Genomic DNA, 115,343 nt, shown 5'->3' on the forward strand with positions numbered 1-115,343 from the left:
ACGAACTCAAGGCGGAGATCGTGAGCGCCGACGCGGTCCTGCTCGCCGTACCGATGTACAACTACGGCATCGCGCAGCACGTGAAGACGTGGATCGACCTGCTGGTGATCGACAAGGACCTCGCCTTCGGCTCGCGCCCGCTGGCCGGGCGGCCGGCGATCTTCGCGCTCGCCCGCGGCGGGGGCTACGGGCCGGGCTCGCCGAAGCACGGCTGGGACCACGCCACGCCGTACCTGGAGCGCATCTTCGGCGACGTCTTCGGGATGAACCTCCGGACCGCCGCCGCGGAGCTCACCCTCGCCCCGGTCACCCCGGGCATGGAAGAGCTGATCGGCGCCTCCAAGGTGTCGGAGTCCGAGGCGCACGTGGAGGCCGAGAACCACGGAACCGTCGTCGCCCGCGAACTCATCGGCGGCCAGGCAGCCTGACCGACCGAACCTCCAGCACTACACAATGGCCCATCGGCGAGCAGGCTGAGCGTGGGCGGGCCGTTGTCAGGCCGATTGTGGAGTGCTGGAGGTCCGCGACCACGTCGACAAGTTCACCGACAACGTGACGAGCACCGGCTCTGGCAGTATGCCAATCCGCTGCAGCAGCTCGCGGTAGTCCAGGTGGCGCGCGCTCGGCGTCATCAGTACCAGCTGCTCGACGGCCGACCGGTCGAGGCGCATCGTCTCCTCGACCAGCTCGGTGCCGACGCGCTCGAACTCCCCCGCCAGCGACTCCTCCAGCCGGCGTTCCTTCTGCTCGTCGACCCTGACCATCCCCAGTACGCCGACGAGCTCGCCGAGGTGCTGCTGGTTCGGCGTGACGACGAGCAGCCGGCCGTCGGGCGCGAGTACGCGGGCCATCTCGGCGGCGTTGCGTGGGGCGAACACGTTCAGCAGCAGGTTCGCCGACCCGTCCATCAACGGCAGTTCACGCCACGCGTCGCACACCACGGAGGCGATCCGTGGGTCCGCCCGGGCCGCGCGACGGGCGGCGTACTTCGACACGTCCAACGCGATCCCGCGGCGGTTCGGGGACAGGCCTAGGACACCGGACAGGTAGTAGGCGGTGCCGGCGCCGACCTCGACGACCAGGTCGTCGTCGCCCAGCCCGGCCTGCAGGATCAGCGCGTCGCGGATCGGTCCGTAGTGACCGGCGCCGAGGAAGACAGTGCGCGCGCCGACCATCGCGGCCGAGTCGCCCTCGATGCCGTTCGAGGCCGGGGGCAACAAGTTCAGGTAGCCCTGCTTGGCCAGGTCGTACGCGTGCCCGCGCGGGCAGCGCGCCGTACGGTCGTCCAGCGCCAGCCGGTCAGCACACACCGGACAGCGCAGGACGGCCACTAGGTCTGCTTCCACGGGACCTTAGGTTATGTCGCGGCTGGTGATCCTCGCCCAGGCGGCGGCGTAGAAGACGACCAGGTAGCCGCCTTGGAGGAGCAGGTTGCGGCCTATCTCGTGCCAGTACGGCGGGTCGCGGAGCAGGTCGGCGAACGACTGCCAGCGGTAGATCAGCAGCCACGGGTGGATCGCGTGCAGCTGCGGGATCGCGGTCAGGATGCCGAGCACGATGAACGTTCCGAACGTCGCCGCCATCGCGGCCAGTGGGGTGGAGGTGAGCGACGAGACGAACAGGCCGATGCCGGCGAGCCCGAGCAGCGACAGCGAGATCACGACGGCGATCCCGAGCGCGCGGAGCAGGCCTTCGCCGAGCGAGACGGTCGAGCCGGAGAGCAGCAGGACGTCGCCGACCGGGAACAGGATGAAGCCGACGATCAGGCCGGAGATCCAGATCGTCATCGTCGCGGCCAGGCAGAAGATCGCGAGGGCGACCATCTTGGCGGCGAGCAGCCGGGATCGGCCGGCCGGTGCGGTGAGCAGGTTGCGCAGGGTGCCGAGGCTGGCCTCGCCGGCCAGCGACTCTCCCGAGATCACGGTCACCGCGGTCGGCAGGAAGAACGGCAGCGACAGGCCGAGGCTGGCGACGATCAGGAACAGCCCGTTCCCGGCGATCTGCCCGATGAACCCCTCGGCGCCGCTGTCCGAGCCGGCGATCTTGACCGCAACCCCGATCAGCACCGGCACGGCGGCCAGCACCCCAAGCCCCACCTGAGTCCGGGCCCGCCCGAACACCAACCGCAACTCAGAGATGAAGAGCGCGAGCGTATGCCGCCCCGCACTCGGCCGTTGTGCATCAACCAACACCTCGGTTGATGTTTCACTCTGCGACATCGAAGCCCTCCCCGGTGAGTGCTACGAAGGCGTCTTCCAGGCTGGGGCGTTCGAGGCCGAAGCCGTGGATGCGTACGTCGGCCGCGACCAGAGCCGCGGCGAACTTCTCGATCGGGAGCTCGCCGGGATCTCCCTCGACGGTCTCACCTGTTGTTTTCAGATCTGTCACGCCCAGACCTTGCAGCGTCTCGGCCGCCGTCCCGGCATCCGGCGTACGCACGACCAGCCGTGGCCGGAGTTCGGCGCGCAGGTCCTCGACTGTCGACTGCCGGAGCAGCTTCCCGCGGCTCATCACGGCCGCGTGCGTGCAGACCTGCTCGACCTCGGCGAGCAGATGGGTCGACGTGAACACCGTCGTACCGTCGCTCGCCAGCTCCTGGATCAGGTGCCGGACTTCGCGGGTGCCCTGTGGGTCGAGACCGTTCGTCGGCTCGTCCAGCACGAGCAGTTCGCGCCGCTGCATCAACGCGACCGCGATCGCGAGCCGCTGACGCATACCGAGCGAGTACGCGCGAACCTTCTTACCGGCCGCGTTCGACAACCCGACCCGCTCGAGCGCTTCACCGGCGCGCGCCTTCCGCGTCTTCGGGTCAGCGGTGCGGTCAGCCGCGTCGAATCGCAGCAGGTTCGCCTGGCCGGTCCAGAACGGGTAGAACGCCGGCCCTTCGACCAGTGCGCCGACCCGGGGCAGAACCCGCAGGTGCGCCTTCGGCATCGGCTCGCCGAGCAGCTCGACCTCGCCGGACGTCGGCGCGATCAGGCCGAGCAGCATCCGGATCGTCGTCGTCTTCCCCGACCCGTTCGGGCCGAGGAAGCCGAACACACTGCCGGCCGGCACCTCCAGGTCGACCGCGTCCACCGCGACCTGTCCGCCGTGGAACCGTTTGGTCAGCCCGTGGGTGACGACCGGCGCGCTCGTCATCTGGCTGTTCAGCGGGGGGCCTTCGCTGCGGCGGCCTGCAGGGTGTCCGGGGTGACCAGGCCGACGAAGACCCGTCCGTCGTCGGTGATCAGCGCGCTCACCATCTTGCTGGTCAGCACCTTGCCCGTGCCCCACGTGCCCGACACGGTCGGCGCCTTCGCGAGCAGCTGCGCGAGCGGCCCGTTCCCGGTCAGCTGGCCGGTCTGCGCACCGCGGATCATCGCGACGCTCTCCCAGCCCTCGCCGATCACGGTCGGCTCGTCCGCCTTCGCCGTACCAGGCTTCGTCTGCTTCGGCTCAACCTGCTTGGGCTCGATCTGCTTCGGGGCGACCCGCTTCGGCCGGTCCTGCGACGGCACCTTCTCGTCCGTGACCTTCACACCCTTCGGCGGGGTGAAGGTGAACGTGCTCGCGGCCGGTACGTCGAACGACACCGAGCTGAACCCCACCTCGACGGCCGGGTCGTTGCCGGTTCGCGGCATCACCGTCACGTCCAGCGGGACCCAGGTCTTGGAGTCGATCGCCAGCGTCACGGACCCGACGGTCGTCTTGTCGGTCTTCGGCACCAGGCGCAGCTTGTACGCATCGCGGCCGGCGACCTTCTCGGTACCGCTGACCTCGACCTTGGTGGTCGGGTCGATCGCGTCGAGGAACTGCTTGGCGACGGCCTGCGGGTCGTACGACGGCACCGCCTTCTCCGGCTTTGCGTTCTTGTGCTCGGGCACCGTCAGCTTCACGGCCTCGCGCCTGGACGAGTCGTACGCCCACGCGGACTTGCCGTCGGTGGTCCAGACCCGCTCGGCCTGGTTGTCGAGCACCGAGACCCGTGCCTTGTCCGGGCTCGCGAACGCGACCCGCGCGGTGTGCTGACCGCTCAGCATCTCGGTCAGCTGCTCACTACCGGCCGGCGCGCCAGGGATGGCCGGCAGGCCCAGGTCCGCGTCCGAGCGGACCGTGCCGCTCAGGCCGTCGACCTTCGCCGTCTGCACCTTCGCGAGCAGATCCTGCGCGGAGATGCCGGGCAGCTTCGGCGAGGCATCCGCGACCACTGGTCCGAGTGCCCCCACCCCTGCTACCACCGCGACTGCCGTGACCGGAACCAACCACCGTCGACTGCGCTGTGCTACGCCCATGGATACAGCCTCGCACTGGGCCGGACCGGATCCAAGCCCACTCAGGGTAGGTTCACCCGAAAGAGTGAGCCCGGCGTACGACCGTGGTCGTACGCCGACGACTCAGCGAGACTGCAGTGCGTCCAGGGCGACCGTCATCGCGGCGGCGACCCGGAAGTCGAGGCGCTCGTCCTGGACGGTGATCCGGTAGCGATCCCGGACCGACATCTTCCGCTCCACCGACAGCACCGGCTTGCCGGAGCCGTCCTCGGTGAAGTCGAAATGGAAGATGAACGGCAGCGGGATCTCCCCGATGAACGGGACGAACTCCCAGACCCGGCGGACGACGGCGATGGTCGGGTTCCGCTCGGTCCCGTACGCGTGGACCTCGCCGTTCGCCAACTGCCAGCTCGATCGGAGCAGGCTCTTGGCGAACTCCTTCTTGAAACTGCCGATCGGCTGCCCGTCGGCGTCGAACACGTCGTACCCGGAACCCAGGTCGACCACCGAGCGCGCCTTGAACGAGAACACCGGCTGGGTCTTCGTGTCGTCGGTGTAGAACGTCACCTGCTCCTTGAACGCCATCCGCTTCTGCTGCGCGAACGCGAGCAGCGCCCCGTCGGTACCGTCCGGGTTGGTGGCGATCAGCTCGTACTTGTTCGCCATCAACGTCACACGCTGCTTCATGGAGAACGCGGGCACGTACATAGGTGCGGTCATGCGGAGGAGTGTGTCAGACCACAGGCCGACGCACCGACCTGCAGACCGCGAGCGAGCGCCTTGGCACGTTCCGAGTTCGCAGCCAGCTGTACGGCGAGATGGCCGACGCCCTGGAGCGCGAGGTCACGCGCGATCTCGACGCCGAACTCGACCGCCTCGGCGGGCGTGCGCGCCGGCCGCCACAGCACCCCGAAGTCCGCCGGCGGGCGGTCTGCTCGTAGATCGACGATCAGTGCATCGGCCTGTCCCAGCTGCGTGACGTCGCCGCCGACGATCACGTGGACCCGCTGACCAGTTGCCGGTACGGCGTTCTGCGCAGCCTGCAAGGCGTCGTCGACGATCGAGGTGTCGCGGCGGCCCCATTCCTCGTGGTGGATCGCCCACGAGAGCGGGCGCCGCTTCGCCCATCCGGAACGCACGAGTTCGGGCGCCGCGGCGAACTCGTCGACGTACCCGACGCAGAGGTAGCCGACCAGTTCGATATGCGCGGGCAGGTCGAGGACCGCGGCGACCTCGTGTGGTGCGAAGAACGAGACCCAGCCGACGCCGAGGCCTTCGGCGCGGGCGGCGAGCCAGAGGTTCTGGATCGCGATCGCCGCGGAGAACATGGTCGTCCGCGGATCCGCGTGCCGGCCGAGGACATGCCGGCCGCCGCGGCCGGGGTCGCAGGTCACCGCGAGGTTCAGCGGGGTGTCGAGGATCGCCTCGATCTTGAGTCCGTCGAACGCGGCGCGGCGGTCCTCCGGGAGGGACGCGGCGAACGCGTCCCGTTGCGCGGTCGCGAGATCGTGCACCTTGCGGCGGGTCGCGAGGTCGCGGATCACCAGGAAGTCCCACGGCTGGCTCAGCCCGACACTCGGCGCCCGATGCGCCGCCTCCAGCACCCGCCCGAGCGTCACGTCGTCGACCGGCAGCTCCAGGAACCCCCGCCGTACGTCCCGCCGCTCAGCAATCACCCGCTGCACAACCTCCCGATCCCGCACGCCATACCCAGCCGCCCGCTGCACACCGATTGCGATGGTGGCATTCGGGGTTTGGCGTTTCGGGATGAGGAGTTGGGCGCCGGTGGCGAGGACGGCTGCTTCGGCGACGCTCGGGGTTCCTTTGAGCTGCTCGACCTGCTCGCTCGGGGTCGGCACCGGCTGGTTGGCGAGTTCTTCGTTCGAGAAGGTGCGGAGGTCCGCACCCAGCTGCGCGACCAGCTCTTGCAGCGCGGGCTCGTGCTCCTTGCCGGTGATCGTGACGACCAGCCGGACCTCGCCCGCGAGTTCGTGCAGGGCTGTTGTGACGAGGTCGTGCAGCTCGGCGTACGGCGTACCGGTGCGGAGTCCGACGCCGACGACCAGGTTCACCGGGCACGCTCGCGGGCGGCTGCGACCAGGCGGGCGGGGACGTCCGGGGTGGCGGTCCAGTGCAGGTGCAGGTACGACGCGTGGACGTGCGGGAGCGTGATTCCTTCGACGCCGCCGGGGAGATGCCAGGCCGGTTGTACGTCGGTGTCGAGGTCGACCGTGGTGCGGTGGAACTCGTGGCCGCGCACCCGGCGGCCTTCGTCGAAGAACGCGGTGCTGGTCGCGGCGATCGCCGTACGGTAGCCGAGGGTGAGGCGGCTGGTCATGCGGGCGGTCGCGGGGAGTACGCCGGTCATCGGGTGGCCGTCGAGTTCGCGGCAGAGGTAGAGCAGGCCGGCGCATTCGGCGATCACCGGGAGCCCGTCGGCGACCGCGGCGGCAACTTGTTTGCGCAGCTCGACATTCGCGGAAAGCGCCTCGGCGTGCAACTCCGGGAAGCCGCCCCCGAGGTACAGCGCCGCGGTTGCCTCAGGCAACTGATCGACGAGTGGGTCGAAAGTGACGACATCCGCACCGGCGGCGGTGAGCAGCTCAGTCGTCTCCGTGTAATGGAAGGAAAACACCGGCCCCGCCGCAACGGCAACCACCGGCCGCGCTCCCACATCTGCACTCGACTGTGGTGCTTCAGGAGTCCAGGGGGTGGTTTGGTGGGGCGTGGCGGAGTGGGCTGCTGCTGTTACCGCTTGGAGGTCTACGCCTTGGCGGACCAGTTCTGCCGCGGCGTCTACGGCTTGTTCGGCTTGGGTTTGTTGTTCGTTGGCGGGAATCAGGCCTAGGTGGCGGCTGGGGACTGTCAGGCGGGCGTCGCGACGCAGGACGCCGAGGACCGGTACGCCGGTCGGCGCGACCCCGGCTCGTACTTCGGCTTCGTGGCGATCCGAACCCACCTTGTTCAGGATCACCCCGACGATGCGGATCTCGGTGTCGAAGGCAACGAAACCTTGGACGACGGCGCCGACGCTCCGGCCGGCCGCCGACGCGTCGACGACCAGCACCACAGGTGCCTTCAGCAACTTCGCGACGTGGGCCGTCGAGGAGAAACCTTCCGTTCCGAGCGCACCGTCGTACAGCCCCATCACGCCCTCGACCACCGCCAGGTCCGCACCCTCGCAACCGTGCGCGAACAGCGGTCCGACCAGTTCCTCCCCCGACAGCATCGGATCGAGGTTCCGCCCCGGCCGCCCGGTCGCGACCGCGTGGAACCCGGGATCGATGTAGTCCGGCCCCACCTTGAACCCGGCCACCACCTGCCCGGCCCGCCGCAGCGCCGCCATCAACCCGACGGCGACGGTGGTCTTACCCGCACCGGAGGACGGCGCCGCAACCACCACCCGCGGAATCACCACTCGATGCCCTTCTGGCCCTTCTGTCCCGCGTCCATCGGGTGCTTGAGCTTCGTCATCTGGGTGGCGAGGTCGGCGGCCTCGAGGAGCTTCGGGTGGGCGTCGCGGCCGGTGATCACGACGTACTGGTGGCCGGGACGGTTGACGAGCGTGTCGACGACCTCGTCCACGTCGACCCAGCCCCACTTCATCGGATACGTGAACTCGTCGAGCACATACAGGTCATGGGTCTCGGCGCCCAGGCGGCGCTGGATCTCGCGCCAGCCCTCGACCGCGTCGGCAGCGTGGTCCTCCTCGGTGCCGGCCTTGCGGGACCAGCTCCAGCCCTCGCCCATCTTGTGCCACTCGACCGGCCCGCCCTCACCCGTCGCTTCGTGCAGCCGGCCGAGCGCCTTGAACGCGCTCTCCTCGCCGACCTTCCACTTCGCACTCTTCACGAACTGGAAGACCCCTAGGTTCCAGCCCTGGTTCCAGGCCCGCAGCGCCATCCCGAACGCCGCCGTCGACTTCCCCTTCATCTCACCGGTGTGAACCATCAGCAGCGGACGGTTGCGACGCTGGCGAGTGGTCAGGCCGTCTTCCGGTACGGCGACCGGCTGTCCCTTCGGCATCTCAGGCCGCCTTCCGCTCGGTCACCGTCCGGATGAGGTTGCCCGCGGCAACGTCTCCGAGGTCGAGGTACTCCGCTCCGAGGTCCGCGGCAAGCTCCGCGGAGAGTCCGAGCCGGATGCCGCGACGCGGCTCGCAGTCCACCACGACGGTCGCGATCCCGCGCTGCGCGAGCCATCCGGCGGCCTGGCGGGCGCGGGCGAACGCGTTGTCGCCATGAGTGGCGCGGCCGTCGGTCACGAGGACGAGGAGCGGGCGCCGGCGCGGGTCGCGGATCGCGGCGATCCGCAGTACCTCGGCCGCTTGCAGCAGCCCTTCGGCGAGCGGCGTACGGCCGCCGGTCGGGAGCGATTCGAGGCGTCGTACGGCGGTCTCGACGCTGCCCGTCGGCGGGAGCGCGACCGTCGCGGCGGCGCCGGCGAACGTGACGAGACCGACCGTGTCGCGGCGCTGGTACGCGTCGAGGAGAAGCGAGACGATCGCGGTCTTCACCTCACCCATCCGCCGCTTCGTCCCCATCGAACCGGAGGCGTCGACGCAGAACAGCACGAGGTTCCCCTCCCGCCCTTCCCGCACCGCAAGCCGCACGTCGTCCGGGCGCACCACCAGTCCTGGGCCGGTCCGCCCGCGAACTTTCTGGTACGGCGCCGCGTTGCGCATCGTCCCCAGCAGATGCGGCCGCCCCGCCTCGCGCCCGACCCGACCTCGATCCCCGACAACACGCCCCACCTCGGTGATCGCCCGCGACCGCCGCCCCGCGACACCGGCCCCAGCCACCTGAACGCTCAACAGCCGAGCCTTGTACGGCGCAGAACTCCCAGCAACGTCACCGCTCGGGGCCGAACCGGGCGCCGGCTGACCGACGGACTGCTCTTCGCTTTCGGAAGAACCACCCTCGGAAGAAGCAGAGCTGTCCACTCCCCCACCAGGTCCGCCGCTGGGGTCGTCCGGTCCGTCGTCGTCGGGGTCTTCCGGTGGGGTGCTGTTGTTGATGGCTTCTTCGAGTTGCTGGTCGTCGAGGCCGGGGGCGTCGAAGGGGTTTCGGCGGCGGCGGTGCGGGAGGGCCAGTTTGGCGGCGGCTCGGACGTCGTCGACCTCGACGACGGTGCGGCCGCACCACGCGGCGTGGGCGACCGCCGTACGGGCCGTGACCAGGTCGGCGCGCATCCCGTCGACGTCGAACGACGCGCAGATCTCCGCGATCTGGCGGAGTGCCGAGTCGGTCAGGATCACCTCGGTCAGCAGGTCGCGCGCCTTCACGATGCGTTCGGCGAGTTCCCGTTGCGCGCCGTCGTACCGGGCGACGAAGTTCTCCGGGCCGGCCTCGTACGTGAGCCGCGCGCGCATCACCTCCACGCGGACGGCGGGATCGCGGCTGGCGACCACGTCGACGGTCAGCCCGAACCGGTCGAGGAGCTGCGGCCGGAGCTCGCCCTCCTCGGGGTTCATCGTGCCGACGAGCACGAACCGCGCCGGGTGGGTGACCGAGACACCGTCCCGCTCGACGGTCGCGCGCCCCATCGCGGCGGCGTCGAGAAGCACGTCGACCAGGTGGTCGTGGAGCAGGTTGACCTCGTCGACGTACAGCAACCCGCGATGCGCCGCGGCGAGCAGACCAGGTTCGTACGCCGTGATGCCCTCGGCGAGCGCCTTCTCCAGATGCAACGACCCGAGCACCCGATCCTCAGTCGCCCCCACCGGCAACTCCACCAACCGAGCAGCCCGCACACCCCGCTCGCCCGCGTGCGGGCCGTCCGGGCAGGTCGGGTCCGGGTGGTCGGGGTCGCAGGAAAAGCGGCAGCCCGCGGCTACCTCCACGGGCGGGAGGATCTCGGTGAGGGCGCGGACGGCGGTCGACTTCGCCGTACCCTTCTCGCCGCGGATCAGCACGCCGCCGATGGCCGGCGAGATCGCCGCCAGGATCAGCGCGAGCTGGAGATCGTCCATCCCGACGATCGCGGTGAACGGGAACGAGTTCGACGGTCCGCTGAATGACGGAGCCCGCATCGGCGGTGGTCCCTTTCGTCGAGCGGGTGTCCACGCCCGCTGCGGCCGGTACGCCGACACACGATGATCGCGCGCCTGCGGACGGCCGCAGATGTCCTGGCTTCCGGGCCAGGGTGTTCTCCCTGGCTCCCGGTCACAGTGGCGGGACCGCCCCGGACTCCCAGCACACGAGCAGCGAGCTGGTCACCGGTGTTCCTCCACAACCGTCGGCCCGATCATGGCACATCGGCCGGCCGGCTTCGGTAGGGGCCGGTGCCGAGGCGGGCGCGAACCTCGCCGAAGTGCAGGTGGACAGCCTCTTCGGCCCGGTCGGCGTCACCGGAGTCGATCGCGTCGACGACGCGTTGATGCCGAGCCGCGGTTTCGCCGGGTGACCCGGCGACGGTCTCCAGGTCGGTCTCGACGGCCCGGTAGACGTCCCAGAACAGGCCGACCAGCTCGCGGGCCAGCGGGACGCCGGCCGCGTCGCAGATGTGTTCGTGGAACTCGCGGTCCGCGGCCGCCGCGTCCGGCCCGTCGACCCGCATCCGCTCGACACAGCCGGACAGCTTCTGCTGGAGTTCGCCGCCGCTGGTTCCGGCGGCACGGCGGGTCAGCTCGGTCTCGAGGATCTCGCGGATCTCGAGCAGTTCCCGCAGCCGCTCGGTGCTGCTGCCGGATCGGGTGCGGAACAGCAGCCAGGGGTGCAACGCCGCCGAGCTGGCCGAGCCGACGAAGGTTCCGTAGCCGTGCCGGATCTCGACGATCCCCAATGCCTGCAAGGCTTTCAGCGACTCCCGGACCGAGTTGCGGCTGACGCTGAAGTCGGCCATCAGCACGCTCTCCGGAGGCAGCGCGGCGCCGGGCTCCAGGTTGCGCTCGATGATCAGGTCGGCGATCGCATTAGCCAGCTCGTCACTGCGCTTCGGCCGGGTCACTGCCACGACGCACTCCTGCCCTCGGTTCGATCACGCGGTCCGTCCGGCATCTGCCACATGCTACGTCGCACTTTCCACGAGCCTGCGCCGGACACCGGCGAAGTGTCCGGCCATCGCGGTCGCGATCGCGGCCGGGTCCGCCGCGGCGATCGCCCGGTAGATCGCGCGGTGCTGCTCCAGGATCGCCAGCGGTGACTCCTGCGGTGGGGTCAGCTCTGGTTCGACCTGGTGGTAGGCGTCCCAGAAGGCGCCGAGCAGCCGGCTGACCAGCGTGTTGCCGAGCGGCTGGAACAGCACCTCGTGGAAGAGCCGGTCGACGGCCGGCGAGATCCGGCCGGTCCCGGCTTCGGCCGCCATCGTGTCGAGTACCCGGGCCAGCTCGTGCAGATCGGGTCGCTGTTTCCCGGCGATCATCCGCTGGGCCAGTCCGGACTCCAGGGCTTCACGGACCTCGGTCAGCTCGGCCAGGCCGCCGCGTCCGTCCCGCAGGGTGATCCTGGTGTGGAACGTCAGTTCGTCCACCAGCGCGCCGAGCGACATCGTGCCGACGTACATGCCGAGCCCACGGCGGACCTCGACGATGCCGACGGCCTGCAGGGCCTTGATCGCCTCGCGGACCGGGTTCCGGCCGACATTGAGCTGAGCGGCGAGCTCTGCCTCGGTCGGCAGCGCGTCGCCCGCGGACAGGCCGAGCCGCAGGATCAGGTTCTTGATCCGGTCCTGCACCTGCTGGGTCCCGCGGGGTGGTTGATCGGCCATCGGCGTCTCCTCCGGTCTTGACCGACCGGAGACAGACTCCTAAGGTCGGCACTCATAGGACGTAGGATGTCCCACAACCTACCTCCTGTGAAGCTCGACCACACCCCCTGCCGCTGGAGGCATCGTGAACCAAACAGGGTTCGACCGCCGCTCGTTCCTGAAGTACTCCGGTGCGCTCGGCGCAGCCGCGACGATCACTGGTGGATTGTCGGCCTGCAGCGGTGGCCCGGCCTCGACCGGAGCCGTCGGCGCCGGAGCGGACACCGGCCTGGTCACCGCGGTGATCGGGTACGGGAACAACCAGAGCTGGGACCCGACGATGACGGCGTCCGCCTTCACGATGGCGGCGATGCAGCACGTCTACGAGGGCCTGCTCGACACCGACCCGATCACCCGGCAGCCGTACGCCGCACTCGGCACGGAGGTGCCGTCCGACCTCAACGCCACCTCCTGGAAGTTCACCCTGCGGGACGGGGCGAAGTGGCACGACGGGCAGCCGGTCACCGCCGACGACGTCGTCTTCACCTTCCAGCGGATCCTCGACCCGAAGCTGAAGGTGCTCACCTACAACTTCTTCGCCGCCTGGCTGAAGGAGGTCAAGAAGGTCGACGACAAGTCCGTCGAGCTGGTCCTGAACTTCCCGTTCCCCGACGGCGCGCCCCGGCTGACCATCGCCAAGATCATGCCCAAGCACGTCTTCTCCCAGGCCGGCGCCTGGGATCTGGCCAAGAACGGCAAGGCGGTCGGGTCCGGACCGTACAAGCAGGTCTCGCACCAGCCGAAGTCGAACACCACCTTCGAGGCCTTCGCGGACTACAACGGCCCGCGCCCGGCTGCGTTCAAGAAGATGAACTGGCTGAGCATCGTCGACTCCTCCGCCCGGGTCGCGAAGATCTCCGGCGGCAGTGCCGAGGCCCAGATCTCCGACAACATCCCGTACGCCAACATCGAGCAACTGAAGAGCTCGGGCCTCACGGTCGAGGGCGGCAAGGGGATGAACCACCTGTTCCTGATGTTCAACACCGCGACCAAGCCGTTCGACGACGTCCGGGTCCGGCAGGCGCTGTTCACCGCGATCGACACCCAGAAGATGATCGAGGTCGCGCTCAAGGGCCGCGGCAAGGCGAGTACGTCGTTCCTGAACGAGGAGAACCCGGCCTACGCGAAGGCGAAGACCGTCTACAGCTACGACCCGGCGAAGGCCAAGGCGCTGCTGGCCGAGGCCGGCGTGACGAACCTGTCGATCAACCTGCTCGCGGTGAACGTGAGCTGGATCGTCGACTGCCTGCCGACCATCGCCGCCTCCTGGAACGCCATCGGCGTGAAGACCACGCTGGAGCCGCAGGACACCGCCGCGGTGTTCACCAAGATGGACCAGCACGCCGACTACCAGGTGGTCGCGGCCGCGTCGAACCCGAACCAGTTCGGCGCCGACGCGGACCTGATCCTGCGCTACAACTACACGCAGGGCGGGTCCTGGATGAAGTACACGCGCTGGGAGAACAGTGCCGGCGCCAAGGTGATCTTCGCCAAGATGGACGAGGCCGTCCGGGCCACCGATGCGGACACCAGGCTCAAGCTGACCCACGAGTACCTCGACCTGGTCGCCGAGCAGGCGGTGCTGTATCCGGTCGTCCACACCGAACTGATGACGGCCTGGGACGGGAAGAAGCTCAGCGGGATCAAGGCGCTGCCCTATCCGGGGATCAACGTGCTGCAGGCGAAGCGGGCCTGAGGTAGCCGACTGTGGCCGTCATCGTCCGAATGCTGGTTCGCCGGCTATTGCTGCTGGTCCCGTTGCTGCTCGGCATCATCGCGTTCGTCTTCCTGGTGATGCGGTTCTCCAACAACGATCCCGCGGTGGCGTACTTCCAGGGTGCCAACCCGACCGAGGAGCAGTTGCACATGTTCCGGCAGGAGAACGGCCTGCTGGACCCGCTGCCGGTGCGCTACCTGCACTTCGTCGGTGACCTCCTGCACGGCGACCTGGGCACCAGTGTGCTGACAAAGGCGCCGGTGCTGCAGTCGGTCACCACCGCGATGCCGCTGACGTTCCAGCTCACTCTGCTGGGACTGCTGATCGCCATGGTGCTGGCCTTGCTGCTCGGTGTCACCGCCGCGATCTTCCGGGACCGCTGGCCGGACCAGGCGATCCGGCTGGTCTCGTTGATCGGCGTGGCCGCGCCGTCGTTCTGGCTCGCGCTGCTGATGATCCAGTACGCCGCGGTCGGCCGCGGCTGGTTTCCGCCGAGCGGCTATGTGAATCCGGCCGACGGGATCGCCCCGTGGCTGCGGACCATGACGCTGCCGGCGTTGGCGCTGTCGTTGCCGGTGGCGGCTCAACTGACCCGGATCATTCGTACGTCGGTCGTCGAGGAACTGGACAAGGACTACGTCCGGACCGCCATCGGCAGCGGCCTGCCACCCGTGGTGGTCGTGGGACGGAATGTCCTGCGGAACGCGCTCATCAACCCGCTCACCGTGCTCGGCCTGCGGATCGGGTACCTGCTCGGCGGAGCTGTTGTGATCGAACAGATCTTCACTCTGCCGGGGATGGGCACGCTGATGATCAACGCCGTCCGCGACGGTGATCCGGCCGTGGTGCAAGGCGTCGTACTGACGATCGCGATCGGCTTCGTGGTGGTCAACCTCGTTGTCGACGTGCTGTACCTGCTGGTCAACCCGCGACTGAGGAGCGCCGCGTGATGCGTGCACGACTGGCCCGGCAGCTCTCCCGTCCGGGGATCAACTTCAAGCGGCTGCCACCGACTGCCTGGATCGCGGTCGCGGTCCTGGCGGTGGTGATCCTGGCCGCGATCCTGGCTCCGCTGCTGACGCCGTACGACATCCTCACGCAGGAGGACGCCGGCGGCGGGCCGTCGGGCGCGCACTGGTTCGGGCTGGACAGCGCGAACCGGGACATCTTCACCCGGCTCGTGTACGGCGCCCGGTGGTCGCTGATGATCGGCCTCGGCGCGACCGCGCTCGCACTGACCGCGGGCGCGATCATCGGAGCTGTCGCGGCCACGTCCCGGAAGGCGGTCGACGAGACCGTGATGCGGCTCCTCGACGTCGTGATGGCGTTCCCAGGAATCGCGCTCGCCGCCGTACTGGTCGCGGTGTTCGGCGGATCCATCCCGGTGCTCGTGATCGCGATCGCCTTCCTCTACACGCCGCCCGTGGCCAGGGTGGTCCGCGCCAACGTGCTCGCGCAGTACGGCGAGGACTATGTGGTCGCAGAGAAGATCATCGGCGCCCGGACCCCGCACATCCTGCTCCGGCACGTCGCGATCAACTGCGCCGCTCCGGTGCTGGTGTTCTGCACGGTGATGGTCGCCGACGCCATCGTCTTCGAGGCGTCGCTGTCCTTTATCGGGGCCGGGGTCCGTCCACCGGAGCCGTCCTGGGGCTCGGTGATTGCCGACGGCAAGAACATGGTGTTGCTGGGCGGCTGGTGGGCGACGGTGTTCCCGGGACTGCTGATCCTGATCACCGTGCTGTCGCTGAACATCCTGTCCGAGGCCGTCTCCGACGCCTGGGCGGCGCCGGGTGGACGCCGTACGACCCCCAAGAAGCAGGACAAGGACGCACTGGAGACCGCCCAGCCCGGTTCCGGGGAACTGGTCGAGCTTCCCGGTCTGGACCTGGCGGCGACGCGGCTGCGGGAACGAGCGCGGCCGTTGCCGGACGGCGAACCCGTGCTGTCCGTGCAGCAGTTGGCGATCGGCTTCGAGGGCCGGCACGACGGAGTCGACGTCGTCGACGGGATCAGCTTCGAGGTACGGCCGGGCGAGGTGCTCGGACTGGTCGGCGAGTCCGGCTGCGGCAAGTCGCTGACCGCGCTCACCGTGATGGGGCTGGAGCCGCGCGGCGCCCGGATCGGCGGCCGGATCCGGTTCGACGGCAAGGACCTGCTGAGTCTGCGGCGCTCCGAGCGGCGCCGGCTGCTCGGGCACGACATGGCCATGATCTACCAGGATGCGCTGTCCTCACTGAACCCGGCGATGACCATCAAGGCGCAGTTGAAGCAGGTGGTTCGCCGCGGCGGACGGCGTACTCCGGCAGAACTGCTGGAACTGGTCGGACTGGATCCCGAGCGGACCCTGACCAGCTACCCGCACGAACTGTCCGGTGGTCAGCGCCAGCGGGTCCTGATCGCGATGGCGCTGTCCCGGGAGCCGAAGCTGATCGTCGCCGACGAGCCGACCACGGCACTCGACGTCACCGTGCAGGCGCAGGTGATCCAGCTGCTGCTGCGGCTGCGCGCCGAACTCGGCTTCGCGCTGATCCTGGTATCGCACGACCTGGCACTGGTCGCCGACGTGACCGATCGGGTGGTGGTGATGTACGGCGGCCAGATCGTCGAGACCGGTGTCACGGCCGACCTGGTCGGCGAGCCCGCGCACCACTACGCCCGTGGCCTGCTCGGTTCGGTCCTGTCGCTGGAGTCCGGCGCGGCCCGGCTGACCCAGATCCGTGGCGTCGTACCCTCGCCGGCCGACTTCCCCGCCGGTTGCCGGTTCGCCGACCGATGCCCGATGGTCACCGACCTGTGCCGCGGCACCGCACCCGAGCTGACCGGCCGATCTTCGCAGCATCTGGTCGCTTGTCATCATCCGGCCGTTGTCCTCGAGCCGCTGGAGAAGGAGGCGCTGCGATGACAGAGACGGTGGTCGAGCTGTCGGACGTGCACGTCGTACACCGGGCCAGATCCGGTGGTGTCTTCAGCCGGGATCGGGTCTATGCGCTGACCGGGGCCGACCTGACCGTCGCCGCCGGTGAGACCGTCGGCGTGGTCGGCGAGTCCGGCTGTGGGAAGTCCACGCTGGCCAAGGTCCTGGTCGGCGTGCAGCGACCGACGGAGGGCACGGCCGCGTTCCGGGGCCGGGACATCTGGTCGATGAAACCGGCCGAACGCCGCGAGGCCATCGGCGCCGGGACCGGGATGATCTTCCAGGACCCGTCGACGGCACTGAATCGCCGGCTGCCCGTGCATCGGGTCCTGCGTGATCCGCTCGACGTGCACCATCGCGGCACCGTTGCCCAGCGCAACGAACGGGTCCGGGACCTGATGGCGTTGGTGGGTCTGCCCCGGAGCGTCGCCGATGCCCTGCCTGGCCAGTTGTCCGGCGGCCAGCGGCAACGCGTCGCGATCGCCCGGGCGCTGGCCCTCGAGCCGTCGCTGCTGGTCGCGGACGAGCCGACCAGTGCTCTGGACGTCTCCGTCCGGGCGCAGATCCTGAACCTGCTGCTGGACCTCAAGGAACGCCTCGGCCTGGCCATGGTGTTCGTCTCGCACGACATCCAGACAGTCCGCCGGATGAGTGACCGGGTGGTCACCATGTACCTCGGCCGGATCGTCGAGCAGGCACCGGCCGCCGGCATCGCCCGGCAGGCGCGGCATCCGTACACCCGCGCGCTGTTCTCGGCGACCCCCGGCCTGATCTCGCCGATCGACCCGATCCCGCTGGTCGGGCCGGTGCCGTCGGCCACCCGGCCGCCGAGCGGCTGCCCGTTCCGGACCCGCTGCTGGAAGGCCGACGACACCTGCTCCGGTGCGATGCCCGAGTTCGAGTCCGATACCGCCGACCCGGCGCACCTGTTCCGCTGCTATCACCCCGTGGTCGCGCGCGAGTCCACCGATGACCTGATCACCCAAGCATTGGAGCGTTCATGACCTTGCCCGCCCGCCTGACCGGTGTCATCCCACCCGTCTGTACGCCGTTCACGCCGGATCACCAGGTGGACACCGCATCTCTGGTCCGGCTGGTCGACCACCTGATCGACGGCGGCGTGAGCGGACTGTTCGTCCTCGGCTCCACCTCCGAGGTGGCGTACCTGCCGGACGGACACCGGCGGGTGGTGCTCGACACGGTGGTGGGCCATGCGGCAGGCCGGGTCCCGGTGCTGGCAGGTGTCATCGACATGGCGACCTTGCGGGTGATCGACCACGTCCGGACGGCGGTCGCGGCCGGTGTGGACGGCATTGTCGTCACCGCACCCTTCTACACCCGCACCCATCCGGCGGAGATCGACCAACACTTCCGGATGGTCGCGGCGGCCGCGGGACTCCCGGTGTTCGCCTACGACCTGCCGGTAGCGGTGCACTCCAAGCTCGGCGCCGACCTGCTGCTGCAGCTCGCGGCCGACGGCGTACTGGCAGGTCTGAAGGATTCCAGCGGCGACGAGGGCGGTCTGCGCAACGTCATCCTGCGAGCGCGCGACCGGGGTGACATCACCGACTTCAGTGTGCTCACGGGCTCCGAACTGACCGTCGACAACGCGCTGTGGATGGGAGCCGACGGAGTGGTCCCAGGGCTCGGCAACGTGGACCCTCACGGCTACGTCAAGCTCTTCGACCATGCGGCCGCGGGCGAGTGGGAGGACGCACGCGCCGAGCAGGAACGGCTGGTGCGTCTCTTCGAACTGATCGGGGTCGGCGACCCGGCCCGGATGGGCATGAGCTCCTCCGCCCTCGGAGCCTTCAAGGCAGCGCTGCAGCTGCGGGGCGTGATCGAGTACGGCGTGATGGCACCACCCCAGATCCCCTTGGACGCCGACGAGATCGCCCGGGTCGGGAAGTACCTGGTAGCAGCCGGCCTGCTCTGACCAGGCCGCCGACTACCGGACGAGGCGCTTCGCGAGGGCTGTGGCGGCCGCGTCGTCGCGGACTTCGCGGATGCCGACGATCGGGGTGACCGTGACGAAGCCTTCGGCGAGGAGGGCCTCGTCGGTGCCCGGAACCGCGGCGGCCTGCGGAGTGCGCTCCACGACGATCATCGGTTCGCCCGACGGTGCTGTCGTGGCGACGAGACGGGTGCGCCTGTTCACGGCCAGCGACGCGTGCCGTACGCCGGCCAGCTGGTCCAGCGGGCGATCCGGCACGTTGATCGTCAGCACCGTCCCGGCCGGCTCGCCCGTGATCCACCCGAGCGCGTCGCCCGCAATCGTCGCCGCGGTCGGCCAGTGCGCAGGGTTCTCCGAGTCGAGGCTGACGGCAACCGCCGACGTACCCGTCTCGGCCGCCGTCAGGGCCGCCGCAACGGTGCCCGAGTGGAAGATCGACACGCCGATGTTCAGGCCGCGGTTGATCCCCGACAGCACCAGGTCCGGCGGCGGGCCGAACGCGCCCGCCTGGGCCAGCGTCACCGCGCCCGCGGGCGTCCCCTCGATCCCGGTGTACGTCACGCCGTTCTCGACCTCGGACGCGGTCCGGACCGGCCGGTTGACCAAGCCGGCCCGCGCGGAGCCGACACCGCTCTCGTCGAGCAGCGGCGCGACCACGAGTACGTCGTACCCGAGGGCGGCGATCGCCGGCGCGAGCGCCCGAATGCCTGGTGCTCGGTAACCGTCGTCGTTGGTGATCAGCACTCGAGGCATGCCTCTACCCAATCAGCCGCGGTCCTCGATGTCACCCTCCGTCTCAAGGACTGCGTTCCGCAGCGTCTCCAGGGCCTCGGCCGACGGCTCCGCCCACAGCCCGCGTTGCGCCGCCTCCAGGAGCCGTTCCGCGATCCCGTGCCGTGCCCACGGGTTCGACTTGCGGAAGAACTCGGCCATCTCCGGGTCGGCGACGTACTCCGTGGTCAGCGACTCGTACATCCAGTCGTCGACCACGCCCGCGGTCGCGTCGTACCCGAACAGGTAGTCCACGGTCGCGGCCATCTCGAACGCGCCCTTGTACCCGTGCCGCCGCATCGCCGCCATCCACCGCGGGTTCACCACGCGGGCCCGGAAGACCCGCTTCGCCTCCTCCTCCAGCGTCCGCGTCTTGACCTGCGCGGGTACGGCGGAGTCGCCGACGTACGCCTTCGGGTTGGCGCCGGTGAGGTGCCGCACCATCGCGATCATGCCGCCGTGGTACTGGAAGTAGTCGTCGGAGTCCATGATGTCGTGCTCGCGGGTGTCCGCGTTCTTCGCCGCGACCTGGATCCGGGCGTACGCGCGTTCCATCGAGCCGCGGGCCTCCGCGCCGTCGAGGTCCTTGCCGTACGCGTACCCGCCCCACACGGCGTACACCTCCGCCAGCTCGGCGTCGGTCCGCCAGTTCCGCGCGTCGACGAGCGGCAGCAGGCCGGCGCCGTACGAACCGGGCTTGGAGCCGAAGACCCTCGCCGTCGACTGCCGTACGTCGTTGCCCGCAGCAACGTCTACCTCCACGTGCGCGCGCAAGTAGTTGCTCGCCGGATCCTCGTCCAGCGCGGCCACGGTCCGGACGGCCTCGTCCAGCAGCGCGACGACGTGCGGGAACGCGTCCCGGAAGAAGCCGGAGATCCGGATCGTCACGTCGATCCGCGGCCGGCCGAGCTCCTCGAGTCCGACCACTTCGAAGCTGGTGACGCGGCGCGAGGCCTCGTCCCAAACGGGGCGGCAACCGAGCAGCCAGAGCACCTCGGCGAGGTCGTCGCCCTGCGTGCGCATAGCCGACGTACCCCAGATGGTGAGGCCGACGGACCGCGGCCACTCCCCGGTCTCCGCCTGGTGCCGCGCCAGCAGCGAGTCGGCGAGCGCGACGCCGACGTCCCAGGCGTTCCGGCTCGGGATCGCCTTCGGGTCGACCGCGTAGAAGTTGCGGCCGGTCGGCAGCACGTTCACAAGCCCACGAGTAGGCGACCCCGACGGTCCCGCCTCCACAAACCGCCCGTCCAGCGCCCGCACCACGTTCGTCAACTCGTCCGAGGTCCGCCCCAACCGAGGCACAACCTCCTCAGCCGCAAACGTCAGCGACTGCACCACTTCTTCACAGTCCCGGGCCAACACCTCAGCAACCACAACCGGAACCTTCGCCGCGTCCCAGCTCATCGTCTCCATCCCGACAACAAGCTTCCGCGCGACCGCCTCCAGCAGGTCGACGCCGTCGGCCCCGCTCACCGCGGGCAGGTCCGCGAGTGTCGCCAGGTCCGCAAGCTCCGGCACGGCGCGCCCGGGATCCGCGAGGAGCGCAGCTTCGTCCACCCCGAACGCCGTCCCCAGCGCGGCCCGCAGCCCTGGGATCGAGTACGACCCGCCCCACAGCTGCTTCGCGCGCAGTACGGCGAGCACCAGGTTGATCCGCGCCTCACCTTCCGGCGCCCCGCCCAGCACATGCAGTCCGTCGCGGATCTGCACGTCCTTGATCTCGCACAGGTACCCGTCGAGATGCAGCACGAACTCGTCGAAGTCGTCGTCCTCCGGCTTCTCCGACGTGTGCAGATCGTGGTGCAGCTGCGCCGCCTGGATCAGCGTCCAGATCTGCGCGCGCAGCGTCGGCACCTTCTCCGGGTCGAGCGCCGACACGGTCGCGTACTCGTCGAGCAGGTACTCCAGCTTCGCCATGTCGCCGTACGTCTCGGCCCGCGCCATCGGCGGCACCAGGTGGTCGACGACCGTCGCGTGCGCCCGCCGCTTCGCCTGCGTCCCCTCGCCGGGGTCGTTGACGATGAACGGGTACACCATCGGCAGATTCCCGAGGACGGCGTCGGGCGCGCAGTCCGCCGCCATACCGATGCTCTTGCCCGGCAGCCATTCGAGCGTGCCGTGCTTCCCGAGGTGTACGACGGCCTGCGCTCCGAAACCGCCCTCGGCGGGCGGGGCCTCGAGCCAGCGGTACGCCGCCAGGTAGTGGTGCGACGGCGCCATGTCCGGGTCGTGGTAGATCGCGACCGGGTTCTCGCCGAAGCCACGCGGCGGCTGGATCATCAGCACGACGTTCCCGAACCGCAGCGCGGCGAGCGCGATCGCCGGCTCGTCACCGGACGTGTCGACGTACAACTCCCCCGGCGCCTCGTCCCACGCCCCGGTCATTGCCTCCTGCAACGATTCCGGCACCCGACCGAACCAGGTGGCGTACGTGGACAGGGGGACCTTCGCGACCGCGTTGGCCAACTGCTCGTCCGTCAGCCAGTCGACGTCGTGCCCGCCCGCCGCGATCAAGCGGTGAATCAGGCCGTCAGCTCCGTCCGCGCCCTGCAACTCGCTCAGATCGAGGTCGCCCAGGTCGTACCCGGCGTCCTTCAGCTGCCCGAGCAGCACGACCGCCGACGCAGGTGTGTCCAGGCCGACCGCGTTCCCGATCCGCGCGTGCTTGGTCGGGTACGAGGACAGCACCAGCGCGATCCGCTTCTCGGCCGGCGGAACATGCCGCAACCGGGCGTGCGCGACCGCGATCCCGGCCAGCCGCGCGCACCGCTCCGCGTCCGGCGCGTACCGTGCCAGACCGTCGGCGTCGTACGACTTGAACGAGAACGGGATCGTGATCAGCCGCCCGTCGAACTCCGGGATCGCCACCTGCGTCGCCGCGTCCAGCGGGCTGACGGCCGCGTCGCTCTCCACCCACTGCTCGCGGGTCGAGGTCAGCGCGAGGCCCTGGATCAACGGGATGTCGAGCGACGCCAGCGCGCCCGCGTCCCACGCGTCATCCGCACCGCCCGCGCTCGCGTTCGCCGCCACCGCGCCGCCGGCGGCGAGAAGCGTGGTGACCAGTACGTCGCACTTCCGCAGTAGATCGAAGAGCCCGACGTTCTCGGCCGGGTCGAGCCCGCGAAGAGTCCCGCAGTACACCGGAAGTGGTTGCGCGCCGGCCTCGGTGACCGCCGCCGCGAGCGCGTCGACGAAGGCGGTGTTCCCGGAGATCTCGTGCGCCCGGTAGTACACGATCCCCACCACAGGCCGGTCGTCGTCGACGAAGGACCCGCGGACGCCGTACGCCGGGAGCGCGTGCGGCGGCTCGAACTCGTCGCCGGTCAGCAGCAGCGTGTCGCGCAGGAAGCCGGCCAGGTTGCGCAGGTTGTCCGCGCCGCCTTCACGCAGGTAGGCGAGCGCCTCGGTGACCGCACCGGCGGGCACGGTCGACAGCGACATCAGCTCGGCGTCCGGGGCGGCCTCGCCGCTCACGACCACCGCGGGCTTCCCCGAGGCGAGGACCGCGTCGAGCCCGTCCTCCCACGCGCGGCGCCCGCCGAGCAGCCGGACGACGACGATCTCCGCGTCGTCGAGCAGCGGTCCGAGCCCGGCGAGATCGAGCCGGGCCGGGTTCGCCACGTTCCACCCGGCGTCGGCCGCGGCGGCCGCCAGCAGGTCGGTGTCGGCAGTGGACAGCAACAGCAGCTTCGCAGGCATGCGCACGCGTTCCTTTCCGAGGTATCCACGCCCCGATTCCAGGTACGACGGCGGCAGTTCCTGACTCCCCTTCACGGGTCACAGTGGCGGGACCGCCCCGGACTCACACCGGGTTCCTGCTGATGCCGTCGATGACGGCATGACTGTAGCCGACGGAGCTGCCGGCGTCGCCGGAGCAGGTGTGGAAGTCGTCCCACGTTGTCGCGTTGACCCGTGCACTGGCTTTGGTATAGGGCGGAAAGACAGGGTTTGTACTGCGGACGCCCTCCGGCGTCGCACGGCAACGTCTTCTTCAGCACAGGCCGATCCGGTTCCACCTGAGCTGAAGGAGACCATCATGCGCTTGAAGGCCTGGAGACTTCTGGTCGTCGTACTGGCCATCGGCCTCGTCGGTCCTGCCCTCGTCGCGGTGCCGAGCCAGGCCGGCGGCGTCCGGGCGGGTCCGGCGGTGATCACCCAGTGGAACACCATCGCCGGCCGGACGATCTACACGGAGAACGCCACCCCGGTCCCGGTGGGGAGCCTGTACTTCGGCTTCGTGTCGCTGGCCGTGTACGACGCGGTGGTGGCGATCGAAGGCCGGTACCAGCCGTACCTGAAGCAACCCAAGGTCCGCGGGAAGGCATCGTCGGAGGCAGCGGCCGCGACGGCGGCGTACGAGGTGCTGCGGTACTACTTCCCGGCCTCGGCCGCGCAGCTCGCGACCGACTACGCCGCCTCGCTCGGCGGCATTCCCGACGGCCGGTCCAAGGTCCGCGGAACCGAGGTCGGCCGGCACGCGGCCGCGACGCTGATCCAGGCCCGGCTCAACGACGGCAGAGGCGCGAACATCCAACTCACCGTGACACCCGCTCCCGGAGTCTGGCGCCCGACACCCGATGCCAACGCCGCGATGCTCGCCCCGTGGCTCGGATTCGTCGTACCGCTGGCGCTCCGGTCGCCGACGCAGTTCCGGCTGCCCGGTCCCGACCCGATCACGTCGAAGGCCTACGCCCGGGACTTCGCCGAGGTGAAGACGATGGGTGCGCTGGTCGGCTCCGCCCGGACCCCGGCACAGACCGAGACCGCGGTCTTCTGGAACGCCAACGCCCTGCTGCAGTACGAGGCGGCGCTTCGCAGCCAGGTCACTGCGCGAGGGATGGACATCGTCGACAGCGCCCGGGCGTTCGCCCTGCTCAGTACGAGCGTGGCCGATGCGTTGATCGCCTGCTGGCGAGCCAAGTACGACTACGCCTACTGGCGCCCGATCACCGCCGTCCGGTTGGCCGGCACCGACGGGAACCCAGCCACCGAAGCCGACGCGACCTGGTCGTCGCTGCTCCAGACGCCGCCCTACCCGGACTACGTCAGCGGGCACGCATCCGCCACCGGAGCGGCCACCGGAACCTTCAGTTACCTGTTCGGCGCCCGGTCTCTCGATCTCGACGTACCGGCCCTGGTGTCCACGGCGTCCCGGCACTTCGACAGCGCCGCGGCGCTCGATGCGGAGACCATGAACGCCAGGATCTGGCTCGGTTTCCACTTCCGGAAGGCGATGACCGACGCCAACCGGCTCGGCCACCGCACCGCCGCGTGGACGATCGGCCACGAATTCAGGCCGCGCCACTGAGTGGGTCCGGCTTCCTCGCCGTGCGCTGCGTCAGCGGTGCCCTTCAGCGGTGCATCGCGTAGTGCGCGGCGAGGAGGTCGGTGGCCCAGTCGTTGCGGAGGTCTCGCCAGACCGAGTGGATGTGGTTGGCGTCGTCCTGGGTGTTGTCGTACTCGGCGAGGAAGGTGGGGCCGGCGATCGAGTAGTAGTGGCGGTGGCCGACGCCCGGCTGGGTCTCGCCGGCCCAGGCGAACGTCAGGCGCTCGATCCCCTGCTCGGTGATGTCCTGCCACGTCTGCAACCCGATCGGCCCGGCGGCGCGGCCGACGTACTGACCGATGAGGAGGCTGAGGAGCTGGCGCTGGTCCTCGGTCATGTCGCCGTACGCCAGACCGCGGTGCAGCAGCGACGCGTCGGCGACCGGGTCGTGGCGGGTGAGGATGTCGTCGGGCGCCTCGTCCGAGACCCGAGCGATGTCGAGCTGGGCCGGCTCGAGGGCGTGCAGGAGCTGGAAGCCGAGATCCTGCTCGGCGACCAGGAACCGCCGCCCGGCGTGCGGCCCGGACAGGACCTCCGCCGGATTCGACCCGAAGAACTGCGGGGTGAACGAGATCGCCCCGTCCACCAGCGTCACGTGCAAGGCCAGATGGTGACCGTTGAGCCGCCAGGCCCACGGCTCCGTCCCGGCGGGATCGCCGAGCACGCGAAGGTAGTAGCGGTCGCCGACCGTCGAACCCTCCCATCCCCCGGTCTCCGCGACCTCCATCGGATCGCCGAGGCCGCGGACGATGATCTCGGCCGCCATCACGGCGCGGAAATCGGCCAGACCGCGCTTGCTGTAGACGAGCTCGAGCAGCCGGACGACGAGGGCCTCCTGCTCCGCCGACAACTCGGTCAGCGCCAGGCCCGGAACAGCACCAGGCAGGTAGGTCCAGCTCTGGTGATCGGGTGTGTCGAACGGCGCCGAGATCTTCTTCAACTGCTCCGGCGTCAACGCGGCCAGCAGGTCCTGGGTTGCCGCGCGGATCTGGTCCACCACCATGCGATCACTCCCGTCGAGTAGCCCTCTCCCCAGGACCCTACCCGCCCCTCCCGACCCTCGCTCGGCCTCTCACGTCGCGGTCACGAGCCTCCGAGCGGCTACAGCCAGGCCGAGCGTTCGGGTTCTGTTGGTTCGTAGTGGGTCCACTGTTCGAAGGGGCGGTCCAGCTTGTAGCGGAAGTCGGGTTGCCGGAGGAGGACGCGGGTTTCTGCGTTGGCCGGGTTGCGCAGTGACTCGAAGAAGCGGACCGACCAGTGGAACCAGCGCATGCAGAACAGCCGCATTGTGAGCCCGTGCGATACCAGCAGGACATTGCGCGGCGCATCCGGCTTCTCGAAGTCGCGGTGCATGGTCTCGAGGAACGTCGACACCCGGTCGTACACGTCCGAACCCGACTCACCGTGCGTGAACCGGTAGAAGAAGTGCCCGAACGAGTCGCGCAGCTCCTCCTGCCGCTCGATGTCCGCGGTGTCCTGGAGGTTGGCCCAGTCCTGCTCCCGCAGCCGCGGCTCCTCCCGCGGTACGCCGATCAGGTCGTCCAGCCCGAGCGAGTCCAGCGTCTGCCGGGCCCGCAGGTACGGCGACACGTACACGCGGACCGGCTCGTTCTCGAACAGCTCCCGCAGCTCCCGCCCCGCCTTGGCCGACTGCTCGTGTCCGACCGCCGTCAGCGGGACCGCGTGGTCGGGGATGCGCTCGTAGACCGTCTTGTCCAGGTTCGCCTCGGACTCGCCGTGCCGGATCAACGCGATCCGCATCGGCCGATGACTCAACCCCATCGCTTCCCCTTCGCTAGCACTGCGACCACCGCCGCGACAGCGGCCGCCGCGATCCCGACCCGCCGCGCGAGCTTCGCCGTACGACGGACGTCGGCGACCGTCGGCGCCGGACCGTCCCCCAGCGTGCCGCGATCCTCTGTGTAGGTTCCGTAGCTGTTCGTCCCGCCCAGCGTCAGGCCGAGCGCTCCCGCGAACGCGGCCTCGACCGGCCCGGCGTTCGGACTCGGATGCTTCGGCGCATCCCGCCGCCAGACGCGCGTTGTCTCCTGCACCCGACCCGCCGCGAGGCCGGTCAGCAACGCGCACACCCGCGCCGGCAACAAGTTCAGTACGTCGTCCAATCGCGCCGACGCCCACCCGAAGTTCAGGTACTTCGGCGACTTGTAGCCGACCATCGCGTCCAGCGTGTTCGCCGCGCGGTACCCGAGCAGCCCCGGGATGCCGAGGACCCCGCCCCAGAGCAGCGGCGCGACGCACGCGTCCGATGTGTTCTCGGCGAGCGACTCGACTGTCGCGCGGGCCAGCTCGTCGGCCTCGAGGTCGGTCGCGTCGCGAGCACACAGATGGCTCAGCCGGTCACGTGCCGCCGGGATGTCCTTCTCCTCCAGCAAGGCGGCCATCGTTTCGGCTTCACGGTCGAGGCTGCGGGCGCCGAGAACGGTCCAGGTCGCAGCAGCGGTGACTGCGGTGTGCAGGATCGGATGCCGGCGAGTGAGCCGCTCCGCTGCGAGGCCGAGAGCCGTCGTGCTTCCGACGAGAACCGCGGCGTGGACAGTGCCGTTGACGCGCGAGTCGGCGTACAGGCGCTTCTCGAGGCGGGCGGCAGTCTGACCGAAGCCGGCGACCGGGTGGAAACGGCGGGGATCGCCGACAAACCGATCGGCCGCGAAGCCGATGAGAAGACCGATTGCCCGTGACACCCTCGGCAGTCTGCCAGGTCCGCGGCTGTGATTGGGTGAGCGGTATGGGAATCGCGGAGCTACTGCGGCAGGTCGACGGGGCCGGGGAGTTCGGGGTCTGGCTGGGCCGGTTGGACGGTACGCCGGTGTTCGTGCACGAGGCGGAGCGCGCGCACTACTCCGCGAGCACGATGAAGCTGCCGGTGGCGATGGCGATGATGCGCAAGGTCGACGCCGGTGACCTGTCGATCTTCCAGCCGGTTGCTGTGCACAACGACTTCGAGTCCGCGGCCGGCGGCCGGTTCGGCGTGAACCCGGACGAGGACGAGGCGCCGAAGACCTGGAAGCAGCTGGGCAAGAAGGTGCCGCTGAACTGGCTGGCGACGGAGATGATCACCCGCTCCAGCAACCTGGCGACCGACCTCGTGCTCGAGCAGGTCGGGATCCTGGCGGCCCACGCAGCCCTGGCTGAGGCGACGCTGCCCAGCTCACCGGCACCCGAGTCCAAGATCCAGCGCGGCATCGACGACGTCCCCGCCGCGCGTGCGGGAATCAGCAACCTGATGAGCCCGGCCGGCCTGGCCGGTGTGCTCGTTGCGGTCGGCAACCAGGAAGGCGAGTCCGGCGAGTACCTGCGCGAACTGCTGGCCGGCAACCAGTGGAACGGCGAGATCCCCGCACTGCTGCCGAAGCGGACCCGGGTCGAGCACAAGAACGGCTGGGACACCCGGATCCGGCACGACGGCGGCATCGTTCGCCCGAAGGACGCCGACCCGTTCGTGCTCGTCGTGTGTACGACGTCCGACCTCGGACGCCGAGGCGCAGCAGCTGATCGCGTCGATCGCGCTCGAAGCCTGGAACCACCGGCACAACCTGGAGGCAGTGCGGTGAAACTCACCACCCACCTGGTCTCGGCGCCGCTGCACACCCCGTTCGTCACCGCGCTGCGGACGGCGACCCACGTCGAGTCGCTCCTGGTCGAGGTGAGCGACGGCGAGCACAGCGGCTGGGGCGAGGCCCCGCAGGTCTGGAAGGTGACCGGCGACTCGCTCGCCGGCTCGCAGGCCTGTATCGAAGGCCCGATCACCACTGCGCTCGACGGCCTCGGCCCGGACGATCTCACCGAGGCGCTGCGTCGCGTGCAGGGCGCGGCGGTCGGCAACCTCGGGGCGAAGGACGCCGTCGACGTAGCCCTGCACGACCTCGCGGCGCGGCGGCGAGGGCAGACGCTGCACGGCTTCCTCGGGTCGACTGTGGGCGAGGTCCGGACCGACGTGACGCTGTCGGTCGGCGATGCGGACGCGTTGGCCGAGGCCGGGACGGCACGGGTCGCGGACGGGTTCGACGTACTCAAGATCAAGGTCGGCACCGACGCGGCCGGCGACATCGAGCGCGTCCGCCGGGTCCGGGACGCGATCGGGCCCGAGCCGCGGCTGCGCCTGGACGCGAACCAGGGCTGGACGCGGCGCGAAGCGGTCACGGTGATCCGCGCGCTCGAGGACGCCGGCTGCGCGATCGAGCTCGTCGAGCAGCCGGTCGCCGCGGCCGACCTCGACGGCATGGCCTGGGTGACCGACCGGGTCGGTACGCCGATCCTCGCGGACGAGTCCGTGTACGGCGTTCGCGACCTGGTGGCGGTGATCCGGCGCGGCGCGGCCGACCTGGTGAACGTGAAACTCGCGAAGTGCGGCGGGCTGGCGCCGGCGCGGACGCTGCTTGAGCTCGCCCGCGAGCACGGCCTCGGCGCGATCGTCGGCTGCATGATGGAGAGCCACGTCGGCGTCGGCGCGGCGGCCGCGCTGGTCTCGGCGTACCCGACGACCACGGTCAACGACCTGGACGCCGCTTGGTGGCTCCGCGACGCACCGGTGACCGGCGGGATCCGGTACGACGGCTCGCTGATCCACCTGCCTTCTGCTCCGGGACTGGGCGTGACAGGCTTGACCGTATGAAGTTAGCCGCTGCCAAGGTTCCGATCAGTACGGTCTGGACCTCACCGGACGCGCCGCGTGACATCGACGCGCCGGCCACCTCCGCCCAACCCGACGTGGCCGCGTGGGCCAAGGCGATGGACACCGAGACCCGGCTCGGCCTGCACGGCCGGACGCTCACCCAACTGCTGTTCGCCGAGCCCGTCCTGGTGCGCTCGGAGCGGGACGGCTGGTCCGAGGTCCTCGCGCCGTGGCAGCCGTCGTCCCAGGACGAGCTCGGGTACCCGGGCTGGGTCCCGTCGAGTCACCTGGGCGAGCTGCCGCAGAGCGCGTCCGACCCGGTCGCCATCGCGGTACCGACGGCCTCGTTGCTCGCTGAGCCTGATGGTCGGCCGGTGTCGGAGCTGTCGTTCGGGACCGTGCTGGCGTCCGACGAGCACGCCGACGGGTACACGCGGGTGGCGACACCCGACGGCGGCTCGGGCTGGCTTGCGGACGCCGCTCTGCGGTCCGTGTCCGAGCCGTCCGATGCCGACGAGCGGCTGCGCCTCGGCGAACAGTTCCTCGGGCTCGAGTACTTGTGGGGCGGTACGGCGGCGTACGGGCTGGACTGCTCCGGGCTGATCCACGCCGTGAGCCGGGTGCTCGGGCTGCGGACTCCGCGGGACGCCCACGACCAGGCGGACACGCTGCCGAACATCCCGATCGACGACGCGCGGCCGGGTGACCTGTACTTCTTCGCACGGCCCGGGAAGCCTGTGCACCACGTCGGGTTCGTGTCGCCGGCGGGGATGCTGCACGCCTCCGAGACCGGCAAGCGCCTGGAGAACGAGCCCCTCACCAACGACCGCCGCGCAACGCTGGTCACCGCCGCCCGCTTCTGAACATACAAAATCGCCCCGGACCGCTGGGCGGTCCGGGGCGATCTGTTGTGGTCAGGATTCCTTGTGGTGCAGCTCCGGCTCCGCGGGCTCGACCTCGTCGACCGGCGTCTCGGTCTTCATCGTGCGGGACTTGCGCAGGCTGAGGATCGTCGTGATGCCCAGCGTGACGATGATGAAGCCGAGCGAGAACCAGATCGGGATCTCCGGCGCCCACTCGATGTGGTGACCGCCGTTGATGAACGGCAGCTCGTTCACGTGCATCGCGTGCAGGACCAGCTTCACGCCGATGAACGCGAGCACCACCGACAGGCCGAGCGACAGGTACACCAGGCGGCGGAGCAGGTCACCGAGCAGGAAGTACAGCTGGCGCAGACCCATCAGCGCGAACACGTTCGCGGTGAAGACCAGGAACGGCTCCTGCGTCAGGCCGTAGATCGCCGGGATCGAGTCGAGCGCGAACAGCAGGTCGGTGGTGCCGAGCGCGATGATCACGATCGCCATCGGAGTGACGAACCGGCGGCCGTTCTTCTTCAGCGTCAGCTTGACGCCGTTGTACTCGTCGGTGGCGTTCAGCCGGCGCTTCGCGAACCGGATGACCGCGTTCTCCTTGAAGTCCTCGTCGTCGTTCTCGCCCTGCCTGGCGAGGTGGATCGCCGTGTAGACCAGGAACGCGCCGAAGATGTAGAAGATCCACGAGAACTGGTTGATGGCGGCCGCGCCGACCGCGATGAAGATGCCGCGGAACACCAGCGCCAGGATGATGCCGACCAGCAGCGCGGTCTGCTGGTACTTCCTCGGTACGCCGAACCTGGACATGATGATCAGGAAGATGAACAGGTTGTCGACGCTCAGGCTGTACTCGGTGAGCCAGCCGGCGAAGAACTCCCCGGCGTACTGCCCGCCGGAGAACCACCAGACCCCGAGGCCGAAGACGACCGCGAGACCGACGTAGAACGCGATCGCGGTGGCCGATTCGCGGGTGCTCGGCTCATGCGGGCGGCGGCCGATGACGAAGACGTCGAAGGCCAGCAGCGCCAGCAGCAGGCCGACGGTGATGTACCAGACATAGTCAGCTACGTGCACAGAATCCTCCGGAGCTCAGACGAAAAATCGACTCCGAAGGTCTCTTCCGCGTCACACTGTGTGATCTGTGTGACGCCGAGGGCACCGGGTTCGGGACGAGCCCTGACCGTGATGACGATGCCGCCGCAAAAGGAATACTCCCCTTCTCAAGGACCATTCTGACGGCTGGGTGTCCAAGACTCCAAATCCAGGACGCCGTGTCCGCCTGTCGAAATCGTCACAGCCCCGTCAGGGAATAGTTGCAGCCCGTAACCTATTGACCGCCGATCAATCACCGACCGTGGGCCGCTGCCGCTTCGGCAGCTTCGCCACCACGGTCTCGTACGACGCGTCGATCAGCTCCAGCACCTCGTCGTCCGGCACCGCTCCCCCGACCCGCACCGTGTTCCACCCGGCACGCCCGATGTACGCCATCTTGCTGACGTCGTCCGGGTAGGTGTCCACCAGTTCGTCGGCCTCCTCGCGATTTGACCCGCATTTCAGTCCCACCGCGCCGCCTCCGAGGAACGCGAAGATCTTCGGCCCGACCTTCGCGACCACATCCCCGTCCCACGGCTCGTCCTGCCACGCTCCCGCCTTGCCCAAGCAGTAGTCGAGCACGTCCGCGTCACTCAGCCGCCCCATCTCATCCCTCCTGCCCAGTCGGCCCTGACAGGCAGACTAGACCGCGGGCGGACAGAACTACGCTGCTCGGCATGGGTTCTGTGGTGGTGGCGGCTGTGCAGGCGGGGTCCGAGCTGTTCGATACGCCTGCGACGGTGGTGAAGGCGGAGCGGTGGATTCGTGAGGCGGCGGCGGGTGGGTCGCGGGTGGTGGTGCTGCCGGAGGCGTTGCTCGGTGGGTATCCGAAGGGGTTCGACTTCGGGATCACCGTGGGGTCGCGGTCCCCGGAAGGGCGTGAGCTGTTCCGGCGGTACCGGGAGGCCGCCGTCGAGCTGGACGGTCCGGAGATCGCGCGGCTGGCCGAGCTCGCGGCGGAGCTCGACGTACACCTCGTCGCCGGCGTGATCGAACGGGACGGCGGGACGCTGTACTGCACGGCGGTGTTCATCGACCCGCGCGACGGGCTGGTCGCTCACCACCGCAAACTGATGCCGACCGCGGCCGAGCGGTACCTGTGGGGCCAGGGCGACGGGTCGACGATGCCCGCGGTCCGGACGGACGTCGGGGTGCTGGGCGCCGCGATCTGCTGGGAGAACTACATGCCGCTCTTCCGGCAGTCCATGTACGCGAAGGGCGTGCAGCTCTGGTGCGCGCCGACGGTCGACGACCGTGAGCAGTGGCAGGCGACCATGCGGCACATCGCGCTCGAAGGCCGCTGCTTCGTGATCAGCGCGAACCAGTACCTGACCCAGGACGGCACTGTGCTGATCAACGGCGGCAGCACGATCATCTCGCCGCTGGGCGAGATCCTCGCCGGACCGCTACGGGCCGGCGAGGGCATCCTGCTCGCGGAGCTCGACCTCGCCGAGCTCGATCGCGGGTACTTCGACTTCGACTCGGTCGGTCACTACGCCCGGCCGGACATCTTCACCCTGACCGTCGACGAGTCGCCGCGACAGACCGTCGTACGCCGGAGCTGAGCGGCCCCGGCGTACCACGAGCTACTTCGCGCCGGCGTTCGTCATCTGGCGGAGCTCCTTCTTCAGTTCGGAGATCTCGTCGCGGTAGCGGGCGGCGACCTCGAACTGGAGCTCGGCGGCGGCATTGTGCATCTGGTCGGTCAGCTGCTGGATCAGGTCGGCCAGGTCGGACGACGGGAGCCCGCCGGCCAGCTCCTTCGCCTTCTCGCCGGCCTTCTTCCCGCCACCAGGCACCGGCGCCTTACCGCGCGACTGGTTGCGGCCGGAGCCGAGCAGCTCGGCGGTGTCCGCGTCCTCGCGGGCCAGCATGTCGGTGATATCGGCGATCTTCTTCCGCAGCGGCTGCGGGTCGACCCCCTGCTCCTCGTTGTACGCGATCTGTTTCGCGCGCCGGCGGTTGGTCTCGTCGATCGCCTGCTCCATCGACGGAGTGATCTTGTCGGCGTACATGAACACCTGGCCGGACACATTTCGCGCCGCACGGCCGATGGTCTGGATCAGCGAACGACCCGACCGCAGGAAGCCTTCCTTGTCGGCGTCCAGGATCGCGACCAGCGACACCTCGGGCAGGTCCAGACCTTCACGGAGCAGGTTGATACCGACGAGAACGTCGTACTCCCCCATCCGCAGCTCGCGCAGCAGCTCGACGCGGCGGAGCGTGTCGACCTCGCTGTGCAGATACCTGGTCCGGATCCCCATCTCGAGCAGGTAGTCGGTCAGATCCTCGGACATCTTCTTGGTCAGCGTCGTGACCAGGACCCGCTCGTCGCGCTCGACCCGGAGCCGGATCTCGTGGATCAGGTCGTCGATCTGGCCCTTCGTCGGCTTCACGATCACCTCGGGGTCGACCAGACCGGTCGGCCGGATGAGCTGCTCGACGTACCCGTCGGACTTGTCCTGCTCGTACTGCCCCGGGGTCGCGGACAGGTACACGGTCTGACCGATCCGCTCCAGGAACTCCTCCCAGCGCAGCGGCCGGTTGTCCATCGCCGACGGCAGCCGGAAGCCGTGCTCGACCAGGGTCCGCTTCCGGGACATGTCGCCTTCGTACATCCCGCCGATCTGCGGGACGGTCACGTGCGACTCGTCGATGACCAGCACGAAGTCCTCGGGGAAGTAGTCCAGCAGACAGTGCGGCGCCGTACCGGCCTCGCGCCCGTCGGTGTGCCGGGAGTAGTTCTCGATCCCGGAACAGGTCCCGATCTGCCGCATCATCTCGATGTCGTACGTCGTACGCATCCGGAGCCGCTGCGCCTCCAGCAGCTGCCCGCCGCGCTCGAGCTCGGCCAGCCGCTCCTCCAGCTCGGCCTCGATCGAGGTGATCGCGCGCTCCATCCGCTCCGGCGCGGTCACGTAGTGCGTGGCGGCGCCGATGTAGACCTCGTCCTCCTCGCTGATCACCTCACCGGTCAGCGGGTGCAGCGTCATCACGCGCTCGATCTCGTCACCGAAGAACTCCACCCGGACGGCGAGCTCCTGGTACACCGGGAAGACCTCGAGCGTGTCGCCGCGGACCCGGAACGTGCCGCGGGTCCCGGCCAGGTCGTTGCGCGCATACTGCACGCCGACCAGCTTGCGGAGCAGACCGTCGCGGTCCATCTCGGTGCCGACCTTCACATGGATCATGCGGTTCAGGTACTCGTCGGCGGAGCCCAGGCCGTAGATGCAGGAGACGGTCGCGACCACGATCACGTCGCGGCGGGTGAGCAGCGACCAGGTCGCGGAGTGCCGCAGCCGCTCGACCTCCTCGTTGATCGAGGAGTCCTTCTCGATGTAGGTGTCCGTCTGCGGGACATACGCCTCGGGCTGGTAGTAGTCGTAGTACGACACGAAGTACTCGACGGCGTTGGCGGGGAAGAACTGGCGCAGCTCGTTCGCGAACTGGGCGGCGAGCGTCTTGTTCGGCTGCAGGATCAGCATCGGGCGCTGCACCTTCTCGGCCAGCCAGGCGACGGTCGCGGTCTTACCCGTACCGGTCGCGCCCAGCAGTACGACGTCCTGCTCGCCGGCGTTGATGCGCCGCTCCAGGTCCGCGATCGCGGCCGGCTGGTCACCCGCCGGCTCGAAGTCGGACACCACCTTCAGCGGGGCGACCATACGCTGGAGATCCGAGACCTGTCTCATGCCCTCCACCGTACGGCCGCCCGCCGACAGTTTCTAAAAACCGCAGGTCAGAAGCTTTTGACCACGCTGTTGTTCATGTAGATGAGCTCGTTCACGCGGCGCGCGTAGACGCGGGTCTCGAGGGCCGCGTCGGTTGCGGTGGTGCGGTCGAACCGGTCCTGGTAGGCGGTGACGAAGCCCTGCATCGCGACCTTCTTGCCGTTCTTGGCGACCCAGGCGCCGGTGTAGGACACCGCGTAGCAGGCCTTGATGTTCGGGTTCGCCGGCTTGCACGCGGTGCCCTTGCCGATCCGGACGCCCTCCATGCCGTTCGACTCGACGTCGACCAGGTGCTCGGCGAAGCCCTTCGCGTCGTACAGCTCGGTCTGACGGACCCAGTAGTACCCGTCGATCAGTCCGCGCGCGTTGAACTGCTGCAGGATGTAGTTCTTGCCGCTCCGGGACTTGTCCCAGTCCGGCAGCCAGCCCTTGGACGGCGTGAACCAGATGCCCCAGCCGACCTCGACCCCGACGTCGTTCGGGCCCTTGGAGTCGTTCGGGGTCGGCGTCGGCGACGGCGTGTACATGGTGCGGCCGATTCCCGGCGTCTGCTCAGAGGTGGGCTGCTCGCCCTTGTCCTTGCCGTTCACCAGCAGCACGACGCCGACCGCGACCAGCAGCACCGCGACGACCGCGCCGGCCATGATGATCCACGGCGTCCGGTTCGACCTCGGCGGACGACTCGGCCGGCCGGGACCCGGGCCCCAGGCGCCGACACCACCGCCACCGACACCACCCCGCTGCGCGGGCGGTCCCTGGTGTCCCTGCGGACCCTGCTGCCCGGTGCCCCAACCGCCGGGTGCGGGTGCCGGCGGCGGGCCCGGCGGTGGACCGTACTGCTGACTCATTGTTGTTCCTCGCGGTAGTTCTGGGGATCCGTCACAGACTGTCGATCACGGACTTCTTCATGATCGCGGCGTCCGCCTCGGCCTTCGGGGCGAAGTCGGCCATGGTCCGGAAGTCCAGCGCGGTGACCACGTTGTCCTTGCGCCGGTACACCTCGACGCTGCCCTTGATCTTCGACTCCGTGCCGTCGGCGAGCTTGAAGCTGGAGGTGTAGTCGATCGCGACGCACTCCACCAGGACGTCCTTGGGGCACGGCAGGTTCCGTACGTTGCCGAGCTGCGCGATCTCCTTGTCGACCTCGCCCTCGACGATGCCCAGCAGGTAGGCGTTCGCGGTCACGTTCTGCTTCTGCCGGACCCAGAAGAACGCCCTCGCCTGGGCGTTCGGGGCCGGCGTCGTGCCCGGCGGGAAGACCGCGACCTGCTTGCCGACCTTCTCCCAGGTGACCAGGGACCAGCCCTGGACCGGGACGAGGGTGACGCCGAACCCGACGGCGATCGCGTTCGGCGGCGGCTGGTACGACGACGCCGGCGCGGTCGGCGTACTGGCAGAGGGACTCGGCGACTGGCCCGGGTCGGCCTTCTTGTCACCGCCGGACAGCGCCACCAGCACGACAGCGACCAGCGCGACCACGAGCAGGCCGGCGCCGATCGGGATCAGCAGCGGCGGGACGGAGAAGCCCTTCTTCTCCGGCGGCGGGCGGCGCAACGAGGGCGCGCCGACCTTGTCGCCCCACGCCGACGAGGTCTGCGTCGCCGGACCGGAACCAGACCCAGCACCGGAACCAGGACCAGGCCCGGGTCCTGGACCCGGTCCGGGCGCACCGCTGTCGCCCCACGGCGACGGCGGTGGCGCCACCTCGAGGTCCCACGGCGACGGCGGGAGCTGCTGCTCCGGCTCGTCGGCCTCGTCCGGGTCCGGTCCGGTCTGGTTGACCCAGGGATTACCGCCGGTCCCCTTGTCTCGCTTTCCGCTCACTGACTCTGCAGCACCGACTTCAGCATGGCCGTGGTGTCCGGGTCGAGCGTCGAGAGCTTGTCCTTGCGCCCGTACGCCCTGGCGACGGTGAACACGCCGTCCTCGCGCTCGATCACGGCGACGAAGCCGACGACCGAGAGGCTGCCGCTCTGGCTGCTCTGCATGCCGGAGTACGACTGGGTGAGCAGGAGCTTGACCGGGGTCTTGTCGTCCGGCCCCGGCGTCGTCGTCTTGACCTGGCCGGTCTTGACCGAGGACAGGATCTTCGTGTCGGTCTTGAGGACCTGCGGCAGCAGCGCCGCTGCGGTGGTACCCGACACCTTCGCGGTCTGGACCATGAAGACGCCTTCGCCCTGCTTGACCAGGACGACGCCCTTGAACCCGTCGACGCTCTTGCGGATGTACCCCGTCTGCGGCTTCACGTAGACGCCCTCGGCGACCTCGATGCCCTCGTCGCCGCCGTTCGGCTCCGTCGTCGGCTCCGTGGTCGGCGAACCGGTGGGCTCCGCAGTCGGCTCCGTGGTCGGCGAGTCGGTGGGCTCGCCCGTGGGTTCTTCGGTCGGCTGCGAGGTCGGCGCGGACGTCGGAGCCGGAGTCGGGTCGGCCTGGTCGTCGTCGCCGCCCTTGAAGACCAGGGCGAGTACGACGCCGATGATCGCCACGACCGCGAACGCGCCGCCGGCGATCAGCAGGGTCTTGCCACTGCCGCCACCGCCACTACGTGGCGGCTGGTTCCACTGCTGCTGGCCGCCGTACTGCGGCTGCTGACCGGGGAACCCTTGCTGCTGGCCGGGATACCCCTGCTGCTGCCCCGGGTAGCCCTGCTGCGGCTGCTGGTACTGCTGTGGCTGCTGCGGGTACGGCGCCTGCTGGCCGTACCCCGGCTGCTGCGGCTGCCCGTAACCAGGCTGCTGCCCTGGCTGACCCGGCTGCTGGCCATACCCGGGCTGCTGACCCGGCTGTCCGCCGTACGGCGGCTGTCCGCCCTGTCCGCCCTGACCACCGTACGGCGGCTGCTGGTTGCTCATGCCTGCGTCTCCCCAGTCGTCGCTTCGTACCCACTGGCACCCGTGGCTGCTGTCACCCCGCGGGCGGACTTCGGTACGGATCGCACCGAGTTGCCGCAGGCCGAGCAGAAGTCAGAGTGCGGGAGCAGCGGCATCTCACAGCGCGAGCAGAACGCCAGATCGCCGGACGCGTGGTTGGAACCGCCCCGGGCGGCCGACTCCAGCGCGGCCTCCAGGAGGCCCTTGTGGAGCACGGTCCGGACCCGGATGATCAGCGCGCCGAGCAGCAACAGGCCCCAGACGACACCGAGGACCGCGCCGATCGTCGAGCCGCGACCGCCGACGAAGCCGAGCAGGTAGATCCCGCCCTGGAACAGCGCGTTCACCACCATCGCCTGCAGCAGGCCGCCGACCCAGCGCGGTGTGAAACCGTCGTACTTCTCGCCGAGGCCGGAGAACTCCGCGCCCGCGAGACCGGTCGCCGAGCCGTAGATCAGCGGCTTGATGAAGCCGTGCAGCACGACGATCGAGATCCAGGTCCCGGCACTGCTGCCCGGACCGGCGAAGCCGCCGCTGATCCAGCCCCAGTGCAGCACCAGTGTCTCGAAGCACGCGTAGCCGACACCGGCGACGACACCGAACGTGAAGCCGTCCATCAGGTCGTCGTACCGCGGTCGCGACGCGAGGTAGAGCGGGCCGATCTGCCGGATCAGCTCCGACACGACCGGCACCAGGAGGAGCACGATCAGCAGGTCCCGCAAGGACGGTCCGGAGCGGTCCTCGCCGATGGCGGCGATCGACAGCCCGACCTTGTCGGACCAGATCCAGGTGAACAGCGCCGCGAGTACGCCGGTCAGCACGAAGGCCGCGGCGACCACCGGGATCGGCTCGTCCTCCCAGAGGTTCACGTCGTACAAGTAGATGATGTAGACGATCGGGATCGCGAAGGCCGCGATCATGATCGCCACCGGCAGCGCGCCGAGCGCGGCCGTCACCACGGTCAGCAGCAGGGCGATGCCGAGCGCGACCTTGTAGGTGTACGGCTGTTTGCCGGATCCCTGCGGCATGATCGTCGAGACCAGTTTGAACGAGGCCACGGCCTCGTCGGGCCTGGCGGCGTACGCGTTCTTCCGCTCGGAGTCCCCGGTACGCATGTCGTTGCCACAGTGATGGCAGAAATGCGACACCTCGGGAACGTCAGAGCTGCAGCGCGGGCAAACCACGCCAACCTCCCAACGTCGGACGTTTGGACCGGCACGGGGTGCGCCGACCGTGTCCGGCCCTGGAACACACCTCGGGCCGAACCGGGACAGATTCTCGTACAGGCGGTCCCGGATGCATCATTTCCCGCGCAAGGGTCACCTTTTCGTGTCCGGACCGTGCCCTTGGCGGTCTACGAGTGTGGCCCACACCTCGTTCAGGCGGCGATCCAGGTCGGCCAGGCTGCCGGAGTTGCCGACCACAACGTCCGCGGCCGCGAGCCGGTCGTCGCGGGACGCCTGGCTGGCGATCCGCTGTTTCGCTTCCTCGTCAGTCATTCCGCGCTGTGCGGTCAGCCGCTGGACCTGGACCTCCACCGGTACGTCGACCACCAGGACCACGTCGAACCGGTCTGCCTGACCGGTCTCGACCAGCAGCGGGATGTCGTGCACCACGATCGCGTCCGCCGCCGCAGCGGCCTCGATCTCGGCCGACCGTGCCCGGACCCGGGGGTGGATGATCGCCTCCAGCTTCCGCCGGGCGGTCTCGTCGCCGAACACGATCTTCCCGAGCGCCGGCCGGTCCAGCTCACCGTCGGCCGTCAGTACGCCGGGACCGAACGCCGCGACCACCTCAGCGAGACCGTCAGTCCCCCGCGCGACCACCTCCCGCGCGAGCACATCGGAGTCGATCACCACGGCGCCCCGCGCGGCCAGCCGCGACGACACCGCGCTCTTGCCGGCACCGATGCCACCAGTCAGTCCCACTCTCAGCACCGTCGCAGCCTACCGACCCGGTTCGGGCAGCGGTTGAGCCGTCCGGACCGGACAATCGAAGGGGCAGGCTACCGAGGGGGCACGGCGTGGAGATCCGGTTACTGGGACCGGTTGAGGTGATTCGTGACGGCGAGCCCGTCGCGCGCCTGACCGGGCGCCCCCGGGCTCTACTCGCGGTGCTCGCGCTCGCTGCGCCGGAGCCGGTCACCGTCGAAGCCATCGGCCGTCGTGTCTGGGGTGCCGACCCACCGGAGAACCTGCGGCCGAGCGTGCAGTCGCTGGTGTTCCGGCTGCGGCGGCTGCTCGGGCCGGAGGCAGCCATCGAGTGCATCGGCAGCAGCTACGCGCTGCGAATCGCCCGGGGACAGGTGGACGCGTCGCGGTTCGGGCAGCTGACCGAGGCAGCCGGCCGCCTGGACGACCCCGCCGAGCAACGGGAGCGGCTCACGGCAGCGCTCGCGCTGTGGCGCGGCGAGCCGTTCGGCGGGGTCGACTCGGAGTGGCTCGACCAGCTCCAGGCGCCCCGGCTGACCGAGACGTACCTGTCCGCTGTCGAGCGACGGCTCGACCTCGATCTCGCCGCGGGGAAGCACGAGCAGGCGTTGCCGGAGCTGCGGGAGCTCGCCGCGGCCTATCCGCTCCGGGAATCCCTCTGGCTGCGGCTGCTGACGGTGCTCGCCAGGTGCGGCCGTCCGGCGGACGCGTTGACGCAGTACGAAGAACTGCGCCGTCGGCTCGCCGACGAGCTCGGGACCGATCCTGATGAGCAGCTGCGCGCCTTGCATGCTCAGCTGCTGGCGGCGACACAGTCCCGGCCGACGGCACCCAAGCGAAGCGCTATGACTCCTCGCCAGCTCCCGCCAGCTCCTGGGGGTTTCACCGGCCGGGCAACGACGCTCGCCGAGCTCGACCGTCTGAGTGCGGCGCCGCGGGAGTCGAGTGCCCCCACGATCGTCGCCGTGCACGGGCCGGGCGGAGTGGGCAAGACCGCGCTGGCTTTGCACTGGGCCCACCGGGCAGCGGACCAGTTCCCAGACGGTCAGCTGTACCTGAACCTGCAGGGCTACGGACCTGACCGGCCGCTGGATCCGGACACTGCACTGGACCTGCTGCTGCGCGGTCTCGGCCTGTCCGGTGCTCAGATCCCGGATGGCCGGCAGGCCCGGGCTGCCTTGCTACGAAGCGTTCTGGCCGGACGCGAGGTGCTCGTCGTACTGGACAACGCCCGGAACGCCGACCAGGTGCGGCCGCTGATACCTGGCTCGGCCGGTCTGGTGCTGGTCACCAGCCGCAGTCAGCTCAGGTCACTTGCTGCCCGGGAAGGTGCGCACCGCGTGCCGCTGGAGCCATTCAGTGCAGACGACGCGGCGGCGTACCTCACACGGATCCTCACTGCCCATGACGTCCGGCATGACACGGCCGAGCTGGCTGAGCTGACGCGGCTGTGCGGCCACCTGCCGCTGGCGCTGGCCATTGCCGCGGAACGCCTCACCCGGGACCCGGCAGGGAGCGTACGGGCGCTGTCCGCCGAGCTGGAGCAGCACCCGGACCGGCTGGCGCTACTGGACGTCGGTGAGGACGCCGACGGCGCTCTACGGGCAGTCTTCGGCTGGTCGTACGACGTACTCGAGGCACAGCCGGCCCGTGCCTTTCGCCTGCTCGGACTGCATCCGGGTCCCGACACGAGTCTGGAGGCTGTTAGCGCGCTGCTCGCCGTACCGCCCGAGGAGACGCGACGGTCCCTCGGCCAGCTCGTCGGCGCGCATCTGCTCGAGCAGCCCGGAGACAGGTACCAACTGCACGATCTGCTGGCTGAGTACTCCGTCCGGCTCGTGCAGGAGTTCGAGGACACGACGGAGAGCACCGCAGCGCAGACGCGGCTGCTGGACTGGTACGCGCATTCGGCGCTGAACGGCAAGGTCGCGCTGGAGAAGTCGGAACCGCTCCTCGATTTCGGTCGGCCTGCGGCAGGTGTCGAGCCGATGGTCTTCGACACCGCGCGGCAGGCCGTCGACTGGTTCACCGACGAGCGGCAGGGCCTGGTCGCGGCGGTGCGCACTGCTGTCGCGCAGGGGCACGACAGAGCGGCGTACCGGCTCGCGCATGCGCTCTGGCCGTACCTCATGTACCTGCGCGCCCTCGACGACCTGTTCGAGATCCAGTGCCTGGCGCTCGACGCAGCCCGTCGTACGGGCGACGGTGACGCCGAGGCGGTGACGGCGCACGCCGTCGGTCGCGCGTACCTGTTCCGCTCCGACCTGGACCGTGCCTGCAAGCACCTGGACGAGGCGCTGCGGCTGTTCGAGCTGCTCGGCAACGACCACGGCCGAGGCTCGGCCCTGACCGACCTGGGCCGGCTGTACCGCCGCTGGGGCGACACCGACGCGTCCGTCCGCCACCACCGCGCCGCGATCGACGTCCTCGAGCCACTGAACGACACGGCCGGGGTCGCGCGAAACCAAGCGAACGTCGCCGAGACCTACCTACTCGCCAACCGCCACCAAGAAGCGGTCGAGGCCGCACGCGAGGCCGTCACTCTGAACCGAGTCGCCGACGAACGCCGCGCCGAGGCTTTCGCCCTCAACACCCTAGCCACCGCACTACTCGGCCACGGCGACCACAACGACGCGGAGCGCACCGCCGCAGAGGCGCTGGACCTCAGCCGCGACCTGGAAGACCGCTGGTCAGAGGTCTGCGCCCTGACCAACCTGGGCCACGCCGTCCACTCCCGCGGCAACACCCCAGAAGCCCACCACCACTGGCAACTCGCCCTCAACATCCTCGACGAGACCGGAATGCCCGGCTCGGACAACCTCAACCGCACAACTCTGGCCCAACTACTCACCACCGACCGGCCTCCCGCACCCAGTCAGGGTGCGGGAGGCCAGTCCGGCTAGTGGCGCGGTTGCAGGTAGTTGCGGACGACAAGCTGGCCGATCTTCGTTCCGTGCTTCTCGCCTTCGGTCGTGGCGTGCTTGAAATGGAACCCGACCAGGACTCGTGAGCGGGCGTTCTCGGCAGAAGCCTGCGAGAACCCGCTGAAGTGACGCACCACCTGGTTGGCGTCGGTGCAGGTGCTACCGGGCAACACGGTGAAGCTGCACAGCGAGAAGTCCATCCGGTCGGTCTTGAAGAACCCTCGGAGTACGGCGGCCGCCGCGCCGCCCTCGACGCTGTGGCCGGAGTCGTGCTCGGGGATCGGCGGTGTGGTCACCAGCGGGGTCCAGGTCGGGTCCGGCGCGGTGGCGTCGTTGCCGTCCGTTGCGCCCAGCGGGATCGCGGTCACCGGCCGCCAGAACAGCAGCTTGTACTTCACGGCGAAGGTCGCGATGTAGCCGTCGGTCAGGGCCAGATCGAGCAGGCCGAACAGGCGCGCGCTCTGCCAGAGATCCAGATGCCGGCCGGTCGCCAACTGGCGGGCAAGCCGGTTCCACATCAGCGGCGAGCTCTCCACCCAGAACCGGGCCAGCTCGGTCTCGTCGGCGGTCCGGGCACTGGGCGTGGTCACGCCGTCACCGCCTAGACGTTTCACCTCGTTGTAGTCGGCGGCGTACTCGGCCGAGTCGAGCGCGAACGGCGGTTCCACTGGGAACTGCTTGACCGACCGGAGCGCGAAGGGTTTCACCTCTCCCCAGGTGGGGGCGAAGGCGAACGGCGTACCAGGAGTGAATCGGTACTCGCCGGGGTCCACGCCTTGCGGGAAGTCGGAGACGATCAGCGGCACCTCGGACGCCCCGTCGTCCGCACGCTTGGCAAGGATCGTGTACGCCGACTTCTTGCCGAGTGCGACACCGGCCAGCTTCGCTGCGCTGTCCGGAATCGTCGCCAGTTCCGCCGCGTACGCCGTCTCGACGCCGGCGATGGCGGCGCTCGTGTCGGTGAACGGTGGGGTGAGGTCCGTCAGCGCACCGACCAGCGCGGTCCTCGCGGCAGCAGCAACCGCAGCCTGCGGGGACGCACCTCGCGCGCGGCCGTGGAATGCATAGGCCTGTGAGCGCGGTTGGATGGCATTCAGCGCGTCGTGGATGGCGATGTGCATCATCGCGTACATGCGCGACTCGTGCAGCGGATTGTCGGTCGGCGCGAGATGCGTCGCGAGTGCGGCGGTCGCTGCGGTGGCGTTCCACCTGACCACTGCGTTGTCACTGGTCGCGGCTGGGCCGCTCGGTGCAGCGTCCGCGGCGCCGTTGGCCGGTGTGAGCAGCGCGAGCATCAGAATCGCTCCGACCGCAATTCTGGCGCGGGACAGGACAATGCGCTTTCTGGCCACGATAGGCCCCCCTTGAGACAGACCCGGAGCATCGGATCACGGGCCTCGTCCCGACGCTATGAGTCGCCACCGCGACGGTCAATGCGTCGTAGACGTGCGAGACCCCCGCATCCAGTACGGGGATGCGGGGGTCTCGAGTGCTGCTGCTACCGGTTCAGGATGAATCAGCCCTGGCCGGTCAGCTTCTCGCGGAGCGCCTGCAGTGCCTCGTCGGAAGCGAGCGCGCCCTCGACGGGAGCGTCGTCCTTCGGGGCAGAGCCGCCGGAGGCCGAGGAGTACGTCGATGCCTCGCCGGCCTCGACGTCCGCCGTCTTGGCGTCCTCGATCTGCTTCTTGTGGGCCTCCCAGCGCGTGTGGGCCTCGGCGTACTGCCGCTCCCACTCCTCGCGCTGCGCGTCGAAGCCCTCGAGCCACTCGCCCGTCTCCGGGTCGAAGCCCTCCGGGTAGATGTAGTTGCCCTGGTCGTCGTACGTCGCCGTCATGCCGTAGAGCGTCGGGTCGAAGTCGTCCGAGACCGGGTCCACACCCTCGTTGGCCTGCTTGAGCGACAGCGAGATCCGGCGCCGCTCCAGGTCGATGTCGATGATCTTGACCATGACGTCGTCGTTGACCTGGACGACCTGCTCCGGGATCTCGACGTGCCGCTCGGCCAGCTCGGAGATGTGCACCAGACCCTCGATGCCCTCCTCCACGCGGACGAACGCACCGAACGGAACCAGCTTGGTGACCTTGCCGGGCACGATCTGGCCCATCTGGTGGGTCCGGGCGAACTGCTGCCACGGGTCTTCCTGGGTCGCCTTCAGCGACAGCGAGACGCGCTCGCGGTCCATGTCGACGTCCAGCACCTCGACCGTGACCTCCTGGCCGACCTCGACGACCTCGGTCGGGTGGTCGATGTGCTTCCAGGACAGCTCGGAGACGTGCACCAGACCGTCGACGCCGCCGAGGTCCACGAACGCACCGAAGTTGACGATCGAGGACACGACGCCCTTGCGGATCTGGCCCTTCTGCAGCTGGGTGAGGAAGTTCATCCGCACCTCGGACTGCGTCTGCTCCAGCCACGCCCGGCGGGACAGGACCACGTTGTTGCGGTTCTTGTCCAGCTCGATGATCTTGGCCTCGATCTCCTGGCCGACGTACGGCTGGAGGTCGCGGACCCGGCGCATCTCGACGAGCGAGGCCGGCAGGAAGCCACGGAGGCCGATGTCCAGGATGAGACCACCCTTGACGACCTCGATGACGGTGCCGGTGACGACGCCGTCCTCTTCCTTGATCTTCTCGATCGTGCCCCAGGCCTTCTCGTACTGGGCGCGCTTCTTCGAGAGGATCAGACGGCCTTCCTTGTCCTCCTTCTGGAGAACCAGGGCCTCGACGTGGTCGCCGACGTTGACGACCTCGTTCGGGTCGACGTCGTGCTTGATCGACAGCTCGCGGGAGGGAATCACGCCTTCGGTCTTGTAACCGATGTCGAGCAGGACCTCGTCCCGGTCGACCTTGACGATGGTGCCCTCGACGATGTCGCCGTCGTTGAAGTACTTGATGGTCTGATCGATCGCCGCGAGGAAGTCTTCCTCCGACCCGATGTCATTGACCGCTACCTGCGGGGTGGTGCGCACTGCGGGGTCGAGAGGTGCCTCGATGCTGGCCGTCATGTGGTGGGTTGCTCCGTGGACTGGTGGTGTTGTGCGGTCGCGTCATGAACCGTTGGATCGCATCAAACCGCTGGATTGCCTGAAGAGCACAGATTCACCACCGACTGCTGCGAGCACGAGCCTGCTCCGTCTGAGGTCGCGCGGGCCCATAGCGCATCTCACAGAATACCGGTCTTGACGAAGACAGCACAACCTGGGGCACCCGGCCCGCGTCCACACACGGCCGGCCGCCCGCCGAGGTCTCCCGACGTGCCGCTGATCTCAATGTACGACGTCCAGGGCCGGACGGCCTCCGGCGAGCGTGCCCGTGTCCGCCATTCGAGAGACCAGACGGTGCGCGGCCGCCGCGATCTCGTGCTCGGCGGCCCGCTCCGCGAGGTCGAGCAGCGCCCACAGATCGGCCGCCCGGCCCAGGTCCACCAGCCGCTCCCCCAGCCCCATATCCCGCAACACCGCCAGCACCGCCCCGGCCAATACCTGGTCCTCGGAGAAGCGGAGCAGGTTGCCCAGATCGGCGTACGGCGAACCTGTGTGCGCGAACTCCCAGTCGATCAGCCCGGTGATCCGCGCCGTCTCCGGGTCGACCAGCAGGTTCTTCGGGTTGAAGTCGCTGTGCACGAGGCAGACCCGGTGCACGCCGTCGGCCAGCACGTCCTCCGCCTCGTCGATCACCGCGGCGAAACCCTCCCGCTGCCGGTCGTCGAACCCGAGCCGAAGCCCCGCGACGTACTCCGCCAGGTCGCCGAACCCGAACGGCTCGACCGTCAGCTCACCGCCCCGGAACATCCCGGCCTTCAGGTACGGCATCCCGCTCAGCCGCGCCAGCAACTCCCCCAGCTGCGTCCCGACCCGCTGCCTCTGCTCGTCCGTCGCCGACTCGAGGAAGACCTGCAGGTTGATCCCCGGCAGCCGCTCGGTCAGCAGGTACGGCGGGTCCTCGAAGGACCCGTCGCGCTTGAGATCAAGCACTCGCGGCACCGGCAGCAGTCCGTGCACCAGCTCGAGCAGCGACGCGTCGACGGCGGCCCGCTCGGGGTCCCGCGCGTAGAACTTGATGACCGCGTCCTCGTCGCCGGCGCTCACCGCGAACGTCTGCCCGCCGTACCCACCGCTCAGCGGAACGGCACTGGCCGCGAAATCAGTCATGCTTCCGCATCCTGCCGCATTCCCTCGACAATTCGGCTTGAAGTTGACGTAGCGGCAACATCTACCGTCGGGGACGTCGACGGAAAGGAGCAGTTCGATGGCGTGGTCGATCGCGCAGGTGGCCCGGTCCTCCGGTGTCACCTCACGCACGCTCCGGCACTACCACTCCATCGGCCTGCTGGTGCCGGCCAGGGTCGCGCCCAACGGCCGGCGGTACTACGAGCAGGAGCAGCTGCTGCGGTTGCAGCAGATCCTCCTGCTCCGGGACCTCGGGCTGAGTCTGGACGTGGTCGGCGAGGTGATCGCGCACCGGGACGAGCAGGACGCGATCGAGGTACTCGCCAAGCACAAGGAGTGGCTGGTCAAGGAGCAGCTGCGCCTGGGCCGGCTGGTGCAGACCGTCGACGCCACCATCGACAACCTGAAGAGAGGAGGAGAGATGTCACCGGAGAAGGTCTTCGAAGGATTCGAACGCAACCCGTACGAGGCCGAGGCGCGCGAGCGCTGGGGCGACGAGGCAGTGGATGCCAGCTACCAGCGGATGCGCGGCTGGACCGAGGCGGACGCAGAGAAGGCTCGGACCGGCTACCCACGGGTCCACGAGGGGCTGGCCGCGCTGAAGGCGGAAGGGGTCGCAGTGACCGACCTGAGTGTGCAGGAGCTGATCCAGCTGCACTACGAGGTCACCTGTCTGTTCTGGACGCCCACACGTGAGGCGTACAAGGGACTCGGGCAGATGTACGTCGACGACGAGCGGTTCCGGCAGAACATCGGCAGCGGCGACGACGCACTGGTCGAGTACCTGCGCGACGCCATGACCGTGTACGCCGACAGCAAGCTGGACAGCTGATCCAGGACCTCGGAGGCTGCAGACTCCGGGGTCCTCTAGGGTAGGCCGGTGGTCGAGCCGCGGAGGGTTGAGCTGACGGAAGCTCAGACGTCACGTGCCAGCCGGACGTATTGGGACGGGGCCGCTGCGGAGTACCTGGCCGAGCACGGTGACTTCCTCGGTGACGACCGGTTCGTCTGGTGTCCGGAGGGCGTCGACGAGGAAGCGGCCCAGCTGCTCGGGCCGGTGCGCGGCAAGCGGATCCTCGAGGTCGGCTGCGGTGCGGCCCAGTGCTCGCGCTGGCTCGTCGGGCAGGGCGCGGATGTGGTTGCCTTCGACATCTCGATCGAGCAGCTCCGGATCGCTCACGAACTCGACGTACGCACCGGCACAGCGGTCCGCACCGTCGCCGCTGACGCCGTCGCACTCCCCTACCGCGACAGCACCTTCGACATCGTCTGCTCTGCCTTTGGCGCGCTCCCGTTCGTGGCCGACGTCGGTACGGCGTTCCGCGAGATCGCGCGCGTCCTGAAGCCCGGGGGCCTTCTGGTCTTCTCGGTGACGCACCCGTTCCGCTGGACGATGCCCGACGACCCGTCGGCCGCCGGTCTGCGCATCACCCACTCCTACTTCGACCGGACGCCGTACGTCGAGGTCGACGCGTCCGGTACGCCGGTGTACGCCGAGCACCACCGCACCACCGGGGACTGGATCCGGGAGCTGACCGGCGCCGGATTCGTCGTCGACGACCTGCTCGAACCGGAATGGCCGGCCGGGCACCAGCTCGTCTGGGGCGGCTGGGGACCCGAGCGTGGACCCCTCGTCCCCGGCACAGCCATCTGGACCGCCCGCAAAGGACAGCCCGCATGACCCGATTCCCCGCAGTGGACGGACTGCGAGTGATTGCCGCACTCGCAGTGGTGGTGTCACAGGTCGGTCTGCACACGCAGGCGCCGTTCGCCGGGGTCGTGTCCCGGCTGGACGTCGGCTGGGCGATCTTCTGTGCGATCTCCGGGTTCCTCCTCTACCGGCCGCACGTACTGGCGTGGTTCTCCGGCACGCTGCCGCCGCTCACCCTCCCGTACCTGCGCAGCCGCGCACTACGCATCCTCCCGGCACTACTGGTCGCCGTCGTACTGTCGATCGTCCTCGTCCCGCACCCGGCGACCACGTACCTCCGCTGGGCGGTCCTGACGCCTCTCCCGTTCTACCTGCTCCTGCCCGGTCTAGGACGGCTGCTGACCGGGTACGAGCGTCCCACCCGCCGCAGTGTCCGGTGGCGGCTCCTCGTCTTGGTCGCGCTGACCGCACTCGGACCGGTGTGGATGGCCGCCGTCATGGCAACCGGTCATCCGGCGGCAGGGCTCTGGCTGCCCGGGTACCTCGGCTGGTTCGCCGTCGGTATGGGTATGGCGCTCTGGCAGGTCGCCCGCGCCACAGGTCGGCTTGGCCCGTCAACACTCGACACGCTGACCAGAGTCCCCGGCACACTCTGGGGAATCGCCGCAGCACTCCTGCTGATCACGGCAACCCCAATCGCCGGACCGTACGACCACTCCACCCCCACTGCGGCACAGGCCCTCACCAAGAGCCTGCTCTACACAGTCGTCGTCGCCTGTGTGCTCTTCCCGGTCCTCACGCCCACAGCCGGAACAGTCCGCGTGCTAGGCAGTCGCCCGGCGCAACTCGCCGCACAGCTCTCGTACGGCGTTGTCGCTTACCAGTTCGTCGTACTGGGCCTGCTCGACGGCCCGTTCGCCGTACAGCTGCCCGTGACGCTGCTGGCCTCTGTTGTTCTGGCCGCAGTCAGCTACCGCCTGATCGAACGGCCTGTGGTGAAGAACGCGGCGGTGGCCAAGACCGAGAGCAACGCGATCAGCCCGAGCAGCAGCCCGGCGCGGTAGGTCCTGTCCGGCAGGAAGCTTGCCGTGACCACCTGCTCCGGCCCGGCCGGCAGTACCCAGCCCTGCTGCCAGCCGCCGATCCGGATCGGCGTGAGCTTCTGGCCGCTGCCGTCGTACGCTTCCCAGCCCTCGTTGTAGTTCTGCGCGACTGCCAGCACGGACTGCTCGTCCGCACCAGGCACCTCGACCGTCAGCTCGGTCGGGTTCGGACGCCACACGTCCACACCCTGCACCGGTGTCACGGACACGTCCCCGAACCCTGCCTTCGCCAGCGTGGTCTCGATCGGCACCAGCCCACCGTTCGCGTGCACCTCCACCTGGTGGAGCCCGGACCGCAGCGGGATGGTCGACATCTGGCCGCACAGGCTGAACGTCACCTGCCGTCGCTGCAGCAGGTCCCGCATGGTCGCCGCGACCTGTGTCCGTGCCGGTACGCCGTCGACGCGGACCGTCGGCCCGTTGCCGCAGTACGCCGGAATCCGGCGCTGCGGAGCGACCGCCTTGCGCAGCTCGTCCGCACCGAGCACCTCGACCTCGGTCACGCCGACCGGACTGGTCCGCGCGTCCTGCAGCGGCTTCGTCGCGGTGAAGTCGATCCTGACGGTCCGCGTGTGTCTCGTCGCGAACCGGACGTACCCGCCGGCGTCGACCGTGGCAGGGAGCGGCGCGCCGCCGTCGAAGTACAGCACGACCTCTGCCGGCCGGGAGCCGTTCAGGTACGCCTGGAACCGCAGCCCGTGCACGTCACTTGCTACAGGCAACTTCAGCGTCAGGCTCGGCGCCGGGTCGTCCGGCGCGGCCAGCCAACCGGTGCCGAGATCGCGGTCGACCGCGGCATCCGGCCGTCCCTCCGGCGCGGCGACCGCCCGCGACGACGCCGTCGCGGTGATCGCTCCCGGCACCGACAGCAGCCGTTCGAGCGCCTCGCCGTCCCGCGGCAGGGCCGTCCCGCGCAGCTGGTACGTCGCGGCCTGCGGGAGCTGCACGCTGCGGGACAGGCCGTTCGGCTCGGCGGAGTCCTTCGCCTGGTCCTGACTGCACAGGGCCCGCGCGCCGACGTGCAGACAGGCGGACCGGCCGATCTGGGCGTTGCGCAGTACTACTGCACTCGGCTGTCCATCAGTCTGCTGGCTGTCGGTCGCGATCAGTGGCAGGTCGTCCAGCTTGCCGTTGGCGTCTGCCCGCAGTACGGCCGCGCCCTGGCCACCGAGCGCGGTCACCACCGTCGGTACGTCGTCAGCGGTGCCGCCGACCGCTACGAGCCGCGACCGCGGGATCAGCCGACCCGGTGTGGTCGCTCCGACGTCGTAGATCTCCACGCTCGGGTACGGCGGGCTGGACTGTCCAGGCGGTCCGAAGTACGCCACCCTCCCGATGCCGGAGTCGGCCAGGCTCTCGTGGATCGCCAACGACGGCGTGTCATCCGGTACGTCGTTGCGCACGACGACGTACCGGATGCCGTCGCGGGTCAGCTCCTGACGCAGCGCGGGGTCACCGACGCCAGAGTCGATACGGCTGCGCATGTCATTGGTGAGCGCGGCCAGTGGGCGGTTCACCAGGGCGGCGAGCGGTTCGCTGGAGCTGGACAGCACCAGCACGCTGCCGGGCGTGGTCTGCTCGTCCAACCAGCTGGCCGCGTCCTCCCAGTGCTGTGGGATCGCTGCGAACGCCCCGTCCGGTCGGGCGAGCATCACGGGCAGGGCGGCGGCCACAGCCAGACAGGTGACCAGAACAGGTACGACGCGGCGGTGGACGCCTCGCGAGACGGACAGGTTCGTCAGACGACGCAGGTAATGCGCCGCGGCCAGTGCGAGCGGCACGCCGACCACCGCAGCAGCGACCGGTACCCAGCGCGGGCTCTGCGGCGCAGCGCCGTACCGGAACTGCATCAGCAGTGGGACCAGCCACCAGATCGACGCTGCGACGACGAAGCCCAGCCACGCGACAGTCAGCTTCCACCTCCCGCGCGACACGAGCCAGACGGCCGGTACGACGAGGGTCGCGACGCCGGCCACCGGGTTGGCGCCGCCGATCAGCGCGAACGCGACGGCCGACCAGCTGACCCGCCACCAGCCGGAGCGGGTGCCTGGTGCGACGAGTGGCAGTAGTACCCACGGGGCCATAGCCAGCGGCCACACCTCGATGGGGAGCCCGCCGAACGCCAGTGGCACGACGGCGTACAGCAGGGCGACGGCGAGCCGTGTCCAAGGCACGCCGTACTGCAGGACGTTGCACAACTTCCAGATGCCGAGGAACGCGACGCACAGGACCAGCGACCACCACAGGCGCTGCGTGATCCAGTCCGGCACCGACAGCGTGTCCAGCAACCAGTGGAACGGCCCCATCGGAAACAGGTAGCCGTAGGCGTCGCTCTGCAGCTGACCGAACGCCGTGTGCGGATCCCACAGGTGGAGTGCACGCGACAGGAACCCGCCCGGCCCGGCCGTCAGCTCGAGCCGGCGATCCGGAACGATCTGACCGGGAGCACGCTGAAAGCACAGAGCGATCAGAGCAAGGCATCCCAGGACGAGCCGTGCCCGCCAGACGACCTGCTCCGAACTCCCAGCCTTCAGCCTCCTCACCGGCCGGACATTAACGGATCCGGCGGCTCCTGACCGACTTCGTTACCGCTTGGTGATGGATCCCCTTCCCGCCACTGTCAGCCGGTCCCGGCGGCAAAGACATGGATGCGCCCGAATCCGCCACTCGGCGGTGGTAGCTCGATCGCCTGGGGAGTCTTGCCAGGCGTCAGCGGCAGCGTCGTCGCGTAGACATACGTGGTGATCTGCTCCGTCCCGACCGGAGCCCAGTGACGGTACGGCATCTGGGCGACGACTGTGTTGCCGTGCCCGATCGGCTGTCCGCCACCGCCGCGGGTCCAGTCGGTGAAGCCGATCGTGACAGCCTGCCGGGTTCCGTCGGTGTAGACGACCGTCCCCGACCCCGAAACGCCGGTCGGCCAGCCTTCGGCCGCACCCATGAGACCGAGCTTCGTCGCACCTGCGACCGGAGCGAGGGGGATCGACTGTCCCTGGGCGACGTAGTTGTCCCGGTCCCCCGCTGCCGTGGCCGGCCACACGTACTGGACGCCGTTATGGACGATCTGCCGGCCCGCGGTGAGCCCTGCCGCAGCGAGCGCCTGCCGCGAGTAGCCGGCCGCTCCGTTGTCGAAGTCGGCAGTGCCGAGCTTCGTGTCGTCACTGACTCCCGCGTTGGCCCGGTGGCCGGAGAACCCGATGTCGAAGATGTGCAACCGGCCGGTCGCCGGCGTGGCCGGCAGTGTGACACTGATGACAGTCTTCGCCGGGTCGACAGCGAAGGAGGTCGAGTACAGATACGTCCTGACCTGTTCCGGTCCGCCGGCCCAGTAGTTGTTCCGGTACGGCATGTCGGCGGCGACCACGTTGTCGCTCCGCTTGGCAACGGCGCCGCCCGCCAGCGTCCAGTCGCTGAATCCGACGTCGACCTGCTGGCTGGTCCCGTCGGCGTACGTGATGGTTGCCGCACCGGCGGCACCGTCGAGGCTGCCCTCGCTGCTGCCGAGGAAACCGATCCGGTTCGCCCCGGGCGGACCCGAGACGGTCACGGTCTGTCCGGCCGCAAGGACGTTGTCGGGCCGGCCCGACCGGACGTTCGGCCAGACATAGTCGATGCCCTCAGCAACCAGCTTGCTGCCGGCGACCACTCCCGTCGCCTGCAGAGCCTGGACCGAGTACCCCGACCCGAACTGGTCGTAGTTGGCTTCACCCGGCGCGGCGTCGTTACTCGTTCCGTTGCTGTTGGCGAGGGCGACGGCGTCGGACGAGTACGACGGAGGCGCGGCATCCGGGGTCGAGGCCCAGCCGGTGTTGGGCGTGCTGCCCAGAGCCACCGTCACCGCCCCACCCGTCGACAGCATCCCCGGCGGGAGGAAGGACTTGTTCCAGTCCGCACCGTTGACGGACATGCTCTGAACGTACGGCGACCCCGCCGCCGCGGCCGGAGCGCTGATCGTGAGCGTCTTGCCACCCTGCAGACGAATCGCTGCCTCGGGGAACACCGGGCTTCCGAGCACCAGGTCCGCCGTCCCGGGAACCGCTGGATACAAGCCCAGAGCCGACCAGACGTACCAGGACGACAGCGAGCCGAGGTCGTCGTTGCCGGCCAGGCCGTCGGGCTTGTTGCCGAACAGTTCGGTCTGGATCCGGCGTACGACCTGCTGGGTCTTGTAGGGCTGCCCCGTGTAGTTGTACAGCCACGGCGTGCCGAAACTCGGCTCGTTGCCCATCCAGGCGTACGGGCCGGCGATCTCGTTCAGCTTCTGGAAATGTGTGTCCAGGTACTGACTCATCGCCGCCGCTCCGCCCTTCGCGGAGATCAGTCCGGCGGCGTTGAACGGAACCATCGGCGTGTACTTCCAGGAGTTGCCCTCGGCCCAGTCGTCGAAGGAGAAGTCGGTCGGATCGAAGTTCTCCTTCCAGACTCCGCTCGAGCGGCGCGGCTGGATGAAGCCGCTCTGCGGATTGAGCAGGTACTGCCATCCCTGCGCCCGGTCGAGGAACTTCGCTTGTACGGCGCGGTCGCCGCGCGCCGCCGCGAAGGCCGAGAGCGCGAAGTCCGCGACGCCGTACTCGAGTGAGGTCGACACCGTGCCGGTGTGCTCACAGCAGTCGTACGCACCGTCGGTCGGCAGGTAGCCGTGCGTATCGAGGTACCCGGTCCCCGGCCGGATGTCCGAGCGACCGGTGGCCTGGTCGACCATCGCGGTCAGCGCCTTCGCGGTGTCGAAGTTCCTGGCGCCGAAAGCGTAGGCCGACGCGATCAGCGGCAGCGCCGGGTCGCCGACCATCATGAAGGTCTCGCCGTTGGCCACCGGCCACTTCGGCAGGCGTCCCGACTGGTCGTACGCGAGCAGCAGGGACCGGACCATGTCCGAGGTCTGCGCGGGCGCCACCAGCGCGCTCAACTGCAGCTGTGATCGGTAGGTGTCCCAGCCGGAGAAGTTGGCATACACCGCCGACTGCCCGGCCGGCACCGTCCGTACGGTCTTGTCGAAGCCGATGTACTGGCCGTTCGAGTCGCTGAACACGTTGGGATGCAGCAGCGAGTGGTAGAGCGCGGTGTAGAACGTCTTCTGCGCGTCGAGGGTGCCGCCGCCGATCTGCACACCGGTCAGCAGCCCGTTCCACGCGGTTCTGGCAGCCTGCTCGACCACGGCCAGATCCCAGCTGGACAAACTGTCGCGGTTGGCCTGCGCATTGGCGACGCTGACGAACGAGATCCCCACCTTCGCCTTCACCACCGTACCGGCCGGAAAGGTGAGGGCGATGCCACCGTCCCCGGTGACCCATGGCCACTGCCCGGTCCACTTCGACGACGCCGTGAACGCCTTGTCGAACTTCACCGCGTAGTAGAGCCGGTAATGGTTGCCCCGGGCACAGAACGCCCCGGCGCCGGTCCAGCCCGTCACCTCGGTCGTGCTGACCGCGGAGATCCCGGCTTCGGACGCCGCAGCACCTCCAGCTGCCTTGATCAGCAGCGTGGCCGCCGTTGCAGCCGGGAACGTGAACCTGCCGAGGCCCGACCGGAGGCCGGTGGTCAGCTCGACCCGGACGTTGTTGGCCAGAGTCAACCCGTAGTAGCCGGTGCGCGCGGTCTCTTGTGCATGCGTGAACCCGACCGTCGCATTGTTCTTGTCCGCAGGCACCGTACCGGTGACGGGTAGGAAGGGCAGATCGCCGTACGCCCCGCAGCCGGCGCCGCTCATCCGTGTCATCCCGAAGCCGGCCAGGGCCGTCGCACCGTAGTCGTAATCACCGCCCGGCCAGCGCGGCGAGGTGTCCGGTCCCCACTGCACCATGCCGAACGGCATGGCCGGCCCCGGGAACGTGTTGCCGGCGTTGCCCTCCTGCCCCACCGTCTGCTTGGTCCCGATCATCGGATTGACCAGCGCCGCCGGATCCGTCACCAACGTGGTTGCCTGGCCGGCCGTCGACTCGCCCGCAACCGCCTCCGACGTGGAGCCGACGCCGGCCAGGACGACAACCACCGCAACGAGCAACCTCAGCCACAGACGCTTCCTGTTCATCGGCGCCGGTCGCAGGTGTCGGGAAGTCCGGGCCAGACCTCGTAGCCGCCCCACCAGATGTTCGCGTCCACCTCGAACTTGTTCGGCCCGCCGTACGCGTTCGCGATCCCCTGTGCGGCCGCGTACATGGCCGCGAACTTCCAGCCCCACCGTGCCCACTGGTCGGAATGCACCGCCTCGTGCCACGGCAGATGCGGGCCGTACTTGATACCGGCCGCCGAACCACTCTGCTGTGCGAGCCCCGCAGCGTCCTGGGCATCACACTTCAACTGGTAGTCCCACGTACTCTCGCCCCACGGATAGCCAAGGTAGTCGCCAAGCGTCATCGGCCGCTGCTGGTGGTTGGTCAGATCGGTGTAGAAGCAGACGATCTGCCGCGAGGACATCTTGCACTCCCGGCCGCCGATGAGGTCCAGGGCGATCCTGTTCACGTCGTTGTTCCCTGGCCGGTCGTACCAGAAACTCGGGAACCAGCGAGTCTCCGAGACCGCGTACTTCGGCGCCGACCACGGTCCCCAGCCGCGTGAGTTCCGGCTCCGCACCAGGATCTCGTACTGCTCGACCGGTGTGCTGAGCTTCGCTCGTTTCTCCATCAGGGACCACCCGCTGGTGATCTCTCCGGTCAGGCGATTCTTGTAGCGGATCTCCCACAGGTTCGGCTCGACCGTCGCGTCGCTCCAGTAGAACTCGAAGTAGCCGTTGTACTCCGTGACCCAGGAGATCGTCGGCGCCACCGGAACCGGCGGGATCGGGGTCGCCGCCGCGACGGGCGACGGGGCCGAGACCCCGGACTCGTTCGCCGCTCTGATCCGGAACTCGTACCGCTTGTTGTTGATCAGCGGCCCGAAATTGATCCAGGTCTGGCCGACGACGGGCCACCCGGCCCGGGTCCATTGCTGTCCGGACTGCCGGAACTCGAGCCAGTAGTACACGCCGGACACGCTGCTCGCCGACCAGTCGAGCTTGACCGTCCGGTCGCCTGCCGTTGCGACCAGGGACGCCGGAGCGGTCGGGAACGGCGGCATCGGACGCGCACTGGCCACCGGTGACATCGCCGAGTTTCCGGTCATGTTGTTGGCGTAGACGCGGAACTCGTACCTGACCGTGTTGCGCAGCCAGTTGACCCGCAACGACGTACCGCTGACCGGGTACGGCATCCGTCGCCAGGTGCCGCCGGCGGGACGCATCTCGACGAAGTAGAAGACGTCCGACGGAGTACTCGCGGACCAGTCGAGGAAGACCGTTCCGTCGCCTGCGTCCGCGGTCAGGCTCGCCGGAGCTGTCGGCAGCGGCGGCATCGGCCGGGCCTGCACCGTGTTCGTACCACCGCTCTCACCGATCCCGTTCTGCGCGGTGACCCGGAACGCGTACGTGTGGCCGTTCATCAGATACCCCGCGGTCATCGTGGTCGCGGTGATCGGCAACGGCAAGCGGTCCCACGGATCACCCGACGTCACGTCGCGCTGGTAGACGATGTACTGCACACCCGCCGTCGTACTCGCGCTCCACGACAGCTTCACCTTGCCGTCCTGCGCCACCGCCGACAGGTTCGTCGGGGCCGCCGGCAGACCGCCGTACGACGTCGCGGAGGCCACGTTGGAGAAGGGGCTGGTGCCGCCTTGGTTCTGGGCCGCGATCTTGAACTCGTACTTGTGCCCGGACTTCATCAGCCCGAGCTCCGCGGTCTTGTCCAGACTCGGCAGACCGAGCTTGACGAACGTCGTCTCACCGGCCGTGACGTCGCGCTGGTAGACCCAGAAGGTGACTCCGGCCGCCCCGTTCCAGTCCAGCCGGATGGTGGCGTTCCCCATCGCCCGGGCGACCAGGCCGGTCGGCGCCGGCGGCGGTGCGTACGTCGACTTCGCCGCAACGGCCGAGCTGATCGGGCCGTCCTGGCCGTACGCGTTCGGCTGCACCTTGAACTCGTAGACGTGCCCGTTCGTCAACCCGGTCGCACTGAAGCTGGAACCTTGCGTCGGGTACTGCAGTCTGACGAACGATCCGCCGGCGGTCACGTCGCGCTGGTAGATCCAGAAGTAGGTGTCCACGCGATCGGTCCAGCTGACCCTGATACTGCCGTCGGTCTGAGCGGCCGCGGTCAGGCCGGTCACCGCGGCGGGCGGCGGGTAGACCGGCGTCGCCGAAACCGCCGCCGACAACGGGCCTTCACCACCTGGCCCGAGAGCCGACACCTTGAACTGGTAGACGTGGCCGTTGGTCAGGTACCCGGCGGTCATGGCCGAACCGGACGAGATCGGCAACGGGAGCTTCGTGAACTCCGCTTCTCCGTCGGTGACGTCGCGCTGGTAGACCCAGTACCAGATGTCCGCGCCGAGCGACGTCCACTTGAGCGCCACTTCACCGTTGCCGGCGGTCGCCACCAGGCCCGTGGGCGGTGCCAGCGCCGGATAGGTCGAGGTGGCGGCCACCGCCGCGGTGCGCGGCGACTCGCCACCGTTGTCATAGGCAGTGACGGCGAACTCGTAGACGTGGCCATTGGCAAGGAACCCGGCCTCCATCGTCGTGCCCTGCGAGATCGGCAGTGGCAGCTTGACGAATTCCGGCTCCTCGGCGGTGACATCGCGCTGGTAGACCCAGTACCAGACACCAGGTGTCGTCGACGCGGTCCAATTGAGTGTGATCGTTCCGTCGGTCCCTGCGGTCGCGGTCAGGGTCGCGGGTGCCTGTGGCGGTACGCCGACCGGGGTCGCCGTGATCACCGTCGACCGGGCGGACTCGCCACCGCCGCTCCTCGCCGTCACGTAGAACTCGTGCGGATGGTCGACGTTCAGCCCGGTCACGGAGAACTCGCGGACGTCCGCGCCGACCATCGTCGCGGATTTGAAGCTGCCGTCGCCCTCGGTCGTGTCGCGGTAGAAGATCTCGTAGTTCCAGGCGCCTGGTACGGCCTGCCAGGACACCCGGATCCCTCCGGTCGCCCCGCTCGGCACCGCCGTCACACCGGTAGGCGCCGCGGGCGGAACGAGATGGACCGTGATACTCGCGGTTGCCGACGCCGTTCCCTCACCGGCACCGTTCGCGGCCGTGACCTTGAACTCGTACGTCTTCCCGTCCCGGACCAGGGATGCCGCCGCCGACGGCGCGGTCACGGCCACCGCGTCCCGGGCGAAGTGGGTCTGCCCGTCGGTCACGTTGCGCTGATAGACCCAGTACTTCGTCGCGCCGGCCACCGGCTGCCACGTCAGGGACACCTTGCCGTCCTCGGACTGCGAGGTGGTCAGTCCGGTCACCTGCCCCGGTACCGTCGCCGGGTCCGGAGCCGGCATCGGCCAGGTGGTCTCCACGAAACGCGGCCGATAGATGTGGGCATCGGCAGTGTTCGCGGTGCCGTCGAGGCTGTTGACGTTGTACGACCACAGCAACTTCCCGCCGGCGGCCGACTGCGGATGGACATGGGCGTCGTACACGATCTTGCCGGTGCCGTCAGCGCCTTCCGGCGCCTGGTACAGGACCACCGGATCGGAGAACGGCCCGGTCGGCGACGGGGCGCTGTAGGCAACCATGTCCGGGTGGAAGATGCCGTTGCCCTGCTGCGTGACCAGCACCCAGCCGGAGCCGATGCGCTGGACGCCGAAGGTCGTTCCGACGCCGCTCACGATCCGCGCGGAGGACGCCTCGTCGGAGACCCACGCCGATCCGTTCCAGTACTCCAGCGGAGCCGACAGGTCCGCGTTGGTTCGGGCCAGGTGGGCGAACCGCAGGCCCGTCTCGTCGACGTACTCCGATCCGTAGACGTACGTCACCGGACCGTCCTCGACGAGTTCGACACCCCACGCGATCTTGTCGCCGACGGGAAGGTCCACGACCGACTGCCGGCTGAATCCGACCGTTTCGAAGGTCGCCACGCTGGTACCTACGAGCTTGACGTCCAGCGCGCCCTGTCCGGACCGGGCATACCGGCTGTAGACGACCCGCAGCTTGCCGTCCGACGCGGTCCCGTCACCGACCCAGTAGAAGTCCCCCGTCGCGGACTGCGGCATCAGTGCGACGGGAGCGCTCGCCGTACCTCCGAAGATCGTGTCCTGCAGGCCGACCCCGGTCTGCAGGACGATCGAGTTGTTGATCATCGGGGTGTTCGCGGGACGGCTGCCGTCGGCGTTCACCGTCCCGATGTAGGTGTCGGAGAACAACCAGGCCACGCGTCCGTCGGACAGCGGAACGGACGCGGTCCCGTCCCCACCGCTCCACTCGCCGGACGTGTCGCCGTACGTCGTGAACGCGTCGTTCAGCTGCGTGGCTGTCAGAACCCCGACCGGGGTCGCGGCGCTGGCGCCGGACGGTGGAACGACTGCCGACCCGAGTACCAGAGCGAACAGTACGGCGAGTGCGATCGGCGCTCGGCGTACCGCCGGCCGGCGATTTTTCCCATGAGAGACCAGCAGACGCACAACCATGCCCCCACCCCTCCAACGCACAGTCAGGCCCCCGCCCCTTTGAGTTTCCTGAAGCGTGACGGATCGCGGATCTGCGCCACAAGCGTCACTTGCTGCAATCGCGAGCGCTTGACAAGGGCCCTCGTAGATGCCGATGTGGGGCCCTGGTGACGCAAGCCGTACGGTGAGGTCGAGCACCATCACACGACCGATCCGAGGCAGCGAATGACGTCAGGCACCACTCCGGCCGATGCACCGAATGCCAAGCGCCTGGCGTTCCTGCGGCGTGCCACCGTGGTCGCCGTCGCCATGGCGATCATGAACGTGGCCGCCTACGGCTTCACGCTCATCGGCACGCACCGGCTCGTCCCGGAACAGTTCGGCGCCCTCACGGCCTTGCTGGGTCTGCTGCTGATCGGCAACGTCGCCTCACTCGGCTTGCAGGCAGCCGGCGCCCGTCAACTCGCGACACACTCCGGTGCCGGCGCCGGAGCACTGGCCGACGCGATGCTGAAGGCGGGCAATCGCGCGGCACTCGGACTGACCGCGGTCTGCCTGGTGCTCACGCCGGTGTTCATGTGGCTGCTGCACATCGACTCGGTGGTCTCGATCCTGCTGCTCGCCCCGACACTCGGCTGCCTGACCGTGATGGGGTCCCAGCTCGGCGTCCTCCAGGGCAGCAAACGCTGGACCGAGCTCGCCGCGATCTACCTGTCCACCGGTGTCGGCCGCCTCCTCCTGGGCGGCGGCGCACTGCTCGTGCGTCCGTCGCTCGACTCGGCGATGATCGGCCTCGCGCTCGGTGCCGCCGTACCGGTCCTGATCGGACGCATCGCGCTCCGCGGATCGACCGGCGCGACCAAGGACCAGACCAAAGAGGTACTGCGGGAGACCGTGCACGGCACGCACACGTTGCTGGCGTTCTTCGCGCTCGCGAACGCCGACGTGTTGTTCGCCCGCGCCTTGCTCGACGGCACGGACAGCGGGTACTACGCGGCCGGGGTGATCATCGCGAAAGCCTGCCTGTTCCTCCCGCAGTTCGTCATCGTCCTGGTGTTCCCGACACTCGCACAGTCGCCGGGTGACACCCTGCGGCTGCGCAAGGCGATCGCGGCTGTCGCAGGTCTCGGTGTGTGCACGGTCATCGGCACCCTGATCCTTCCCGATCTCGTCGTCGCGATCATCGGCGGCGAGGAGAAGTACGCGCCGCTCGGTCCGTACACCTGGCTGTTCGCGGTCTCCGGTTCCGCGTACGCCGTACTGCAGCTGGTCGTGTACGCCGCGATCGCGCAGCAGGAGAAGCGCGCCGCACTGGGGATCTGGCTCGGGCTGGTGGTGCTCGCGGTGGCCGCCGGGATCATCCTCGGCACCGGCACCGCGACCGGCCTGAACGGCGTGAAGGTGCTGGCCGCGATGACCAGCACCTGCGCGCTCCTGCTGTCGGCAGGCCTGGCGGCAGGACTGCACCGCCAGGCCGCCGACTCACCACAAGCTTGATTTCGCGAACCGCCGGGCGAACGTGTTGGCCAGCACCAGCAGCACCAGCCCGATCACCGATCGGAACAACCCGATCGCGGTCGCATAACTGAACTGCGGCACCGACGACGCCAGACCGATCTTGTACACGTAGGTGTCGATCACCTCCGCGACATCGAGGTTCAGGCTGTTCTGCATCAGCAGTACCTTCTCGAAGCCGACGGACAGGATTCGGCCGATGTCCAGGATCAGCAGGATCACCGCGACCGGCACGATCGCCGGCAGGTCGATGTGCCACATCCGCCGCAGCCGGGACGCCCCGTCCACGATCGCCGCCTCGTGCAGCTCCGGCGGAACACTGGTCAGGGCCGCCAGATAGATGATCGCGGCGAACCCCATCGTCTGCCAGGCGCCCGACCAGACATAGAGATGCCGGAACATGCCCGAATCGCCCATCACATCGGTCGGACCGAACCCGAACAACCCGATCAGCTTGTTCGTCACACCCGTGTTCGGGCTGGTCAGGACCACGAGCAGACCGACCACGACCACGGTCGAGATGAAGTGCGGCGCGTAGGTGATCAGCTGGGCCGACCGGCTGAACCACTTCTTCCGGACCGTGTTCAGGCACAGCGCGAGGATGATCGGCAACGGGAATGTCGCAACCAGTTCGTAGACGTGCAGGTACACGGTGTTCTTGATCAGCCGCCAGAACTGGTACGACTCCACGAACCGGTCGAAGTACTTCATCCCGGCCCACGGGCTGCCCCAGATCCCGGACACCACGTTGTAGTCCTTGAACGCGATGATCACGCCGTACATCGGCCAGTACGCGAAGATCGCCAGCCAGATCAGCGGCAGCGCGAGCATCGCGTACAGCTGCCAGTTGCGGCGCATCCGCAGCCCGAGACCGACCCTGGACTTCGCCACCCGGGTGCGCTTGTGGCCCGCCGAACGGACCGACGACCTCGTCTCAGTTTCTGTTGTGGCCATCGGGCCTCATCCCTTCAGGGAGCCGATCATGGCTCCCTTGACGAAGTGCTTCTGGACGAAGGGGTACACCAGCAGCGGCGGAATCATGCCGATCACGATCAGCGAGTACTTCAGCTGCTGCTGCAACTCCTGCATCTGCGCCAGCTTGCTGGTGTCGGGCATCTGGGACGGGTCGACCTTGGTCTGGAGCAGGATCTGCCGCAGGATCACCTGCAGCGGGAACAGGTGCTCGTTGGTCAGGTAGATCAGCGCGTTGAAGAACGAGTTCCACGAACCGACCGCGTAGAACAGCAGATTCACGGCGATGATCGGCTTGCTCAACGGCAGGACGACGCGCCAGAAGAACCCGAAGTCGCTGCAGCCGTCCACCTTCCCGGCCTCCACCAGCTCTTCCGGGATCGTCACCATGAAGTAGGTCCGGGTGATGATCACGTTCCAGACCGCCAGCGCGGTCGGCAGGATCATCGCCCACCGGGTGTTCAGCAACCCCAGCTCGTGCACCACCAGGTACGTCGGGATCAGGCCGCCGCTGAACATCATCGTGAACACGAACGCCGCCATGATGATCCCCTTGCCCGGCAGCCCCTTCCGCGACAAGGGGTACGCCGCGAGCAGCGTGAGGATCGTGGCCACCAGAGCGCCGGCGACCGCGTAGAACACCGAGTTGCCGAAGCCGCTGACGATGGACTTGTAGTCGAAGATCGCCTTGTACGCGTCGAGTGTGAACCCGACCGGCCACAGCCACACCTCGCCGGCGGACACCCGCTTGGTGTTGCTGACGGAGGCACTGAGGACGTAGACGATCGGGTACAGCACCGCCAGGCAGAAGAGCCCGAGGGCGGTGTAGATACAGGCCAGAGCGATCTTGTCGCTCTTGGTGTCCTGGATCGGCGCACCGGCCCCGAGCCGCTCCTCGTCCGGCGCCAAGGTCGTTCCGGCGCTCATCCACGTCCTCGCTTCGCTCCGGGCGCGGATGAGCATTTGCTGCTGAGTTTGATGATGAACTCGCTTCGCTCGCTCATGAGTTGTACGTCTCGTACGCGGCCTGCTGGAGGTCCAGATACGGCTTCACGCCGATCTTCGCGACGCGGTCCTTGTAGTCGTTCCAGGCGCCGTCGTCGTTCGGGTCGAGTTGCCCGGTCATGAACTTGGCGAAGGACCCGTTCACCTCCCCCTTGAGGTTGGTCCGGATCTCCGCCTCCTGCGCGGCTTGGTCCTGGTCCAGCGTGACCGGCGGGAACTGCAGGTCCTGCGGCTGCTTGTAGGGGAAGAGCTTGTCCTTGGTCTGCCCGTAGAGCGGCTGCTCGAACGTGAGGTCCTTCGGGTTCACCCGCTCGCCCAGCCGGAAGTCCTGGGAGCGGTACATCGGGTTGTCCTGGCTCCAGTTGATGTTCTTCTGCGAGTTCCAGGTGGCGTCGAACCCGTAGATCGCCTGCTTGCCGTTGATCCCGAGCTCGCCCTTCTTCGCCCACGAGTACGCCGGACCGCCGTACCCGCGCAGGATCGCCTCCAGCTCGTACTGGGCGTCGGCCCACTGGACCAGCTGCTCCGGCTTGGCGCACTTCTTGGTGATGACCAGGTGCGCCACCTCGACGCCGACCGTGAGGTAGTCCCAGGCGGTGTACCGGACCTTGTTCGGGCCTTCGAGTGCCGGAATCACGTCGTACTGGCGCCAGCGGGCGTTCGGATCCTTCTGGTCGATGTCGACGAAGTTGCCCCAGTAGTTCACCCGCGCACCCCCGATCAGCGGGCCGCCGGGCGCGTTGCCGTAGCGCTTCAACTGGTCCTCGTCGGCGGTGAACAGGTCCCGGCTGATCAGGCCCTCGCGGTACATGCCGTTCAGGTACTTCAGTCCCTCACGCCACTCGTCCTTGTCGAACGTGACGTCGACCTTGCCGTCCTTGAGCACCAGCCACGGCTCGACCGGCGTGTAGAGGAACGAGTTCATGATGAACGCCTCGAACGGCGCGTCCTTGTAGCCGGCGAACGGAATGGTCCGGCCCTTGCCGGCCGGGTCCGCCTTCTTGAACGCCCGCAACACCTCGCGGAACTCGTCGGTGGTCTGCGGCATGGCCAGACCGACCTGCTTGAGCCAGGCGGTGTTCAGGAACGCCCGCTGCCTGCCGGCCCGGCAGTGGTAGCAGTCGTTGATGCCGGGGAACGAGTAGATCTTCTTGTCCGGCGCCTGGATGAGCTTGCGGGTGTCGGGGTAGTCCTTCATCGCCTGCTGCAGGTTCAGCGCGTACCCGTCGATGTACTGGCCGACGTCGGTGAACAGTCCCTGCTGGCCGTACAGGAACAACTGCGACCGGGTGAACGCGATCCCGAGGAACGCGTCCGGGATGTCCCCGGCCGCGATCATCGCGTTCACCTTCGTCATCACGTCGTCGTCGGTGCCGCCGACCTGCATCCATTCGATGTGGATCCCGGTCTTCTGCTCCAGCCACTTGGTGAACGCGTTGGTCTTCCAGTCGCCGATCGTCACGTCCTGCTTGACGACGATCTTGAACGTCGTCTTCTCGGTGGTGATCGGCTTCAACGTGCGGGCGACCGGGCCGACGTACCCGTCCGGGTACTGCACTGTCGCCAGCTTCGGGCCGAGCGTGACGCTGGGCGCCGCGGCGCCCGACCCCGGGGCTGCGGTGCCGGCGTTGCTCGAGCCGCTGCACCCGCTGAGTAGGCCGCCACCGGCGGTTGCGGCCGTCAGCCCGAGCGCGCCCGCGATGAGTGATCGACGGCTGACTCCAGGGCGCACGTGATCGTTCGGCATGGTTCCTCCTGGCGGCTGGTCGGAACAAAAGACGAAATATCCGAGAGCAATATCCGATAGGATCTCGGATCTTTTGCCCGGGAGAATGACATAGAAAGCAACCCGGCGGAAGGGATCGATCGATACCGATCGGGATCGATCAGTCACTGTTCGTATCTTGCGCGGCAAACGCTTACCGCTTGCGCTGCGCCACCCAAATTTCTTGCAGCGAAGAAAGTTCCGGACGCCGGTCTCGGTAGGGTTCCGGTCATGCCGACGCCGAAGTTCATCCTCGACCTGCGTGAGAAGATCGGGCACGACCTGCTGTGGCTGAGCGGGCTGACCGCGGTCGTGCTCAACGACCGCGACGAGGTGCTCCTCGTCCAACGCGCCGACAACGGCCGCTGGAGCCTGGTCGCCGGCATCCTCGAACCAGGTGAACAGCCGGCCGTCGGGCTGGTACGCGAGATCCAGGAGGAGACCGCGGTCGAGGCAGTCGTCGAGCGCCTCGTCAGCGTCGAGTCACTCCCACCCGCCAGCTACCCGAACGGCGACCAGGTCCAGTTCCTCGACCTGACCTTCCGATGCCGTCCGACCGGCGGTGAGCCGCGAGTCAACGACGACGAGTCCCTGGACGTCCGCTGGTGGCCCCTGAACGACCTTCCAGACCTGACGGACCGGGAGACAGCCTGCATCGAGCGAGCGCTCTCCCCCGGCCTGCCACCGGTGTTCGCGACCTCTTAGTGGGCGGCTTCGTGCCAGGTGCGGCCGACGCCGACCGAGACGTCGAGCGGAACGGCCATGTCGACGGCCTTGCCCATGTCGCGGCGGACCAGCTCCTCGAGCGCGTCCCGCTCTCCCGGGGCGATCTCGAAGACGAGTTCGTCGTGGACCTGGAGGAGCATCCGGGACTTCAGGTCGGACTCGCGCAGCGAGCGCTCGACCTTCAGCATCGCCATCTTGATGACGTCCGCGGCCGAGCCCTGGATCGGGGCGTTCAGCGCCATCCGCTCGGCCATCTCGCGGCGCTGCCGGTTGTCGCTGGTCAGGTCCGGCAGGTACCGGCGGCGGCCCAGGATGGTCTCGGTGTACCCGGTCTTGCCGGCGTCGATCACGATCGACCGCAGGTAGTCCCGGACCCCGCCGAAGCCCTCGAAGTACTCGTCCATCAGGCCCTTGGCCTCGTCGACGCCGATCTTCAGCTGCTGGCTCAGCCCGTACGCCGACAGGCCGTACGCGAGCCCGTAGTTCATCGCCTTGATCTTCGCGCGCTGTTCCTGGGTCACCGCGGACGGCTCGACCGAGAACACCCGGGACGCCGTCACCGAGTGGAAGTCCATCCCGGAGTTGAACGCGTCGATCAGGCCCTGATCCTGCGACACGTGCGCCATGATCCGCATCTCGATCTGGCTGTAGTCCGCCGACATCAGCGACTCGTTGCCCTCGCCGACGATGAAGGCCTGCCGGATCCGGCGGCCCTCCTCGGTGCGGATCGGGATGTTCTGCAGGTTCGGGTCGGTGGAGCTGAGTCGCCCGGTCGCCGCGATGGTCTGGTTGAACGTCGTGTGGATCCGGCCGTCGCGCGGGCTGATCGTCTTCAGCAGCCCCTCGACCGTCTGCCGCAGCCGGGTCGCGTCCCGGTGCGCCAGCAGGTACGCCAGGAACGGGTGCTCGGTCTTCTCGAACAGCGCCTGCAGCGAGTCGGCGTCCGTGGTGTACCCGGTCTTGGTCCGCTTCGTCTTCGGCATCTGCAGCTCGTCGAACAGCACCACCTGCAGCTGCTTCGGCGACCCGAGGTTGATCTCCTTACCGATCACGTCGTACGCCGCCGTGGCTGCTTCCCGTACGCCGGTGGCGAACCGCTCCTCGAGCTCCTCCAGATACGCCCGGTCGACCGCGATCCCGTCCCGCTCCATCGCGGCGATCACCTGGATCAGCGGCAGCTCGACGTCCGCGAGCAGCGCCGTACCGGCCTGTTTCTCGAGCTCGACGTCGAGCGTGTCGGCGAGATCGGCAATCGCGCGGGCGCGCAGCATCGTGTGGTCCGCGGCAGGCCCGCCCTCGACGTCGTCGAAGCTGAGCTGGCCGTTCTCGGCCTCCTCGTTGCGCAGCTCGCGCTTGAGGTAGCGAACGGTCAGGTCGGCGAGGTCGTACGCCCGCTGGTCCGGGCGGACCAGGTACGCACTGAGCTGGGTGTCCGAGCTCAGGCCCGCGAGGGTCCAGCCGCGCTCCAGGAAGCCGAGCAGCGGGCCGTTCACGTCGTGCAGCGCCTTCGGCTGCTTCTCGTCGGCGAGCCAGGCCTGCCAGGCTGACTCGTCGTCCGGCGTCATCGTGGTCGGATCGAACCAGGCCGCCGCACCCGACGTGTTCGCCAGCGCCAGTCCGGTGATCTGACCGGTGCCGCCGCCCCAGCTGCCCTGCACCGCGACACCGACGCGGTCACCGCCGCTCACATGCTCCTTGAGCCAGGCCCCGACCTCGCCCGGCTTCAGCTGCACGCCGTCCAGCTCGAAGCCGTGGTCGACGGTCGCGTCGACCTCCTCGTGCTCGGCGACCAGCCGCTCGCGCAGCACCCGGAACTCCAGGCTGTCGAACAGCGTGTGCACCTTCTCCCGGTCCCACGGCGTCCGGACCAGGTCGTCGACCGTCACGTCCAGCGTCAGGTCGCGGACCAGCTCGTTGATCTGCCGGTTCCGGATCACGTCGGCGAGGTGCTCGCGCAGCGACTCACCGGCCTTGCCCTTGATCTCGTTCACCCGGTCGACCACGTCGTTCAGCGAGCCGAACTGGTTCAGCCACTTCGCCGCGGTCTTCGGGCCGACCCCGGGCACGCCCGGCAGGTTGTCGCTCTGCTCCCCCACCAGCGCGGCGAGATCCGGATACAGCCGCGGGCCGACGCCGTACTTCTCCTCGATCGCGGCCGGGTCCATCCGGGCGATCTCGGACACGCCGCGCTTCGGGTACAGCACCGTGACGTCCTCGCTGACCAGCTGGAACGAGTCCCGGTCACCGCTGCTGATCAGCACCTCGAAACCCTGCTCGGACGCCTGTGTCGCGAGCGTCGCGATGATGTCGTCGGCCTCCCAGCCGTCGATCTCCGTGGTCGGGATCCGGAGCGCCTCCAGCACCTCCTTGACCAGCGAGATCTGCCCCTTGAACTCGTCCGGCGACTTCGACCGGCCGGCCTTGTACTCCGTGTACTGCTCGGAGCGGAAGGTCTTGCGGGACACGTCGAACGCGACGCAGATGTGCGTCGGCTGCTCGTCGCGCAGCATGTTGATCAGCATCGAGGTGAACCCGTACACCGCGTTGGTGTGCTGCCCGGTGGTGGTGGAGAAGTTCTCCACCGGGAGCGCGTAGAACGCCCGGTAGGCCAGCGAGTGCCCGTCCAGCAGCAGGATCCGCGGTCGCCCCGTGCCGGGGGTCGCGGTGTCCTTGGTCATCGTCGAGGTGTTGGTATCTGGAGCCACACACCGACTCTAGTGGGTCCCACGGACAGTTCTGTCACACTGCTTCCGTGACAGATGAAATGAACCTTGGCCCGGGTATGGGCATGGAGGGCACGCTCCTGCAGCTGATGGGAATCGTTGTCACCGAGGCCACGCCGGACCGGGTCGTCGCGACGATGCCGGTCAAGGGCAACACCCAGCCGTACGGTCTGCTGCACGGCGGCGCGTCCTGCGTGCTGGCCGAGAGCCTCGGCTCGATCGGGTCGGCGCTGCACGCGGCGGCGTACGGGAAGGTCGCGGTCGGCGTCGACATCAACGCCACCCACCACCGCGCGGTCCGCGACGGGATCGTCACTGGCGTCGCGACACCGATCTACCTCGGCCGCACCACCACGTCGTACGAGATCGTCGTCACCGACGACCGGGACAAGCGGGTGTGCACCGCCCGGATCACTTGCCAGCTGATTCAGGCTCCGCCCGGGAGCTGACCGCGCGGCGGGCGACCGCCGAGCGGCGTGACGACAGCAGGGCGAGCAGGTTCGGCGCGTGCTCGGCGGTGAGCCGGCGACGGACGGTGTGCGTGTTCGCGAACCGCAGTACGCCGGCCTGCCCGAGGCCGAGGCGGGCGAGGAAGCGGTTCGCCTCGCGGGCGATCGCGGGCGCGACCACGGCCAGGTGGAGGCAGCTCTCGTGCTCGGCCCAGGTGACCGCTTCAGCGATCAGGGCCTTGCCGAGGCCGTGCCGGCGGGACGTGTCGCTGACGTGCAGGTACTCGACCGTGACGGTCGAGTCGTCGTGCAGCGGACTGATCATGGTCCGGCGCAGGTACGCCATACCGTGCACCTGACCGTCCAGCTCGACCACCAGCAGCCGGCCGAACGGGTCGTCCAGATGTTTGCCGACGGCAACCTCGGCGGCGGCGGGCGACGGCGGCGCCGGGAGCCGGGACGGCAGACCGGCAGCGGTGCTGAGCTCACGCCAGAGCGCCACCAGCGCGTCGGCGTCGCTCGGCCGGGCGTCCCTCACCTCGACGGCTGCCACCACAGCGACCTCCCGGTCCGGTCCACCCCCGAGGTGAACAGACGGGCCGATACGCTCGTCCTCGCGCAACAGTAGGCCCTCGGGGGTCACATGCAAAGCTGACCACAGCTGTCCGGAGGGACCAGTTTGTTCATCGGAATCGGGACCGTCGTGAACGTCGCGACAGTGCTCGTAGGTTCGGTACTCGGCGTACTCGTCGGGCACCGGCTCAGTCACCGCACCAGGGATCTCGTCACCGACGCGATCGGCCTGGTCACCCTGCTGATCGCCATTTCTTCCGCACTCACCGTCGGCGACCAGGCACTCGGCGACGCGGTCGGCGACAGCGCCCCGATCCTGATCGTGCTGGGCGCGATGCTGATCGGCGGGATCGCCGGGTCGCTGCTCCGGATCGAGCAGCGGCTGGAAGGTTTCGGCGCGTGGATGCAGCGCCGGTTCGACCGCGGCGAAGGGCAGAACACGTTCGTCGAAGGATTCGTCTCCGCGTCGATGGTGTTCTGCGTCGGGCCGCTGACGTTTCTCGGCGCACTGTCCGACGGACTCGGCCGGGGCGCGGATCAGTTGTTCCTGAAGGCGGTTCTGGACGGTTTCACGTCGATCGCGTTCGCCGCGTCGTTCGGCTGGGGCGTCGCCGCGTCAGCCTTGGTCGTCCTCGTCGTACAGGGCCTGATGACGGCCGTCGGCGCCGTGCTCGGCGACGTACTGCCGGAGGCTCATGTGACGGCGCTCGGCGCGACAGGCGGTGTGATGCTCATCGGTGTCGCGCTGCGGCTGCTCAAGCTGAAGCAGGTGGCCGTCGCCGACCTGCTCCCGGCACTGATCGTCGCGCCGCTGCTGGTGCAACTGCTGGTCGTGATTCGGGACTGACGGGATGACCCTCGCTGCGTCAGAATCACTTCATGACTTTCCGTCGCGGTGTACTACTCCCCCTCGTGGGGCTGGCTGTGATGACCGCCGCGGGTTGCGACTCGACCGAACCGCAGAGCACACCGACCCCGACCTACCGGCTCGAGCCACGTCCGGTCCGGCCGGGTGAAGTCGCGCTGGACGGGCACGCGGTGTCCGACGGCGACACGACGTTCTTCCCGATCGGCTTGACCACGGGCCTGGACATGCTCGTCGGCAGCCACGCCGAGTTCGCGCCGAAGGGCGAGTTCGTCAGAGTTCGCGTCGTCGTCACGAACAAGGGCAGGAGCAGCGTGCTCTTCAATACCAGGCGCCAACTGCTCGTGCTGGCCGACGGAAAGCAGCTCAAGCCGGACGACCCGGCGATGCTGGTCAAACGGCAACCCGGTCAGTTCGAGCTCGGACCTGCGGACCGGCTGGAGTTCGATCTGTACTACGACATGCCGAAAGGCGCGCAGGTGGTTGCGCTGATGGGTTTCGGCGGACCTACCCTGACCGACATGAAGGACGCCACCGGCACCCGGATCCCCTTGACCTGATCCGGATGCCGGCAGCGTCCGCGATCAGGCGCTGTCGACCCCGAGGTCGCCACCAAGGTACGCGGCCCGCACCGACGGATCGTCCAGCAGCTCGTGCGCCGGTGCGCTCTTGACCACCCGGCCCGTCTCCAGCACGTACGCACGATCGGCGACCTGTAGAGCCTGGCGGGCATTCTGCTCGACGAGCAGGACCGTCGTGCCCCGGTCGTTGATCTCCTTGATGATCGAGAAGATCTGCGCCACCAGAAGCGGCGCCAGACCCATCGAGGGTTCGTCCAGCAGCAGCACCTTCGGTTTGGTCATCAGCGCCCGCCCGATGGCCAGCATCTGCTGCTCGCCCCCGGACATCGTGCCGCCGACCTGGTCCTTGCGCTCCGACAGCCGCGGGAACAGCTCGTAGACCTCGGCCAACTCCTTCGCAGGGTTGTCCTTGCGCGCGTACGAACCCATGAAGAGATTCTCTTGCACGGTCATGCCCGGGAAGATGCCACGGCCCTCCGGCGACTGGCCGATCCCGCGCCGGACGCGCTCATGGCCGGCAACCTTCGAGATGTCCTGGCCGCCGAAGCTGATCTTCCCGCTGCTCAGCGGCCGCAGGCCCGAGATCGTCTTGAGCGTCGTGGTCTTGCCGGCGCCGTTCGCGCCGATGAGGGTGACGATCTCGCCCTCGTCGACCTGAATCGAAACACCTTTCAGCGCAGCGATCTTTCCGTAGTGGACGTGGATGTCCTCGATCTCAAGAAGCATCGGACGCCCCCAGGTAGGCCTCGATCACGGCAGGGTTGCTCTGCACGACGGCAGGGGTGCCTTCGGCGATCAGCTGACCGAAGTCCAGCACCGCGACCCGGTCGCTGATGTGCATCACCAGTCCCATGTCGTGTTCGATCAGCAATACGGTCCGCCCGCTGTCCCTGATCTTGCGGATCAGCTGCTGCAGGGACTCCTTCTCCGCGGGGTTCATCCCGGCGGCCGGCTCGTCGAGCAGCAGGATCTTGGGGTCGGTCGCCAGCGCCCGGGCGATTTCGAGTCGCCGCTGGTCGCCGTACGGCAGATTCTTGGCGGTGTCGCCCGCCCGTTTGCCGACGCCGACGAAGTCCAGGAGTTCCCTGGCCAGCTCGCGGCCGCCACGCTCCTCGCGCCGATGCCACGGCAGACCGAGCACCGCACCTACGGCCCCGGTCCTGTGGTGGGCGTCGGCGCCGACCATCACGTTCTCCAACGCCGACATGTTGTGGAACAGCCGGATGTTCTGGAACGTCCGGGCAATCCCGCCCTTGGTCACCCGGAACCGCTTCATGCCGTCGATCCGGTTGCCCGCGAAGCGCACCTGGCCGAGGGTCGGCCGGTAGACACCGGTGACCACGTTGAAGACCGTGGTCTTGCCGGCGCCGTTCGGGCCGATCAGCGCGAAGATCTCTCCGGTGTTGACCGTGATCGCAGCTTCCTTGAGCGCGACGACACCGCCGAACTGCATCGTGACGTTGTCGATCTCCAGCAGCGGCTCGCCGATCGGCGCGGCCGTCACATCGTCCGTCGGAGTCACTCGGCCACCTCCGGTGCAGCGGTCGGTGCGGCGACCTCGGCGCCCATCGTGCCCATACCACCGGACCCTTCGGCCAGTTCGGCGCGCCGACGGGTGGAAGGCAGGATGCCCTCCGGCCGGTACGCCATCATCACCACCAGAACCGCTCCGAAGATCAGGATCCGGTAGTCGGCCAGGAACCGCAGCCGCTCCGGAATCCAGGCAATCAGGAACGCGCCCAGCATGACGCCAGGAATGTTCCCCGCGCCGCCGAGTACGACAGCACTGAGGATCGTCGCGGACAGGATGAACGGGAAGTTGTTCGGCTCGATGAAGATCACCTTGCCGGCCCACACCGTGCCTGCCAGGCCGCCGATCATCGCCCCGATCATGAACGCGAGCAGTTTGAACTTGAACGTCGGGACGCCCATCAGCTCGGCCGCGTCCTCGTCCTCGCGGATGGCTGCCCAGGCCCGGCCGACGCGGCTCTTCTCGAGCCGCTTGGCGAAGACGATCACAACGATGATGACCGCGAGGATCAAGTAGTAGTACGGCGCCGGGTCGAGCGCGAACTCCATCCCGAACAGCGGCGGCGGGTGCGGGATGTTGGTGATGCCCCGCGCTCCGCCGATCGCGTCGGTGTTGTTGGCGGTGATCCGGACGATCTCACCGAATCCCAACGTGACGATCGCCAGGTAGTCGCCGCGCAACCGCAGCGTCGGCGCTCCGAGGACCACACCCGCGACCCCGGTGATCAGGGTGCCCATCACCAGCGTGGCCCAGAAGTCCCACCCGTACTCGGTACCGAAGTACGCCAGCGAGTAGCCGCCGATCGCGAAGAAGGCGACATACCCCAGGTCCAGCAGGCCGGCTTGGCCGACCACGACGTTCAGGCCGATCGCCAGCAGCATGTACGTGCCGATCGGGTGGATCAGGATCGTGGTCCAGTCGCTCTCCGGCGACATGAACGAACCGATCCAGGGCGCCGGCAGAATCAGCGCGAAGACGACCAGCGCGATGTAGACGACGTACCGCTGCCAGATCTTGGCGCGGTCCCAGCGGCCGCGCAGCATGTCGGCGAAATCTCCGGCCCGATGCCGGATGGAGACGAGTGCACTTCGGTTCTCTGTCATCTCAGCCCTCACGCCCGTGCCCGCTGGAGAGATTCGCCGAGGATTCCGGTTGGCCGGAACATCAGGATCAGGACGAGCATCACGAAGGCGATGACGTCCTTCCACTGCGAGCCGAGGAAGATCGCGCCCCAGTTCTCGATCAGGCCGAGCACGATCCCGCCGAGGAGGGCGCCTCGAAGGTTACCGATGCCACCGAGCACCGCGGCGGTGAAGGCCTTGATACCGAGGATGAAGCCGACGTTGTAGTAGATGTTCTCGAACTCCATCGCGTACAGCACCCCGGCGACGCCGGCCATCGCACCACCGAGAATGAAGGTGACGCGGACGATCGTGTCGATGTTGACACCCATCAGAACGGCCGCCTCCGGATCCTGGGCGGTGGCCCGGATCCCGCGTCCGATCCGCGTTCGGCGGACCAGTTGGTCCAGGCCGACCATCATGATGAACGCGGCGACCACGATGATCACGTGGTCGGTACGGATATTCGCGTTACCGATGGTGAACACGGTGTCACGGTCGACGATCCGCGGAACGGAGGTCTGGTTGCGACCGGGCTTGTCGAACACGTTCGGAATGACCCACAGCGCGAACAGTTCCTGCAGGAACAGCGACGCGCCGATGGCCGAGATCAGGGCCGCCAATCTCGAGGCGCCCTTCTTCCGCAGTGGCCGGTAGGCCACCCGTTCGAGCACGATCGCGGCGCCTCCCGACGCGGCCATCGCGACCAGCATCGTCAAGGCCAGGAGCCCGACCAGCGCGATCCCGGTCAAGGGACCGGAGATGCCGAGGGTGGTGAAGACCAGCAGTGAGGCGAAGGTGCCGATCATGAAGATCTCGGAGTGCGCGAAGTTGATCAGTCGCAGCACGCCGTAGACCATCGTGTAGCCGAGGGCAACAAGTGCGTAGATCGCCCCGACAGCCAGCCCACCTACGGTACTGGGACCGAACTGCTGGATGAAGTCATGAAGCATGTTGAGCCTTACGGGCGGAGCGGCCGGCAGCCGCTGTCGTGGTGGGAGCGGGAGCACATGTACTGACCGTGTGCTCCCGCTCCGCGGGCATCCTCGTGTTGCCTGGTGTCCGAGACCTAGCTGAGCTTGGCCTCGTCCGCGCTGCCGAGCAGCGCGATGGCACCGTTCTTGACCTCGTACACGAAGATCTCGTTCGCCTCAGGCTCGCCGTTGGCCTTGAACTTGATCGGCTTGGAGATGCCGTCGAAGCTGACCGTCTTCAGGAACTCGTTGATCTTCTCGCCGGTCGTGTTACCCGCCTCGACCGCCTTGATGAACGCGGTGGCGGCGTCGTACCCCTCGGTCGCGTAGATCGCCGGGTCGTTGCCGGTCGCCGTCTTGAAGTTGTCCTTGAAGGTCTTCAGCGCACCCTCGGCTTCACCGAACGGAATCTTGCAGGGGCAGCCGATGACTGCGCCCTCGGCAGCCTTGGCGCCTGCGCCCGACACCAGCTGCGCGTCCAGCGAACCATCGCCGGTGGCGAACGTTGCCGTCACACCGCCGTCACGGAGCTGCTTCAGCAGACGGCCGCCCTGCGCGTAGTAGCCGCCGAAGGCGATGACGTCAGGGTTGGCGGCCTTCACCTTGGAAACGGTGGACGAGTAGTCCGAAGCGTCCTTGGAGAACTTGTCCCGCTGGACGGTGACGCCCTTGGCCTTGAACTCCTTCTCCATCGCGTCCGCCAGCCCGACGCTGTACTCCTGGTCGTCGCTCAGGACGAACGCCTTCTTGGGGCTCTTCGCCTTGACCAGGAAGTCCGCGATGCCCGGGCCCTGGTCGTCGTCGTTCGCAACCACCCGGTGCCAGTACGTCCAGCCGTTCTTGGCCAGACCGGGGTTCGTCGCCGACGCCGAGATGCTCGGAATCTTGCCCTGCTCGAGGATGGCGCCGACGGCCTTCGACTCACCGGAGAAGGCCGGCCCGATCAGCGCGGCGATCTTGTCGGTGCTGATCGCCTTCTGGACCAGCGGCGTCGCCTGGTCCGGCTTGCCCTGGCTGTCGTACTCCACCAGGGTGATCTTCACCTTGGGGTTCTTGTCGTTGTACTCCTTGATCGCCATCTTCGCGCCGTCGCGGGGCGGGATCACGATCGCCGAGTTCTCGCCGGTCAGGTCGCCCATGAAACCGATCTTGATCTCGGTGACGTCGCCCCCGGCGCTGTTGTCCTTACTCGAGCCTGCACAGCCGGCAAGAGTCAGAGTTACTGCCAGTCCCGCGGCAACTACGCCGCCGAAGCGTGCAATCTTGGGGCTCAACTTACGCCTTCCCTTCCATACCCGTGGTCCGGGCTCCCGGATGTGGGCCATGCAGGAGTGGTCGTCCCCCCGGCCCGGAGTGGTGACAGGTCTACAGTCCACCTGCGGCCGTGTCGACAGATCCGGCCGCCGCGTTACTGCTTCGTTATTCCCTTAAAGGCAGAGGACTTTGCTGACAGTCGATTGACATCGTCATTGATGCCTTGAGCCCTTACAGCACAGGCTGCCGATCGATCGACGGCCGCAGGCCGGCCTTGGATAACGGTTTCACCCGGCGGCTGCCGCCACTTGCCACCCGACGGATCGAGCGGCCCGGTCAGTATGTTGCGGATCTCCCTCCGCGGGCGCCGTTGCAGGTTCTACATGCAGATGTGATCCGGCGGCGGAGGACACAGAGTTAGCCTGTCGGGACACGGACGGGGGTCGGATGGAGTCGGTGCTGCGGTTCGGGCTGTTGGGTCCACTCCGGGTCGACGGCCCGGAGGGTGAGATCGCCGTCCAGGCCGGCAAACACCGGATCGTCCTGGCGACTTTGTTGCTCCAGGCCAACAAAACGGTCAGCATCGAGCAGCTGACCGACAGGCTCTGGTCGGAGACGCCGGTCAAGACCGCCCGCGCCACCGTGCACCAGTACGTCATGCGTCTGCGGCAGCGTCTGGGCGAGCCCGACCTGATCCGGACCGTGCCGGGTGCCTACCTGATCGAACTCCCGGACGAGCGGATCGACCTGCACGAGTTCGACGGTCTGGTACGCCGGGCGCACGCCGCGGGCGATCCGGCCGCCGAGTCCCGGTTGTTGCATCAGGCCACCAAGTTGTGGCGCGGGACGCCGTTGGCCGACGTACCGTCGGACTCGCTCCAGCAGACCGAGGCGCCACGACTGTCCGAGCGGTACCTGCAGGCCGTCGAACGGCGGATCGACGTCGACCTGCTGCTGGCTCGCGAGCATGACCTGATCGCGGAGCTGCGCACGCTGACCGTGGAGAACCCGCTGCGCGAACGCTTCTGGTTCCAGCTGATCGCGGCCCTGTACCGCACCGGTCGCCAGGCCGAGGCCCTGGACGCGTATCAGGCCGTGCACCGGCTGATGGACGAAGAGCTGGGCATCGCTCCGGGGCAGCAACTTCGCGACCTGCACGAGGCGATCATCAAGGGCGGTGCGGTCGAGCTCGGTGTCGGCGTCAGCCGGCCGGCCGTGACAGTCGTGGAAGGTCCGGTCCCGCAGCAGCTGCCGCCGATCGACAACCGGTTCGTCGGTCGCTCCGCCGAGATCGACGGCCTGGTCGCAGCGCTCGGGCGGCGCCCGTCGGTGCCGAGTCCGGTCGTGGTGGCGGTCCACGGCCCGGGCGGGCTGGGGAAGTCGACGCTGGCGATCCGCGCGGCGCACGCTGTGGGCGAACGCTTTCCAGATGGCCACCTCTACATCGACCTGCAGGGCACGAGCCCCGGCCTGGAGCCGCTGGCCGCGGGCGACGCGCTGAACCGATTCCTCCGCGCGATCGTCGGGCCGGACGCCGCGTTGCCTACCACCGAGGACGAGCTGGCCGCGAGGTTCCGCACCGAGGTCAGCAACCGGCGGATGCTGCTCCTGCTCGACAACGCGGCCAACGAGCGGCAGCTCGCTCCCCTGCTTCCCGCAGGCCCTGGCTGCGCCGTACTGATCACCAGCCGGCAACCGGTCGCCGGCATCCCCGCGACTGCGGTCCGGGCGACCCCGTTGTCCACCCCGGAGGCAGTCGACCTGCTCAGCCACATCATGGGCGCGGACCGCGTCGTCGGCGAGTACGACGCCGTACTCGAACTGATCCACGACTGCGGGCACAACCCACTCGCGCTGCGGATCATCGGCGCGCGCCTGGCCGGGATTCCGGAGCTGACGATCCGGCACACGGTACGGCGGCTCCAGGCCGGCCACTGGCGAGATCTCGGCGTGGAGGAGAACTCGGTGCGCTCGTCGCTCGAGGTCAGCTACGTCGACCTGATCGAGCGGACGACGCAGCAGGACGCGGATCGGAACCTGACGGCCGAGGGGTTCCGGATGATCGGCCTGCTGCAGACGCCTGAGGTCACCGCGTCTGTCCTGGGCGCGCTGCTCGACGTACCGGCTCCGGACAGTGCGTCCACGCTCGAGCAGCTGGCCGAGTTGCATCTGATCGAGGCCGCCGGGAATCCGGACCGGTACCGGATGCACGACCTGCTGCGAATGTACAGCCGGGATCTCGCGCGGCAGCACGACTCGCACGAGGACCGGGAGCTCGCGCTGAAGCGCGCGTACGAGTGGTATGTCAGCGCCGTGGCCGAGGTGAGCCGGGCCATCAACGGCAACCGCTGGGACGGTCCGGGTACGGCGGACTCCGTGCTCGGGTTGTCGTCCCGGCTCGATGCGACCGCGTGGCTCGATCTGGAGCTGCCGAATCTCACGGCGCTGGCCCGACAGCCCGCGGACGCGTTCCGGGATCCGTTGTGCCGGCTGGTGCCGATGATCGCGCACACCCTGCAGAAACGCGGCCGATGGCGCGAGATCGAGAGCCTGATCCGGCTCGCGCTCCCCGCAGCGGCGCAAATCGGCGATCAGAAGGCCGAGGCGACGATGCTGGCGAACCTGTCCGCCTGTGACTGGCGAGCGGGCCGTTTCGACGAAGCCGAGGACGACCTGCAGCGTTCGTACGAACTCCGCAAGGCGCTGGGCGATCCGATCTCGGTCGGTCGCGCCCTGCACAACCTCGGATGGTTCTACCAGCGGACCGGATCGTTGCCGAAGGCCATCGAGTACTACGAACGCAGCCTGGAGCTCGTCGACAGCTCGGCGGAGCCGGTATGGACGGGTACGGTCCTGCACAACCTGGGCGAGGCGTTGTACGAGGCCGGTGACTACGCCGAGGCCGAGGCCTGTCTCGAGCGCTGCCTGGAGATCCGCCGCCAGTGCAACGACGCGAGTGGCGCCGGGATGACGCTCGCCGCCGTCGGGCGCGTTTACGCGCATCGCGGCAAGTACGGCCCGGCGTTGACCGCGCTGGGCGCGGGGATCGAGATCTGCCGGGACATCGGCAACCGCGAGGACGAATGGGGCGCGTTGCTGGTCCGCGCCGAGATCCTGCTCCGCACCGGCGAGCCCGCCGCGGCAGAGTCGTCGGTCACCCAGGCGCTGGCCATCACGCGCGTTCTCGGCAACGAGTACGGCGACGCCGCCGGCACGCGTCTCCTCGCCCGGATTCTGGCGGGCCTGGACCGCCCGACGGAGAGTGCGGCGGCCCAGGCCCGATCTCTGGAACTCTTCGAGCAGTTGTCCGCACCGACCGACGCCATGCTCGAGGAGTTCCTCACTGCTACCCCTACTGCTACCGCCTAGCTCTCCACGCGATCCCAGAACGCCCCGGCGCAGCCCCGGTCGACGATCTCGCTCAGCCGGACCCCGGCGTACAGGCTGTCCAGCGACAGCTCGAACTTCGGGTTGGTCAGGGAGTAGTTGGGGAGCAGCCGCAGCGCGGCGGTCTCGGAGAGCGTAGGGCGGCCGGTCAGAACGCAGTGGCTCTCTTGAGCCTTCCACCGACCGATCAGGTCGTTTCCCAGCGACCGTTCGGCGACGGCGAGGCGCTTCAGCACCGACGCTGTCCAGGCTGTGCTGTTTCCACCACACCGCTCGAGTGCCTTCGCCACCAGGGCTTCGCGGAACAGTGCATCCGTATCCGGCGCCGCGCCGACCCTGGCGGCAGTGAAGTCTCTCGGCACGGTCCGCGGACATTGCGCGCCGCCGAGGACGCTGGCCGCCGACAGCATCACCGCAGACGCGTTGGCTCCCGCCGGCAACTCCGCAGCAGGCACCTGGCCCTGGGCGAACGCCCGCAGCAACCTCGCCTCGACATCATCGCCGCCGCCACTGGTGCGGTCTGCCCGCACGGTGGCCAGCACATCGGAAGGGAATCCGAGGAGGTGGAGGGACTGCGTCTCGTAGAGCTTGCCCATCGGGTCGAGGGTTTGCTGCTCGGCCAGTCGGCCGCGCGTGCGGACCACGAGATCCAGCCAGCTCGCTACGTCGTCCGACAGGTCCGGTCGGTCGCCTTTGGCGATCGACGCGTCGGCACACGCCAGGTACGTCATCGTGTCGCGGCTGATGCGCAGTGATCGCTTCTCGGTGAGCAGCGCCGGACACAGTGCCGGTACGACGGGGGCGCGGCCGGCGGCGGCCAACACGCGCTGGCCCGCCCAGAGCTCCGCTGCGGTGTAGGGACCGACGACTCCGTCCTTGGCCGCGAGTCGGGTCTGTGCGAGGCCGATCAGATCTTTGGTCGCTTCCGTTGAACAGGGCCGTCCGGCCGCTGCCGCCAGCTCGGACCACGTCGATGCGTTGATCAGGTCCTGCTGAGCCAGTGCGGACGTCAGTTGCTGACAGGCCGAGGGGGTCGGCGCCGGGGCCGGTGGAGTCGCGCCCAGCAGTCGCAGCAGGTCGCTGCCGGTCAGGTAGGCTCCTGCAGCTTCCGGGGTGCCCTTGGCCAGGTTGGCCATTCGCTGACGGGCCGCGGCCGTCACCTTGTCGCGGTCAAGAGTTTTCGTCGAGAAGCGGGCCGCCAACCAAGTGACGAAGAGCGGATCGGTCCCTTCGGCCTGGAGGAGGCCGCGGTTCGCCCGCAGTTCGTCAACGGACGGGGTGGGCCGCTGGGCCAGTTGCAGGGTGATACCGGCGGCCAGGGTGTCCGTCGGTCGCGGCACGCCTGTCGGCAGCCCGATGGTGGCGCCATCGCCCTGTTCGACCAGCAGCCGGCCGACCGTCTCGGCGGTGGTGGCGCGCCAGGTCGCGAGTGGCGAGGAGCGTTCACTGGCTGCGGGCGGTGCCGCACAACCGGCTGAGGTCGCCAGCAGCGCGAGACCGATACCCGCCACCAGCAGATGCTGTCGTCGCACGAGAATCTCCTCCAGGACAGCGAGGGGTGCGGCGGAACGCCGCACCCCTGCTCGGATCAGAAGCCGATATAGGCGTTGTTGGTGGCCTTGGCGATCGTCACCTTGCTGCTGGCCGCGAACGTGGCCGTGGCGGAGTGCGTGTAGTTGTTGATCCGGCCGGCGGCGGTACCGTCCGCCGTGACGCTGCCGCCGCCGGAGCCCACGTTCCACTCGCCGTCGGTGTTCGGCTTGGTGCCGGTGTCGTACCCGTCGGTCACCTGCTTCTCGGTCAGGCTGCAGTTGCCGCCGATGCCGATGTTGCAGGACGAGATCCCCTGGCCTTGTACGGTCCAGGTGATCACCAGGCGCTTGGTGCCGCCGTTGTACGGGTAGCCGTTCGAGCAGCCGGTATTCACCGCGTCGGTGTCGCTGGACGAGACCCGGATGTTCTTGCGGTTCGGCCAGGTGACCTTGTCCGTGATTGTCAGCACGGCCAGTGCGCCACCGACACCCCACGTACTGCCGGGCTTCTGGCAGGCGCCGTACCCGTTGTCGCGCAGGTTGATCACCTGGCCGGGTTTGGTCGCCTTGCCCTGCTCGGCATTGGCCGGCAGCGCGGTGCCGACACCGGCTGCCAGGCCCGCGGCAACCGCGACGCCTGCTACAACTTTCCTGATCATGACAGACCCTCCCAGTAACTGTGACTACGTTGCGTTCACGTACTGGTCACAGTCTGGAATGGCGTCCTGCCGTCCTCCTGCCGTCTCGCTGCCGGGGCGACGATCCTGCTGCGGCAGCTAGCTGCCGGCTTCGTTGACGACCAGCTCGGCTACCTGGCGCATCGACACCCGCTTGTCCATCGCGGTCTTCTGGATCCACCGGAACGAGTCCGGTTCGGACAGCCCGAACTTGGTCTGCAGGATCGACTTCGCCCGGTCGACCAGCTTGCGCGTCTCCAGCCGCTCGGCCAGGTCCGCGACCTCCCGCTCCAGCTCGGCGAGTTCGACGTACCGGGATGCGGCGATCTCGATCGCGGGCAGCAGGTCGGCCTTGGAGAACGGCTTCACCAGGTACGCCATCGCGCCGGCGTCCCGCGCCCGCTCGACCAGCTCCCGCTGCGAGAACGCGGTCAGCATCAGCACCGGAGCGATCCGGTCCCCCGCGATCTTCTCGGCCGCGCTCAGCCCGTCCAGCTTCGGCATCTTCACGTCGAGAATCACCAGATCCGGCCGCTGCTCGATCGCCAGCCGGATAGCCTCCTCGCCGTCCCCCGCCTGCCCGACGACGTCATACCCCTCTTCCGCGAGCATCTCGGCCAGATCCATCCGAATCAGGGCCTCATCCTCAGCAATCACCACACGCTTAGCAGTCACACCGCACACCCTAGCGACCCCACGTCACGACTTCGGCCCCACAAACCCGTCAAGCACGGCCACGGCCTCCTTCCGGCTCACCGCGATCGCATTCCGCCGCGGCTGCCGCCAAGCAATCCCTAACTGGTCCAGCGCATCCGTGAGAATCTTCCGGATGTCCTCCGACTCGTTCGAGAACATGTACCGCGGGTAGTAGTACCGCTTACCGTCCGGCTTACTCGCCCAGTTCACGAACCGGCACCCATCAGAGTGAAACAACCCCCGCAGCAACTGATCGGGGTACTCGGCAACAATCTCCCGCTGCCAATCGGCAAGCTCGATCTTCCGCAGATGCTTCCGTCCAGGACCGTGCTGCGGGAACACACACGGCCAGTGCTTCCACCGTGCCTCGACCCGGATCGCACCGCCGCCGCCCCGCAGGCAGGAACTCGCATTCGGCTTCACCCGCCTGATCGTCTCCGCGATCTCCTGGTTCAGCTCGCGGTACCGCTCGTCGTTGACGATCTGCAGAGTGAACACACCCCGCCTGGCTCGCGCGATCGAGCCGTCCCCCAGATACCACCCCAACAGCAACGCGTACGCCGCCTCGTCCAACTCCGCCCCATCACACCGCGGACACGGCGTCGCCGGGTATCCACTACCCCAGCGCGTCCGGCCTTCCTTCTGGTACCGACGCCGCCAGGTCCGAATCGTCTGCAGCGCAACTCCGTGGATCTCCGCGTTGACACGATCAGGCACACCGTCGTCCGACATCCGCAACGCGGAGGCCACCGTCTCCTGTGACCTGAAGTACCCCATGCCTCATGCTCTGATGGAGCACCGACAGTTTCGCTTGCGCCGGATTCACGCCGCATCGCCTGTGTGCGCTAGGCTTCTGGCAAGCCAGCCCTGGTACCCCAATTTGGCAGAGGGAGCGGATTCAAAACCCGCACAGTGTGGGTTCGAGTCCCACCCAGGGCACCGAAATCTGTCGGTGGTCTCCGCGACGCTCGGTTTGTGTACGACGAGCAGACTCGGGAGATCGCGCTCGCGGCGATGGCCGCCGGCGAGAGTCTGAATGCGATCAGCAAGCGGCTCGGGATCAGTCGGGCGGCGCTTCGGGACTGGCGGGATGGGAAGGTACGCCGGACTCCTCCGAGTAGCTGTCCGCGGTGCGGAAGCGGGAGGCTCGATCGGCCGTCGTACGCGCATCTTCTTGGGCCGTATCTAGGGGACGGGTGTCTGTCGAGGCATCGGCGTGATGTCTATGCGCTGCGGATCGCCTGTGATGATCTCTATCCGCGGCTCATCGACGAAGCCGTGACCGCGATCGCCGCGGTCCACCCGAGTCGGCCGGTGCACCGAGTTCGGGCGGTTGGCTACACGTCCGTGGTTTCGTACTGGAAGCACTGGCCGTGCCTGTTCCCGCAGCACGGTCCGGGCCCGAAGCACCGCCGTACGATCGCGCTCGCCGACTGGCAGCACGAGATCGTTGCCGAGCACCCCCAACTGTTCCTCCGCGGCCTCTTCAACTCCGACGGCTGCCGCGTCACCAACTGGACAACCCGCCCCGTCGCCGGCCAACCGAAGCGCTACGAATACCCGCGCTACCTCTTCTCCAACGAATCCCCCGACATCATGCACCTCTGCCAACGGGCCCTCGATGTGCTCGACATCCCCTGACGCATGCCCCGACCCAACGCCCTCTCCGTAGCCAGGAAGACGGCCGTCGCACAACTCGACACCTTCATCGGACCCAAGTCCTAGCAGGTCTCAAGTTCTCTGTTCTTGTCTGAACGTGGTTGAGGCGGCAGTCGCTCGACTGTCCGCCTCAACCACATCTACCGCGCAGGTTACGGGTTGGGGCTTCGGTAGGCGGGGGCGTTGCCTTCTATGGCGTCGCCCATTCGGTGGACCCGTAGGGCGTTGGTGGAGCCGGGGATGCTGGGTGGGGAGCCGGCGACGATGACTACCAGGTCGCCCTTGTTGAGGATGCCCAGTTCGAGGAGGCGCTGGTCTACCTGGCGGACCATTTCGTCGGTGTGGTCGACGGTGGGGACGATGTGGGTGGTGATGCCCCACACCACGCTCAGCCAGGAGCTGACCGACGGGACCGGTGTGAACGCCAGCAGCGGGACCTCGGTGCGATAGCGGGCCAGGCGCAGCGCGGTGTCACCGGACTGGGTGAACGCGATCAGGTACTTCGCCTCCAGCCGCTCCGCCACGTCCGCGGCCGCGCGGGCGATCACGCCGCCCTTGGTCTTCGGCTCCCACTCGATCTCCTGGATCCGGCCGAGGCCGTGCTCCTCGGTCGACTCCACGATCCGGGCCATCGTCTTGACGGTCTCGATCGGGAACCGGCCGACGCTGGTCTCACCGGACAGCATGACCGCGTCGGCGCCGTCGAGTACGGCGTTCGCGACGTCGGAGGCCTCGGCCCGGGTCGGCCGCGGCGCGGAGATCATCGACTCCAGCATCTGGGTGGCGACGATCACCGGCTTCGCGTTCAGCCGGGCCTGGTCGATGATCAGCTTCTGGACCAGCGGGACCTCCTCGAGCGGGAGCTCCACGCCGAGGTCGCCGCGGGCCACCATGAACCCGTCGAACGCCTCGATGATCTCGTCCAGGTTGGCGACCGCCTGCGGCTTCTCGATCTTCGCGACGACCGGGAGCCGCAGCCCCTCCTCGTCCATGATCTTGTGCACCAACTGGATGTCGGAGGCGTCCCGGACGAACGACAGCGCGATCATGTCGGCCGGCAGGTGCAACGCCCACCGCAGGTCCTCGGCGTCCTTCTCGGACATCGCCGGCACGCTGACCGCGACCCCCGGCAGGTTGATGCCCTTGTGGTTCGACACCGGGCCGCCGACGGTGACCCGGCAGATCACGTCGGTCTCGGTCACCTCCTCGGCGACGAGCGCGATCCGGCCGTCGTCGATCAGCAGCTGGTCGCCCGGCTGCACATCGCCCGCCAGGCCGTCGTACGTCGTACCGCAGATGGTCTGGTCACCCGGCACCTCCCGGGTGGTGATGGTGAAGCGCTCGCCGTAGGTCAGCGTGGCCTTGCCCTCGGCGAACTCGGCCAGCCGGATCTTCGGGCCCTGCAGGTCCACCAGGATGCCGACGTTCTTGCCGGTCTCCGCGGCAGCGGTCCGAATCCGCTGGTAGATGCGCTCATGCTCGGCGTGGGCGCCGTGGCTCAGATTGAGCCTTGCGACGTCCATACCTGCTTGGACGAGTTCTGTGATGCGCTCCGGGGCGGCCGTAGCCGGGCCGAGCGTACAAACGATCTTTGCGCGACGCACGTCACAAAACCCTACTCCTGCAAACCACTGGGTCCGCTGGTCCGCCCCCGTTACTGGACAGTTAACAGTAGAAGACGAGCGGCGGCATCGCCTGAATCGTCAAGAACCCAAGGGGCTGTAGGGCCCGACGGTCACGTCACCACTCGGCTGGGCGGTGACCGTCTGCAGCCCGACCGGCAGCCCTTTCTGGTACGTGATCAGGGTGACCTCACCCGGTTTGCGCAACGTGTAGCCCAGCGCGAAGGCGTACGCCGCTCCCCCGGTCGTCCCGTTCGTGTACGTCGTGACCGCCCGGTTGTCGACCACCCGGTGTTCGGGCCCGACCTGGCGATGCAAATGACCGGACAGCAGCAGCCTCGCGCACCCCCGGGCGGCGGTGTCGGCGTACGACGACGGATCGTGCACCACCATCGTCGAGATCCGCTTGTCGTCCGGCTGGTCGCAGGCGATGTCCGCGAGCCGCTGCGACTGGTGCTCGATGGTCTCGTCCCCCGGGCTGTCCGCGCTGCCGAGCCCGGTGCGTGTCGGGTCGCTGTCGCCGAGGAACCGGATCCCCTCGACCTCGACCGGCTTGCTGTCGAGCACGGTGAAACCGGACTTCCGCATGAACTCCTCGATGTGCCCGCCGGCGTCGTGGTTGCCGGCCACCGCGACCACCTTGAAGTCCTTGAAGTGCTGCCGCAGCGAGTTGATGCTGAACGCTTCCCAGGTCTGCCCGGACGAGGTGTCGTCGCCGGCGTCGATGAGCAGCTTGGCGCCGCCGCGCTTGGCCACCTCGGCCGCGAACCCGTCGATGCCGATGTTGTCGTGCCGGTCCGAGACCAGCAGCGCGACCGTCTCGTTCTCGTTCGGCTGGTGCAGCTGCGGGGCGACGTCGGCGACCCGGTTCTTGAGTTCGCCGTACAGCTCGGTGGACTTGCGGTAGGTCTCAACCAGCGTTCGGATCACCCCGACCCCGCCGGTGGTGGAGAACCCGGACGCGACCTCGACCGACTTCAGCCGGTCGTCGAACGACATCTCCGGCAGCAGCTTGAACAACGGCTGCCACTGCGTCGGCGGTACCTCGGCGGTCCGCATCCGTCCGGGCCCGTAGATCGAGGCGATGGTGATCAGCATCGCGACCAGGATGACGATCATCCGGTGTTCGGTACGGCGTTCGTGCCGGTGCACCAGGTGCCACAGTTCGCTGCGGCGCCGTACGCCGAGGGCTGTCCACAGCGTCGCGACCACCACGACCACGAGCAGGCCGGACCCGGCCCCAGCGACCGCGTTGTCGACCGCCATCTCCTGGATGACCTGCTGGATCCGCCCGATCTCACCGTCGGGCTGGGAGGCGATCAGGGTGTCGCGGGTGAGCAGCTCGGTGAGGTTGTCGGCGTCGGTCTCCTGGACGTCGACGTTGACGCCGATGCCGCCGGGCGTGTTCGTCGGGATCCGCAGCCGCGGCAGCACGGCGCCGAGGTCGAGCGTCGCGTGCCCGTCGAACGTCGGTGACACCGTGGCCGCGTGCGCGCCGATCGTGACCCGCTCGGAGTCGTTCACGAACCCGAACAGTCCCACCACGACCGAGGTCAGCACGAAGAGCAGGCTCAGCCCGGCCCACGGCGCAACCACCCGGAGCCGCTCTTTCGTCACCAGCCGTACCACCACACTCACCAACCTACCGAGAAGCCCCACCTTGAGCACCGACCAACCGTTTCCCGTGCCGGGTTTTGGTTGCCTGGGGCCCAAAGTGGGGCTGCTGTCACACCGCGAGGGGGCGGGCCGTGGGCGGGATGGGTGTGGGGAGTGTCGACGATCCGGTGAGGTGGGCGTCGACGCCGCCGGCGCAGGAGCGGCCTTCGGCGATGGCCCAGACGATCAGCGACTGGCCGCGGCCGGCGTCACCGCAGGCGAAGACTCCCTCGACCGACGTCTGGTAGTGGTTGTCCCGGCGAACGTTGCCGCGCTCGTCGAGCTCGACGCCGAGCTGCTCGAGGAAGCCCTCGCGCTCCGGGCCGACGAAGCCCATCGCGAGCAGCACAAGCTGCGCCGGGATGCTGCGCTCGGAGCCCTCGACCGGGTTGAACTTCCCGTCCTTGAACTCGACCTCGACCAGGTTCAGCCCCGAAACGTTGCCGTCGGCATCGGCCTCGAAGTTCACCGTGGAGACGGCGTACACCCGGTCGCCGCCCTCCTCGTGGGCGGAGGCGACCCGGTAGATCATCGGGTACGTCGGCCACGGCTGGTGGCCCGGGCGGTCGTCGCCGGGTCGCGGCATGATCTCGAGCTGCGTCACAGTGCGGGCGCCCTGCCGGTGCGCCGTACCGAGGCAGTCGGCGCCGGTGTCGCCGCCGCCGATGATCACCACGTCCTTGCCGGTCGCAACGATCTGGCCGTCGACGGTCTGCCCGAGGGCGACCCGGTTGGCCTGCGGCAGGTACTCCATCGCCTGGTGGATGCCGCCGTACTCACGGCCCGGCACCGGCAGGTCGCGGGCCGCCGTGGATCCGGTCGCGATGACCACCGCGTCGTACCGCTGCTTGAGCTGGGTGCCCGTGACGTCCACGCCGACGTTGACGCCGGAGCGGAAGACCGTGCCCTCTTCCTTCATCTGCTGGATGCGGCGGTCGACCTGTTCCTTCTCCATCTTGAACTCGGGGATGCCGTACCGCAGCAGGCCGCCCGGGGCGTCGGCGCGCTCGTACACCGCGACCGTGTGCCCCGCGCGGGTCAGCTGCTGCGCCGCGGCCAGGCCGGCCGGACCCGACCCGACGACCGCGATCGTCTTACCGGTCAGCCACTCCGGCGGCTGCGGCTTGACGTCACCGGTCTCCCAGGCCTTGTCGATGATCGCGACCTCGACGTTCTTGATCGTCACCGGGTCCTGGTTGATGCCGAGCACGCACGAGGTCTCGCACGGCGCCGGGCAGAGCCGGCCGGTGAACTCCGGGAAGTTGTTGGTCGCGTGCAGCCGCTCGATCGCGCTCGACCAGTCGTCCCGCCAGACCAGGTCGTTCCACTCCGGGATCAGGTTGCCCAGCGGGCAGCCGTTGTGGCAGAACGGGATGCCGCAGTCCATGCAGCGGCCGGCCTGCTTGGTGATGATCGGCAGCAGCGCCTTGCCGGGCCCGCCGGGGTAGACCTCTTTCCAGTCCTGCACCCGCTCGTCGACCGGCCGCCGGTCGGCGACCTCCCGTCCGGTGGTCAGGAATCCCTTGGGGTCAGCCATCAGATGGCCTCCATCATCGCTCGCGTGGTGGCGTCCTCGTCCAGGCCGTCGCGCTCGGCGGCCGCCTTGGCCGCCAGCACCCGGGCGTAGTCGCGGGGCATCACCGTGGTGAACCTGGCAGCCGCGGCGGGCCAGTCGGCGAGCAGCTTGGCCGCCCGTTCCGAACCGGTCTCCTCGAAGTGCCTGCGGACCAGGTCGTGCAGCAGTTCGGACTCGTCCGTGGTGACCGGGTGCAGATCCACCAGCTCCGGGTTCACCAGGGTGTGGTCCAGGTCGAGCACGTGGGCCACGCCGCCCGACATGCCCGCCGCGAAGTTCCGGCCGACGGCGCCGAGTACGACGACGCGCCCGCCGGTCATGTACTCGCACGCGTGGTCGCCGACCGCCTCGACGATCGCGGTCGCGCCGGAGTTCCGGACGCAGAACCGCTGCCCGGCGCCGCCGCTGATGAACAGTTCGCCGGACGTCGCGCCGTACGCGATCACGTTGCCGGCGATGATCTGGTCGGCAGCGTCGAACCGCGCGTGCCGGTCCGGGCGAATGACAACCCGGCCGCCGGACAGGCCCTTGCCGACGTAGTCGTTCGCGTCGCCCTCGAGTCGCAGGGTGACGCCGCGCGGTACGAAGGCGGCGAACGAGTTGCCGGCCGACCCGGTGAAGGTCAGGTCGATGGTGCCGTCGGCCAGCCCGGCCGCGCGGTAACGCTTGGTGATCTCGTGGCCGAGCATCGTGCCGACGGTCCGGTTGACGTTGCGGATCGCGAGCTGCGCCCGGACCGGTTCGCCGCTCTCGAGAGCCGGCCGGCAGATCCGGATCAGCTCGTTGTCGAGCGCCTTGTCCAGGCCGTGGTTCTGCTCGATGGTCTGGTGCAGCGACGCGCCCTCGGGCAGCGCCGGCACGTGCAGGATCGGCGACAGGTCGAGCCCGTCGGCCTTCCAGTGGTCAACCGCGCGCTGGATGTCGAGGACTTCGGCGTGCCCGATCGCCTCGTCCAACGTCCGGAACCCGAGCTCCGCCAGGTACTCGCGGACCTCCTCGGCGATGAACTCGAAGAAGTTCACGACGAACTCGGGCTTGCCGGAGAACCGCTCCCGCAGTACCGGGTTCTGCGTCGCGACGCCGACCGGGCAGGTGTCCAGGTGGCAGACCCGCATCATGATGCAGCCCGACACGACCAGCGGCGCGGTCGCGAAACCGTACTCCTCCGCGCCGAGCAGCGCCGCGATGATCACGTCCCGCCCGGTCTTCAACTGGCCGTCGGTCTGTACGACGATGCGGTCGCGCAAACCGTTCAGCAGCAGGGTTTGCTGCGTCTCCGCGAGACCCAGCTCCCACGGACCGCCCGCGTGCTTCAGCGAGGTCAGCGGCGCCGCGCCCGTACCGCCGTCGTGGCCGGAGATCAGTACGACGTCCGCGTGCGCCTTCGAGACACCCGCCGCGATCGTGCCGACGCCGACCTCCGACACCAGCTTCACGTGAATGCGAGCGGCAGGGTTCGCGTTCTTCAGGTCGTGGATCAGCTGCGCCAGGTCCTCGATCGAGTAGATGTCGTGGTGCGGCGGCGGCGAGATCAGGCCGACGCCCGGCGTCGAGTGCCGGGTGTTGGCCACCCACGGGTACACCTTCGGGCCGGGCAGCTGCCCGCCCTCACCGGGCTTCGCGCCCTGCGCCATCTTGATCTGGATGTCGTCGGAGTTCGTCAGGTACTCCGCGGTGACGCCGAAGCGACCGGACGCGACCTGCTTGATCGAGCTCCGCCGGGCCGGGTCGTACAGCCGCTCGGCGTCCTCGCCGCCCTCGCCGGTGTTCGACTTGCCGCCGAGTTGGTTCATCGCGATCGCCAGCGTGGTGTGCGCCTCGGCGCTGATCGAGCCGTAGCTCATCGCACCGGTGGAGAACCGCTTGACGATCGCGCTCACCGACTCGACCTCGTCGATCGGGATCGGACCGCGATCACTCTTGAAGCCGAAGAGCCCGCGCAGCGTCATCAGCCGCTCGGACTGCTCGTCGACCTTCGACGTGTACTGCTTGAAGATGTCGTACCGCCCGGTCCGGGTGCTGTGCTGCAGCCGGAAGACCGTGTCCGGGTCGAACAGGTGCGGCTCGCCCTCGCGGCGCCACTGGTACTCGCCGCCGATCTCGAGCTTGCGGTGCGCCGGCAGGATGCCGTCGGCCGGGTACGCGCGCAGGTGGCGGCGCCGTACCTCCTCGGCGATCGCGTCCAGGCCGACGCCGCCGATCCTGGACGACGTACCGGTGAAGTAGATGTCGACCAGGAACGGGGACAGCCCGTTCGCCTCGAAGATCTGGGCGCCGGTGTACGACGCGACCGTCGAGACACCCATCTTCGACATCACCTTGAGGACGCCCTTGCCGAGCGACTTCACCACGTTGCGGATCGCCTGCTCGGGCTCGATGCCGGGCAGGTACGTCCCGCGCCGACACAGGTCCTCGACGGACTCCAGCGCCAGGTACGGGTTGATCGCGGCCGCGCCGTACCCCATCAGGAGCGCGACGTGATGGACCTCGCGGACGTCACCGGCCTCGACGACCAGGCCGACCTGGGTGCGGGTCTTCTCCCGGACCAGGTGGTGGTGGATCGCGGAGGTGAGCAGCAGCGACGGGATCGGCGCGCTGTCGGCGTTCGAGTGCCGGTCGGACAGCACCAGGATGCGGGCGCCCTCGTCGATCGCGGCGCTCGCCTCGGCGCACAGCTCGTCGAGCCGGGTCCGGAGCGCCTCGCCGCCGCCTTCGACGTCGTACACGCCGCGCAGGACCGTGGTGGCCAGGCCGGGCATGTCGCCGTCGAGGTTGATGTGCCGGAGCTTGGCCAGCTCGTCGTTGGTGATCACCGGGAACGGGATCACCACCTGGCGGCAGGACGCCGGGCTCGGGTTGAGCAGGTTCGACTCCGGGCCGAGGCTGGACGACAGCGAGGTCACCAGCTCCTCGCGGATCGCGTCCAGCGGCGGGTTCGTGACCTGCGCGAACAGCTGCGCGAAGTAGTCGAACAGCAGCCGCGGGCGGTCACTCAATACGGCGATCGGCGTGTCGGTGCCCATCGAGCCGATCGGCTCCGCGCCGGACTTCGCCATCGGGGTGAGGATGACGCGCAGCTCCTCCTCGGTGTACCCGAAGACCTGCTGGCGCCGGGTCACCGACGCGTGGCTGTGGACGACGTGCTCCCGCTCGTGCAGGTCCTCGAACCGGATCAGGCCGGCGTGCAGCCACTCGTCGTACGGGTGCTCGGCGGCGAGCGCGTTCTTCACCTCGGCGTCGGTGATGATCCGGTGCGCGTCGACGTCGACCAGGAAGATCCGGCCCGGCTCGAGCCGGCCCTTCTCGGTCACGGTGGCCGGGTCGATGTCCAGGACGCCGGCCTCGGAGGCGAGTACGACGAGACCGTCGTCGGTCACCCAGTACCGCGAAGGCCTGAGGCCGTTGCGGTCCAGGACCGCGCCGACCTTGGTGCCGTCGGAGAAGACCACCGACGCCGGGCCGTCCCACGGCTCCATCAGCGTCGAGTGGAACTCGTAGAACGCGCGCCGCTGCGGATCCATCGTGGCGGCGTTCTCCCATGCCTCCGGGATCATCATCAGCATCGCGTGCGGCAGCGAGCGGCCGCCGAGGTGCAGGAGCTCGAGGACCTCGTCGAAGGAGGCGGAGTCGGAGGCGCTCGGCGTACAGATCGGGTAAAGCTGCTCCAGGTCGCCCGGGATCAGGTCGCTGGAGAGCAGGGCCTCGCGGGCGCGCATCCAGTTCCGGTTGCCCTGGACGGTGTTGATCTCACCGTTGTGGGCGATGTACCGGTACGGGTGGGCCAGCGGCCAGGACGGGAAGGTGTTCGTGGAGAACCGCGAGTGCACGATCCCGATCGCGGACGCGAGGTCGGGGTCGGTCAGCTCGGGGAAGAACTTGTCCAGCTGGTCCGTGGTCAGCATCCCCTTGTAGGTGATGGTCCGGCCGGACAGCGACGGGAAGTAGGTCTCGGTTTCCTTCTCGGCCCGCTTCCGCAGCCGGAACGCCATCCGCTCCAGCGCCAGACCGAGCACGCGGCCCGTCTTCGCGGTCACGAACAGCTGCTTGAAGGTCGGCATCACCGAACGCGCGGTCGCGCCGAGCAGGCCGGGCGTGGTCGGGATGTCCCGCCAGCCGACCACCGTCAGCTGCTCCTCGTCCGCCAGCTCCTCGATCCGGTCGATCGCCTTCGCGGCGTCGTCGGCGTCGGCCGGCAGGAACGCGATACCGGTCGCATAGCTGTGCGGCGCCGGCAGCTCGAACTCGCACACCTTGCGGTAGAAGGCATCCGGTACCTGGATCAGGATGCCGGCGCCGTCGCCGGAATCGGGCTCGGCACCGGACGCGCCACGGTGCTCGAGGTTCCGCAGGGCGGTCAAGGCCTTGGCCACGATGTCGTGGCTCGGAACACCGGTCAGGGTCGCGACGAAAGCAACACCACAAGCGTCGTGCTCGTGCTGTCCGTCATACAGACCCTCGCTCGGGCGGTGCCGCTTTTGGGCAGGGGGGACACCAAACATTCAGGAGCTCCCGTCGTCCTACGGTCAACACAACTGGCCGCGGGACAACACTGGCCCAAGCCGGGAGTCCCGAGACTACCTCATGACGCCCGCCAGTTGGACTTCCTGTCCACCGCGCAACGCCTTGATGACCCTCCGTAAGCAAGCGCTCACTACTTGCCTCCCATCATCCCAGCCCCGCCCTCATCCCAACCACCCGCAGCCCCTGAAATTCACCTGCTGAGACCGTCGGTCTCTGATAGGCCAGCCTTATGCCCTGGCACCCGTCCCACGACTGGCAACCGCTCACCTCCGGCACCGGTCAAGCCACCGGCGGCGTCTGGCGAACCCCCGACGGCGAAGTGGTGAAGCGCCTGGTCCCCGGCGTACAGGACCCACGTCACCACGCCTACTGGGAACGGCAGGCGCTGGTGGCCGAATCCGGTGTGGTCGCGGGTACGGCGGGACTTCGCGCGCCCGCCTGTCTGGGCGTGGAGCGGGATGCGGACGGCATCACGCTGCGGTTGGCGTACACGCCTGCTGTTGAGTGGGCTCCGGAGGCGTTGGCGGGGGCGCTGGGGCGGTTTGCGGGCTCTTCGGTGGCAGAGCCTGGCTGGGGTGCTCACGACGTACTGCGGGACCGTCTGGGGACTGTGGAGCGGCGTGGTGGGTGGGGGTCGCTGGACCCGTCGCCCGCGATCGACGAGCTGTGGAGGCGGCGGGACCGCGCGCTAGCAGTGCTAGATCGTTTGCCTCGGGTGCCGACGCATGGCGACGCGCATCCGATGAACCTGCTCGGCCGCGCCGGTGACGACGTGGTCGCGATCGACTGGGAGCAGTTCGGTCTAGGCCCGACCGGGTTCGATCTCGGCTACTTGCTCCTGGCCGTCGACGTGCCTCTGGACGAACTGGTGGCGGCGCATGGCGGTGACGTGGCTGCTGTGCGGTGTGGAGCTGTTCTCGTCGCGGCGTACACCGTTGTGTCGCGCGCTGCATGGTCGCTCACGCAACCACATCCCGGCGATCACGTGAGACGCATGCTCGACCTGTCCGCAGTTGTCGAAGAGGCGGCTAGTCAGGTCTGAGGGTGGAGTGAACCAATCGTTTGATAAATCTGCTCGATGGTTTGGCAACCGGGGCGTGACTGGACCCTGCTCAGCGTGGGCAACGGACGGGCGGACGGCGGCGTGTGGAGCACGCCCGAAGGGTTCGTCGCCAAGCGCCTGGTGCCCGGCGAGGGGCGTCCGAGCCACTACGCGTACTGGCGCCGCCAGGCCGATGTCGCCGCCAGTGGTCTGCTCGAGCTGACCGCCGGGCTGCGCGCGCCCCGGTGCGTGAAGGTCGACAGCGATCCGGACGGCATCACGCTCTGGACCGATGCCGTCCAGCCGGATCCGCTCACCTCCTCCGACGCGGCCGCCGCGCTCGGGCGGTTCGCCCTGAATCGGCTCGAGCCTGCCGACTGGTTCGCGCGGCGGATCCTGCGCGACCGGCTGGCCGATGATCAGCAGCACGGTGGCTGGGCCGCGCTCGAAACGGCCGACGTTCTGCCCGCCGACGTACGGCGTTCCGGCCATCAACTGTGGACGCACCGGGCCGCAGTGATGGCCGAGCTCGATCGACTGCCACAGCAGCTCATCCACGGCGACGCGCATCCGCCCAATCTGCTCCGAACGGATGGCGACGACGTCATCGCGGTGGACTGGGATCAATTCGGCATCGGCCCGTTGGGCTTCGACCTCGGGTACCTGTTGCAGTTCACCCCGACACCAATCGCGGATCTGGTGGCCGCCTTCCAGGCCGGCAGCGCAGCTACCTGGCCTGCCGGTTCGGTACGGCGAGGCGCCGTACTGATCGCTGCCGTCACCCTGGTCGCGCGCGCGGCCTGGGCGCTCGATCAACCCGACCCCGGGGTGCACCTGGATCGGTTGGTGACGCTGTCGGCGGTCGTCGACGAAGCGGTCAGCCACGCCTCGTGGAACGCCTGATAGCTCGGGAACCGCGCGGTCGTCGCCTCGATGAGAACGTCTCCGAGCGCCGGCGGCGGGTCGGGGAGGAGAATCAAGCCTGCGCGCGCGAGGGCGTAGGCCGTGGTTCGGGTGTCGACAGGGGCGCCCAGGGCGAGCTCCTCGGGCGCCATGAAGCGCTTGGATCCGAACATGCGGCCCATGGTGTTGCGGTGGGCGCCGCGGTGGTACGAGTCGAGGTCCATGACGGTCAGGCGTTGGGTTGTGAAGTCGTAGAGCAATGACCCGTCGTAGAAGTCGCCCTGGACCCAGCCGGCTGCGTCCAGGGCGGCATGTAGGTCGTAGAGGGTGTCCAGGGCGGCGAGGATCTCCTCGGTCGGGAGGGCCTGGAAGCGCTCGCGGACGGCGGGGTCATGGAGAAGTTCGCCGTCGCGCCAGTCGTAGACCAGGAGCGGGCCGGCCGGGGACTCGATCACGGCATGCAGGGTCGGCAGCGCCGGGTGGTCGACCGAGCGGGCGAGCTCGATCGCGTTGCGGAGGAGGGCGACTCGGTCGGCGAAGTCGAGGTACGGCTCGGTGTTCGCCGGGTCGCCGGCGGTCTTGACGAAGTACCGGGCGCCGGCGGTTTGGACGCCGTACGCGATGTTGCCGGAGTCCTGGGTGTCGAAGCGGGTGAAGATGGTGCCTAGCTGATCGAGGTACGTGGCCGGAGGGACATCGATCTCACCGGGGAACATTCCGCCGATCGTAGTAGGAGGAACTCATGGGGCTCAGTGATTTTCCGCGGTACCCGTTGCTGTTCGGGCCTAGTCCGGTGCATCCGCTGGAGCGGCTCTCGGCGTACCTGGGCGGGGCGAAGGTGTGGGCGAAGCGGGAGGACTGCAACTCGGGGCTCGCGTACGGCGGGAACAAGACCCGGAAGCTGGAGTACCTGATCCCGGACGCGCTGGCGCAGGGCGCCGACACGCTGGTGTCGATCGGCGGGTACCAGTCGAACCACACCCGCCAGGTGGCCGCGGTCGCGGCGAAGGTCGGGCTGAAGGCCGTGCTGGTCCAGGAGAACTGGGTGAACTGGCCGGACTCCCTCAACGACCGGGTCGGGAACATCCTGCTCAGCCGGATCATGGGCGCCGAGGTGCGGCTCGACCCGGCCGGGTTCGGGATCGGGTTCAAGGACAGCTGGAAGCAGGCGCTCGCGGACGTCGAGGCTCGCGGAGGTACGCCGTACGCGATCCCGGCCGGTGCCTCGGACCATCGGCTCGGCGGGCTCGGGTTCGCGCAGTGGGCGTACGAGGTGGAGCAGCAGGAGCGGGAGCTCGGGGTCTTCTTCGACACGATCGTGGTCTGCTCGGTGACCGGATCGACGCACGCAGGGATGATCGCCGGGTTCGCGGGGCAGGACCGTCCGCGGCGGGTGATCGGGATCGACGCGAGCGCCAAGCTCCAGGAGACCCGCGACCAGGTCGAGCGGATCGCCCGCGCCACGGCGGAGCTGATCGACCTCGGCCGGGACCTCCGCGCCGACGAGATCACCGTCATGGAGGGCTGGGCCGGCGACGAGTACGGCGTACCTGTGCAGTCGACCCTCGACGCGATCCGGCTGACCGGTCAGCTGGAGGGGATGATCATCGACCCGGTCTACGAAGGAAAGTCCATGGCCGGCCTGATCGACCTGATCCGCACCGGCGACATCCCGCGCGACTCCACCGTCCTGTACGCGCACCTAGGCGGGCAGCCTGCCCTCAACGCCTACAGCAGCTTGTTCACCCACACTCAGCCGATGCCGGGGCCGACGAGCGTGCCGACGAAGTAGGTGAGGGCGGCGGCCGCTCCGCCGAGGAAGAGTTGGCGGAGGCCTGAGTACCACCAGGAACGGCTGGTGACGCGGGAGACGACGGCGCCGCAGACGAAGAGGGCTGTCAGGGCGAGGATCAGGGACGGTACGACGCTGCCGGCTCCGAACAGGTACGGCGCCAGCGGGACGAACGCGCCGATCGCGAAGCAGATGAACGACGACGCGGCCGCGATCACCGGGTTCGGGAGGTCGGTGGGGTCGATGCCGAGCTCTTCGCGGACGTGCTCCTCGAGAGCCTGGTCCGGGTCGGCGTGGAACTGTTTCGCGACCTTGCTGGCCAGGTCCGGGTCGAGGCCCTTCGCCCGGTAGGTCTCGGCGAGCTCGATCTCCTCGTCGAGCGGGTGCTTCTTGATCTCGGCGCGCTCGACCTCGATCTCCGCGCGGGCGAGCTCGCGCTGGGAGGCGACCGAGGTGTACTCCCCCGCCGCCATCGAGAACGCGCCGGCGGCGAGACCCGCGAGGCCGGCCAGCACGATGAACTTCGAGCCGGAACTGGTGCCGCCGTCCATGCCGGCGATCAGCGCGAAGTTCGACACCAGGCCGTCCATCGCGCCGAACACGGCCGGACGCAGCCAGCCGCCGTTCACATCACGGTGCGTGTGATCCCCGTGATGCTCAGCCGAAACCTCAGGCGTCTCAGTCACTTGACCCGTCGTTGGCTTTCGCTGTGGTCGCGGCATCTGCCTCCGGCGCCGCATCTGCGTCCGGCTTCGCTTCGGTCGGCTCGGGTTCGCTCGCGGCTGCGTCGGTCGGCTTGCCGGCGGCGGGGCCGGTGGAGATGTCTTCCTGGCCCGGGTAACGCTTGGCGCTGATGACGAAGGCGACCACGCCCAGGACGAACAGGATGATTGCGGTCCAGACGTTCAGGCGGAGGCCGAGGAAGTGGTTCACGGTGTCGATGCGCATGTGCTCGATCCACGCGCGGCCGGCGGTGTACGCCGCGACGTACAGGAAGAACGCCCGTCCGTGACCGAGTTTGAACCGGCGCTCGACGAGGAGGATCAGGGCGACCACGCCGAGGTTCCAGACCGCTTCGTAGAGGAACGTCGGGTGGAACGTCGCGAAGTCGGCGTACCCGGCCGGCCGGTGGTCTGTCGCGATCTCCAGACCCCACGGCTTGGTCGTCGGGCCGCCGAACAGTTCCTGGTTGAAGTAGTTCCCGAACCGGCCGAAGATCTGCGCCAGCGCGATCCCCGGCGCCATCGCGTCCGCGACCGCCAGGAAAGGCACCTTGGCCCGCCGGCAGGCGATCCAGGCGCCGAGCGCGCCGAAGCCGACCGCACCCCAGACACCGAGTCCGCCGTGCCAGATCTTCAGCGCGTCGATCGGGTGCTTGCCCTCGCCGAAGTACAGCTCGGCGTCGGTGATCACGTGGTAGATCCGCGCACCGATCAGCCCGAACGGGATCGCCCAGAACATGATGTCGGCGAGCACCGGCGCCGAGCCGCCGCGCGCCACCCAGCGCCGGCGGCCGAGCCAGTAGCCGGCAAAGATGCCGGCCAGGATGCACAGCGCGTACGCGCGGATCGGCAGGGGGCCGAGGTGCCAAACACCCTGGCTCGGACTCGGGATGAACGCCGGAACCATCACGGCGGGAAGCAGACTAGACATGGCAAGGGGGAACGCTACTCGACCCACCAGAGCACGGCCAGAAACGCACGGTCACGATGGGGCCTCAGAGTGCGGCCGCGTCGACGGCCTTTTGCAGGCCTTCGGCGGTGAGCTGGTCGGCCTCGAGTTGCTTGCCGTTGACGTAGACGGTCGGCGTACCCGTTACGCCGCGGTCGTCAGCCGCCTTGCCCACGGACTCCAGCCAGGTCCCGTACGTGTTGTCCTGCACGGCCTGCTGGAACTTCGCGTCGCCGACACCGAGCTGCTTGCCGAGCTCCAGCAGCTGGTCTGTGGTCCAGGACTTCGAGAAGTCGCCGTACAGCTCGTCCACGAAGCTCAACGCCTTGCCGTTCGCGGCCGCCGCGGCGAACGCGTTCGCGAGCCGCGGTGAGGCGTCCGGGTTCACGAACTGCAGCGGCCAGTACGTCAACGTCGCCGTACCGTCCTGGACGAGCTTGTCGACTACTCCGCCGCTGGCCTCTTCGAACTCCGCGCAGTGCGGGCAGCGGAAGTCGAGGTACAGGTCGATGTTCACCTTCGCGCCGGACTTGCCGACAGTGACGCCCTTCCCGGACGTGCCCGGACCGGTGACGACCGCAGGCTCCGCACGCCCGTTGGAGCTCACCTCTACCTTGGAGTGGCCGCGGTAGTACTGCACGCCGACACCGGCGCCGAGGGCCAGCACCAGGACGATCACCACGATGATCCCGGGTGCGATCCGGCGCTTCGGCTGCTGCAGCAGCGGGTTCGCCGGGGAGTTGGTCTTGCTCACGACGCGGTGGCTCCTTGCGGTCCTGTGTTCGGGTCGGTGTTCGGTTCCGTGTTCGGTTCTGGTGCGACAGCGAACTTACTGGCGGGCTTCAACCAGAGCCAGCCGGCGAGCACCAGCAGCCCGGCGTCCCGGAGGATCTCCTGCAGGTACTTCGTTTGTCCCGGGGCGACCTGACCGCCGCCGCCGAAGCAGCCGCAGTCGATCGACAGGCCGCGGGCCCAGGCGGACGCCACCGCGGCGATGAAGACGACCATGAAAACACCCGCGGCCGCCGCGGACGCGCGGACACCGAAGCCGATGATCAACAGCAACCCGATCGCGATCTCCAGGAACGGCAGCCCCCAGCCGACCGGTTCCACCAGGGCCGACGGGAGCAGCTCGTACGCGCGGACCGCCTGGGCGGCGGTCTCCGGATCGGTCACCTTCAGCGCGCCGGCGACCAGCATCACGCCGCCGAGCACCAGCCGCGCCACCAGGGAGACCCAGGGAATCCACGGCTTCACCGGTTGTCCTCCACCAGCTTCCCGAAGTCGTGCGCGAGGTCGCCGATCGCGGCGTTCGACAACCAGAGCACGTTCGCCTTGTCGTTCTTCCCGAAGCCGATCACCTGCGCTCCGTGACCGACCTCGTACCCACCGGAAGGAAGCTTCTGCATCCCTTCCACCGGTACGCCGACGGCCTTCGCGATGTCCTTGATCGACGTCAGCGATCCGGTCAGCCCGACGAACGCCGGGTCGAACCGGTCCAGGTACTTGCGGATCACCGGCCCGGTGTCCCGCGCCGGGTCGGTGGTGATGAACAGCATCTGGATCTGGTCCTGCACCTGGTCGTCGAGCTTCGTGAGCGCTGACGCCACGTCGGCCATCACCGTCGGGCACACGTCCGGACAGTTGGTGTACCCGAAGAACACCAACGTGACCGGCTTCTTGGTGGACGTGACCAGGTTGAACGGGTTCCCGTCGGTGTCGGTCAAGGTGGCCGCAGGCATCGAGTACGGCCGGTCGAGGGTGGCGCCGCGCAACCCGTTCGGGTCCTGGCTGCTGCGGATGATGGCGCCGCCGGGGTTGTCCGGCTTCTCTTCCTTGCCGCTGCAGCCCGCGAGGGCGAGCAGAGCCACCGCCGCCAAGAAGAGGACGGCGTTCCTGGATCGACTCACGGCTGTTCTAACGTTCGACGGTCGCGCGGGGTTCCCGGCGGACGCCTTCGGCCAGGCCCTCTGTGAGTTTGCGAACACCCGCCGGGCCGCCGTCCTGGAGCGCCTTGACGAGCGCCGCGCCGACGATCGCCGCGTCCGCGAACGCCGCCACACCGGCCGCCTGGTCGCCGTTCGAGATGCCGAGGCCGACGCCGACCGGCAGACCGGTCGCCGCCTTCACCCGGGCCACCAGCGGCGCCGCGAGATCCGACGGCTTGTCCCGCGCACCGGTGACACCCATCACAGCGGTCGCGTACACGAAGCCGCGGCAGTTGGCCGTGGTCATCGCGATCCGCTCGTCGGTCGACGACGGCGAGACCAGGAACACCTTGTCGAGCTCGTGCTTGTCGGCGGCCGCGATCCACTCCGCGCCCTCGTCCGGGATCAGGTCGGGCGTGATCAGCCCCGCTCCCCCGGCGGCGGCGAAATCGGCCGCGAACCGGTCCACGCCGTACCGCTCGATCGGGTTCCAGTACGTCATCACGAGCAGCGGTACGTCGGAGTACGCCGCGACCTTCTCGACCGTGCTGAGCACGTCGCGGGTCCGCAGCCCACCGGCCAGCGCGATCTCGGTCGCGCGCTGGATCGTGACGCCGTCCATCACCGGATCGCTGTACGGCAGACCGATCTCGACGACGTCGACACCGCCGTCGATCAGCGCCTTGATCCCGTCCACGCCGCCGTCGTACGACGGGAACCCGGCCGGCAGGTACCCGATCAGGGCGCCGCGGCCCGCGTCGTTCGCCTTCCGGATCGCGACCCCGGCCTTGCCCAGGGCAACCACATCACTCACCGGTGGCCTCTTTCTCGCCGAGGCCGAACCAGCTGGCGGCCGTGTCCATGTCCTTGTCGCCGCGACCGGACAGGTTGATCAAAATGGTTGCCTCCGGCCCCAGTTCCTTGGCGATGTCGAGGGCGCCCGCGACCGCGTGCGCTGACTCGATCGCCGGGATGATGCCCTCGGTCTTCGACAGCAACCGGAACGCCTCCATCGCCTCGGCGTCGGTGATCGGCCGGTACGTCGCGCGCCCGGTCTCGGCCAGCCACGCGTGCTCCGGGCCGACTCCCGGGTAGTCCAGTCCGGCGGAGATCGAGTGCGACTCGATCGTCTGCCCGTCCTCGTCCTGCAGCAGGAACGACCGCGCACCGTGCAGTACGCCGACCTGCCCGGCGGTGATCGTCGCGGCGTGCCGCCCGGTCTCGAACCCGTCGCCGCCCGGCTCGACGCCGTACAGCTTCACGTCGTCGTCGATGAACGCGGTGAACAGGCCGATCGCGTTCGACCCGCCGCCGACCGACGCGACCGCGGCGTCCGGCAGTTTGCCCAGCAGGGCGAGCGACTGCTCCCGCGCCTCGTCGCCGATGCCGCGCACGAAGTCGCGGACCATCGCCGGGAACGGGTGCGAACCGGCCGCCGTACCGAGGATGTAGTGCGTCTTGTCGACGCTGGCGACCCAGTCGCGCAGTGCCTCGTTGATCGCGTCTTTCAGCGTCCGGCTGCCGGTCTTCACCGAGATCACCTCGGCGCCGAGCAGCTGCATCCGGGCCACGTTCAGCGCCTGGCGCTGGGTGTCGACCTCGCCCATGTAGACCACGCACTCCAGGCCGAGGTACGCGCACGCCGTCGCGGTCGCGACGCCGTGCTGCCCGGCGCCGGTCTCCGCGATCACCCGCGGCTTGCCCATCCGCTTGGTCAGCAGCGCCTGGCCGATCGCGTTCCGAATCTTGTGCGCGCCGGTGTGGTTCAGGTCCTCGCGCTTCAGCAGGATCCGCGCACCGGCCACGTCCGACAGCCGGGTCGCGTCGTACAGCAGGCTCGGGGCGCCGATGTACTCGCGCAGCATCCGCTCGAACTCCCCGGTGAACTCCGGGTCGGCCATGGCTTCCCGCCAGGCCTGGGTGAGCTCGTCGAGCGGCGCGATCAGCGCCTCCGGCATGAACCTGCCGCCGAAACGGCCGAAGTGCCCGAACTGGTCGGGCAGCACAGTAGACATCCGACAAAACCTTCCAACCCGGCCCGTACGGCGCGGGAGAGTTACTGTCCCGAGCCGTTTGGACCGGCCGGGAAGGTCTAGTGCCGCTGCTGGATGGCGGGGTGCGATCCGGCGGCGACGAGATCGGCGACCGAGGCGCGAGGATCGCGGCCGGTCACCAAAGTTTCACCGACGAGGACGACATCGGCCCCGGCGCGCGCGAACTCGATTACATCATGCGGACCGCGGACCCCGGACTCGGCCACGCGCACGAGCTCGGTCGGGATCGTCGGCGCGACCCGCGCGAAGGTGTCCCGGTCGATCTCGAGGGTCTTCAGGTTCCGGTTGTTCACGCCGATGAGCTGGGCACCGGCGTCCACCGCACGCCGGGTCTCCTCCTCGTCGTGCACCTCGACCAGCGGGCACAGGCCGATCGACTGGGCCCGCTCGATCAGCGAGACCAGCGCCTCCTGCTCGAGCGCGGCCACGATCAGCAGCACCATGTCGGCACCGGCCGCCCGCGCCTCCCAGAGCTGGTACGACGAGACGATGAAGTCCTTGCGCAGCACGGGTACGTCGACCCGGCCGCGGACCGCACGCAGGTCGTCGAGGCTGCCGTTGAACCGGCGCTCCTCGGTCAGCACCGAGATCGCCGCGGCGCCGCCCTGCTCGTACTCACCGGCCAGCGCGGCCGGGTCGGTGATCTCGGCCAGCTCGCCCTTGGACGGGCTGGAGCGCTTCACCTCGGCGATCACCGCGATCCCGTCGCCGCGGAACACCGGCATCGGGTCCTTGGCGTCGGGCTTGCGCTGGGCCTCGAGCTTCAGGTCGTCCAGGCCGACAAGCGCCTGGCGCTCCGCGAGGTCGGCCTTGACCCCGGCGAGAATGTCGTCAAGCACAGTCATGTCCGTCCGCCCTTCAGTGGTCGCCGTCGGTCGGGACCCCGAAGCCCAGCAGCTGCAGCACCTTGCCGGCCAGCGCCCCCAGCACCGCGATCCCGACGGAGATCCAGAACAGCACCCAGTTCGGTCCCAGCACCATGGCGATGGCACCGACCGTGAACGCGACCAGCACGATCGCCACCGCGGTCCACGCCGCCGGGCTGTTGCCGTGCAGATCGTGCGGAGCTTCCTCGTCGATCCGACTAGCCCCTTGATCCGCCACCGTATTGTCCATAGTTGGCGCCACTCCTCCTCGTCGTCCCGTCCTATTGTGGCGGTAGCCCGCCGCGATCAGAGAGTCGGGTCCTCCCCGGCGTCGATCGCCTTCCACTGATCCGCCGGTGCGGCGGCCGGATCACGCTCGTAACGTTGCGTCGCGCTGCGCCAGCGGTGCGCCGTCAGCACGGTGAGCAGACCGGCCGCGACGAGCGCGATTCCGCCGCCCAGGGCGAACCACGGCGCCGGGCCGCCGGTCTCGACGACCTGGTCGGCCAGTACGGCGCTGAGCACCGGCCGGATCCGGCTCAGCTCGGGGCCGTCGGGCCGCACCAGCAGCGCGACGGCGACCGCGATCGCGCCCAGCACGACGACAAGCGCACCCAGCAGGCGGCGCAGCGCCGTACCGGCGAGTTTGGTGATGACCACTGCCACCAGCGCCGCGAGTGCCAGCGCGACCGGGGCCTTGGTGATCGAGTAGCCGTTGAAGACCTCATCCACGCGGCCGTTGCCCGGGTTGACCGACACCCAGGTCAGGTACGCCGAGAGGCCGAGCAGGACGACCGCCACCAGGGCGAGCAGATCTACCAGGCGTTGCGGCTTCATCCGTGCCCCAGCCCGTCGCTGAACGTTCCCGCGACCGCGATCGCGTTCAGTACGGCGGCCGCCTTCGTCCGGCACTCGGCGTCCTCCGCGGCCGGATCCGAGTCCGCGACGATCCCGGCCCCGGCCTGGACGTACGCCGTACCGCCGCGCAGCACCGCGGTGCGGATCGCGATCGCGGTGTCGGCGTCGCCGGCGAAGTCCAGGTAGCCGACCACGCCGCCGTACACCCCGCGCCGGGTGACCTCGAGCTTGTCGATGATCTCCATCGCGCGCGGTTTCGGTGCCCCCGACAACGTGCCCGCGGGGAACGCGGCGGTGAGCGCGTCGAAGGCGGTCATGCCGGCCTTGAGCCGCCCGGTGACCGTCGATTCCAGGTGCATCACGTGGCTGTAGCGGCGGACGTCCATGAAGTCGACGACCTCGACCGTGCCGGGGGCGCAGACCTTCCCGACGTCGTTCCGCCCGAGGTCGACGAGCATCAGGTGCTCGGCGCGTTCCTTCACGTCCGCGCGCAGCTCCTCCTCCAGCGCGTGGTCCTCCTCCGGCGTCGCGCCGCGGCGGCGGGTGCCGGCGATCGGGTGCAGGATCACCTTGTTCTCGGTGACCTTGACCAGTGCCTCCGGGCTGGAGCCGACGATGTCGAAGCCGTCCAGGCGGACCAGGTACATGTACGGGCTGGGGTTCGAGCGCCGCAGCACCCGGTAGATGTCGAGCGCGGAGGCGCTGCTCTGCAGCTCGAACCGCTGCGAGACGACGATCTGGAACGCCTCGCCCGCGCGGATCTCCTCCTTCGCGTCCTCGACCGCTTGGCGGTACTCGGCGCTGGAGCGCTGCCGGTGCGGGTCCGGCTGGGCCTGCCGGTCCGCGTGGACGACGTACGACGGAGTGGGCCGGGCGAGGTCGCGCTCCATGGCGTCCAGGCGGCGTACGGCGTCGGCGTAGGCCTCGTCGACGCGCTCGTCGGAGTCGTCCCAGTTGACCGCGTTCGCGATCAGCCAGATCTCACCGGTCTCGTGGTCGAGCGCGGCCAAGTCGGTGGCGAACAGGAACGTCAGCTCGGGCAGGCCGAGGTCGTCGGTGGTCGTGTCCGGCAGGCGCTCCAGACGGCGTACGGCGTCGTACCCGAGGAAGCCGACCATGCCTCCGGTCAGCGGCGGCAGGTCCGGCAGGCGCGGCGTGTGCAGGATCTCGAGCGTCTCGCGGAGCGCCTTCAACGGGTCGCCGGTCTGCGGCAGGCCGACCGGCGGGTTGCCGGTCCAGACGGCCTCGCCGTTGCGTTCGGTGAGTGTCGCGGAGGAGCGGACGCCGATGAACGAGTACCTGGACCAGACGCCGCCGTTCTCCGCGGACTCCAGCAGGAACGTGCCTTCCCGTTCGGCCGCGAGCTTGCCGTAGACACCGATCGGCGTCTCCGCGTCGGCCAGCAGCCGCCGCGTGACCGGGATGACCCGGCGGTCCTTCGCGTACTCGCGGAACGTCTCGAGCGCCGGCGCCGTCACGCTGCCTTCACCTCGATCTCGCCGTGCTCGAAGCAGCTGCGGGTCCCGGTGTGACAGGCCGGGCCTTCCTGGTCGACGAGGACGAGCAGGGTGTCGGCGTCGCAGTCGACGAGCATCTGCTTCACGTGTTGACGGTGGCCGCTGGTTTCGCCCTTCACCCAGTACTGCTGCCGGCTGCGCGACCAGAACGTGCTCCGGCCGCTCTCCGCGGTACGGCGCACCGCCTCGGCGTTCATCCAGCCCACCATCAGGACCTCGCGCGTGTCGTACTGCTGCACCACTGCCGGGATCAGACCGGCCGCGTCGAAGGTCAACTCGTCGATAATCACCCACCCATTGTCCCCGATCCGGGGTTGCCATCTGACCACGGTCCCGAACTTGCGAGGATGGCTCCATGACGAGTGAGGCGCGGATCGAGGCGTTGCTGGCGGAGCATCCGGTGATCGACGGGCACAACGACCTGCCGATCGCGTTCTACGAGCTGTGCGGGTACGACCTGGACGCGTACGACCTGGCCGGCCCGGTGCCGGAGCTCCACACGGACCTGCCGCGGCTGCGCGCGGGTCACGTGGGTGCACAGTTCTGGTCGCTCTGGGTGCCGCAGGACGAGCACGCGGTACGGCGTACCTTCGAGCAGCTCGACTTCGTCCGGCGGCTCGTCGAGCGGTTCCCGTCGGACCTCCAACTGGCGGATACGGCCGACGACGTGGACGCGGCGATCAAGGCGGGCCGGGTCGCGTCGCTGATGGGGATGGAGGGCGGCCACTCGATCGGTGAGTCGCTCGGCGTCCTGCGGGTGATGCGGGCGCTCGGCGTGCGGTACATGACGCTGACCCACAACCACAACGTGTCCTGGGCGGACTCGGCCACCGACAAGGCGGTGCTCTGCGGGCTGAACGAGTTCGGCGAGGACGTCGTCCGGGAGATGAACCGGATCGGCATGCTGGTCGACCTCTCGCACGTCTCCGCGGACACCATGCGGCACGCGCTCCGGGTGACGAGCGCGCCGGTGATCTTCAGCCACTCGTCCGCGCGCGCGGTCTGCGACGTACCGCGGAACGCGCCGGACGACGTCCTCGAGACGCTGACCGGCAACGGCGGCGTCTGCATGGTCACGTTCGTGCCGTACTTCACCTCGCAGGCGTACGTCGACTGGCTCGACGGGATGCACGCGCTCGCGAAGGAGCACGGCCTCGAGGACAGCAAGCATCGCGAGAAGGTCGAGGCGATGTACGACGTACCGCGGCCGGAGATCACGCTCGCGGACGTGGTCGAGCACGTCGAGCACGTCCGCGAGGTGGCGGGCGTCGACCACATCGGTCTGGGCGGCGACTACGACGGCTGCCCGGAGTTCCCGGTCGAGCTGCCCGACGTGGCGTCGTACCCGGTGCTGTTCAACGCGCTGGCCGACCGCGGCTGGAGCGACGAGGAGCTCGGCAAACTTGCCGGAGGCAACATCCTGCGCGTGCTCCGGGCCGCGGACGACGTCGCTCTTTAAGCCTCTCGGTACTGGGAGCGGATCTCGTCCAGGGGTTCGAGCCCGGCGGCCTGGTACGTCGCGACGGCGCCGACGTTCGTTGCCGGGGTGACCGTGTAGATGCTGGACGAGCCCATCTCCCGGAGCGCGCGGGCGCAGCCGAGGACCATCGCGGTGCCGTACCCGCGGCCGCGGTGCAGGCGGTGGACGCCCATCGGCTCGATGTAGCCGGGGCGTCCCTTGCCAGCCGACCAGACGGTGGCGGCGGCAACGGATTCGCCGATGTCGTTGCGGAGCACGAGATCGCGCGCGTCGGCGTACGGCAGGCCGTCGGCCATCGCGAACCAGCGGTCGTCGGTGAACGTCGACCCGTCGAACGACGCCCGCTGTACGCCGGTCCGCTCGTGGGCCTCCTCCGGGCCGACCACGTCGATCCGGACCCCCGGATCCGGCACCGGATCGGTCAGGTCGCGCCACACCGGGACCCACGGCACGTCCGCGTTCCACCCGTCCTTGAACAGCAGGTCCTGCACAAGCGCGCCCATCGGCGTCTCGACGTACACCTTGCCCTCGATCAGCACACCCTTCGCGGGCGCGGACACGTCCTCGGCGATCCGCTGCGCCAGCTCCTCGTCACGCTGCAGATCCGGCGCGATCGACATCCGCAACCAGTCCGGCTCGTCGAGCATCCCGATCGCAACGATCTCCCCGCCCCGCCGCCAGACCCGCGTCGCCGCCGCCGTCCGCTCCACCCCGAACCGCCAGAACCACCCCAGATCCCCCGGATGCAACTGCAACGCCACCCCCTCCCGCTGCCACTCCCGCAACACCCCCACAACATCCGCGAGTTCCCCAACCCCCACCACACCCATCTCAATACCCATCCCCCGATCACACACCATCCCCCCGACACTCCGCACCCCACTTCCCGCCCCGCACCCACTTTGAGCCCCCACCAACCACTCCACCTCCTCTTTGAGCCCTCACCAACCAAAATCCGCGGCGCGATTTGGTTGGCCCGTGCCCAAAGACGTTTTCCACAGGTTGGCGAAGGGGGATGCGGGGGTGGTGGGAGGGGAGGGAGGGTATGCGGATGGATCGGCTTGGGTACGACGTGCGGGAGCGGCTGGCTGTGGTTGTGCGGACTCCGCAACGGCGCGCGGCCCTTCGTGAGCTCGGGCTCGGTGACGCTGACCTCCGGCGGCTGGTACGGCGTGGCGCTCTACGGCACCACCATGGCCGTTACGTCGACGGCCGTCTCGACGAGCAACTCGCGACGATCGCCTGTGCGCAGGCGGCGTACCCGGGCTCGGTCGTGAGTCATTTCAGCGCGGCCCGGCTGGCTGGCATCCCGGTGTGGACCGACCGCGGCCGCCCGAGTGGCGCACCGATCGATGCCGCATGGCTGACCCGTCCGCCGGAGGCCCCGCGCAACCAGCGACGCGCGGACATCGTCGTACGGCGTGCCGGCCTGACGGCTGCTGATCTCGCAGGTCACGGGTGGTTGCCCGTCACCCGCCTCGCCAGGACTGTGGTCGACCTGGCCCGAGAGCTGCCGCTGCGCGAGTCGATCGTCACTGTCGACGGTGCATTGCGGACCGGCACGACGTTGGCGGAGCTGCACGCGGTGGCCGGGCGCCAGCAGCACTGGCCGGGGATCCGGCGAGCTCAATACGCCATTACCTTTGGCGACCCCTCGGCGGAGTCCGTCCTGGAGTCGATCGCCAGGGCCGTGTTCGCGGCGGCCGGCCTACCCGCCCCGCTGCTCCAGGTGCAGTTCTTCGACGGATCCGGCTGGATGCCCGAGCGAGTCGACTTCTGGTGGCCGTGGTTCCGAACGGTCGGGGAGGCGGACGGCCTCGCGAAGTACGAAGCGAACAGCCCGGCGGAGCGGCGGTTGCTGCTCCGCAAGAGCCATCGCCGTGACCAGCGCCTCAGCGACCGCGGCGTCGAGCTGGTTCATTTCGGGTGGGAGGACGTGGTCGATCCACGCTCGGACCTGATCGCGCGCCTGCGGGCGGCGTTCGCGCGCGGCGAGTCCCGCACCACGGAGCCGCCCCGCTGGCGCGCCGTACCGCCGCCGCAGGCCGACGCCGCGTGACCTTGAGCACGGGTCGACCATTTTCGGGGCGCGTTTGTGGTTGGTGGGTGCTCAAGGAGGGTTTGTGATTTCGGTGGTCGGGCACGGGGCGGGGGCTAGTGACAATCGACGGATGGAGTGGCTGTGCTGACCCTGACTGAGAACGCGACGCTGGTGATCAAGAGCATCACCGGGGTCGAGGGCGCGCCGGACGGGGCCGGGGTGCGGATCTCGCAGGAGAACCCGGCGGATCCGGCGCTCGCGGTGACCACGACCGAGGCTCCGCAACCGGGTGACCAGGTCGTCGAGGAGGCGGGTGCACGGGTCTTCCTCGAGCAGAACGCCGCGAACGCTCTCGACGACAAGATCCTGGACGCGGCGGTCGACGACAAGGGCGGTGTCGAGTTCCTGCTGGTACCGCAGCCGGGCCCGAGCAACGGCACGGCCCCGACCCCCTGAGCAAGAACGTTTGGTGCGTACCGAGGAACGGGTAGTGACTTCCCGTTCCTCGGTACGTTTTCAGAGGGCGCTGCGTTGGGCGATCCAGCTGTTGTGGAGGCGGGTGTAGGCGCCGCCTGCGCCGACGAGTTCGGCGTGAGGGCCGCGTTCCACGATTTCGCCTTCGTCGAAGACCAGGACCTCGTCGGCTGCCTCGGCCGTCGAGAGGCGGTGCGCGATAGTGACCGACGTACGGCCGGACATCAAACGCTCCAGCGCCGCGTTCACCCGCACCTCGGTGCCGGGGTCGACGGCTGACGTCGCCTCGTCGAGCACGAGCAGATCCGGGTCAGCGATGTTCGCGCGGACCAACGCCACCAGCTGCCGCTCCCCCGCCGACAGAGACTCGCCGCGCTGACCGACCGGCGACTGCAGCCCGTCCGGCAACGACTCCAGCCACTCCGTCAGTCCGAGCGACTCGAACGCCGTGACCAGCTCCGCGTCCGTCACCTCGGGCCGCCCGAACCGCACGTTCTCCGCCAGCGACGCGTCGAACAGGTACCCGTCCTGCGGCACCATCACGACCCGCTCCCGCAGCGACTCGAAGGAGATCTCGCGGGCGTCCACTCCGTCCAGCCGCACCGCCCCGGACGTCGGATCCATCAACCGCGTCAGCAACTTCGCGAACGTCGTCTTACCGGACCCGGTCTCCCCGACCACCGCGACCCGCCGGTGCGGTTCGAGCCGTACGTCGACGTCGCGCAGCACCAATTCGCCTTCCGGATAAGCGAAATCCACGTCGTCGAACTCGACCGTGATCGGCCCGCGCGCCTGCTTCACGCCGTCCTCGCCCGGGTCCGCGACATCCGCCGGCGTCGCGATCACACCGAGCACCCGCCGCCAGCCGGCGAACGCACTCTGCGCGTCCGTCAGCACCTGCGTGGCGATCTGCACCGGGTCCGAGAACAAGGCCACCAGGAACATGAACGCGAGCAGCTCGCCGAGCGTCGCCTGCTTGTCGATGCCGAGGAGTACGCCGACCGTCAGCACGCCGGCGTTCGCGAGACCGGCGGCCAGACCACCGATCGAGAACGTCAGACCGGTCAGCGCCTGCGCCTTCGTCGCCGTCTTCCGGTAGTCCTCGATCGACGCGTCGATCCGGTGCTGCGTGCGCTGCTCGATCGCGTACGAGCGGACCACCTGCGCGCCGACCACGGGCTCCGCGATCGCCGACAGCATCTCGCCGACCTTGGCCCGCACCACGCCGTACGCCTTCGACATCGCGCGCTGCAGGTACTTCAGGCTGGCGAACAACGGGATGAAGCAGCACAGCACGACCAGCGCGAGCTGCCACGAGTAGAAGAACATCACCACGGTCGCGAGCACCATCTGCCCGATGCTGACCAGGAAGATGAACCCGCCGAACTGCAGGAACTGCGACACCGTGTCCACGTCCGACGTGACCCGGCTGACCAACGCCCCGCGCCGCTCCGTGCTCTGGGTCAGCACCGGCAGGTCGTGCACGTGCCGGAACGCCTTGATCCGCATCGTCGCGAGCCCGTGCTCCGAGTTGACCGCGAGCCGCACGGTCGTCAGGTACGACGCTCCCGCGGTGAGGATCACGCCCAGCGCGCAGATCAGGCACATCCAGGCGACGTACGACGTGTTCGGACCGCCCGGGCCGGACAGGCCCTTGTCGATCGTCTGCTGCACGGCGATCGGTACGACGATCCGCCCGGCGGTCATCGTCAGCGCGAGGAGCCCGGTCAGCCACCATCCACGCGCCAGCTCGGGCGAGACCTTCAGACCGTCCTTGAGGGTCTGAAGACCACCAGCGTTGTCGCCGTGGTCCAACCGAGATGCGGTGCTCACGCCGAAACCCCATCCTCATCAAATGCAGCCTCATCAAGCTCGGCTTCTTCCAAGCGGCGTTCGGCGTCTTTCTCGTACGCGTCGACCAGGTCCCGATAGGCCGGCGTCGACGCCTGCAGCTCGGTGTGCGTACCGTGCGCCTGGATCCGGCCGTCGTCGAGGAACAGCACCTCGTCGGCGAGCGAGATCGTCGCCTTCCGGTACGCGATCACGAGCACCGTTGTCGCGGCCCCGGAGTCGTCGACGACGGCGGTCCGCAGCCCGGCCAGGATCCGCGCCTCCACCTGCGGGTCCACCGCGCTCGTCGCGTCGTCCAGGATCAGCAACCGCGGCCGCCGGACCAGCGCCCGCGCCAGCGCGATCCGCTGCCGCTGACCGCCGGACAGCGTCGTACCGCGCTCGCCGACCTTGGTGTCCAGCCCGTCGCCCAAAGCCTTCACGAAGCCGTCGCCCTGCGCGATCCGCAGCGCGTCCCACACGTCGTCGTCGCTGTAGTCCCCGCCGAGCGTGATGTTGCCGCGGATCGTGTCGTCGAACAGGAACGCGGTCTGCGCGACCAGCGCGACCGATCCGGCCAGCTCGTCGCGCGCGAGGTCCCGCAGGTCGATCCCGTCGACCTTCACGGCACCGCTCTCCGGGTCGACAAGCCTCGTCAGGAGCGTGGTGAGGGTCGACTTCCCGGCCCCCGTCGGCCCGACGACCGCAACAGTCCGGCCGGGCTCGATCGCGAAGTCCACACCGGCGAGTACGTCGCGCTCGGGCAGGTACCCGAACCGGACGCCGGCGACCTGCAGCCGGGCCGCCTTCGTGGACGTCAACCGCGCCTCGCCGTACTCCGTCCCGCCCTCGGCCGTCAGCACGCGTTGCACGCGGTCCCACCCGACGACGGACCGCGGAAGCTCACCGAGCACCCAGCCGAGCGCCCGGATCGGGAAGCCGATCAGCGTGAACAGGAACGCCACCTGGACCACGTCACCCGCGTCCGCTCCGCCGGACCGCACCCGCCCGACGCCGACCAGCAGCACCGCGAGCACACCCAGCCTGGGCAGGCCGTCGATCACCGGGTCGAACATGCCGCGGGCCTTGTTTACCGCGATGTTCGCGTCCCGGAGCGCGTACGTCGGCGCGCGGAACCGCTCCGTCTCGGCGGCCTCCCGGCCGAGCGTCTTCACCACCAGCGCGCCGTCGAACGACTCGTGCGCGACCTCGGACACGTCCGCACGCAGTTGCTGCGCGCGGGTCGCGAGCGGCTGCAGGTAGCGCTGGAAGATCACATTCGCGACGAACACCAGCGGGAACACCAGGCACCCCACCAGCGCGAGCCAGACGTCGGCCGCGAACATCGCGATCGTCGCGAACACCAGCATCGCGATCACGCCGATCGCCATCGGCAGCGGCGCGATCACGAACCAGGTCGACTCCACGTCGGCGTTCGCGTTCGACAGCAGCATGCCGGTCGAGTGCTGGTGGTGCCACTCCAGCGGCAGCTTCAGGTACTGCCGGGTCACCCGGCGGCGGTACGTCGCCTGCAGGCGGAACTGCATCACGCCGGCCCCGAGCCGCCGCCCGACGACACCGATCGCGTTCAGGATCGCGATCCCCATGAACAGCGAGATCAGCGTCGCGATCGTGCCGCCGGTGGTGTCACCGCGCTCGAACGACGGGCGAATCAGGTGGTCGGTGGACCATCCGAGCGCCCAGCCGCCGGCCACGGTCATCGCGCCGTACAGCATGGCGGCGAGCACGGACAGCGCGAAGACGCCCGGCTCCTCCCAGATCGCGACTCGTAACACCCCGAAACCTCTCCGGGTGACGCCGCCCTTGTCTGGGACCCGGGGGCCTGGGGGTCGGCCCCCAGATGATGCTTTCGGGACAGGCAAGACACACTCCAGGACAGTCAGGTGCATACGCGGGACACAGACATGACAACGATTGACATTCTGCCATTCCCTCCCGACAACTACGATCGAGTTGTGACCGACTACAGCCGGGTAGAACGACTCGCTCTGTGTGACCTGTTCGAGGAAGTCGGCCCCGCCGCTCCGACGCTGTGTGACGGCTGGGACGCCTACGACCTCGCAGTCCATCTGTACGTCCGGGAGGCGGACCCGATGGCAGGGCCTGGGATCATGATCCCGGCGCTCGCGGACACCACCGAGAGACGGATGCAGCGGGTCAAGGAGCGCTACAGCTTCGCGGAGGTCGTCGGCAAGGTCCGCAACGGTCCGCCGCCGGTCTCGATCTACGCGCTGCCGAAGCTCGGTCACCAGCTCAACACGACCGAGTACTTCGTGCATCACGAGGACGTCCGCCGCGCGCAAGCGTCGTACGACGTCCGCGATCTTCCCGCCGAGCAGCAGGACGCCCTGTGGAAGGCCGTCCGGCTGGCGGCGAAGACGATGCTGCGGAAGGCGCCGAGCGGTCTCGTGCTCAAGCGGCCCGACGGTACGACGTCCGTCGCGAAGCGGCCGACCGCGCTCGGCTCGGTCACCGTGACTGGTGAGCCGGCCGAGCTGGTGCTGTTCTGCTTCGGGCGCCAGCAGGTGGCCGACGTAGAACTGGACGGAGAGGCGGAAGCTGTGGATCAGCTCCGCAACGCGTCATTCGGAGTGTGATTTCCGCCGGGCGCGCTGGATCAGGCTGCTCGCCACAGTCGTGAGAATGACCAGCACGATCGCCGCCACCACGCCCTGCCAGGGCTCGTCGAAGAGCGCGTAGCCGAGCAGTCCGATCGCCATGTAGACCGCCGCCCACATCGACGACGCGAACAGGTCGACGAGCGCGAATCGCTCCCACTTGTAGCCGGCCAGCCCGGCCGCGAGCAGCACCGGGACCCGCCCGCCCGGGATCAACCGGGATGTGAGCAGCACGCTGATCTCGTGTTCGGCCAACCGCTCCCGGAGCGCGTCCAGCGACGCATTGTCGCGCAACCAGCCGATCCGCTTGGCCAGCCGTTCACCACCGAAGCGGCAGCCGGCGTACACGATCAGGTCCCCGACGTACGCCCCGGCCGCACCCGCGATCAGTACGCCGACCAGCCCGACCGGGTTGCTGTGCGACGCCAGTACGGCGCCCGCCGACACCGCAGCGCCGGTCGGCAACACGGGCAGCACCGCACCGATCAAGACCGCTCCGGCCAACGCGAACAGGTACCAGAGATCGAACTTGGTATCGCCACTCATCGACGTCCTCGCTTCGCTGCGGGCGCCGCTGCGCGGCGAGGATCGCCGTGTTTGATGGTGACCTCGCTTCGCTCGCTCACAACGCCGGCACCTCGATCGACTCGCCCGGCACCAGAACCTCCACCTTCACCGCGGGATCCACCTCGGTCATCGCGGCCTTGAACCTGTCCCCCGGTGGCAGGAACAGGTCCGGTTTGACCCAGTCGAGGCCGATCGGCCAGAACGTCCCGAAATGTACCGGGAT

Annotated in this window: 94 protein-coding genes, 1 tRNA gene and 2 riboswitches (2 of these 97 running past the window's edge); of the genes, 29 read left to right on the forward strand and 66 right to left on the reverse strand. The window is 68.8% G+C overall.

From position 1 onward, the window contains the following. A protein-coding gene (locus tag ACLJOO_RS13805; protein ID WP_410787398.1) for an FMN-dependent NADH-azoreductase crosses the window boundary here: on the forward strand, positions 1–428 show its 3' portion. 244 nt of this gene lie to the left of the window's left edge; only the last 428 of its 672 coding nucleotides appear in the window; its start codon lies off the left edge, out of view; its stop codon occupies positions 426–428. 66 nt (positions 429–494) lie between these two features. Here ACLJOO_RS13805 and ACLJOO_RS13810 read toward each other — a convergent pair whose 3' ends face one another. The 11 genes from ACLJOO_RS13810 to ACLJOO_RS13860 form a co-directional block, all read right to left on the reverse strand. After that, a complete protein-coding gene (locus ACLJOO_RS13810) occupies positions 495–1,346 on the reverse strand; it encodes a putative RNA methyltransferase (protein ID WP_410787399.1) in 852 nt (283 codons plus the stop codon). 6 nt (positions 1,347–1,352) lie between these two features. Beyond that, positions 1,353–2,219 carry an ABC transporter permease gene (locus ACLJOO_RS13815; protein ID WP_410787400.1) on the reverse strand — a complete coding sequence of 289 codons (867 nt, stop codon included), beginning with the start codon at positions 2,217–2,219 and terminating at the stop codon, positions 1,353–1,355. Beyond that, a complete protein-coding gene (locus ACLJOO_RS13820; protein ID WP_410787402.1) occupies positions 2,206–3,141 on the reverse strand; it encodes an ATP-binding cassette domain-containing protein in 936 nt (311 codons plus the stop codon). Before ACLJOO_RS13820 ends, ACLJOO_RS13815 begins: the two co-directional genes overlap by 14 nt. Positions 3,142–3,149: 8 nt before the next feature. Further along, a complete protein-coding gene (locus ACLJOO_RS13825; protein ID WP_410787403.1) occupies positions 3,150–4,274 on the reverse strand; it encodes a LolA family protein in 1,125 nt (374 codons plus the stop codon). A gap of 102 nt (positions 4,275–4,376) precedes the next feature. Then, complete coding sequence (locus tag ACLJOO_RS13830; protein WP_410787405.1) at positions 4,377–4,973, reverse strand: hypothetical protein; 597 nt, start codon at positions 4,971–4,973, stop codon at positions 4,377–4,379. Next, entirely contained in the window at positions 4,970–6,325 is a 1,356-nt protein-coding gene (bluB, locus tag ACLJOO_RS13835) for a 5,6-dimethylbenzimidazole synthase (RefSeq protein WP_410787406.1), read from the reverse strand. Before bluB ends, ACLJOO_RS13830 begins: the two co-directional genes overlap by 4 nt. Further along, the gene (locus ACLJOO_RS13840) at positions 6,322–7,671 is read right to left on the reverse strand and encodes a cobyrinate a,c-diamide synthase (protein ID WP_410787408.1); all 1,350 of its coding nucleotides are present in this window, start codon (positions 7,669–7,671) and stop codon (positions 6,322–6,324) included. The genes bluB and ACLJOO_RS13840 overlap by 4 nt, the downstream gene beginning before the upstream one ends. Beyond that, positions 7,665–8,279, reverse strand: coding sequence for a cob(I)yrinic acid a,c-diamide adenosyltransferase (gene cobO / locus ACLJOO_RS13845; protein ID WP_410787409.1), 615 nt, complete (start codon positions 8,277–8,279; stop codon positions 7,665–7,667). The genes ACLJOO_RS13840 and cobO overlap by 7 nt, the downstream gene beginning before the upstream one ends. Before the next feature lies 1 nt (position 8,280). After that, complete coding sequence (locus ACLJOO_RS13850; protein WP_410787410.1) at positions 8,281–10,284, reverse strand: magnesium chelatase subunit D family protein; 2,004 nt, start codon at positions 10,282–10,284, stop codon at positions 8,281–8,283. Positions 10,285–10,376: 92 nt separating this feature from the next. Continuing rightward, positions 10,377–10,479, reverse strand: a riboswitch (cobalamin riboswitch). Positions 10,480–10,499: 20 nt separating this feature from the next. Next, positions 10,500–11,207, reverse strand: coding sequence for a FadR/GntR family transcriptional regulator (locus ACLJOO_RS13855; RefSeq protein WP_410787411.1), 708 nt, complete (start codon positions 11,205–11,207; stop codon positions 10,500–10,502). Between the two features lie 54 nt (positions 11,208–11,261). Further along, positions 11,262–11,960 carry a FadR/GntR family transcriptional regulator gene (locus ACLJOO_RS13860; protein ID WP_410787412.1) on the reverse strand — a complete coding sequence of 233 codons (699 nt, stop codon included), beginning with the start codon at positions 11,958–11,960 and terminating at the stop codon, positions 11,262–11,264. Between the two features lie 124 nt (positions 11,961–12,084). Here ACLJOO_RS13860 and ACLJOO_RS13865 point away from each other — a divergent pair, with 124 nt between their 5' ends. Genes ACLJOO_RS13865 through ACLJOO_RS13885 form a run of 5 tightly spaced genes read left to right on the forward strand, consistent with a single transcriptional unit; the run spans position 12,085 to position 18,569 of the window. Next, on the forward strand, positions 12,085–13,695 hold the full coding sequence (locus ACLJOO_RS13865; protein ID WP_410787413.1) for an ABC transporter substrate-binding protein: 1,611 nt from the start codon (positions 12,085–12,087) through the stop codon (positions 13,693–13,695). An 11-nt stretch (positions 13,696–13,706) separates the two neighbouring features. Then, positions 13,707–14,666, forward strand: a complete 960-nt coding sequence (locus tag ACLJOO_RS13870; RefSeq protein WP_410787415.1) for an ABC transporter permease — start codon at positions 13,707–13,709, stop codon at positions 14,664–14,666. Continuing rightward, positions 14,666–16,621, forward strand: a complete 1,956-nt coding sequence (locus ACLJOO_RS13875; protein WP_410788670.1) for a dipeptide/oligopeptide/nickel ABC transporter permease/ATP-binding protein — start codon at positions 14,666–14,668, stop codon at positions 16,619–16,621. Before ACLJOO_RS13870 ends, ACLJOO_RS13875 begins: the two co-directional genes overlap by 1 nt. Then, on the forward strand, positions 16,618–17,637 hold the full coding sequence (locus ACLJOO_RS13880; protein ID WP_410787416.1) for an oligopeptide/dipeptide ABC transporter ATP-binding protein: 1,020 nt from the start codon (positions 16,618–16,620) through the stop codon (positions 17,635–17,637). The genes ACLJOO_RS13875 and ACLJOO_RS13880 overlap by 4 nt, the downstream gene beginning before the upstream one ends. Next, a complete protein-coding gene (locus ACLJOO_RS13885; RefSeq protein ID WP_410787417.1) occupies positions 17,634–18,569 on the forward strand; it encodes a dihydrodipicolinate synthase family protein in 936 nt (311 codons plus the stop codon). Before ACLJOO_RS13880 ends, ACLJOO_RS13885 begins: the two co-directional genes overlap by 4 nt. 12 nt (positions 18,570–18,581) lie before the next feature. Here ACLJOO_RS13885 and surE read toward each other — a convergent pair whose 3' ends face one another. Both surE and cobN read right to left on the reverse strand, forming a co-directional pair. Then, on the reverse strand, positions 18,582–19,340 hold the full coding sequence (gene surE, locus ACLJOO_RS13890) for a 5'/3'-nucleotidase SurE (protein ID WP_410787418.1): 759 nt from the start codon (positions 19,338–19,340) through the stop codon (positions 18,582–18,584). 12 nt (positions 19,341–19,352) lie between these two features. After that, positions 19,353–23,057, reverse strand: coding sequence for a cobaltochelatase subunit CobN (gene cobN / locus ACLJOO_RS13895; RefSeq protein WP_410787419.1), 3,705 nt, complete (start codon positions 23,055–23,057; stop codon positions 19,353–19,355). Positions 23,058–23,091: 34 nt separating this feature from the next. Further along, positions 23,092–23,238: riboswitch (cobalamin riboswitch) on the reverse strand. A 156-nt stretch (positions 23,239–23,394) separates the two neighbouring features. Between cobN and ACLJOO_RS13900 the strand changes: the two genes are divergently transcribed. Next, positions 23,395–24,666 (forward strand): vanadium-dependent haloperoxidase, encoded by a 1,272-nt coding sequence (locus ACLJOO_RS13900; RefSeq protein WP_410787420.1) that lies wholly within the window; start codon positions 23,395–23,397, stop codon positions 24,664–24,666. 43 nt (positions 24,667–24,709) lie between these two features. On the opposite strand, the gene ACLJOO_RS13905 is transcribed toward ACLJOO_RS13900, so the two are convergent. From ACLJOO_RS13905 to ACLJOO_RS13915, 3 genes are all read right to left on the reverse strand, one after another. Next, positions 24,710–25,687: a DUF3500 domain-containing protein gene (locus tag ACLJOO_RS13905; RefSeq protein WP_410787422.1), complete on the reverse strand. Its 978-nt coding sequence runs from the start codon at positions 25,685–25,687 to the stop codon at positions 24,710–24,712. 98 nt (positions 25,688–25,785) lie between these two features. Continuing rightward, positions 25,786–26,466 carry a histidine phosphatase family protein gene (locus ACLJOO_RS13910; protein WP_410787423.1) on the reverse strand — a complete coding sequence of 227 codons (681 nt, stop codon included), beginning with the start codon at positions 26,464–26,466 and terminating at the stop codon, positions 25,786–25,788. Further along, the gene (locus ACLJOO_RS13915; protein ID WP_410787425.1) at positions 26,457–27,386 is read right to left on the reverse strand and encodes a cobalamin biosynthesis protein; all 930 of its coding nucleotides are present in this window, start codon (positions 27,384–27,386) and stop codon (positions 26,457–26,459) included. Before ACLJOO_RS13915 ends, ACLJOO_RS13910 begins: the two co-directional genes overlap by 10 nt. Before the next feature lie 44 nt (positions 27,387–27,430). Here ACLJOO_RS13915 and ACLJOO_RS13920 point away from each other — a divergent pair, with 44 nt between their 5' ends. Both ACLJOO_RS13920 and ACLJOO_RS13925 read left to right on the forward strand, forming a co-directional pair. Then, positions 27,431–29,317 carry an enolase C-terminal domain-like protein gene (locus ACLJOO_RS13920; protein WP_410787426.1) on the forward strand — a complete coding sequence of 629 codons (1,887 nt, stop codon included), beginning with the start codon at positions 27,431–27,433 and terminating at the stop codon, positions 29,315–29,317. Then, positions 29,314–30,180 carry an NlpC/P60 family protein gene (locus ACLJOO_RS13925; RefSeq protein WP_410787427.1) on the forward strand — a complete coding sequence of 289 codons (867 nt, stop codon included), beginning with the start codon at positions 29,314–29,316 and terminating at the stop codon, positions 30,178–30,180. Before ACLJOO_RS13920 ends, ACLJOO_RS13925 begins: the two co-directional genes overlap by 4 nt. Positions 30,181–30,231: 51 nt before the next feature. On the opposite strand, the gene ACLJOO_RS13930 is transcribed toward ACLJOO_RS13925, so the two are convergent. Further along, positions 30,232–31,263, reverse strand: a complete 1,032-nt coding sequence (locus ACLJOO_RS13930; protein ID WP_410787428.1) for a TerC family protein — start codon at positions 31,261–31,263, stop codon at positions 30,232–30,234. Positions 31,264–31,530: 267 nt separating this feature from the next. Beyond that, the gene (locus ACLJOO_RS13935) at positions 31,531–31,887 is read right to left on the reverse strand and encodes an MmcQ/YjbR family DNA-binding protein (protein ID WP_410787430.1); all 357 of its coding nucleotides are present in this window, start codon (positions 31,885–31,887) and stop codon (positions 31,531–31,533) included. Positions 31,888–31,958: 71 nt separating this feature from the next. On the opposite strand from ACLJOO_RS13935, the gene ACLJOO_RS13940 reads away from it, so the two are divergent. Continuing rightward, on the forward strand, positions 31,959–32,846 hold the full coding sequence (locus ACLJOO_RS13940) for a carbon-nitrogen hydrolase family protein (RefSeq protein ID WP_410787431.1): 888 nt from the start codon (positions 31,959–31,961) through the stop codon (positions 32,844–32,846). A 21-nt stretch (positions 32,847–32,867) separates the two neighbouring features. Here ACLJOO_RS13940 and uvrB read toward each other — a convergent pair whose 3' ends face one another. The 6 genes from uvrB to coaE all read right to left on the reverse strand — a co-directional run bounded on the left by uvrB (position 32,868) and on the right by coaE (position 39,816). Beyond that, the gene (gene uvrB / locus ACLJOO_RS13945; protein WP_410787432.1) at positions 32,868–34,970 is read right to left on the reverse strand and encodes an excinuclease ABC subunit UvrB; all 2,103 of its coding nucleotides are present in this window, start codon (positions 34,968–34,970) and stop codon (positions 32,868–32,870) included. Positions 34,971–35,017: 47 nt separating this feature from the next. Beyond that, a complete protein-coding gene (locus tag ACLJOO_RS13950; RefSeq protein ID WP_410787433.1) occupies positions 35,018–35,857 on the reverse strand; it encodes a hypothetical protein in 840 nt (279 codons plus the stop codon). A gap of 31 nt (positions 35,858–35,888) precedes the next feature. After that, a complete protein-coding gene (locus tag ACLJOO_RS13955; protein ID WP_410787434.1) occupies positions 35,889–36,833 on the reverse strand; it encodes a hypothetical protein in 945 nt (314 codons plus the stop codon). Continuing rightward, entirely contained in the window at positions 36,830–37,861 is a 1,032-nt protein-coding gene (locus ACLJOO_RS13960) for a PT domain-containing protein (RefSeq protein WP_410787436.1), read from the reverse strand. Before ACLJOO_RS13960 ends, ACLJOO_RS13955 begins: the two co-directional genes overlap by 4 nt. Beyond that, a complete protein-coding gene (locus ACLJOO_RS13965; protein WP_410787438.1) occupies positions 37,858–38,994 on the reverse strand; it encodes a PrsW family glutamic-type intramembrane protease in 1,137 nt (378 codons plus the stop codon). The genes ACLJOO_RS13960 and ACLJOO_RS13965 overlap by 4 nt, the downstream gene beginning before the upstream one ends. Before the next feature lie 204 nt (positions 38,995–39,198). Continuing rightward, positions 39,199–39,816 carry a dephospho-CoA kinase gene (gene coaE / locus ACLJOO_RS13970; RefSeq protein ID WP_410787440.1) on the reverse strand — a complete coding sequence of 206 codons (618 nt, stop codon included), beginning with the start codon at positions 39,814–39,816 and terminating at the stop codon, positions 39,199–39,201. A gap of 86 nt (positions 39,817–39,902) precedes the next feature. On the opposite strand from coaE, the gene ACLJOO_RS13975 reads away from it, so the two are divergent. Continuing rightward, a complete protein-coding gene (locus ACLJOO_RS13975) occupies positions 39,903–42,713 on the forward strand; it encodes a BTAD domain-containing putative transcriptional regulator (RefSeq protein ID WP_410787441.1) in 2,811 nt (936 codons plus the stop codon). Here ACLJOO_RS13975 and ACLJOO_RS13980 read toward each other — a convergent pair. The 3 genes from ACLJOO_RS13980 to ACLJOO_RS13990 all read right to left on the reverse strand — a co-directional run bounded on the left by ACLJOO_RS13980 (position 42,710) and on the right by ACLJOO_RS13990 (position 46,884). Next, the gene (locus ACLJOO_RS13980) at positions 42,710–44,086 is read right to left on the reverse strand and encodes a vanadium-dependent haloperoxidase (RefSeq protein ID WP_410787442.1); all 1,377 of its coding nucleotides are present in this window, start codon (positions 44,084–44,086) and stop codon (positions 42,710–42,712) included. The two genes, ACLJOO_RS13975 and ACLJOO_RS13980, sit on opposite strands and share 4 nt — an antisense overlap. A gap of 164 nt (positions 44,087–44,250) precedes the next feature. Beyond that, positions 44,251–45,738 (reverse strand): 30S ribosomal protein S1, encoded by a 1,488-nt coding sequence (rpsA, locus tag ACLJOO_RS13985; RefSeq protein ID WP_410787444.1) that lies wholly within the window; start codon positions 45,736–45,738, stop codon positions 44,251–44,253. Positions 45,739–45,999: 261 nt separating this feature from the next. After that, positions 46,000–46,884, reverse strand: coding sequence for a phosphotransferase family protein (locus ACLJOO_RS13990; RefSeq protein ID WP_410787445.1), 885 nt, complete (start codon positions 46,882–46,884; stop codon positions 46,000–46,002). Positions 46,885–46,981: 97 nt separating this feature from the next. Here ACLJOO_RS13990 and ACLJOO_RS13995 point away from each other — a divergent pair, with 97 nt between their 5' ends. From ACLJOO_RS13995 to ACLJOO_RS14005, 3 genes are read left to right on the forward strand one after another with little or no spacing between them, the layout of a single operon-like run. Continuing rightward, on the forward strand, positions 46,982–47,734 hold the full coding sequence (locus ACLJOO_RS13995) for a MerR family transcriptional regulator (RefSeq protein ID WP_410787447.1): 753 nt from the start codon (positions 46,982–46,984) through the stop codon (positions 47,732–47,734). 48 nt (positions 47,735–47,782) lie between these two features. Further along, complete coding sequence (locus ACLJOO_RS14000; protein WP_410787449.1) at positions 47,783–48,583, forward strand: class I SAM-dependent methyltransferase; 801 nt, start codon at positions 47,783–47,785, stop codon at positions 48,581–48,583. Then, a complete protein-coding gene (locus ACLJOO_RS14005) occupies positions 48,580–49,617 on the forward strand; it encodes an acyltransferase family protein (protein WP_410787451.1) in 1,038 nt (345 codons plus the stop codon). Before ACLJOO_RS14000 ends, ACLJOO_RS14005 begins: the two co-directional genes overlap by 4 nt. On the opposite strand, the gene ACLJOO_RS14010 is transcribed toward ACLJOO_RS14005, so the two are convergent. The 3 genes from ACLJOO_RS14010 to ACLJOO_RS14020 all read right to left on the reverse strand — a co-directional run bounded on the left by ACLJOO_RS14010 (position 49,524) and on the right by ACLJOO_RS14020 (position 60,099). Further along, positions 49,524–52,199, reverse strand: coding sequence for an alpha-(1->3)-arabinofuranosyltransferase family protein (locus ACLJOO_RS14010; RefSeq protein WP_410787452.1), 2,676 nt, complete (start codon positions 52,197–52,199; stop codon positions 49,524–49,526). The genes ACLJOO_RS14005 and ACLJOO_RS14010 overlap by 94 nt on opposite strands. A 77-nt stretch (positions 52,200–52,276) precedes the next feature. Continuing rightward, positions 52,277–55,684 (reverse strand): GH92 family glycosyl hydrolase, encoded by a 3,408-nt coding sequence (locus tag ACLJOO_RS14015; RefSeq protein ID WP_410787454.1) that lies wholly within the window; start codon positions 55,682–55,684, stop codon positions 52,277–52,279. Then, positions 55,681–60,099 carry a fibronectin type III domain-containing protein gene (locus ACLJOO_RS14020; protein WP_410787455.1) on the reverse strand — a complete coding sequence of 1,473 codons (4,419 nt, stop codon included), beginning with the start codon at positions 60,097–60,099 and terminating at the stop codon, positions 55,681–55,683. The genes ACLJOO_RS14015 and ACLJOO_RS14020 overlap by 4 nt, the downstream gene beginning before the upstream one ends. A gap of 204 nt (positions 60,100–60,303) precedes the next feature. On the opposite strand from ACLJOO_RS14020, the gene ACLJOO_RS14025 reads away from it, so the two are divergent. After that, complete coding sequence (locus ACLJOO_RS14025; protein ID WP_410787456.1) at positions 60,304–61,575, forward strand: lipopolysaccharide biosynthesis protein; 1,272 nt, start codon at positions 60,304–60,306, stop codon at positions 61,573–61,575. Here the strand turns inward: ACLJOO_RS14025 and ACLJOO_RS14030 are convergent. From ACLJOO_RS14030 to ACLJOO_RS14040, 3 genes are all read right to left on the reverse strand, one after another. Further along, positions 61,561–62,547, reverse strand: a complete 987-nt coding sequence (locus ACLJOO_RS14030) for an ABC transporter permease (protein WP_410787457.1) — start codon at positions 62,545–62,547, stop codon at positions 61,561–61,563. The two genes, ACLJOO_RS14025 and ACLJOO_RS14030, sit on opposite strands and share 15 nt — an antisense overlap. A gap of 6 nt (positions 62,548–62,553) precedes the next feature. Then, the gene (locus ACLJOO_RS14035) at positions 62,554–63,492 is read right to left on the reverse strand and encodes a carbohydrate ABC transporter permease (protein WP_410787458.1); all 939 of its coding nucleotides are present in this window, start codon (positions 63,490–63,492) and stop codon (positions 62,554–62,556) included. Positions 63,493–63,565: 73 nt separating this feature from the next. Continuing rightward, positions 63,566–65,317, reverse strand: a complete 1,752-nt coding sequence (locus ACLJOO_RS14040) for a hypothetical protein (protein WP_410787459.1) — start codon at positions 65,315–65,317, stop codon at positions 63,566–63,568. Between the two features lie 249 nt (positions 65,318–65,566). Between ACLJOO_RS14040 and ACLJOO_RS14045 the strand changes: the two genes are divergently transcribed. Then, positions 65,567–66,040, forward strand: coding sequence for an NUDIX hydrolase (locus ACLJOO_RS14045; protein ID WP_410787460.1), 474 nt, complete (start codon positions 65,567–65,569; stop codon positions 66,038–66,040). Here ACLJOO_RS14045 and polA read toward each other — a convergent pair. Then, positions 66,037–68,739: a DNA polymerase I gene (polA, locus tag ACLJOO_RS14050; protein WP_410788671.1), complete on the reverse strand. Its 2,703-nt coding sequence runs from the start codon at positions 68,737–68,739 to the stop codon at positions 66,037–66,039. The two genes, ACLJOO_RS14045 and polA, sit on opposite strands and share 4 nt — an antisense overlap. A gap of 74 nt (positions 68,740–68,813) precedes the next feature. Here polA and ACLJOO_RS14055 point away from each other — a divergent pair, with 74 nt between their 5' ends. Beyond that, on the forward strand, positions 68,814–69,233 hold the full coding sequence (locus tag ACLJOO_RS14055) for a hotdog fold thioesterase (RefSeq protein ID WP_410787461.1): 420 nt from the start codon (positions 68,814–68,816) through the stop codon (positions 69,231–69,233). On the opposite strand, the gene ACLJOO_RS14060 is transcribed toward ACLJOO_RS14055, so the two are convergent. After that, positions 69,196–69,786: a GNAT family N-acetyltransferase gene (locus tag ACLJOO_RS14060; protein WP_410787462.1), complete on the reverse strand. Its 591-nt coding sequence runs from the start codon at positions 69,784–69,786 to the stop codon at positions 69,196–69,198. The genes ACLJOO_RS14055 and ACLJOO_RS14060 overlap by 38 nt on opposite strands. 150 nt (positions 69,787–69,936) lie before the next feature. On the opposite strand from ACLJOO_RS14060, the gene ACLJOO_RS14065 reads away from it, so the two are divergent. Next, entirely contained in the window at positions 69,937–70,653 is a 717-nt protein-coding gene (locus ACLJOO_RS14065; RefSeq protein WP_410788672.1) for a DUF554 domain-containing protein, read from the forward strand. Positions 70,654–70,685: 32 nt separating this feature from the next. Continuing rightward, on the forward strand, positions 70,686–71,231 hold the full coding sequence (locus tag ACLJOO_RS14070; RefSeq protein ID WP_410787463.1) for a DUF4352 domain-containing protein: 546 nt from the start codon (positions 70,686–70,688) through the stop codon (positions 71,229–71,231). A 24-nt stretch (positions 71,232–71,255) separates the two neighbouring features. On the opposite strand, the gene ACLJOO_RS14075 is transcribed toward ACLJOO_RS14070, so the two are convergent. The 5 genes from ACLJOO_RS14075 to ACLJOO_RS14095 all read right to left on the reverse strand — a co-directional run bounded on the left by ACLJOO_RS14075 (position 71,256) and on the right by ACLJOO_RS14095 (position 76,152). Beyond that, positions 71,256–71,978, reverse strand: coding sequence for an ABC transporter ATP-binding protein (locus ACLJOO_RS14075; RefSeq protein ID WP_410787464.1), 723 nt, complete (start codon positions 71,976–71,978; stop codon positions 71,256–71,258). Then, a complete protein-coding gene (locus ACLJOO_RS14080; protein WP_410788673.1) occupies positions 71,968–72,705 on the reverse strand; it encodes an ABC transporter ATP-binding protein in 738 nt (245 codons plus the stop codon). The genes ACLJOO_RS14075 and ACLJOO_RS14080 overlap by 11 nt, the downstream gene beginning before the upstream one ends. Positions 72,706–72,770: 65 nt before the next feature. After that, entirely contained in the window at positions 72,771–73,886 is a 1,116-nt protein-coding gene (locus ACLJOO_RS14085) for a branched-chain amino acid ABC transporter permease (protein WP_410787465.1), read from the reverse strand. An 8-nt stretch (positions 73,887–73,894) separates the two neighbouring features. After that, complete coding sequence (locus ACLJOO_RS14090; RefSeq protein ID WP_410787466.1) at positions 73,895–74,857, reverse strand: branched-chain amino acid ABC transporter permease; 963 nt, start codon at positions 74,855–74,857, stop codon at positions 73,895–73,897. Positions 74,858–74,973: 116 nt separating this feature from the next. Then, positions 74,974–76,152 carry a branched-chain amino acid ABC transporter substrate-binding protein gene (locus ACLJOO_RS14095; RefSeq protein ID WP_410787467.1) on the reverse strand — a complete coding sequence of 393 codons (1,179 nt, stop codon included), beginning with the start codon at positions 76,150–76,152 and terminating at the stop codon, positions 74,974–74,976. A gap of 427 nt (positions 76,153–76,579) precedes the next feature. On the opposite strand from ACLJOO_RS14095, the gene ACLJOO_RS14100 reads away from it, so the two are divergent. After that, positions 76,580–79,501 carry a tetratricopeptide repeat protein gene (locus ACLJOO_RS14100; protein WP_410787468.1) on the forward strand — a complete coding sequence of 974 codons (2,922 nt, stop codon included), beginning with the start codon at positions 76,580–76,582 and terminating at the stop codon, positions 79,499–79,501. Here ACLJOO_RS14100 and ACLJOO_RS14105 read toward each other — a convergent pair. The 4 genes from ACLJOO_RS14105 to ACLJOO_RS14120 form a co-directional block, all read right to left on the reverse strand. Further along, positions 79,498–81,051 carry a hypothetical protein gene (locus tag ACLJOO_RS14105; RefSeq protein WP_410787469.1) on the reverse strand — a complete coding sequence of 518 codons (1,554 nt, stop codon included), beginning with the start codon at positions 81,049–81,051 and terminating at the stop codon, positions 79,498–79,500. The two genes, ACLJOO_RS14100 and ACLJOO_RS14105, sit on opposite strands and share 4 nt — an antisense overlap. Before the next feature lie 56 nt (positions 81,052–81,107). Then, on the reverse strand, positions 81,108–81,710 hold the full coding sequence (locus ACLJOO_RS14110) for a hypothetical protein (protein WP_410787470.1): 603 nt from the start codon (positions 81,708–81,710) through the stop codon (positions 81,108–81,110). A gap of 117 nt (positions 81,711–81,827) precedes the next feature. Next, a complete protein-coding gene (locus tag ACLJOO_RS14115) occupies positions 81,828–82,412 on the reverse strand; it encodes an ANTAR domain-containing response regulator (RefSeq protein WP_410787472.1) in 585 nt (194 codons plus the stop codon). Positions 82,413–82,427: 15 nt separating this feature from the next. Then, positions 82,428–83,201 carry a helix-turn-helix domain-containing protein gene (locus ACLJOO_RS14120; protein ID WP_410787473.1) on the reverse strand — a complete coding sequence of 258 codons (774 nt, stop codon included), beginning with the start codon at positions 83,199–83,201 and terminating at the stop codon, positions 82,428–82,430. 87 nt (positions 83,202–83,288) lie between these two features. Here ACLJOO_RS14120 and ACLJOO_RS14125 point away from each other — a divergent pair. Together ACLJOO_RS14125 and ACLJOO_RS14130 are read left to right on the forward strand one after the other, a co-directional pair. After that, positions 83,289–83,363 (forward strand) — tRNA-Leu (locus ACLJOO_RS14125). Positions 83,364–83,399: 36 nt separating this feature from the next. Further along, positions 83,400–84,065 (forward strand): transcriptional regulator, encoded by a 666-nt coding sequence (locus ACLJOO_RS14130; protein WP_410787475.1) that lies wholly within the window; start codon positions 83,400–83,402, stop codon positions 84,063–84,065. A gap of 170 nt (positions 84,066–84,235) precedes the next feature. On the opposite strand, the gene pyk is transcribed toward ACLJOO_RS14130, so the two are convergent. The 4 genes from pyk to gltB all read right to left on the reverse strand — a co-directional run bounded on the left by pyk (position 84,236) and on the right by gltB (position 93,436). After that, positions 84,236–85,687 carry a pyruvate kinase gene (gene pyk, locus ACLJOO_RS14135; protein WP_410787477.1) on the reverse strand — a complete coding sequence of 484 codons (1,452 nt, stop codon included), beginning with the start codon at positions 85,685–85,687 and terminating at the stop codon, positions 84,236–84,238. A gap of 99 nt (positions 85,688–85,786) precedes the next feature. Next, positions 85,787–87,343 carry a metallophosphoesterase family protein gene (locus ACLJOO_RS14140; RefSeq protein ID WP_410787479.1) on the reverse strand — a complete coding sequence of 519 codons (1,557 nt, stop codon included), beginning with the start codon at positions 87,341–87,343 and terminating at the stop codon, positions 85,787–85,789. Between the two features lie 88 nt (positions 87,344–87,431). Then, on the reverse strand, positions 87,432–88,898 hold the full coding sequence (locus ACLJOO_RS14145; RefSeq protein ID WP_410787481.1) for a glutamate synthase subunit beta: 1,467 nt from the start codon (positions 88,896–88,898) through the stop codon (positions 87,432–87,434). After that, positions 88,898–93,436, reverse strand: a complete 4,539-nt coding sequence (gene gltB / locus ACLJOO_RS14150; protein WP_410787483.1) for a glutamate synthase large subunit — start codon at positions 93,434–93,436, stop codon at positions 88,898–88,900. The genes ACLJOO_RS14145 and gltB overlap by 1 nt, the downstream gene beginning before the upstream one ends. Positions 93,437–93,687: 251 nt before the next feature. Between gltB and ACLJOO_RS14155 the strand changes: the two genes are divergently transcribed. Both ACLJOO_RS14155 and ACLJOO_RS14160 read left to right on the forward strand, forming a co-directional pair. Next, on the forward strand, positions 93,688–94,500 hold the full coding sequence (locus ACLJOO_RS14155; RefSeq protein WP_410787485.1) for a phosphotransferase: 813 nt from the start codon (positions 93,688–93,690) through the stop codon (positions 94,498–94,500). A gap of 75 nt (positions 94,501–94,575) precedes the next feature. Then, positions 94,576–95,403: an aminoglycoside phosphotransferase family protein gene (locus ACLJOO_RS14160; RefSeq protein ID WP_410787487.1), complete on the forward strand. Its 828-nt coding sequence runs from the start codon at positions 94,576–94,578 to the stop codon at positions 95,401–95,403. Here the strand turns inward: ACLJOO_RS14160 and ACLJOO_RS14165 are convergent. Next, the gene (locus ACLJOO_RS14165; RefSeq protein WP_410787489.1) at positions 95,313–96,119 is read right to left on the reverse strand and encodes a hypothetical protein; all 807 of its coding nucleotides are present in this window, start codon (positions 96,117–96,119) and stop codon (positions 95,313–95,315) included. The two genes, ACLJOO_RS14160 and ACLJOO_RS14165, sit on opposite strands and share 91 nt — an antisense overlap. Positions 96,120–96,145: 26 nt before the next feature. Between ACLJOO_RS14165 and ACLJOO_RS14170 the strand changes: the two genes are divergently transcribed. Next, entirely contained in the window at positions 96,146–97,195 is a 1,050-nt protein-coding gene (locus ACLJOO_RS14170; protein ID WP_410787491.1) for a 1-aminocyclopropane-1-carboxylate deaminase, read from the forward strand. Here the strand turns inward: ACLJOO_RS14170 and ACLJOO_RS14175 are convergent. The 12 genes from ACLJOO_RS14175 to hisI all read right to left on the reverse strand — a co-directional run bounded on the left by ACLJOO_RS14175 (position 97,156) and on the right by hisI (position 106,379). Continuing rightward, positions 97,156–97,881 (reverse strand): VIT1/CCC1 transporter family protein, encoded by a 726-nt coding sequence (locus tag ACLJOO_RS14175; RefSeq protein WP_410787493.1) that lies wholly within the window; start codon positions 97,879–97,881, stop codon positions 97,156–97,158. The two genes, ACLJOO_RS14170 and ACLJOO_RS14175, sit on opposite strands and share 40 nt — an antisense overlap. Then, positions 97,874–98,848: a prolipoprotein diacylglyceryl transferase gene (gene lgt, locus ACLJOO_RS14180; RefSeq protein ID WP_410787495.1), complete on the reverse strand. Its 975-nt coding sequence runs from the start codon at positions 98,846–98,848 to the stop codon at positions 97,874–97,876. Before lgt ends, ACLJOO_RS14175 begins: the two co-directional genes overlap by 8 nt. 64 nt (positions 98,849–98,912) lie before the next feature. Then, positions 98,913–99,620 carry a DsbA family protein gene (locus tag ACLJOO_RS14185; protein WP_410787497.1) on the reverse strand — a complete coding sequence of 236 codons (708 nt, stop codon included), beginning with the start codon at positions 99,618–99,620 and terminating at the stop codon, positions 98,913–98,915. Beyond that, on the reverse strand, positions 99,617–100,123 hold the full coding sequence (locus ACLJOO_RS14190; protein WP_410787499.1) for a DoxX family protein: 507 nt from the start codon (positions 100,121–100,123) through the stop codon (positions 99,617–99,619). Before ACLJOO_RS14190 ends, ACLJOO_RS14185 begins: the two co-directional genes overlap by 4 nt. Next, positions 100,120–100,776: an SCO family protein gene (locus tag ACLJOO_RS14195; protein ID WP_410787501.1), complete on the reverse strand. Its 657-nt coding sequence runs from the start codon at positions 100,774–100,776 to the stop codon at positions 100,120–100,122. The genes ACLJOO_RS14190 and ACLJOO_RS14195 overlap by 4 nt, the downstream gene beginning before the upstream one ends. Before the next feature lie 7 nt (positions 100,777–100,783). Continuing rightward, positions 100,784–101,608, reverse strand: a complete 825-nt coding sequence (gene trpA / locus ACLJOO_RS14200; protein ID WP_410787503.1) for a tryptophan synthase subunit alpha — start codon at positions 101,606–101,608, stop codon at positions 100,784–100,786. Further along, positions 101,601–102,809, reverse strand: a complete 1,209-nt coding sequence (gene trpB / locus ACLJOO_RS14205) for a tryptophan synthase subunit beta (RefSeq protein ID WP_410787505.1) — start codon at positions 102,807–102,809, stop codon at positions 101,601–101,603. Before trpB ends, trpA begins: the two co-directional genes overlap by 8 nt. 77 nt (positions 102,810–102,886) lie before the next feature. Continuing rightward, positions 102,887–103,693 (reverse strand): indole-3-glycerol phosphate synthase TrpC, encoded by an 807-nt coding sequence (gene trpC, locus ACLJOO_RS14210; RefSeq protein WP_410787507.1) that lies wholly within the window; start codon positions 103,691–103,693, stop codon positions 102,887–102,889. 13 nt (positions 103,694–103,706) lie between these two features. Beyond that, positions 103,707–103,964, reverse strand: coding sequence for an HGxxPAAW family protein (locus ACLJOO_RS14215; RefSeq protein ID WP_202872506.1), 258 nt, complete (start codon positions 103,962–103,964; stop codon positions 103,707–103,709). 56 nt (positions 103,965–104,020) lie between these two features. After that, the gene (locus tag ACLJOO_RS14220; protein ID WP_410787509.1) at positions 104,021–104,551 is read right to left on the reverse strand and encodes a Trp biosynthesis-associated membrane protein; all 531 of its coding nucleotides are present in this window, start codon (positions 104,549–104,551) and stop codon (positions 104,021–104,023) included. Further along, positions 104,548–106,050 (reverse strand): anthranilate synthase component I, encoded by a 1,503-nt coding sequence (locus ACLJOO_RS14225; RefSeq protein ID WP_410787511.1) that lies wholly within the window; start codon positions 106,048–106,050, stop codon positions 104,548–104,550. Before ACLJOO_RS14225 ends, ACLJOO_RS14220 begins: the two co-directional genes overlap by 4 nt. Beyond that, positions 106,047–106,379: a phosphoribosyl-AMP cyclohydrolase gene (gene hisI, locus ACLJOO_RS14230; protein ID WP_410787513.1), complete on the reverse strand. Its 333-nt coding sequence runs from the start codon at positions 106,377–106,379 to the stop codon at positions 106,047–106,049. Before hisI ends, ACLJOO_RS14225 begins: the two co-directional genes overlap by 4 nt. 65 nt (positions 106,380–106,444) lie before the next feature. On the opposite strand from hisI, the gene ACLJOO_RS14235 reads away from it, so the two are divergent. After that, positions 106,445–107,548 carry a dipeptidase gene (locus tag ACLJOO_RS14235; protein WP_410787514.1) on the forward strand — a complete coding sequence of 368 codons (1,104 nt, stop codon included), beginning with the start codon at positions 106,445–106,447 and terminating at the stop codon, positions 107,546–107,548. On the opposite strand, the gene ACLJOO_RS14240 is transcribed toward ACLJOO_RS14235, so the two are convergent. After that, entirely contained in the window at positions 107,545–108,411 is an 867-nt protein-coding gene (locus ACLJOO_RS14240; RefSeq protein ID WP_410787516.1) for a GNAT family N-acetyltransferase, read from the reverse strand. The two genes, ACLJOO_RS14235 and ACLJOO_RS14240, sit on opposite strands and share 4 nt — an antisense overlap. Positions 108,412–108,620: 209 nt before the next feature. On the opposite strand from ACLJOO_RS14240, the gene ACLJOO_RS14245 reads away from it, so the two are divergent. Both ACLJOO_RS14245 and ACLJOO_RS14250 read left to right on the forward strand, forming a co-directional pair. Beyond that, positions 108,621–109,628 carry a hypothetical protein gene (locus ACLJOO_RS14245; protein WP_410787518.1) on the forward strand — a complete coding sequence of 336 codons (1,008 nt, stop codon included), beginning with the start codon at positions 108,621–108,623 and terminating at the stop codon, positions 109,626–109,628. Between the two features lie 123 nt (positions 109,629–109,751). Beyond that, on the forward strand, positions 109,752–110,066 hold the full coding sequence (locus ACLJOO_RS14250) for a Fe-S cluster assembly protein HesB (protein ID WP_410787520.1): 315 nt from the start codon (positions 109,752–109,754) through the stop codon (positions 110,064–110,066). A 60-nt stretch (positions 110,067–110,126) separates the two neighbouring features. Here the strand turns inward: ACLJOO_RS14250 and ACLJOO_RS14255 are convergent, their stop codons facing one another. After that, complete coding sequence (locus tag ACLJOO_RS14255) at positions 110,127–111,917, reverse strand: ABC transporter ATP-binding protein (RefSeq protein ID WP_410787522.1); 1,791 nt, start codon at positions 111,915–111,917, stop codon at positions 110,127–110,129. Beyond that, positions 111,914–113,710, reverse strand: coding sequence for an ABC transporter ATP-binding protein (locus ACLJOO_RS14260; RefSeq protein WP_410787524.1), 1,797 nt, complete (start codon positions 113,708–113,710; stop codon positions 111,914–111,916). Before ACLJOO_RS14260 ends, ACLJOO_RS14255 begins: the two co-directional genes overlap by 4 nt. A 180-nt stretch (positions 113,711–113,890) precedes the next feature. Between ACLJOO_RS14260 and ACLJOO_RS14265 the strand changes: the two genes are divergently transcribed. Beyond that, positions 113,891–114,532, forward strand: a complete 642-nt coding sequence (locus tag ACLJOO_RS14265; RefSeq protein WP_410787526.1) for a TIGR03085 family metal-binding protein — start codon at positions 113,891–113,893, stop codon at positions 114,530–114,532. On the opposite strand, the gene ACLJOO_RS14270 is transcribed toward ACLJOO_RS14265, so the two are convergent. Together ACLJOO_RS14270 and ACLJOO_RS14275 are read right to left on the reverse strand one after the other, a co-directional pair. After that, positions 114,518–115,099, reverse strand: coding sequence for a DedA family protein (locus ACLJOO_RS14270; protein ID WP_410787528.1), 582 nt, complete (start codon positions 115,097–115,099; stop codon positions 114,518–114,520). The genes ACLJOO_RS14265 and ACLJOO_RS14270 overlap by 15 nt on opposite strands. Positions 115,100–115,175: 76 nt before the next feature. Further along, positions 115,176–115,343, reverse strand: partial view of an MBL fold metallo-hydrolase gene (locus ACLJOO_RS14275; RefSeq protein WP_410787530.1) — the 3' end only. 594 nt of this gene lie beyond the right edge of the window; 168 of the gene's 762 nt are visible here — the last part of the coding sequence; its start codon lies beyond the right edge, outside the window — the gene reads right to left on this strand; the stop codon is at positions 115,176–115,178.

The organism is Kribbella sp. C-35 (assembly GCF_046549195.1).
Taxonomy (GTDB): Bacteria; Actinomycetota; Actinomycetes; order Propionibacteriales; family Kribbellaceae; genus Kribbella.

Excerpts from the sequence above, each read along its gene's own strand:
- ACLJOO_RS13815 (WP_410787400.1), bottom strand. The coding sequence starts at position 2,219 with ATGTCGCAGAGTGAAACATCAACCGAGGTGTTGGTTGATGCACAACGG.
- ACLJOO_RS13820 (WP_410787402.1), bottom strand. The coding sequence starts at position 3,141 with ATGACGAGCGCGCCGGTCGTCACCCACGGGCTGACCAAACGGTTCCAC.
- ACLJOO_RS13825 (WP_410787403.1), bottom strand. The coding sequence starts at position 4,274 with ATGGGCGTAGCACAGCGCAGTCGACGGTGGTTGGTTCCGGTCACGGCA.
- ACLJOO_RS13830 (WP_410787405.1), bottom strand. The coding sequence starts at position 4,973 with ATGACCGCACCTATGTACGTGCCCGCGTTCTCCATGAAGCAGCGTGTG.
- cobO (WP_410787409.1), bottom strand. The coding sequence starts at position 8,279 with ATGCCGAAGGGACAGCCGGTCGCCGTACCGGAAGACGGCCTGACCACT.
- ACLJOO_RS13850 (WP_410787410.1), bottom strand. The coding sequence starts at position 10,284 with ATGCGGGCTCCGTCATTCAGCGGACCGTCGAACTCGTTCCCGTTCACC.
- ACLJOO_RS13860 (WP_410787412.1), bottom strand. The coding sequence starts at position 11,960 with ATGGCCGATCAACCACCCCGCGGGACCCAGCAGGTGCAGGACCGGATC.
- ACLJOO_RS13875 (WP_410788670.1), top strand. The coding sequence starts at position 14,666 with ATGCGTGCACGACTGGCCCGGCAGCTCTCCCGTCCGGGGATCAACTTC.
- ACLJOO_RS13880 (WP_410787416.1), top strand. The coding sequence starts at position 16,618 with ATGACAGAGACGGTGGTCGAGCTGTCGGACGTGCACGTCGTACACCGG.
- ACLJOO_RS13885 (WP_410787417.1), top strand. The coding sequence starts at position 17,634 with ATGACCTTGCCCGCCCGCCTGACCGGTGTCATCCCACCCGTCTGTACG.
- surE (WP_410787418.1), bottom strand. The coding sequence starts at position 19,340 with ATGCCTCGAGTGCTGATCACCAACGACGACGGTTACCGAGCACCAGGC.
- cobN (WP_410787419.1), bottom strand. The coding sequence starts at position 23,057 with ATGCCTGCGAAGCTGCTGTTGCTGTCCACTGCCGACACCGACCTGCTG.
- ACLJOO_RS13900 (WP_410787420.1), top strand. The coding sequence starts at position 23,395 with ATGCGCTTGAAGGCCTGGAGACTTCTGGTCGTCGTACTGGCCATCGGC.
- ACLJOO_RS13905 (WP_410787422.1), bottom strand. The coding sequence starts at position 25,687 with ATGGTGGTGGACCAGATCCGCGCGGCAACCCAGGACCTGCTGGCCGCG.
- ACLJOO_RS13910 (WP_410787423.1), bottom strand. The coding sequence starts at position 26,466 with ATGGGGTTGAGTCATCGGCCGATGCGGATCGCGTTGATCCGGCACGGC.
- ACLJOO_RS13920 (WP_410787426.1), top strand. The coding sequence starts at position 27,431 with ATGGGAATCGCGGAGCTACTGCGGCAGGTCGACGGGGCCGGGGAGTTC.
- ACLJOO_RS13925 (WP_410787427.1), top strand. The coding sequence starts at position 29,314 with ATGAAGTTAGCCGCTGCCAAGGTTCCGATCAGTACGGTCTGGACCTCA.
- ACLJOO_RS13935 (WP_410787430.1), bottom strand. The coding sequence starts at position 31,887 with ATGGGGCGGCTGAGTGACGCGGACGTGCTCGACTACTGCTTGGGCAAG.
- ACLJOO_RS13940 (WP_410787431.1), top strand. The coding sequence starts at position 31,959 with ATGGGTTCTGTGGTGGTGGCGGCTGTGCAGGCGGGGTCCGAGCTGTTC.
- uvrB (WP_410787432.1), bottom strand. The coding sequence starts at position 34,970 with ATGAGACAGGTCTCGGATCTCCAGCGTATGGTCGCCCCGCTGAAGGTG.
- ACLJOO_RS13950 (WP_410787433.1), bottom strand. The coding sequence starts at position 35,857 with ATGAGTCAGCAGTACGGTCCACCGCCGGGCCCGCCGCCGGCACCCGCA.
- ACLJOO_RS13960 (WP_410787436.1), bottom strand. The coding sequence starts at position 37,861 with ATGAGCAACCAGCAGCCGCCGTACGGTGGTCAGGGCGGACAGGGCGGA.
- ACLJOO_RS13965 (WP_410787438.1), bottom strand. The coding sequence starts at position 38,994 with ATGCGTACCGGGGACTCCGAGCGGAAGAACGCGTACGCCGCCAGGCCC.
- rpsA (WP_410787444.1), bottom strand. The coding sequence starts at position 45,738 with ATGACGGCCAGCATCGAGGCACCTCTCGACCCCGCAGTGCGCACCACC.
- ACLJOO_RS13990 (WP_410787445.1), bottom strand. The coding sequence starts at position 46,884 with ATGACTGATTTCGCGGCCAGTGCCGTTCCGCTGAGCGGTGGGTACGGC.
- ACLJOO_RS13995 (WP_410787447.1), top strand. The coding sequence starts at position 46,982 with ATGGCGTGGTCGATCGCGCAGGTGGCCCGGTCCTCCGGTGTCACCTCA.
- ACLJOO_RS14005 (WP_410787451.1), top strand. The coding sequence starts at position 48,580 with ATGACCCGATTCCCCGCAGTGGACGGACTGCGAGTGATTGCCGCACTC.
- ACLJOO_RS14015 (WP_410787454.1), bottom strand. The coding sequence starts at position 55,684 with ATGAACAGGAAGCGTCTGTGGCTGAGGTTGCTCGTTGCGGTGGTTGTC.
- ACLJOO_RS14020 (WP_410787455.1), bottom strand. The coding sequence starts at position 60,099 with ATGGTTGTGCGTCTGCTGGTCTCTCATGGGAAAAATCGCCGGCCGGCG.
- ACLJOO_RS14025 (WP_410787456.1), top strand. The coding sequence starts at position 60,304 with ATGACGTCAGGCACCACTCCGGCCGATGCACCGAATGCCAAGCGCCTG.
- ACLJOO_RS14030 (WP_410787457.1), bottom strand. The coding sequence starts at position 62,547 with ATGGCCACAACAGAAACTGAGACGAGGTCGTCGGTCCGTTCGGCGGGC.
- ACLJOO_RS14035 (WP_410787458.1), bottom strand. The coding sequence starts at position 63,492 with ATGAGCGCCGGAACGACCTTGGCGCCGGACGAGGAGCGGCTCGGGGCC.
- ACLJOO_RS14040 (WP_410787459.1), bottom strand. The coding sequence starts at position 65,317 with ATGCCGAACGATCACGTGCGCCCTGGAGTCAGCCGTCGATCACTCATC.
- ACLJOO_RS14045 (WP_410787460.1), top strand. The coding sequence starts at position 65,567 with ATGCCGACGCCGAAGTTCATCCTCGACCTGCGTGAGAAGATCGGGCAC.
- polA (WP_410788671.1), bottom strand. The coding sequence starts at position 68,739 with ATGACCAAGGACACCGCGACCCCCGGCACGGGGCGACCGCGGATCCTG.
- ACLJOO_RS14070 (WP_410787463.1), top strand. The coding sequence starts at position 70,686 with ATGACTTTCCGTCGCGGTGTACTACTCCCCCTCGTGGGGCTGGCTGTG.
- ACLJOO_RS14075 (WP_410787464.1), bottom strand. The coding sequence starts at position 71,978 with ATGCTTCTTGAGATCGAGGACATCCACGTCCACTACGGAAAGATCGCT.
- ACLJOO_RS14080 (WP_410788673.1), bottom strand. The coding sequence starts at position 72,705 with ATGCAGTTCGGCGGTGTCGTCGCGCTCAAGGAAGCTGCGATCACGGTC.
- ACLJOO_RS14085 (WP_410787465.1), bottom strand. The coding sequence starts at position 73,886 with ATGACAGAGAACCGAAGTGCACTCGTCTCCATCCGGCATCGGGCCGGA.
- ACLJOO_RS14090 (WP_410787466.1), bottom strand. The coding sequence starts at position 74,857 with ATGCTTCATGACTTCATCCAGCAGTTCGGTCCCAGTACCGTAGGTGGG.
- ACLJOO_RS14100 (WP_410787468.1), top strand. The coding sequence starts at position 76,580 with ATGGAGTCGGTGCTGCGGTTCGGGCTGTTGGGTCCACTCCGGGTCGAC.
- ACLJOO_RS14110 (WP_410787470.1), bottom strand. The coding sequence starts at position 81,710 with ATGATCAGGAAAGTTGTAGCAGGCGTCGCGGTTGCCGCGGGCCTGGCA.
- ACLJOO_RS14120 (WP_410787473.1), bottom strand. The coding sequence starts at position 83,201 with ATGGGGTACTTCAGGTCACAGGAGACGGTGGCCTCCGCGTTGCGGATG.
- ACLJOO_RS14145 (WP_410787481.1), bottom strand. The coding sequence starts at position 88,898 with ATGGCTGACCCCAAGGGATTCCTGACCACCGGACGGGAGGTCGCCGAC.
- gltB (WP_410787483.1), bottom strand. The coding sequence starts at position 93,436 with ATGTTTGGTGTCCCCCCTGCCCAAAAGCGGCACCGCCCGAGCGAGGGT.
- ACLJOO_RS14155 (WP_410787485.1), top strand. The coding sequence starts at position 93,688 with ATGCCCTGGCACCCGTCCCACGACTGGCAACCGCTCACCTCCGGCACC.
- ACLJOO_RS14165 (WP_410787489.1), bottom strand. The coding sequence starts at position 96,119 with ATGTTCCCCGGTGAGATCGATGTCCCTCCGGCCACGTACCTCGATCAG.
- ACLJOO_RS14170 (WP_410787491.1), top strand. The coding sequence starts at position 96,146 with ATGGGGCTCAGTGATTTTCCGCGGTACCCGTTGCTGTTCGGGCCTAGT.
- lgt (WP_410787495.1), bottom strand. The coding sequence starts at position 98,848 with ATGTCTAGTCTGCTTCCCGCCGTGATGGTTCCGGCGTTCATCCCGAGT.
- trpB (WP_410787505.1), bottom strand. The coding sequence starts at position 102,809 with ATGTCTACTGTGCTGCCCGACCAGTTCGGGCACTTCGGCCGTTTCGGC.
- trpC (WP_410787507.1), bottom strand. The coding sequence starts at position 103,693 with ATGACTGTGCTTGACGACATTCTCGCCGGGGTCAAGGCCGACCTCGCG.
- ACLJOO_RS14215 (WP_202872506.1), bottom strand. The coding sequence starts at position 103,964 with ATGGACAATACGGTGGCGGATCAAGGGGCTAGTCGGATCGACGAGGAA.
- ACLJOO_RS14220 (WP_410787509.1), bottom strand. The coding sequence starts at position 104,551 with ATGAAGCCGCAACGCCTGGTAGATCTGCTCGCCCTGGTGGCGGTCGTC.
- ACLJOO_RS14235 (WP_410787514.1), top strand. The coding sequence starts at position 106,445 with ATGACGAGTGAGGCGCGGATCGAGGCGTTGCTGGCGGAGCATCCGGTG.
- ACLJOO_RS14240 (WP_410787516.1), bottom strand. The coding sequence starts at position 108,411 with ATGGGTATTGAGATGGGTGTGGTGGGGGTTGGGGAACTCGCGGATGTT.
- ACLJOO_RS14245 (WP_410787518.1), top strand. The coding sequence starts at position 108,621 with ATGGATCGGCTTGGGTACGACGTGCGGGAGCGGCTGGCTGTGGTTGTG.
- ACLJOO_RS14270 (WP_410787528.1), bottom strand. The coding sequence starts at position 115,099 with ATGAGTGGCGATACCAAGTTCGATCTCTGGTACCTGTTCGCGTTGGCC.